We start from the raw sequence: 115343 nt of genomic DNA on the forward strand, positions 1-115343 counted from the left end.
CTCCCGGCACAGAAAGTTCCTCACCCACTTCCAAGCACACCCAAACCGTTCCGGTGTCTTGGCATATGGGAACATTATCGCGCTCGGCAATAAGCGCGTTTTCTATTATGGCATGAAGCACGCTTGTTTGACGCGAGTCGGCACCAGCATCTTTTGAGGACAGCCACGACGCACGTATAGCCTCAAGCACATCGGGGCGCAACGTAGATGCACACTCGCGTATGGCTGCATACACAGCACGCGCAACCAAGCTAGAATTTAGCGCATTCGGCGAACTTGAGACACCCATCAGTAGAGCATCCCCATAGCTTCGCGCACTTCATCAAGCGTTGCTTTTGCTATATCGTTAGCTTGTTTGTTGCCCTGCGCTAACACATCTTTAATGTATGGAATGTCTTGCTCGAGTTCGCGCCTGCGCTGGCGAATTGGTGCTAAGTACGAATTCACACTTTCGGTAACGTATGCCTTTAGTGCGCCTGCGCCACTGTCGCCTATTTCGGCAGCAATATCTTCTTCGGTGCGCCCTGTAGTAAGCGCAGCTGTAGTTAGCAGCGCACTAACACCCGGGCGCGCCTCTGGGTCAAATGTTATATTGCGTTCGCTGTCGGTCTTGGCTTTCTTAATAAGTTTTGCCGTTTCTTCCTCGGTCGCGCAAAGTGAAATGGCATTTCCGTAGCTTTTAGACATCTTTCTGCCATCCAAACCCGGCAAAAGCACACTTTCCGTAAGCAGACCCACCGGCTCTGGAAACACGTTGGCATAGCGTTCGTTAAAGCGTCTGGCAATTTGGCGCGTCTGTTCTATATGAGGAAGCTGATCGCGGCCAACGGGTACTATGTTGCCTTTGCAGAACAGAATGTCGCAGGCTTGATGTACCGGATATGTAAGCAAAAGCCCCGTAAGAGCATGACCCGATGCCTCTTGCTCAGCCTTCACTGTGGGATTGCGCAAAAGTTCAGCTTCGCTGACAAGCGACAAAAACGGAAGCATTAGCTGATTTAGTGACGGTACTGAAGAATGTGTGAAAATCATTGTGCGCGCAGGGTCTATTCCGCATGCCAGATAATCAATAACCATATTTATTACATTGTCGGCAATGTGCTCGGTAGTATCGCGGTCGGTTATAACTTGGTAATCGGCTATAACGACGTTCGTTTTAATGCCGGCATTTTGCAGCCGCACGCGTTCTACTATGGTTCCGAAATAATGCCCTAAGTGCAGGCGCCCTGTTGGTCTATCCCCTGTTAGCATGGTGAATTTGGATGGGTTTTCAGACAGCTCTACCTTGACCTTATCACTCATAGCCTTTTGTGCTAAAAATGTTTGCGAATCGCTTGCCATTGATTAACTCCGTTTCGTCTTTGTTTTGCCCGCATGCATTTAAGCGAAACAACTGGCGACTATGTTAGCCACAACCATTCCGCATGTTCGCTTGCGAACAATCTCTTGAAGCCTGCGCTTTGTAACAGTATAATAAATCGTCGATTCGGTCGCTTGGCTCAGCGGGAGAGCATCGCCTTCACACGGCGGGGGTCACTGGTTCAAATCCAGTAGCGACCACCAGAAATTAGCAGGTCAGAGCGTTATGCGCTCTGACTTTTTTCTTGCCACTTGCAGCTGGTAAGATTTGGGTTAATGAGAGTTAATGCTCACTGTGCGGAAACTTGCAAAAGTAAAGCACCGATGGGCAGAAAAGTGTATCTGTTTTAGTCGATTGCATATGGATAGGGCGCGCTGTTGTGGAACTCTGACCAAACCAGACCTTCGTCACTTTTTAGGCGAAAAATGGTCAAAACTTCCGACTTTCCACAGTCTATAATGCCAAATTACGTCAATTACGAATCAAAATAGAATTGAAGAACCCTGTTTGCCCAGTGTTCTCCACAATTCAAGTTAGCTATGTAGCGCTATGACCATGGAAAGCTGGAAGTTTTGACCATTTTTCTAACTTTTTTGAACTAGTATGCGGATGAGTTGAATCGTAATCTAGCGTCAAGGTGTTGAGAGTTTACCCAAAAGCCATCCAACAAACACTTTAGGCTATCTTGCGGTGGTGTCGTTTCTCCTAACGCTAGAGCCTCCGCACAAGGTGCATCTCCACCTCTGCCTTCCGGCTTGTAAATCCTTTTTCTTCATCTTGCCGCCACAGATTGCACATTTTCTAGTAGACACTGCTCACCCCTGTCCATAGCTGACTTTTTCTTAGAAAAAGCTTGCCTGAACAGGGATGTCAAGTGAGAATTAGGCGCACTTTTTGCCTATATGAAAGTCGAGTGGCATCGACTTCAGAGGCATCTATTTGGTATCTGAATAGGGAAAACAGCATGAATTTTTACACACTTTTGCCTATAGGTATACTTTAACAAACGAAGTACTAGAAGAGTTGGTTTGATGATCAACAGACCTTGCTACTTGACCGCGACTATTTCGCTGATACATTAAAGTCAACGACAGATTGTACAAAAGATCGAGCCTCGTTCAATTTTGGCTCCGTAGCTAGGTTATAGTTTTCCAATACGTAATAGACCCATTCCTTTTTCTCCTTGTTTACAGTCTTATCAAAACACTCCATTTCGCCACAGGGAACTATATATAGACCAGCATTTTTACAAATTGCTTCAACTTTTTCATAAGCAGCAGGCTCATCTCCATTAAAACCCGCTTTGCCCGTTTTCTTAATTTCTTTCCATACATCATTATCGCAACTTCGTTTTGCATTTATGCTGTTATAAATAATCTGCATGCCACTCGCATAAACCGTTTCCCATTCCGCTCCAAATGCTTTGATTAAATGCTTGAAAACTTGGCTCGAATTCAATAAATCAAAGTCGCAAATTGCAACAACAGGAACATTTACAGCCCTTAGTGCGCGCACCACATCTTTGGCACGCGACTTACCACCACAATGAGTAAATAATATATCTGGAGCAATTTCGCCTTTGTTCTCATAAATTGCATTCATAATCGCCTGATAAAACAGACAGTCATAATCGCTTTCGCAAACAATGACCTTCTCGTGAAACAAGCCGCTAAGAATATTAGAATAACGAAGTAGTGGATTAGTCCATAACTCTTTTATCTCACTATTTGTAAGAATGCTCATATTGTTAACATCGTCTGAACGATTTATTCTAACGATGGTAACATTTTCATTATCCGAATCGAGTAGTCCCTGAAGAAAATCCTCGCTGTGAGTCGAAATGACCAATTGTCGATTATCCGGATTATTCTTTGCAAGCATCTTCCCCAGTATTCTTGCTTGCGGTGGATGCAAAAATGCTTCTGGCTCATCAATTAATGTAATAGAGTATTCGGAAGTAAATGTATCAAGAAGAATGCTTGCGAAACTACGCATGCCGTCCCCCTGATCTTGCAGCTTGGGCATAGTTGCAAGAATTCCATAGTAATCATCTTGCATCTTGATTGTATATTCATCTTTATTAGGAGCCATCCCTACGTGCAATGAAACAGTCGTTAGCTCGTTTCGATTAACAACAAGATCTTCACCAAAAGCTTGATGAAAATAATTTGATATCACTTCAGCGAGGTGTTCACTGTTCATCATTTTGAAAATTGGATGGGCTGCCGCAGCACGATCGCTTCTTTGCAGGTTGTTTGATACTGTTAGGCGCATTTCTGTACTAATCCGTTTGACAAACAAACGACACACATAAGGTAAACACCGATTGTTCCAATCATAGATTAATGAGTTTTTATCAAAGGAACCACCCGAACCATAAAGCTCTAGATATCCATGCTGGTTAATAAAAAAATGCTCTTTCAAAAAGGACTCATTAATCTTACCGTATTGTTCGTACTTAAGATTTGAAATGACAACCGATAGCTTCTTTGTATGCGTATCAAAACAGTTCTCCACATCTCGAAGTATTTGACTTTTGCCGCTGTTGTTTGCCCCGGTAAACACAACTATACTGTTGCGTTTAAGTTCTAAAGTTGTTCCATCATTAAAGGTAATACTATGCATAAACACTTTTGGATATTCATCATCAACTACAATCTTTGTATCGTCTTGAATTATCACTAACTCCACTACTCCTATTTAGCAATAACCAAATTGTTATACTGCATTCACGGGTTTCATGATGCACCGCTTTTCTTCATCTTTTATTTTTGGAAATGTCCACGTACCCTTTTTGATGTAATAGTCAATAGCTTTTTCTGAGCAGAAGCCAACCACATCAAGAACAAGATCGTTGTACCAACTCTTCACGTCAGGGAAAGAAGAGACAACTTTGTTGTAATTTGTCCTCCCAAAGATGATACGGTCGGCGAACGAAACAGCCTCAAGAATCGGCAATAACTCCTGCTCGACTATGTTGGGAGTTGGGTAGGGCTCCATGCTTACCCATGTTTTACAACCAGCATCATGAAGCTTCTTGAGTGCCGCAATGCGCTCAACATAAGGAGCAGCCCCAGGTTCGCACTCTTCCCTATATGTCTCATCCAATGAGACTAGCGTTATGCCGTAAACGTTCTCTTTGGAGCAAGATGCAAGTTCAAAAGGCAAAACCCCTTTACTCAGAACAACACAAGGGACGTCATCAACATTCAAACGCTTAATTGCACGCAAGCTCATATCGCAAACATCGTCATAACCATACATGAATGAATCAGTAGTAAAGCAAAGCTGAACGTGGTCTATCTTATCTTTCAGTCTTGGGATTTCTTTATCTAAAAGTTCAATCGTATTTGAGACTAAAACAGGTTCGCACCACTCTTCATAAGAATGAACTTTTCCGAATCTTTTTGCCATCATCATGGCATAGCAAGGGTATTTGCAACCATGCGAACAACCCAAAACATGGTTCATCGTATAGTCCCCATACTCCACTTTCGTTTTATAGAGCATAGACTTGCGTAGTATCTTTGCTTTACACCTAGTCATTACCTGTTCCTTTAATAAATCTATATGAATCGTCTTTGTAATTACGTTTGCCTCTTCGGTTGTTTTTTAGTAAAACTCCTTGCTTAATAAGTGGTTTAACTACAAAACGAAGAATATCGTTTGGACCAAGCATCGATCGCCTTAAGACAAATAGTTCAATTTCATCATAGGAATAATCCTTAGCAGTAAACTCATCAAGTATTAAATCGCGAATCGTAGCTCCGTATGACTCCTTTTGGAAGTCTCGTCCTTCATCTAGTTCAAACATAGAAGTCTGATGGCAAGCCGTTCGTTCATTTCGATGATATTCTCTTCCTGAAAACGTACTCCATAGTGCTTCTTTAACCTTTTCTAGTCCTTTTTTACTTGGAGTGACAAAAATAATTTGATACAGTTCCGTATTGTTTTTATTTCTAAAAGGAAAACTGAAATACATTTTCTTTGACCCCGACAGATATTTGGCAATGTAATCCGCTGCATCATAACCCGCAGGAATTTCTATTCCGCTAAAACAGGATTTTATTGCGTTGTCATTAGGATTACGAACATGATCACTTGAAAACCAATTAAAGAAAAGTTCGCAATAATGATTATTAAGATAATCACGTAACGGAGGAATGTCTACTGTTCTCGCATCATAAGGGTCAATAAAAAATAGGGTCAGACTTCCATATTTATTCAATAATCCGTCATGATTTGATAAATCAGCAATGAAGTCATTGATATCATCATTGCTACAATATAATTTGAGGTTAGGAATTTCTCTTCCACCACATTGATTTACATACAACTCATGGCAAATTACTTTAAAAATCTTAAATCGAATTGGATCTATTTCGTTGAATACCAAATTGAAGTGCATATTAGGATACGATTTAGCAGCCTCCAGAAATAGGGAGTACGCAAGGGTTGTTGTTCCCAAGTCTCCATCTCGATAGATACCAGCGTTAGACATTCCATCAACAAAACTAAGCGTATTAAGTTTGGAGCTCATACAACCAACGCGTATCCATTCTTTAACATAGTGAGTCACATATTCAATTTTCTTTGATGTCTGCTCTTTCTTGTTGTCTAATTTATTCGCAGAACACCCAATTTGTGACAGTATTTTTTCTAAATCTATATTCATGCCTTACTCCAATTAGAACATTTGTTCTATTATAACATCATTTTACTTTCCAGGCAAATGGAAAACATTCTGACTGAGGCAGCTCATCTATAGGTGGTAAGTTGCCCACGATCTCATTAGTCTCAAGCGAAACGCGCACCACGCGCTTTGTCAGATCGACTATATAGTGTGGATTGTCGCTGTATTCGTTCGGGTCGTTCGCAATGCCCGATGCCTTGTCAACAGTGACGCGATACCTGTCCATAAGCCAGCCGATGGCGCTCTTGCCGTTCACTACGTAGCCGTAGGCTTCTTCGGGAATACCTTTGAGCGTCAGGTTTTCTGCAACTTGGAGCACCGTGCGGTCCTCGCCTTTAGGATGCTCTTCGTCTCTCTTGCACTTGCCGAAGCGCATCTTCTCGGTACGTCCCGGGTTTTCGGAATCACCCTCTTCTTCAAGCGGATAGGGCTGAATTGTCTCGTAGTTCAGATGTAAGTCGGCAAGTGCTCGCCCCGCACGGCTGAATGTTTTGAAGTCCCTCGCAAAGGGAATGCGCGGTAGCTCCTTCTTCAGATTGGACGCAAAGCGCTTTCGGTATTCAGATGAGTGCAGGATGCCGTAAATGTAGAAGAAGATGTCTTCCTTGGTAAGATCCTCGCCGCCGTCCTTCTTCTTGCGCCCCGCGAAAGCCCGCGGATAGACAGAACGGAACACACCGAGAGCCTCATCAGTAATGGCGTCATGACGCACGTAGCCGCCATCCGATTCGACAAAGAGTCCGCCAGCTGCTTTTTGCTTTTCGTACCAGTAGAGTGGGAAACACTGACCATGGTGCATCAATTCTAGATCGGGCAAAATGTTTGAAATGATTACGCCACGTTCAGAAGTATCTATTACTAGATTCGGCAATAGAGGAGAGTATTGTTGGTAGGTCATTTCGACCTTTTTCCCTTCGCTTCCCGCGAACGGGAAAAGGCGCGGTTGCTGGGAGGTCCTTTCGTTCATCTTCGTGTCGTAGTAGACGTACTGCTTGCAGAAAGGCCTGTACATTCCGAGAACCACGTGCTCGGGAGTATAGCCTACCAACTCGCCCTTCTTCGCAAAATCAAGCAGTCTCCAAGTCCAGCTGTACTTCTTGGTATCGTATTCGACCTTCTTTTCGTCGCCACCACATTGCTCTATTTGAGCATTCATACCCTCAATAAGGCGCCTCATATCCGCCTTGACGGAAGATTCCGAATATCCCCACGCCCACGGATCGCGTTGTGTTTTCAATCCGCACGACCAAGTTGTGAAAATCCCCTGGGGTTCCTTATATTTCTCCAGTCCTATCGGTGCAAACTCATACCAACTGTCATCGCGCTGATTGAGCCAATCATTATGGCGGTCGGGAGTAATCTGTTGCCAATCCGCAATGCCATCACATGCCGCACGGCGCACGATAGCCAGCTTTTCTTCGCGGGTGAGATAATCACCAATGTCGTGATAGAAGATGCCGTGCTCCTTGGCATTTGGGTTCTTCACCAACATGGTGATGGCGATAGGCGCGCGTGACCCCGAGCCGAACACCTTGCCGCCCTCGCGTTTCGATTCATCACCCTGTGTCCTTTGGTTGCCCCTCAGATGGAACACATGAATGGAATCAAACTCATCTGCCAAGCATTTCCTGAATCCGTCCATAGCTTGACCATCAACCCAACCGGCGTTGCTCACAAAACACACAACACCCTCCTTATCAATACGGTCAGAAGCCCATCTGAACGCACGGATATAGGAATCGTAGAGAGAAGCTTTTAGAGTAGCTTTTGTATTTGCGGCATACGTTCTCGCGATGTTGCTATCAAGGGTGGGGTAGCTCTCGTTGGCGTTGTTGTCGTTCGCATTCTTTTGCCCAACGGAATACGGAGGGTTTCCGACTATCACTTTGATGGGAAGCTCGTTTTGCTGTAGCACACGCTCGCTGTTCTGGGTAAACACCTCAGTATCCAGCGTGTCGCCCTCTTCGGTCATCTGGAAGGTGTCGGTCAATACCGCACCCTCGAAGGGAACATAGTCTTCATCCTTGCCCGCATCAGCCATACGCTGGTGATAGGCGTACTCAATGTTCACCGCCATAATGTAGTAGGCAAGCAGCAGAATCTCGTTCGAGTGCAGCTCGTGTCGGTATTTGTAGCCAAGCTTGTCATCGGGTATGAGGTCGCTCTCTATAAGATGAGCTATGAACGAGCCCGTGCCTGCAAAGGGGTCAAGGATGTGAACCCCCTCATCGGCAAGGCTGCACCCGAATTCGCTGCGCAAGACACGATCTGTCTCTCGCAGTATGTAGTCGATTATTTCAGTCGGCGTGTAGACGACGCCCATCTTCTCCGAAGTGGCCTTAAAAGCCACCTTGAAGAACTTTTCATAGAGGTCGCGAATAAGCTGTTGGCGGGCAGTGTCGGATCTCACCATTGCAGCACGACGTTGTACGCTCTTATACACGTCATTCAACACTTCAGCATCGGATGCTTCATCGAGCTGATGACCTTGAAGCGATGTCAAGAAGGAGTCGATGGCAATAGAGACAGGATTCGACTTCGCAAACTCGTAATCCCCAAAGAGCGCCTCGAACACCGGAACCGTGATGATGTGTTGCGCAATCATCTGCACGGCTTCGTCTTCGGTAATGCCGGGATTGAGCGAGTCCCGCAGCCCCTTCAAAAACACCTCGAACTGCTCCTTGATGCCTTCATCGTCTTTGATAAGAGCGCCAATCCGCTCTATGTGGCGCTCGGCGATCCTTGCAACATCTTCCGCCCATTCATCCCAGTAGATGCGGGTACCGCATTTCTTGACAAGTTGCGTCTTGACAGCCTTCTCCCAGCGCTCGGCCGGATAAAGCGACAGGCGCAACTGAACGCCTTCGGCGATTTCTGCGGCTTTTCGCTGCTCGGCTTCCTTTCGGCTCTCCAGACCCTCGTCCCAGCCTTTATGGTCGGCAGCTCCCTGGTATTTGTTCTGAGATGCTGCCTGGTGTAGCGCGAGTGCGTTTACCTTGGCTTCGATGCGCTCGTCATGGGAGCGAAGCGCCTGCAATATGCTCCACACGTTCGCGAAAACCTTGGAATCGTCAAGCGCTTCCTCAGGCGTCATTCCTGCCGGCACGAAGATCGGAAGGATTATGTACCCGTAGTCTTTGCCCTCTGCACGCCGCATGACGCGCCCGACAGCCTGCACCACATCCACCGTGGAGTTCTTGGCGTTGAAGAATATGACGGCATCAAGGTTCGGTACGTCAATGCCTTCGGCCAGGCACCGGGCGTTCGTCAGAATACGGCATTCGTCGTCCGCCACATCCTCGCCCAGCCAGGCGATGTTGCGGGCACGGCGGTCTGCCGGCATGTTGCCGTCCACATGCCTTAAGTCGCATTTAAGGGGCAAGTCATCGGGCGCATCGCCTGCATAATCGTCGATTATCTGCGAGAACGCTTCGCATATGGTCTTCGACGCGTCTATGGTAGAGCAGAAGCCCACTGCACGATGAAGTGGCAAGGCATCGCTATCGATTTGCCCCATGTCGTCCACTACAAGCATGTCGCCCAAGCCGGTTGCATCCTCCGGCGCTCCCTCGCCATGGTCGATAAGCCCTTTCCAACACCCGATTATCTTTCCTATGTCCGAGGGCTCAAGCGTACGTGCGTTGACGCCCTGGTCGCTTTCGAGCGAAGGCAAGCGATCCGCCAGTGCATCCTCCTGGACGGTCAGCACAACCACCTTGTAGTCAGTGAGCAGCTTCTTTTCCACAGCCTCACCGAACTTGATCTGATAGGCAGTCGTTCCGTAGATGCCCTCATCGTCCATTGAGGCGATGGTGTAGTCCTCTTCGGCACCCTTGCGCTTGGCCGTCTCGCCGTAGATGCGTGGTGTGGCTGTCATATACAGACGCTTCTTGGCACGCACGTTTTCGTCATAGTGCACCTTCATGAAAGCCGAAGCCTCGGTCGTAGACACACCCGGCAGTGCGTTCCCCGTTGTTCGATGCGCCTCATCGCAGATGATGAGGTCGAATTCGGGTAGCCCTAAACCTTGGGCTTGATGTATGACATCAATAGATTGGTAGGTTGAAAATACGACTATTGCGCCATCTCGGTTCGACCTGCGATGAGCTTCATAGGAGCGCATGAGACTTTCCGGATTGGTCGTCGCCGGATACTCGAAATCAGCAAGCGTCATAGGCATGCTATCCTCACCACCACGACGCGATGCCTTAGCGTCAGAGCAAACAACAAGCGGGCTTATAGGAATGCGCGCCTGTGCCATCCACTCACGCATGGACTGCCCCACAAGTGAAATTGATGGTGCGCAGAAGAGAACCACACCAGGATTGCCGTTAAGCCACTCTTCCGTAAGTCGCAGCGACATGAGCGTTTTTCCCGTGCCGCAAGCCATAATCGCCTTGCAACGATCCTGCTCACCAAAAGCGGTAAGAATGGAATCGATAGCCTCTCTTTGATGTGGGCGAGGATCGTAAGTCACTCGCTTTTCGGGCGGCAGCCCGTCGATAAAATGCGACCAATCAAGACCGGAGGCCGCCATCTTAGCCGTGTCGATGAAGCAGCTCAAATCACCCGACATCTGAGCTTCAAGGTTCCTACCTGGGCCTCCTGCGCTTGTCATAATCAGCCAGCCGGAAAAATCATCGTTGTTCATGAGCGCGGCGAAGAACGAGTCGCACACTCCTTTGGGCAGCGGCTTTTCAGGGTCGTAGCACTTGCACTGAATAGCATGCCATTCACCACCAACCGCTGTCTGCGCGAGAAGGTCTATGCCGATGTCTTGGTTTTGCCCATAGACGGGGCTGTCTGGCCAAGCTGCAGCCTGCTCCAATGTGCCTACGCGACTATAGAAGTTCGACCAAAACGGGTCGGCTTTCAAGAAGTACGCACAAAGCGCCTCGTATTTAGTGCCTTGTTCCTTGGCAGTTTGGCTTTCGTCCAGAATAGACGCAAGTGCCTCATAGACGGTTTTGGAAGAGGCATTCGAAAGGTTCGACCGTGCGATTTCTTTATTTCCTGAAGCCATAGCCTAAATTCCTTTCTTCAGTTCATTGATCATACACATGCGCAGAAACGCACTGAAGCCCATATCGCGCATAGCAGATGCCTCCTTAGCTGCGTCACGCAGATTCTTAGGAATACGTATCGTTATTGCCGTCATGTCGCCTTTCGCCAGATACTCCTGTATATCAGTGGCACAGGCATTACTTTTTAATAGCTCTGCGTAACCCATGATGCTCCTCGCTATATTGAACCATGCAATACATTTGAAAATATTATACTGCGCTGAACCATTGCAAAATGTAGACCACAATGGCAAGCCCTACACCATATGTAAATCTGCAGCAGATTGATGGATGGTCTAAACAGACGGATAACAAAAGTAAGCGTCAATGCGCGTCTTGCAAACCCTTACACATCTAGTCGTCCAAAGACGATATGAGTAGAACATTGTGAGTCCCTACTTCATATCGTCTTTTCTGTAGAGAGTTACACACTCACCATCGTCGCAGTACGCCGCTAACTTATCAAACTGTGGGGTGGTGATGTAAAAGCCTTCTAACAAGCCATCTATTTCGCTTAGCACGCCGATTATGCTATCTATGTATCCCTCGTAAACCCAACCTTGGGAAAGGATCAGATAGACTCTTTTGCTTGGATTGTAAGATTGCAACTCTTTCATCTTCGCCAACATACAATCCCAACCAATATTTTCACTAATGCAGTCTATCTTAATGAGTTTATCTCTGAAATGTAACCAACAATAATCTAATTCAATATTGGGATATTTATCGTAATCAACAAATGCATAATAGAAGCCATTTATAACTTCTTTATATTTCGTTTTGGGGCATTCGCGAAACGATTCTCTGTCGATCGACTTTTCATTTATAGTATTTTCAATTTCATCACGAATGCACTTCTGCATAATATGCCTCCCTCAATAGTTTACGCCTTGTTCCTGAAGTTGCAGTAGTTGGAAGTTACCACCAGAACAAACATCCTATAAAACCAAGACGAGGTAGCCAAATGGACTCACAGCTTAAGGTTGAGGCTCAAAATATGGTAACGCGATGATGTTTATAGGTATAGACCTTATCTCGATAGTAGATGACATATTCACCCATCATGGCACGAGATGCCATCGATTATACGAGATCTGTCCAAAACGGTACCGGACGAATACTTTCAAAGTCGATGGCACCCTGGTCTTTTCCATTGAATTCAACCTCGAAATAATCTTGGATATCCGCTCCGTAATATATGATATCCCCACCACACACAGACATGATCGGCGGATTCTCATCGGAAACCATCGGCATATACCTATGAAAATAAACTGGTATTAACTTCGGCGCCGTTTTCAGTCTTTCTATCACTTCCCTTTTGAAAACTTCTTCGTCTGCCGGCTCTTCGCCCCAGTCCTCGCACCAGTAAATTTCTTCCGGCGTATCATGAATATCCCTCATTGGTCGGCTTATCGCATCTTTTATATGTTCGATATTCTTCTGCTCTCTGTTCCTCCAATCATAGAACCCGTTCGATACCGGCAAAACAACCATTAAAAAATCCCGCAGACTCTTTGGGAATACGATTTCATAGATCTTTTCTATCTGTACGATTTCATCAGCTGTCAGCCCGTTTTCTAATTCTATTCCTCGCCTTTTTAATAAATCCACGCTCTGTTCATACATTCCCCGTCACCCCGCTCTTATTCAATTCGAGCAAATATTCGATAATGATCATCGGTATATGTATCCGTCACTCCCGTTTCGGTGTGCTCAACAGATACTCGCTCATATGCTTCATGCCCGTGGAGCCAGCGGAACCAAATCCCTCCGACAATAATGGTACCCTTTGACCTTCGCCGAGTTCATGCTAAAGGAGTTACAATGTCTGCTCAACTGTAGGATGATCGGAAGAAGCGGCATCAAGTTTCCGCACACTCTTCGAAATGGCAATCGAAACTGCCAGCAGAAGAATGAAGACACCATCAATTTGGAAGAAAAGTGGCGTACCCGTAACTTCGGCGATAAGACCTCCGAGCGCCGTGCCTGCGGGAATGGCTAGCCCGTTCATGGCCGTGAAGAGCCCCATCACGCGACCGAGCTTTTCGTCAGGTATGTTCTTCTGCAGAAGCGTCATGAGGGGTGCATTGAACCACGCGCAAGCAATGGCCAACACACCGATACACACCACGAACGCCCAATAGCCACCCTTGGGAATAAGGCCCGCTATCAAAGCGCCCGTCCCGACCACGAACGCAGATACAACGATTATACGTGCGAGCTTCCTGCGCGGGTTTACAGCCATGAGGATTACCGAGCCGACGAGCAAGCCTGCACCCATGACTGCGGCGACGAGCGATGCCGCAAACCCGTCTCCTCCAAAATGGTCGTATACCATGAGGGGCATCAGCGAATCGATTGGCCCATACGCCAGCATGCCGAGCGAAACACCGATGGTCAGCACGAGTAAACCGCGCTGACTCGCCAAGGTGGATGCACCCTCTTTGAGGCTTGCCCACGCCCCCGCTTGCTCATGCGCACCGTGGTCGCGCGGAATCACCGCAAGCAGCATCGTGACGCCGGCGGCCGCAGCGCCGAAGCCGCCGAGGATGAGCACGTATTGAAGACCGAAGCTCGTGTACAGCAGGATGCCGAGCGCCGGACCCGCAATCATTGAAATGCTGCCGAGCAGCGTATCCATGCTGTTGATGCGCACGAGGTGACATTCGGGTACAAGCAGAGGCATGGTTGCGTTATAAGCCGGCGTGCGGAATCCCGATACGAAACCGAACGCGGCACAGTACAGCGCGACCGCAGCGAAGCTCGGACCGGCGATGAAGGTCCAGGCAGCTAACGCTAGGCTGGTCAGCGCCATAAGCGCATCGCAGACCACGATGATGACCTTGCGATTTAGTTTGTCAGCCACAACACCCCCGAACGGCGAGAGCAGCCCCATGGGCAGAAACGCCAACACGTAGAGTAACGCGAGACTCAAAGGAGAGCCCGTCGTCTCGGTCGCGTACCAGATGCCAGCATAGCTAGCAGCGTTGCCCGCAAACATTGAGACGGCGTACCCGCTCCAGATGAGAACGATGCGTCCGAGCCAATCAGCGGGCAGCGCGTGCCCACCTGCCGTGAGGTTTGCTGTTTGTGCAGTTTGTTTTGTGGACTGAAACATTCCTCTCCTTTCTCTCGCGATGTCGCCAGTCTCACCCCTACCGCAACGGGAGAGTCAACAACTCATTGGGGACGAGGCCATTGCAGGACGAGGCCATTGCCTTCTCGGCACAGCCCAATAGACACGTCCCTAACGGGTTCACAATAAGTACGTCCCCAATGGGTTCGTTCGGTTTCTCTTCGTTCATGTTGTCGCTTCGTTCGTATTGCCAATCCAATCCACAATCTGATACAGTTGACAGAACAAAAAGTGACCGCACGTTCACTATACACGAAAATAACCATATGTTCGCCAAGATTTTACGAGGAAAGCACCATGGCCAAAGACACAAAGCAACGGATACTCGACGAAGCACTCGTCATGTTCGCGCAACGCGGCTACGAGGGCACGAACATGCGCGAGCTCGCGCAGGCGCTCGGGCTTGGCAAATCGGCCCTCTACAAGCATTACGCCAGTAAGGAGGACATCTGGACCTCCATGCTCGAAGCGCTCGAAGCCCACTATTCCCAAAGCTTTGGCTCCGAAGACAACCTGCCTCCTATTCCAAGCTCGTGCGACGAGCTCGTCGAGATGTCGATACAGATGGTCGGCTTCACCATCCACGACGAGAAAATCGTGCTCACGCGCAGGCTCTTACTTGCCGAGCAGCACCGTGACGAACGTGCAAAGGCACTTGCCTCCGAGCACTTCCTAAAAAGACTTGAGCGCATCTTCACACACGTTTTCGCAGGCATGATGGACAAGGATCTGCTGAAGCGCTGCGACCCACGGCTTCTCGCCCTCGCGTACACCGCACCCGTATCGGCGCTCATCATGGAATGCGATCGCTATCCAGAAAAGGAGCGCGAGATTACAGAACGCATCCATGCGTTCATAACCCATTTTACCGAGGCGGCTAAGGAACAAGGGAAATGAGCGAAGCTGGGCTTTAGCAAGGTGTGCGATCTGGAGTCGGAGTTCTCGCCGAGCAAAAAGAAAGGAAATCGTACTATGAATGTCAGTTATGAAGCGAAACCATCAATGACCTTTATCGGATACCATACGGAGATTCGTCCAGAGGAAGGCTATCAGAAGTGTCCAGAGTTCTGGGATAAGGAGTACGCTGTAAAGTACGCAAGGCTTTGGCAGACCATGAAGCCCGAGACGGAAGTTGAAAAAGCGATTCTGGAGAACGGGATCGGCATGTTTGCTATCTGCGCAGAATCCAAGAACGGATTCGAGTACTGGATTGCTGGAATGTATCAGGACGGCGATGTGCCGCAAGGATTGGAATTGTACTCCTTCCCCGCAAGTGACTGGGCTGTGTTCACGGCAAAAGGACCGATGCCCGGCTCGCTGCAGACCCTAAATACCGCAGTGTGGAAGGACTGGTTCCCGAACGACGGTCAGAGGTATCGGGCGAATGGTACCGCAACGCTCGAAGTTTACTCTGCCGGCAACCCTCAGTCCCCGGATTACGAATGCGGCATTTGGGTTCCTGTACAGGGGATGGACGAGAATACCAATGAGTACGAAGCGGCAGAAATTGTTTCTACCATGATGGCTACTGGAATTCTATGAAGCGTAGAACTAACCGTGAACTTATCGCACTAGGCAGTTGATAGATACAAAAACTTGGTTTCTCACCGGCGAAACCCTAGGAAGAAGCATGGTATTAACTTGAGCATACGCGATTACGGTCGCTGTTGCGGTCGTGGTTACTGTTGTGGTCGTGGTTGCAGCACGCAAATGCACGAGCGCTTGCAACCAGCTGCATAACACCCAACACCAAGTAGAACACGGACAGACCATTGGGAATGAACACCATTTCGAAAACAGTCCACACGATCAGAAGCGCGCCCGCAATGCAGCCCCAAGCATAAGATGCCTCGCGATTGCCGCGAAAACGCAGCACAAGCGCAATGATATTCGGTACGCCGTTCACAAGCATAAGGGCAAGCCCCGGCCATAGGAAGTCGCTCTTCATAAAGTCCGGCAGCGGAAGCGGGTCGAGCAGCGATATCGGCATCCAATCGTTCCACGAAAGCGGAAGGGTAAACAATGCGCTTGCCATCATCCAAAGACCACACAAAAACGCGCACACCCCATCGAACCAGTTCATAAAAAGCGCAAACCCGCGCGCAACCTTGTTCACTTACTCCCCCTCTGCTCGTGTGCATATATTCGTGTGCATATATATTAATTAACATTTGTTAGCGCATCAAGGAGAACAGACTATCAGCGAGAACGGGTATCTAGAGAATCCTTTCGCGCATTCCTTGAGCGAATTATCTCGTGGCTTGTCCGGGCAATTTGCGGGAGGAGCGCGAGCTCGCGGTCGATGCGGAGTTGGTCGATGTCATTATGCATAACAAAACCCTTTCTATTGATACTCTATTAAGTGGTTAAGCACGACCTTGTTTCTGCAGAACGAACGTAGCACCGCAGAAACGAAGACGTAGAAGTGGTCAATGAGATACTCACAGCGGCACTAGGCTCCTGTCGCCGTATCTTGCCTACTTGTCTTGTTGGAAGAGGATAGAAATGAAAGCGACAGATTGCCGTAGACGATACAGTGTAGCCACCCTATCCTTGACGCAGCAAATGCGAACATAAGACATATGGCTATATCCAGCGCCATGAAGGTGACATAGCATGCAAGGGCGTCGGCGCCACTCGCCACTATGCCGCGCAACCACCATTTTGTATCGTCCCCGCAAGCAAGAGTTATCGCATGGGCTATGAACACAGCCATGGAGTTGCGCCCTACCCAAGAGAGAGGTACATACAAGGCAGACAGATGTCGATAAAAGACCTTGACGGTGGACATGACGGCGATGGCGCAGCAAGCGCTCCCAAACATATCGACGATGCCGTTATGGTAGTCGGAGTTGCAATACATCGGCTCTTCCAAAAGAGCAAAGCATAAGGCACCGGCATATGCGACACCGCAAACTATGACTACAACGCGCAAAACAAAATACAGCGGGTTCTGTTCTTGCGAACCCTTCGCCAAAAGCCCTGACTCCGATACCAGCATCCCGCATGTGACGAACCAGCATGCGCACATTCCCTGCTGAATACCGAAGGGAAGGAGCAGATACGCAGAAGTCGAAGCGCCCACGAAGAACAACAGACAAGCAACAAATGCCCTTATTATGGGATGAAACGCCGACAACACGCTCGCGAAGACCTTGCCGATAAAGAAGGCAGGGAGGAACCACAGAAGCCCTATCGCATCCACGTTCGCAGGATCTGCCCACAGTATCGAGTCGCGAAAAGCGCCTGCGCCGTAGAAGAAACCGAAGAGCCTGCCGTATAGGTCGAATCCGCTGCAGAACACACAGCACATGGTGATGCAAACGATGCCCGCCACAATGTACGGGACGAAGCAGGAAAGAGCAAGACGCGTGCACTTTCGAGCGCCCATCCAGCCTGTTCTCATGGTGAGGCCGGTTAGAATAAAGAACAAGGGAACGTGGAAAGAGTCCGTGAGATCAAATAGGAGACGGGCAGCGCCGACACTGTCGTAAAAGAACGCCGAGAAGTGACCGACGATAATGGCAAGCATGGCAACACCACGAGCAGCGTCTATCCAACCTACGCGCGGATGAAGAAAGTGCACGTCTGCTCTATGCTCCGTCCCCTCGCCGCTTTGTTCGCTGCCGGGAGCAAGAATCTCTATGTGATATTCTCCCGGCATTGCCTTAAACTGGCTCTTTGCTTGCATGCAAAGAGCCTTACTCTTCTTGCACTCCTTATCTTGCTACAGCTCACTGACAATTTTGCATAAAGGATAGCACTAAGAAATAACTGTTTTCTCGTAATCAATAATAGAACACTTGAAAACTACCGCCCAAGTGTAGAGCAACTCTCCCTACACATGGGATGCTGAGACACGGCGGATGGGAATCTGCACTTCGGTCAACCACTCGGACGGGTCGTTCTTGTTCCAGATGCCATCGATGTAGCTCGTGCGGGGATTGCCAGCAACTTCGTAGCCATTCTGCTCGACCCACTCAAGCGCGTGGGCAAACGCAGGTCCCATGTTCTCGTAAGGCCCTTGGTGCATCACCGACGCCACGTCGAGCGCGGGCGCCACCATAAAGCGGATCCCGTCGAAGTCGTCCTTCAGCTCGGTCACGGCTTCGCAGTAGAGGATGTGGTTGTCCGTCTCGCGCCATTCGCGGTCAAGGTTCACCGTGTAGCAGTACTTGGGCGTAGCACACTTGAGCTCGGGATACTTCGCGCGCAGCTTCTCGCCTAGCGCCGGCATCTCCTTGAAGTAGTCCGCAAACGTGCGCATCGTATATTCCTTGCAGTAGATGATCTGCTCAGGGATGTGCTTTACCGTTGTTGTGTATGGCATGGTGCCCTCCTTGCTCTCTTTCAGAATGAATTGAACGCGAGAGAGCATGGTCTGCCGCTCGGTTATTTCCTGCTCAAGCTCCGCGGAATGCTGTTGCAGTATCTCTTCCGCATCGCCTCCGGATACGATGCGGGCGATCTGATCGATGGAAAGTCCTGCCTGACGAAGCGATTGGATGCGATGCAGATCCACAAGTTGCGCCGCATCGTAGAGCCGGTAGCCCGTGAACCGGTCTACCGCGCGCGGCTTCAAAAGCCCCACCTCGTCGTAGTAGCGCAGCGTCTTCACCGTGGTCATGGCCATTTTCGAAAACTCGCCGATGCGAAACATACCTTGCCTTTCTCTCGCGTTGGCACCATCTTCGTCCCTCCCGCAACGGGAGAGTCAAGGAGATTTTTATTGCCCCGCCCAATAGAGGCTGACGGAATCGTCTTGGCTTTCTCTACAAAATCGCAGGCACCTTACGCCTCTTCTCTTCGAGGGTTTTGTGCATGTGATCGGAATCAAAGAAGGCGTAAGTCCTAATCAAGAAGAGGCGAGTCGAGAGCCACCGCAGTAATAGAGCGTGCGTGTACATCTAGTCCAATTGAAGTAATCGTCTTCTCACTTCCTGTTCCACTTTTGGTCTTTCTTTGGACTACTCAAAAAAGCATCCGTCCTTAATCCTATCGATAGATTTCTGCGCATCCACGATTTGCTGTAAATCAGGAATAGGAGTCTCAGTCTCGAAATCCTCAACAACGGTCACTTTATCGAACCCCTCTTCGACGGTAGGAATCTCAAAGTCCGCACGCATGAACTTGTTTCCGCGAGAATTGATGACACAAACGCACTCGAACACACAGTCCTCGTATCCATCAAACACCGTCTTCACATCCTGAATGAGGTCGGCGCGGCGGCGAGCCTTGACGTAAGTACCCTCTATAACGACCAGTCCTCCCGGAAGAGATGAGATAGCCCCGCCTTGCTGCGCACGCTGACGACGCTTCTCCGTTTCCAGCAGAATGTGCTTCTGAACAGCGGCAACAACCGCATCCTCCAGAAAAGCATACGACAGCCTAACCATCAGAACACCATGAATACCAGAGGGGTAAGACTTCATCTCCTGAAACTGATACAAATCAATAACGTCTACCGCATCCCTGTACAGGTTTTCGGCAATGTAGGTGGATTTTCCCGAACCAGAAGGTCCACAAACAAGAACCACTCTCATCAACATAGCAACCCCCTAATCCGACTCTTCCAAGAACCATCCGTTGCTCAAATCAAGCAATTCCTCAATCAGGGCAGCAGCCTTACGGTCATTCTACCGGATGCAGTATTCAGCTGGCAAAATGATATCGACAGACCCCTCTAAAGAGGTCTGTGCTAATTGCGGCTCTAGCTCCCTTTCATTTTGGCTAGTGGTGGAGTCAGAGCTGCCGCTATAGCTACCCAAAACAGGATTATGAGCGACTTCTTGAGATACATTGCGCATACCTTCTGATAGACGATTCCTTACCGTTCGAGGGCTCGCAGAAGTAAAACACCGATCCAAGAGAAAAAATAATCTCCATATCGGTTCTTGTAACATTACAAGGACAATTAGCGGAAGAATCACCGCAAATATGACCATGTTCATGTTCCTAATGCTCGACTTCAACTTATTTTTGAATAAAGTGGCAAAGGTGTTTAGACTCTAGTGAATTATCACTGACCTTTTACAAAGGTGCTGCATGGGCATTCTGCATCATCATGGTGAAAGTGCAATAATACACAAAGTAATAAGGCAAATTGAGTGCCTTAACATAACAAGAAGGGACCATACAATGGAAAAGACCAGTTTGAGAATCAGAGGAATCGCTAATGCGGCGATGGCTGTCATCTTTGCCATGCTGCTGGCATTCTCTACTGCGGGAACTGCATGGGCGGTATCTCCTGATGAAATGAAGAATAGTGCAGGGAACACATTCGTTAGTACTGATGGCTATGCTTCCCTACCAGAGAACAAGATTGATCGTGATTTCTACTGGGCGGGCAAAGACCTTGACCTTACCTCCACCGAGACTGGCGGAGATATCGTTATTGCCGGCATGAACCTAAGTGTTTCCGACTCGAAAACGGGCGGCAGCGTTCGTGCAGCTGGCATGAACTTGAAATTCACCAACGTGTCTACCCACAACAACTTCACGGTTGCCGGACAAAACATAGATTTTGTTAACTGTGCGGCAGAAGGCGGAGTGTACTGCGCAGGGTCTGCGATCTCTTTTGCGGGCAACGCCGCAGCAGGCTTCTTTTCAGGCAGTAAGGTCGTTCTAAACGGAACGATTAATGGTGACGCTTCGATATATGCCGATGTTATAGAGATAGGTCCGAATGCCGTCATAACAGGCACGCTCCATGCGGAATCGGGCATAGAGCCTATCGTTTCTGAATCAGCTCAAATAGGCACTCTTGAATACGAGAAGAAAACCGACACCGCCGCATCTGTCGATGCAAGCGAAGTGCTTGGAATCGCTACATTCATAGACCTGCTATTCAAAATCGTAGGATTAGTAGGAACCATTCTGTTTGCTATTGTGCTGGCATGGCTTTTCCGTCGTCCTGTCGAAGGTGCAACTGCCATGACGCGCAACCATGCAGGACGCGTATTCGCCACCGGCGCGATTGCGCTTCTTGTATCACCACTGTTGTTCGTGCTCTTGCTTTGCTTCGTTGTTACCAGCCCCATTGCTTTGGCATTGCTTCTTGTGCTTGTGGTTCTGGCAATTGTGGCAGTTCCATTCGCAGCTGCTTCGCTATCGCGTCTGGTGTTCCCCAAGATGAATCGCATCGGAGCTGCAGCCATTGGCGGCATCGTGCTTGGAATTGTTTCGATTCTTCCTTTCCTTGGCGCACTTGTTTCACTTGCCTCATTCATATATATCCTCGGCTATATCATTCAGGCTATGTGGAATGCTCGTCGTTTTTCTCCTGACAATATAGAGTCGAAGGAATCCTCAGATTCGGATGACCCCATTCAGGAAACTACGACTCCAAAGTCGCCTGTTTCTTCGTATCCTATTCCAGAGTCTCCGTCTACAACCTCTGAGGCTCCTACTCCAGCTTCTACGACAAACCAGAAGTAGAGGCACCATATAGAGGCACCATAAATTAAAGTCGGCACGAACGAATTGTCTAGGACTTTGGTTTTGGCATCGAGAACGACTCAAGTCGCCATTGCCCACCTGACAGCTCGTCGTGCCGACAGAAATCACAAACGTGATTGGCAACACAATTACAAGGAAACAGAATCTAAAGTCATTGGAGATCTGCTACTTTACTAGGAAGCTTTTTATTTAGAAGTGAGCGCGTAGCTTGTCTTCACCATTGATGCTATCTTGTCATCGTCTATGGTGCCATCTAAAGCAACTGATATCCAGTTTTCTTTGTTCATGTGGTAGGCAGGATAGAAACCTGAATGCTTTACCATTTCAATTATAAGCCCCGGGTCTTCTTTTACATCAAGTATGTCTACCTTGCCCGTTCCTGCTAATCCTAGCTTCGATTTTTCAACATCCATAACAAGCGCGAACCATTTTCCATTGTGCCCGTGACGAAATACCGCATAGTTTGGATACTTTCTCCAAAGATACTCAGGTTCAACGTTATATGTTTTTTGGATCCATGCAATTAACCGATCTTTATTCATTACGATGTAACCTTATAACCCTAGATACCAATGCTCTATTCATATAAAAACTTAAGCGCGCGATTTAAGTGAAATACTTGTCACTCGAACGCTTTGTTGATTTGTATACTAACACGAAGTCTTAATACCGAAATTTCAAAGCAATCGGCAATGTCGATACGACGTGTTTTGACGCGAATATAGGGTTATGATTCAAAAAGTATGGATTTTGTTCACTTAGAATATTTGAATGCTAACCAAATCTTCTCAAAAGCTTTTGTTTAGGTTAGGACTTCTTGAAGCTCAATATGTCCGTTATGCGTTAAGTACTGATTCTTGAGTTATGTAAGACATAAGTCTATAATGGTCTTACAAAAGATAAGGAGTTCTATTATGAGCGCACCATCTGTCACAGTACGTGTGGACGAAGCAACAAAGCTTGCTGCGGCTTCCATTGTTGAGGATTTCGGATTCGATCTCTCATCTGTTACGAGAGCTTTTTACCGTCAGATAGTTCGAGAACAGCGCATTCCCCTAAATCTGGAGTATCCCAAACCGAACAACGAGTCGCGTGAAGCCATAGAAGAAGCTAAGGCAATCATAGCATCGGGTGATCCTGGTTATGATTCAGTAGATGCAATGTTTGAGGCGATGGGTGTATAGCCTATGTTGCATCCTAACTTCACTCCTCGATTTAATAGAGACGTCAAACGACTCTCGAAGAAACACATTGACTTTGCTCCGCTAGATGAGGTAATGAAACTTATTGTAGATAACACGGAAGCTACCAACAGAGTTTTACGTCAACGCCATAATAAGCATTTACTTAAAGGTGAATGGGAAGGCAGTTACGAGTGTCATGTAGCTAATGCTCGAGATTGGCTACTTATATGGATGGAAACAGATGAACTTGCTGTTTTTGAACGCACTGGAACTCATGACGATCTGTTTGATTAAAACAATATCAGGTGCCTCGTGCTAACTGTTAGGCTCCCTTGGACTTATGTCCAAAGCGACCCCGATATCAAACTTATTATTTCACGGTAGAGATAGATAGCATACCTAATGGAAGTATGCGACCGGTAGTTCTTGGCGTAGCGGGAGTGCTCGTTACAGTCCTCCCAACGACTGAGCGCTTTGGCGATAGCGAACGCCAACCCATCCATCGACATGTCGTCCACGCCCTTCGCTTTCTTTTCAAATACCTGGAAATCGCTGTCCTCCTGTACCAATAGTAGGACACTTGCAACTTGAGCAAGTGTTATACTTGTTCCTGCATCAAGGTGCTGGAGCTTCCCGCCTTCAAACGTTTCGCGAAACACATCTCACCGTTGTTCCCAAACCGCAAAACAATCCCGCTACATTCCATGCACCTGCGCGCCCATGGGCGAACGCAGCTCAGCATGGAGGATAGGAGTCCTTATGTCCTGCATATTTAAATTTGAACCCGTCCACAAGCGCACTCTCGGCTTTTTCGGCTACACACTGTTGGAAGCGCAAAGCCTTCTCGAAAATGAGCGGACTGCGCTGCGCGACCGCATACAAGATGCGCTTTCTGGTGTAGACAACAAAAAGGCTCCTGAAGGTCTTTTCGACGAAAGCGACCTCATTCCCGTTGACGTTTGGGAGGCTTTGGACGATCTTACCGAGATGATCTGCTGGTCTGCTGGGCAAACGGTCCTCGTAGATAATGGAGAAGGGTGGTCGGCATCCCTCCCCGATCACAGGACATCTTCCGTGCGCCCGTTATGCCTGGATGCCCCGATGCCCGATTGCAACTTGCTCGAAGGGATTGAGCTGGATAACATAGGCTACACCGAGGGTATTCTCAAAGACGGTACGCCTTTCGCGGCAGAGCTCTATTCCAGAGGACCGCATACGATCGCTATGAACATCATCCTCCCAGAGATTCCTCAGTACATCTCAAGCAAAAACATCGGAACAGCCTCGGACTTCCCCGACTCTTTTGTAGAGGCCGAAGACAACGGAATCCTCGCAATGGGCATGATCTATCGCGAACGTCAAAGCTCCCTTGAAGAGCTTGTGTACTACACGTGCTATTTGGAGGACATGGGCATTTTGTCGTTCGTCTCCGAGATGCGAGAAGGCGATCTTGAGATCCTGACAGACCGAAGGGGTAATCCCGTCGTATGCGACCGCGTAACGCTCGTTGACAACGGGAAGACTATCGCCAAACCCCATCTGAAGTTTAAGCCGTTTCCAGAAGGTCCAAATCGCTACTTCGAGGACGAGTGGGCCTCATACCTCTTCGAGGACCTCCAAACGGAAGATCTGTTCAACGCTGACGCGCAAAACGAGCAGCCCATACCTCCATATTGCGTGTTCGAGGATGGCGAATGGCGACCGTGCCCCTACGATGACTAAACCAATAATGCTTTCAGACCAAAGAGAGAGAACGAACCATGAAGCGTGAAGTAATAACGCTGTGCGGAAGCACGCGCTTCCAAGATGCATTCGAACGGGTTCAGCGCGAGTTGACGCTTGAAGGCAAGGTGGTATTGAGCTGTGGCGTGTTTGGCAATGGACACGACGCGAATATCTTCAATAATGCCGATGCCATCGAGGCAGCCGCGATCAAACGCATCCTCGATGACGTACATATTGACAAGATCACCATGTCTGATGCGATCTATGTCATAAATCCAAACAATTACATTGGGAACAGCACCTGGCGCGAAATCGTCTATGCCGCAATGGTCGGCAAAGGAATCTATTCCATCACGAACATCTCGCAAGATCGCATATTTTCACGCATGGACGAAGAAACGCAACTGACCGAGCGCTTCGCATCTTGGCAACTCGACTCAATTGCCCACAACCCTTATAGCCTCGCAGGCGCAACGGTGTCTTTCACTCACAAAGGAATCGAGGTCTACGACCCATGGATTCGCGAAACCCAGCAGGGCGATCCGTGGGCATGGCGGATGCACCGCGAGGCTGACTATCAGATAGATCCGCGCAAGCATTACGGCAAACGTAAGTTCGCGCGCTATGTATTCGAAGCAATGCAGGCGTTAGACGAATACCGCACCCTTCATGGAAGCGACCTGTTTCTGCCATACTGCGACCCCATAGAAAAGCCACAGGTATAATCCCATTGGAAAGGAGCACTCATGACAAAAGAAGCGTCATTCGGCTCATACGAGGAATTGGTTCAGACCGTCAAGGATGATTACCAGCACCGTTCAATGGAAAAAGACAGCAACGGCAAACTTCCCCCCAAATGGCACAATCTTGATTTAACAAGCGGAAACCGCGAAGAGATCAATCTATGGACTTACTGGCAAGGCGTAGGCGTCACGCACCCCAAACTTATGGTTGTCGGTCAAGATTGGGGCTGCATGAAAGGTCAAAACCAGACCATTAAATGCATTGAGGCCATTGCATGCGACAATTCAACAGACACGCAATACTTGGACAATAGGCATCTCAACGACAACCGGGATTTTACTACCGACAACAACCTTATAAAGATCTTCAAAGACCTTGGTCGTGACATAGAACACAAGCGCTACAGCGATTTATTCTTCACCAACCTCTGCCTTGGATATCGCCAAGATGCCACCTCGGGCTATTTCAAGCAAAAATGGATGACCGAAGATGCCGAAAAGTACTTTCCGGCTTTAGTCAAGCTGATGCAACCTGAAGCAATCGTTTGCCTAGGAGAAGCCACCGCCAAGACGGCATATCGCGTATTGGAAGGGAAACCATTGCTAATGCCCGAAAAATTCAAGGGATTTCTGGACAATCAAACAGCCGAAGGTATTCCACTTTCTTCGGGCATTAAGTTCTTTGCGATGGCGCATCCTGGCGGCATGGGCAGGGCAAACCGCAGCCGTTGGGGTGGCGATATCTTCAAAGATTGGACGATTCTGAGGAACCAAATACGCTGATATTGGCAGACAAAGTAAAAGACAAAATTAGCTAATACCAGAAACTTTAGCAAAATGCCGGAAACATCCTCCACATAGAGGACAGAGCGAAAAAGGTATAATACCTTTCATCAGAGATAAAAACACAGTCCCCGTTGGGTAGTCGTGGGCGTGCGAAACCGCATCAGTAACCTGCCTCCTTGGTTGTCCCTTCTCTGCATGGTTTATCTACATAAAGGGGGAATTAAACATGCAGATCAGCGTGTCATCTACTCTGACCCTGTTTCATGACGGTCAGTTTTGGGTCGGCGTTGTGGAACATGTGGAAGATGGCGAGCTATCCGCCGCGCGTATCGTCTTCGGCGCAGAACCATCGGATGAGGAAGTTTTGCAGTTTGTTGTTAAGAAATGGGAGTCCCTTCGCTTCCATGGAAACGCAGAAACCAAAGCTCCTAAGATAGCGAAGAACCCGAAACGCCGCATGCGCGAAGCATCAAAAGAATTGTCAAGACATCCTGTTAGTACCAAATCTCAGCAGGCTTTCTCAGAAGCTAGGGAAGAGAGGAAAGTGGCAGCGAAAGCCTACCGTGCCCAAGCAAGGCGAGAAGCGCAGGCAGCGCGCTTCTCTCAAAAGCAGGAAAAGAAAAAACGGAAGCGTAAAGGTCGCTAGTTTGTAGTATGGTTTTTTGCTATGCCCCTATTGCCAGCAGTAAGTCCTCTGTGCTTGTAGGCTTGCCGCTGGCAGGCGTAGTTGCCGTCGGCTGTCCTATGCGTGGTGTCTTTGATATTTTCCTATTATCGTACCGCTAGCTAGAACATGATCCTCAATTGCTTCCATCAACTCTTCTTTTTTACTGTTAACACTTATATCAATCTTTGTATCCAAGGCATATACAGTAAATCTGTACCTATGGTTCCAATTAAATGGCGGTTTAGGTCCTCTATAGCCATGCTTTCCATAGCCTATTCCCTGTTCAATATGTATCGGATTTTCTATTGTTGCACCTTTGGGTATTGAGCCCGGTATTCTATTGTTTGGTGCCAAATTCCATGCAATCCAATGATTGAACCCCTTCACTATCGGATGGTCCAAATCATCCATTGCGATAGCTAAAGTTACAGCTCCTTCAGGAATATTATCGATAATAAGCTCCGGAGAATTATCCTCAGCATAACCTGCCACACTATCTGGCATCCATCCCTCATTTTCAAATTGTGATGATGTCACCTTTAATTCATGCACAACAAACGCTCCCTCGTTTTTATGGCAAATGGGCACGGGAGTTCATGTCGCAAGATTAGAAACTTGCTAACAGATTCATAAAGATAGTACCACCCGGCAACACAACGTTCAAAGCAACAGCTACAACTATTAACAAAGCGCAAGCAAGAATACATACAACATCTACCAAAGTAAATGGATACTCCTTAAATCCGCTATCGCGCGTGCGCAGATTGAACCCTCGCACTTCCGCAGCAATAGCGGCTGAATTAGTCTTCCGCACGCTACTAATTAACAGGGGAACGCACAGCGGTGCCATTAGCCTAATCTTCTTCACAAAGCCGCAATCGAATTCTACCCCGCGCGCAGTCTGCGCCTGCATTATCTGCGACATGTCGTTCATAAAAACGGGTATAAAATGCACAGCGCTTGTGAATGTAAAAGCGTATTTATACGGCACATGCAGTATTTTGCAAAACGAATTTGCCAAATCGTTTAGCTGAGTAACATACATAACAAGAAACAGGGGCACCGCGCAGGCAACTAGGCGAATTACAACCGTTATTGCTGCCAAAATACTTCCTGTGCCAATGTAGCCCCAAGGAAGCGCCACAAGCTGAGCGCCAGTAGAGGTAGTTAATAGTGCAATAAGTGCCAATATGATAGAAAAAATTGCAACTGCCTTCGCAAGTCCTAGTGCTTGTTTTGTCATATGGCAACTAGCGGCTAAAGCGAAATCAATCGCAAGCACCGCGCAAAGAAATACTAAATTCGACGTGCAAAAACAAGCAATAGAGATAAGTAGTGCACATAGCACTTTAGCCACCGGATTCATCCGGTGCATCAAACTGTCTCCCGGTACATATTCCAAAAACTTCGCCATTAGCGCACCTCTTTCTCTACCCGGCTTGCAATAGCGTCTTCCATTTGTTGAAGCGTATCCGCGCACGCAATAGAACTCTGGTGCAATTCTGGAACATCTTCTGTAAGCTTCATTGAAATATCAGTTATCTGAGGTGGCAACAAATGCGCGTGTTGCAACACTTCGCTGTTACGCAGCACATCGAATGTCGGTCCATCTGCCACGATATGACCAGCTGTCATAGCAATAACGCGCTTGGCATAATCGCCAACCACTTCCATATCGTGACAAACCATAATTACAGTTGTACCCGCCATATGAAGCTCGGAAATTAAATCCATTACCTTTGTGCATTCGCGATAATCCAACCCAGTAGTAGGTTCATCTAGCACTATAGTAGGCGGACGCATAACAACAATCGATGCCAAAGCCAGCAGCTGCCGCGTTCCTCTATTCAAAAGAAACGGCTCTGCATCTCCATCAAATCCGAAGCGCTCTATCATTTCATTAACACGGGGAATAGCCTGTGCGCTGTCTACCCCCTGAGCAGTAAAGCCAAACAGCAATTCATCGCGCACAGTATTGCAGCATATTTGCCTATCGGGGTTCTGAAACAGAAAGCCGACGCGCTGCGCCAATTGGCTAGTGCGCAAACTAGTAGTGGGAGTGCCATCTATAAGCACTTGCCCGCAAGTGGGCTTCAAAAGACCGTTCACAAGACGCATCGTGGTAGACTTCCCTGCCCCGTTCGTGCCAACAAACGCAACAAAATCACCATCGGAAATTTGAAACGAAAGCTCATCGACTACTGGCGTTTCGTCATCATAAGAAGCACTAACATTCTTAAACTCTATCATGCCAGCACCTCCTTACATACACGCACAGCATCTGCAACATCGCACACCGCAGCCCCGCGATAAAGCCCGCGCTTGCGCAGCCGGTTAATAAGACTCGTAGACCTTGGCACATTTACGCCTATATCAAGCAATTCATCGGAATGCGAAAGAACCTCTTTTGGCGTTCCGTCAAAACGAATGCGCCCGTCGTCCACTATAACTAGCTTGTCAGCGAAATCAGCTAAAAGAGCAATCTTTTGTTCAACCACCACAACAGTCATACCATGCTCGGTAGCATAATTCTTCAACAAACTGAATACATTAAATGACGATGCCGGATCTAATTCCGCTGTAGGCTCATCCAGAAGTAAAATGCGCGGCTTCAAGGCAATTATCGCCGCTAAAGCAACTTTTTGCTTCTGCCCGCCAGACAAAGAATCTATACTGCGACTTCGAAGATCGCTTATTCCCATCGCTTCTAGCGCCTCGCTTACACGCGATGGTATTTCATCTTTTGCGACACCAAAATTTTCCAACCCGTAGAGAATTTCATCTTCCACAACCGATGAAACCATTTGCGAATCTATATCTTGACACACGCTTCCCACCAAGCGCGATATATCGGTTAAGCTGGCTTCAACGGTATCAAGACTACCCACAACAACGCTGCCATAAAAGTCTCCGGGATAACAATGCGGAATTATTCCATTCATGGCATAAGTTAGGGTAGATTTACCCGATCCGGCAGCACCGGTTATACCAACAAAGCACCCATCGGGAATTATCAAGCTAATGTCGCGCAGCGCGAAATTGTCGTGCTCAGCATACTTAAACGAAAAATCTTTCAGATAGATCATTTGCAGCCCTTGTTCTTAACTAGATAATCAACCTTGCAAATTCTAGCGCTTCAATACGCGAGATAAAGGCAGAGCAAGTATTTCAACGATAACGCAATTAATACAAGCAGTACCGAACACCATTACTGCATAAGTTATAAGAATGGCTCCTATATTAAGACCGTTCATAAGACCCACAATTATTGCGAAGGTGTAGCCCGAAACTACGGTTGAAAGAAATGTAGTAACTAAAGGATTCAGGTCCAACTTGCCTGCTTTTATAGGAATAAGAATTAGCAAACCGCATATAGTTGCGCCTAGTGTTTCTGATGCAATATTTACCCACGGAGTAGCGTTGAGCATAGGAATTTGACTGATAAGCCCAGTAAGCAAACCTATAATTGCAGCTTGACCCACATTCGGTCTTACAAGAATTATCGCCAGACAATACATCGCTATCATGAAGTTTGGCTTCATTCCTCCAAAGCTAAGGAAAGACGACACTGTAAGTTTTAGCACCGCGCCCGCAGCCAAAAGAACTGCGATTAGAATTAAATCTCGTACAGAAAGCCCTTTATCACGAGTCTCTTTCACTTCGCGCTTTTGCGCAGTTACCGTTTGCGTGCGACTCTGACCCTTCGGTGTCTCGTCTGTTTTATCTGTAACTGTTGCGTTTTCCATCTTCTTATCCTTTCTTAATAGACTTGATTTAGCGCATAAAAAAGACCCTCGGCGGATTACCGAGGGTCCTAATTTGTGCGCGTAGACAACTAAGCTTCGATAATCCGTTCTATCTTGACTTGTGCCACCACCATGCGCAGGCAAACGCCTTATGGGCGCTATGTAATGCCTTATGTCCGCAGAATGTAGTCAACACAATCTCCATTCGATTAACGAGCTGGACAGATTCTATCACTGTATTAGCGTCTTGCAAGCATTAATTCGAAATATGTTGCAGAAGTTCTTGTGCGTGGGCAATAGATGTGTCGGTAACACTACCAGACAGCATGCGTGCAATTTCGCGTTCGCGGTCGGGTCCACACACAAGCTGAATATCGGTTTCAGCAACGCCTTCGCGCTCATATTTGCGAACCACATAATGTTTGTCAGCACGCGCGGCAACCTGTGCTAAATGCGTAACGACCAACACTTGATGAGTGCAAGACAGCTGCACTAACACATCAGCCAACGCATTAGCCGTAGCTCCACCCACACCGGCATCTATTTCGTCAAACACAAGCGTAGATACCTCGTCTTTGTCTTCCATAACAACATGCAAAGCCAATAATACGCGCGACAGCTCACCACCCGAAGCTATACGTGACAAAGGACGTGCTTGCATGTTATGTGCCGGTCGAAAAGCCAACTCTACCTTATCGGCACCAGACATAGTCCACTGATTGCGCGGCAACAATGTTACTTGACATTCAACACCTGCGCTGCCCATTTCGAGGTTTGCCATAACGTCAACTATCTTAGAAGCGAAATCGATGGCAACTTGCTGCCTAGACTTACTTAAAGCCAAAGCAGCCTGCTCAAGTGCCGCGTTTGCCTGTTCAAGTGATGCAACCGCTTCAAGTTCTAGACTTTCGGAATTATCAAACATCAAAATTTTCTCGCGCGCTTCATCGGCTTTCGCTACCACATCGGCTACGGTGGGTCCGTAGGCGCGCATAAGCCCCTGATATGCTGCAATACGCTGCTGCATCCTATCAAGGGCATCCTGCTCGAATTCTATTCCATCTACATAAGCAGCAACATCTCGCGCAACATCTTCAATAATGTATACAGACTCACGCAAAGTATCGGCAAATTTCGCCAATGTTTCGTCGTGGCGCGCGCCATCATCTAGCGACGATACGGCTTGCCCAAGATACGTAAGCGCACCATCGTCGCCAGAAAGCGCTTCTCTGGCTACACTAGCAGCGCGAGCTAGTGCTTCGGCATTTTCAGCCTTAGATAAAGCGGCTATCAATTCTTCATATTCCCCTACATCTGGAGAAACGGCATCTATTTGACGCAATACAAATGTTGCCTGTTCCAGTTGCTCGGCAGACGCTTTTCCGCCAGCACGTATTTCTTCCAAATGCGCAAAACATTCTGAGTAGTGCTGATAAGCCTGCGCATATGCGCTTACAAGCCCCTCATTGCCAGCCCAAGCATCTAAAAGCCTTAAATGCGTTGAAGCTTTCAACAACTCTTGGCTATCGTGTTGACTGCATAGGTCTATGCTCGCAGCTAGCGCATCTGCCAGCTCTCCCACACTTACCATTTGTCCATTTAATTGCACGCGCGACTTACCGTCCGCAGACACGCGGCGAACAACCACATATTCGGCATCGCCGTCTATAAAGAACCTACCCTGCACACACGCTTCGTCCGTTCCTTCACGCACACAGGAACGCTCGCCACGCGCACCCATCAAAAGTTTGCACGATGTAAGAAGCGCTGTCTTGCCGGCTCCTGTCTCGCCAGTAAGCACGGTAAGACCAGATGAAGGTTCAATGCTAGCATCGGCTATCAAAGCTAAATTTTGAACATGTATCTCGTCTATCATTAGCTCATCCTATTCAAAACATGCCGTGTGCGTGTATATCAGCTTCTACGACTAGAACCATAAGCCGCATTTTTTCTATTCCCATACGCGCTACCTTTGCGTGCATTCTTTTTCAGATCCGCCAAAACGTCTTTTTCGCTCATATTGTCAACGGTGGTTCGCAATTTAACAACCTGATCACGCAAACGAGCCGCCTCTTCAAAATCCATACCAGCAGAAGCTGCCTGCATTTCTTCTTCCATAGACATAATAATGCGCATAACTTCATCCCGCGAAAGTTCTGCCAATTCGCGATTGATATCTTCTGCACTAATCCCCTTCGATTCCTCCACTATGGAATCCATAATGTCATTTATTTTTTTGCGAATGGTTTTAGGCTCTATGCCGTGCTCTTCGTTATAAGCCATTTGGATATCGCGGCGACGGCGCGTTTCGTCTATAGCCCGCTTCATTGAGTCGGTAATCTTATCGGCATACATTATTACCTGACCCGAAACATTCCTAGCCGCGCGTCCTATAGTTTGCACAAGAGAGCGGTGGTTACGCAAAAACCCTTCTTTATCAGCATCCAAAATTGCCACAAGACTTACCTCTGGCAAATCTAAACCTTCTCGTAAAAGATTTATGCCTACAAGCACATCAAATTCGCCTTTGCGAAGGTCGCGCAGTATCTCAACGCGCTCAAGCGTGCCTATATCTGAATGCATATAGCGCGCTTTCACGCCTCGGTCTAACAAATGGTCGGTTAAATCTTCAGCCATCCTCTTTGTAAGCGTTGTAATCAAAACGCGCTCATTACGCTCGGCGCGCTGTTTTGCTTCATCTATTATGTCGTCAATCTGGCTTTTTGTAGGGCGCAGAATTATCTCCGGGTCAAGCAATCCAGTAGGTCTAATTATCTGTTCGGTCTGCTTCTGGCTAACTTTTTCCTCATAATCGCCCGGCGTGGCGCTTACGTATATAAATTGCGGAACCCTATCTTCAAATTCATCGAAGCGCAAAGGTCTGTTGTCTAAAGCCGAAGGCAATCTAAAACCATGCTCCGCCAACGTTACTTTGCGCGAACGATCACCTTCATGCATTCCTCTAATCTGCGGCACGGTAACATGACTCTCGTCAATAATGCACAGAAAATCATCTGGAAAATAATCTATTAATGTGTACGGCGGCTCTCCTGCAGCGCGACCATCTAAATGCCGTGAGTAGTTTTCTATGCCCGAACAAAAGCCCATTGTTTCTAGCATCTCTAAATCATAATTGGTACGCATTTCTAAACGCTGAGCCTCAAGCAGTTTGCCTTCCTTGTTAAACTGCTCTAAACGCTGACGTAATTCTTCGCGAATCGTGCCAAGCGCCTTATCCATTTTTGGACGCGCTGTAACGTAATGCGAGGCAGGCCATATAGGCACAGCATGAAAACTGCTTAAAACCTCTCCGGTAACAGAATCGACTTCATCTATGCTTTCTATTTCGTCACCCCAAAATTCAACGCGAATCGGATTGTCTGCATAGGGCGGAAAAATATCTAGCGAATCGCCGCGAACACGAAATGTACCGCGCTTTAATTCGTAATCGTTGCGGTCATACTGGATATCAATCAAACCATATATAACCTCATCACGATCCGATGGCGTATCTTTATCCAAGAATACAGCCATACCGGCATAATCTTGCGGACTACCTATACCGTATATACAGCTAACCGACGCAACTACAATTACGTCTCGGCGCGACAAAAGCGCACTTGTGGCAGCATGGCGCAATTTCTCAACTTCCTCATTTATAGAAGCATCTTTTTCTATAAACGTATCGGAAGATGGCACATAAGCTTCAGGCTGATAATAATCGTAATACGATACGAAATACACCACTGCATTGTCTGGAAAAAACTCGCGCAACTCAGCTGCAAGCTGCGCCGCAAGCGTCTTGTTGGGAGCCATAATAAGTGTCGGCTTTTGTACAGCCTCTATAACTTTAGCCATGGTGAAGGTTTTGCCAGAACCCGTAACGCCCAAAAGCGTCTGATAGCGCAAGTTTTCATTTACGCCATCTGCCAAAGATACTATGGCTTGCACCTGATCTCCGGCAGGCTCGTAAGGAGACACCACTCGAAGCGGCGCACCTCCAAGCATATCCGGGTTAAGTTTGCCCTGCATAGCTGTACCTTCAATGTTTTTCAGATGACTAGACATGGCGCTCCTGATAAAGAAAAGCCCGGTGGAAATACACTTCCACCGGGTTAATTAATAAATCTATAGAACCGCTATGATTGCTTACGTCTAATCCACCAAGCAGTAACCTCGTTATATAGCTCTTCCTTTGTGGAATCGTTATTGAAAACAACATCAGCAGCTTCAATACGCTCAGCATCGGTAATTTGTTGACTAATACGACGCCTAACATCACCTTCTTCGAAGCCAGAAGCCACAGCACGCTGAATCCGCATATCTATTGGAGCCAACACCGCCATAACTATATCTGCCGACCAAGCAAGCGAAGTAGAACGGTTCTTGAATACGGAATATTCAATAACCACCGCTTCTGAGCCATTAGCTTCTAATTCATCTATCATATCGGCATAGGATTCTTCAATGCGAGGCATCGTTATGCGGTTGAGTTTACGAGTCTCTGCGGGGCTTAGGAAAGCTTTAGCAGCTAAGCGCGAACGCACTATCTCGCCATCGTCGCCTAAAATATCTTCACCAAATGCTTCGGTAAGTTCTTCTTTCACAATCTCCCATTTAAGGACATCATGACCGACCTGATCAAGATCAATAAAATCTAACCCCTGATCGGTGAGCGCTTTACGAGCAGTAGATTTACCCGCTCCCATGCCCCCGATTACGAAGATCTTTTCCACAGACGATACCTGCACTTCCCTAACTATTCAGCAGCTTCAGCGGAACCTTCAGCAGCAGGCTCTTCCTGCTCTGCAACAACCTCTGTAGCAACTGAAGCCTCAGAATTAGCTTCCTCGCTCTGTTCTACTTCTACATTAGCTGTTTCTGTAGACTCTTCATCTTCGCTCTTACGGCGAGACTTCGCTTCATCAACCGCTACGGTTTCATCTATCTCAATCTCATAACCAAGCTCTTCAGCAGCAGCCTTCATAGACAAAGAAATGCGGCGACGGTCAGGATTAATCTCCATAACTTTCACTTTCACTTCCTGCCCTTGCTTAACTACCTGAGCTGGAGTTTCAACATGGCGAGAAGCCATTTCGGAAATGTGTACAAGACCCTCAATAGAACTGCCGAGTTCAACGAAAGCGCCAAATGGAACGATCTTTGTTACAACGCCATCAACGATAGTACCCACCGGATAGCTATCCACAAGTTCGATCCACGGATCGTCGGTGGTCTGCTTTAAGCCAAGCGATATGCGCTCACGCTGCAGATCAACGTCTAGAACCTCAACCTCTACTTCATCGCCAACTTTTACAACTTCGCTAGGATGATTTACATGGTTCCAAGACAGCTCGGAAATATGTACCAAACCATCTATTCCGCCAAGGTCAACAAATGCACCAAAGTCTACGATGCTAGAAACGTTACCTTTCAGGCGCATGCCCTTAGACAGCTTAGAAAGAATTTCTGTACGCTCAGCTCTGCGACCCTCTTCGAGCAGCACACGACGCGACAGAACAACATTGTTGCGATTGCGATCCATTTCAATGACGCGCGCTTCAATCTCGGTGTTCAGATACATATCAAGATCTTTTACGCGACGAAGATCAACCAGAGAAGCAGGTAAGAAGCCACGCAGACCAATGTCAAGAATTAGACCGCCCTTAACAACTTCAATAACTTCACCAGTAACAATTTCGCCAGCCTTGAATTTCTCTTCCACACGATTCCATGCACGCTCGTACTCTGCACGCTTTTTGGATAGAATCAGACGACCGTCTTTATCTTCTTTTTGCAGAACGAGAGCTTCGATATGATCGCCCAAGTTTACTATCTCGGAAGGATCAATATCTTTGCGAATGGAAAGCTCGCGCAGCGGAATAACGCCTTCACTTTTGAAGCCAATGTCTACAAGCACTTCGTCGTGCTCTAGCTTCACTACAGTTCCCTCTACCAGATCTCCCTCGTCGAAATCTGTGAGGGTGCCATCAATCATGGCATTTAGCTGATCATCAGATACATCGTCGAATTGGATAACAGACGTGTTCTTTATCTCGGTCAAAACGGACCCCTTTCAGATTTTTAGGGACCCCGTTTCAATAAGCAGTCGTCTTGAATACAGTCGAAACTTACATTCCTCGGGGGCCAATATTTCATTTGCTTATATGTTTTTACAAGCCTTCCGAGTATATCACGTAGGTCTGTTGCGCGATGTAAAATTTCGGCGTATACACGCCGTTCACCGATTCAACATTTAATGAATTTAAAAGGTGGTGGGCCCTGCAGGATTCGAACCTGCAACCAAAGGATTATGAGTCCTCTGCTCCACCATTGAGCTAAGGGCCCAAAGCAGAACTTAATAAAGGTGGTGCGCCATGAAGGACTCGAACCTTCGACCTTGGGATTAAGAGTCCCCTGCTCTACCAACTAAGCTAATGGCGCATCAGTCGAACACAAAGCGATTTGACATTGTAGGCGAATACCGCACTTCATGCAAGCAGACTTCCTCATATTTTTTATGTACTCAAAGAGAAAAACGAACCCTGCCGAACTTCGCAGTTCAAACAGGGCTCGTAAAATAGGTTTATGGGGTGGCTGATGGGACTTGAACCCACGACCTCCAGAGCCACAATCTGGCATTCTAGCCGACTGAACTACAGCCACCGTGTTGCGTTTTCGCGCAAGGTAGGATTATACGTTTGCGCTGCTATCTATGCAAGCATTTTCTACATCTTCTCGGGAGCGCTTACTCCAAGCAGGCTAAGCGTAAGAGCCAACATTATGCGAGTTGCATCACATAGCGCCAAACGCGCCTTTGTTAGTTCTACATTATCGGTTAGCACTTTACACTCGGTATAGAAGCTATGGAACAGCGATGCTAAATCTTGCGCATAGTGTGTTAGTCGGAACGGTTCACGATCGCGCGCTGCCAAAGCTATCAAATTCCCAAAGTCAGCCATTTTGCGCATTAATGCAAGCTCTGTACTGTGCGTTAGCATTGACAAATCGCAGCCATCTGGTGCAACAATTTCAGCTAATTGCGCAATAGACTTGCCATCTGCGCTGCCCTGCCCCGCCGCTTCGTAAGCCTTACGAATTATGGAACAAATGCGCGCATGTGCATACTGAACATAGTAAACAGGATTAGATGAATCTTTTTTCTTGGCTTGCTCAATATCGAAGTCGATAGGCTGATCGCTCGAACGAGAAAGCATGAGATAACGCGTAGCATCTACACCCACTTCATCTATTAGCTCTTCGAGCGTAACCATCTCGCCTGTACGCTTGCTCATGCGCACAGCTTCGCCATCTCGATATAAATTCACCAGCTGACCTAAGACTATCTCTAAATTGCCCGGCCAGCCCCAAGCCTCTAACATGCATTCACAACGCTTCACATAACCATGATGATCGGCGCCCCAAATGTTTATAAGATGATCAAAACCGCGCATTTTCTTATCGTAGTGATAAGCAACATCGCTCATAAAATAAGTCATCTCGCCATTTGCTTTTATCATAACGCGATCTTTTTCATCCCCCAGCGCTGAGGAACGAAACCAAATAGCACCCTGTTCTTCTTTTACATAGCCCTTGTCTTCCATAGCTTTAAGACTACGAGACACTGCACTTTCGCCATTTTCATCTTCAACATATAAGCTGCGCTCACTAAACCAGCAATCAAAAGTAGTACCCAAACGACCAAGCACTTTATGCTGTAAGTCAAGCATTTCTTGATAGGCTATTTCGCGAAATGCCTCCATGCGCTCTTGCTCAGACATATCCTCATACTTATTGCCATCGCGGTCTATTATCTCTTGTGCAATGTCGGCAACATAACTGCCGCCATAACACTGTTCTGGCATTTCTACGTCGTGACCTAGAAGCTGCATATATCGCACAGATACAGAATTCCCGAATACGTCCATTTGGGTTCCGTGGTCGTTGATGTAGAACTCTTCGTAAACATCGTAACCAGCGTGACGCATAACTCGCGCCATAGCATCGCCTAATGCACCCCAGCGACCATGCCCTACATGCAAAGGACCAGTAGGGTTCGCCGAAACGTACTCTAGATTTATCTTGCGCTGACCTTCTGCAATGGTGCCACGCCCGTAGTCTTCGCCAAGCTGTCGCACCGTATGCACAACATTTTGTAATACCGCATCAGCCAAACGTATATTAATGAACCCGGGACCTGCTATTTCCACCGATTCAATAACATTGTTTTCGGGCAAATGGTCAACTATAGTCTGCGCTATGTCGCGCGGACTTTTATGCGCCAACTTTGCCGTGCGCATAGCCACTGTAGATGCCCAGTCACCATTAGCTTCGTCGCGCGGACGTTCAAGCGCAGGTTCAGGAGTAGCCGCCGAATCTTCCAACGAAATAGAACCATCAGCCATAGCAGCTTCAATGGCTGTTTCAAATATCTTTTCAAGCTGTTCACGAATCTCCATTAGTCAAACTCCGATTCAAGTTGAGCTTACATAGATTTAGAACATACGCACTTAACAAAATTAAACGTAACGCCAGAAAATACGCATCACTTACATTTTGTAAAATCAGCGCTGCTCCGTCGGGTCATTATAGCAGGTAGCACGACGATTTGAAGCGCAACCAACACTAAAGATAAGGCGATTATAAGCCAGTTTCATCAAACCGTAATAATACGTTGACACCCCGTTTTCTTGTGAAAACAAAATCGCACTAGAATGGTCTTATTTAAAACCTTAAAACACCATTTCAAAGCGCACTCGGTGAATAAAAAGGAGGCAAAAATGGCAAGTAAGATTGTTAATGCAGATTATGTATTAGAAAACCTAGATAAGATACATATAGTAGATGTGCGGCCAATTGAAATGTATGAAAACGGACATATTCCAAATGCCAAATCTGTGCCACTAATGGCAGCAAAAGAAGAAGGTGGCGATGTTGCTGCCATAATTGAAAAAAGCGTAGAAGCTCTAGGCATTAAAAAAGACAACCCAATTATTATCTATTGCCACGATGGAGGACTTGCCCACGAGGCATGCGATTTGCTGGAATCTAAAGGGTTTACAGAGGTGTATTGCTATGAAGGAAGCTGGATTAATTGGATAATGGATAGCTCTCGCCCTGTTGAACGCTAAGGCTTTGGCAGTTTTGACCATATAAAACTCCACAGAGCCTAGTGTGTGTCCGCAAATAATGCTCCTATAACATCTTCAAACATCTGAGCGGGAATCCAAGGCTGCGCCGATGCAGGCGTGCCAATGCCTATCTCGTAGCACGCCTCATCGGATAGATGAATTCGCGCAAGCCTACCGGTTAAATCCGCTGTAGCATCTAGCATGTTTGTAGGACAAAACACTCCGCCAAGCCCGGCTTCACACATTGCCAGAAGAGTCATCATATTCTCCGACTCTACAAGTCCTTTTGGCTTTATACCAGCCTTCTGTAATTCGACCCGCGCAATACTTCCCGAAATGTCATCGATGGTTTCGAGAAGAAACGGGCAATTATCAAGAAGACTTAAACCATTTTCTTCAACAGCTGTAATTGCTTTTTCAGCTTCCATGCCAACAATAGATTCCAAAAGTTGTGGGTCCAGTATCAAAACTATCTCTTCTTTATATAGAGGACGCACCGCCACCCCGGGATGCACATTCCCAAAACTAGCCACTACTATGTCAGCTTCGCTTCGCTCGACTAAATGCACAAGTTCTTCATTGGTGCCCTCTATCAATTTGATACGTACACCGGGCATGCTTCGATGAAACTGCTTTACAATGTGCGGCATCAAAACCCTTCCGCGCATATTCGATATGCCAATCTTCAATTCGCCAAAACCACCAATAGTTACTTCGCTTACTTGGCGCAACATCCGCAAACGCGAAGCCTCTTGTTCACGCGCATAAGATATAAAAGCCTCGCCTGCTCTAGTAAGAGTAAGCGGAGTAGTTCTATCTATAAGTTTGCCCCCAAGCTCGTTTTCCAACGAAGCCAAACGCGCTGAAAGCGTCTGCTGCGGAATTTGCAATTCTTCTGCCGCCCGAGTAAATGTGCCTTTCTCGACCAGCCGCAAAAACCAATCCCACGACTCTAGTGACATTAGCCCTCCTGCTTGTTGTTCGCTACATGTGCAACCATGTTTTTTCGTAATCCTACCGAAAAATATTGTTACATCTTTGTTATGTCGACAAAATAACAAACTTTTACGGCTAAAATACAGCGTGAATAGAACATGGTTTCTAGTTCTAGTTTAGAAACACACGTTTCAGACCACTTGTGCTTAACGAGGGAAAAGGAGAAACAAGTATGAAGAAAAAACTTCGTGCGCTTTCAGTGGCCGTGGTTGCTGGCGCGCTAGCTCTAGGTCTTGCTGGTTGTTCTGGCGGTTCTGCCGGTTCTAGCAGCGCAGCAAGTTCAGATGCGCCTGCCAGCGAATCATCTAATCTGCGTTTTGTTACCGGCGGTGAGTCGGGAACTTATTACGCATACGGCAATGTACTTGCACAGTATGCAACCAATGGCGATTATGGCGTTGCTGTTACAGCACTATCGGGCAACGGCAGCCAAGCTAATGTACAAGCTCTTGAAGACGGAGATGCCGATATTGCATTCTGCCAGTCAGACGTTTTAGCATATGCTTATGAGGGCACTAATCTTTTCGAAAATGCCGCTTATAAAGATTTCTCAATAGTGGCTGACCTTTATCAAGAACAGGTCCAGATTGTAACCTGCGACCCGAACATTAAGACAGTTGCCGACCTTGCTGGCAAAACTGTTTCTGTAGGCGCAGCAGGTTCTGGTGTGTATTTCAATGCAGTAGACGTGCTTTCAGCTTACGATTTAACACTTGACGACATATCTCCTGTGTATCAGAGCTTCGCCGATTCCACCGATTCTCTGAAAGACAACAAGATTGACGCAGCATTTATCGTTGCAGGCGCACCTACAACCGCTATTACCGACCTATCTACCACAAAGACCGCATATCTGGTTTCTATGGATGATGAGCATGTAGCAAAACTGCTCGAAGCTTCCCCCTATTATGCAAAGGCAGTCATTCCGGCTGACACTTATGGTCTAGAGGGCGACGTAACAACTGTTTCAGTTGGAGCTGTTGTTATTGCTAACAACTCTATTTCTGAAGATGCAGTTTATGGTTTCGTGAAGTCAATCTTTGACGGTGCTGAAAACAATGCAGATGCACATGCTAAGTATAAAGAACTTGTTTTAGAAGATGCTGCTTCAATAAGCACCGTACCTTATCATCCGGGTGCTGCAAAATACTTCTCAGAGCAGGGTGTTACAGTAGCAAGCTAAGCCATATAATTGCTTGAATACTCATAATTACCTCTCTTTTAGAGAACAAGAGGGGTCGCGATTTAAGTCGCGACCCCTCAACTTAGTTCTATAAGCAGTATCAACATAAAACTAATAGGATTCCATTTTGCTGATACTTCTAATAGAACTGGCAAATTTAGCGTACGAGTTTACGCGAGGCTTAAAGATTTAACGAAAAGGAGGCGTGCGGATGGCTCTTTTCAAGAAGAAAAAGGATTCTGATACTAACGACATAATCGCCGAACTTGATCCAGCTGTTGTAAAAGACGGCACGATTGACACTGACGAGGTTATGCGCAAATACGATAAAGAATCGAATACGCGCATTTGGGAAGGTGTACCAAAGATTGTGGTTACAGCTTTCCTAGTGCTATTTTCGGTATATTGCATATGCATGACGCTGTTATCTACAGAACAAGCCGAGGCGCGTCTAGCTCGTTTTTTGGCGTTCATTATCGTTATAGGATTTATGATTTATCCTGCACGTAAAACCAATCACCGCGTAAACCACATTCCTTGGTATGACATAGTGTTAATGCTTGCAGGCTTCGGGGCATTTATGTATTTCGCTATGAACTGTACCGAGATACTACTTATGGGAGCACGCATTGAACCTATTCATGTAGCGCTGGGCATAATTGGGATTCTTGTACTGGCAGAATTGTGCCGGCGCTGCGTGGGGCTTCCGATCATAATAGTTGTAGCGTGTCTTGTTATATACGCATTCTACTGGCAGATGACATCGTCTAGTAACGCCGATTTCTACAATTCGCTGCGCAAAGTTGTTCAAAAACTGTTCTATACAACATCGGGTGTTATCGGCACGCCGATTAATGTTTGCTATACCTATATAGTATTGTTTGTTATATTTGGCGCATTCCTAGAGCGTACAGGAATTGCGAATTTCTTTATCTCGCTAGCAAATCGCATTGCAGGCTGGTCAAGCGGTGGTGCCGCTAAGGTATCTGTTATAGCATCGGCTTTATGCGGAATGGTTTCCGGTTCATCGGTGGGAAACACCGTAACCACAGGATCTGTAACTATTCCTATGATGAAAAAAACTGGCTATAAGCCGGAATTTGCCGGCGCAGTTGAAGCAGCTTCGTCGTCTGGCGGACAAATCATGCCCCCCATCATGGGCGCAGCTGCATTCTTAATGGCAGAATATATAGGCATCCCCTACATTGAAGTTGCAACAAAAGCTATTATCCCTGCCTTGCTATATTTTGCCGGCATATTTATTGCAGTACATCTTGAAGCGAAAAAACTAGGTCTAAAAGGAACCCCTAAAAGTGAACTTCCCACTATTCCCTACCTGCTTAAGAACTGCTATCTAATTTTGCCTCTTGTCCTTCTGGTATGGCTTGTAGCTTCTGGTACTCGCACCATGGCGGCAAGCGCAGCTATCTCAATTGCCGGCGCATTCATAATAGGTTTTATAAACTTCTTGCTTAACAGCTGGCGCGAGCGTGCAGAAGGCGAAAGTTTCGGCGCTGTATTCATGGAAACTGTAAAAATTGCTGCATTAATGGTTGTTGACGCTTTCTCTGCCGGAGCAAAAAACACAATTGCTGTTGCAGTTGCCTGCGCTATGGCTGGCATGATTGCCGGATGCATCACAGTAACCGGTCTAGCTTCAACCATAATTAACGTTATAGTTTTGATGGCGGGCGACTTCATTATTATTGGCTTAATATTCACTATGATTTGCTGTTTGATTCTAGGAATGGGTGTGCCAACCACAGCAAATTACTGCATTATGGCATCTACTTGCGCACCGATCTTAATTCAACTCGGAATAGACCCAATATGCGCACATTTCTTCGTATTCTACTTTGGAATTGCAGCAGACATTACGCCACCAGTAGCGCTGGCAGCATATGCCGCAAGTGCCATTGCGAAGTCGCGCCCGATGGCAACAGCGGTTAACGCTACAAAACTAGGTATAGCAAAATTTGTGGTGCCTTACATCTTTGCATTCAGCCCAATATTGCTACTTGTGGGCGACAATGTAACCTTGCCTGCAGTTCTTCTTAACACAGGCACGGCACTTGTCGGCGTATTTGGATTGCAATGCGCACTTACCAATACCCTATTCCACCATCATTTAAACCCAGTTTTCCGCATCATATTAGCTATTGGCGGACTGGGTATGATGATTCCGGGCACAGTATCAGATATTGCCGGTTTGGTAATCATAATTGGTATGTGCACGGTTCAATATATACTGTCTAAAAAGCATCACAGCACTTCTGCATTATCCGATGAAACTAGCAATACAGATGCACTACCTAAGTTAAACGACTTGGAATTGGATGAAACCGTTACTGACAACTCTTAATAAGCCGAGCACACAAGGCACGGAGGAAACTTATGAGTGAGCTTATAAACGATACCAACATAATTTGGGTAACTGGAAACAAAGGTTTTATTGGTAATGCGATATGCACATGCCTAGAAAATGAAGGATTCACAGTTGTGGGAACTGATGCAGAACTTTCAGTATGCGAAAGCGAACGTTTAGAAGCGTTTGCAGAGGAAATTCAACCCCGTGCCGTAATAAATTGCGCGGGAATTAGACGCGATGCCACCAGTTTATCTAACCGGGTAAAAGCCTATGAAGTAAATGCCATAGGTGCGCGCAATGTTGCACTAGCCGCCAATACTGTAGGGGCAACCATCATACAAGTTTCCTCCGACGATGTTTATTCCTCCAAACTAGATGAGCCCGTAAACGAATTCGATAATCCGCATCCAAACACACCATATGGTAAATCTAAACGCGCCGGCGAAATGATGGTAAGAAACATAACATCAGACCATATAATTATTCGCTCGTCTTGGCTATACCATACAAGTGGTGGTCGCCTAAGAGAAATTTTAGATGCCGCAGCAGCAGGCGCGAATTGCCCGGCGCGCACCGATCAATTCGCTGCCCCAACAAGCGTTGATACCTATGTCAAATTTATGATTAAGGTCCTAGAACGCGATGGAACGGGCACATTCCATATTGCATCGCGCGGTCAGGCTAGCCGGTACGATTTTGCAGCAAAAGTGCTAGAGTTAGCCGGCTATAACCCAGAAAGCATACTAGTACCCGAAGCCGACCCAAAAACTGCCGAGAATGTAGTATTAGAGAGCTTGATGCTAGAGATGTTTGGGGCAGAATTGCCAACATGGGAAGACGATCTAGAATCGTATATGAAGGCAGCAGGACTAGCCACCAGCTAAAAAAGAAAAGCTGCTTTTTATTTTATTGGTATAGTTACAGTGAAGGTGGATCCTTGACCTAGCTTGCTTTCCACCTGCACTTGCCCGTTATGGCTAAGTGCAGCATGTTTTACAATAGCAAGCCCAAGTCCTGTTCCCCCTGTTTCTTTCGAGCGGCTTTTATCTATACGATAAAACCTCTCGAATATCTTGGTTAGTTCGTCTTCTGGCATGCCAATACCTGCATCTCTTACAACTACGACAGCCTCTTTTGCAGGTTGAACACGCTCGCCCACTATCACATCAACATATCCATTATCAACGTTATAGCGAATTGCATTTGTAATTAGATTTGACATCATCTCGTCAAGCAGCGATTCGTCGCCTTCAATAAATACCGATTCACCACTAACGCGAATATCGACATCTTTTTTGTTGGCTATTGGAGCAAGCCTATCAGCCACCTGTTTTGCCAAAATAAACAGATCAACATCCTTCAAATTTGACGCAGAAATTGAACCGCTATCCAAGCGCGACAAAGTAAGCACATCATCAATAAGGCTACGCATATTCTCTGCTTCTTCGTGAATAATGCGCGAAAATTTCGGAATATCTTCTTGGCTTACAAGACCGCCTTCCATCAACTCTGTATAACCCACAATTACTTGTAGAGGAGTTTTTAGTTCATGCGACACATTCGCGGAAAAATCGCGACGCATGCTGTCAGCGCGCGCAAGATCTTCATTTTGACGCTCCAACATCAATCGCTGATCATCTATTCTTGCAAGAAGCGGACTCATTTCGCTATACCCCTCGCCTTTCAAAGGTTCAGTTACATCCATATTATCTAAAGGTCGCATAATTCTTTTTGTAAGTAATTTTGAGAAAACAACAACCAACACAGCTACAACAAGAATAACTATCACTATTGGCACAACAAACCTTGCAGCAAAAGCAATAAGAGACTCGCGTGGCTCCGCCAAACGGACAATTGCACCGTCATCTAAACGAACCGCAGCGTAAAGCATATCTTTTTTAAGTGTGTCCGAATAGCGAATTACATAAGCTGTACCCTCACGTACAGCACCCTGAAATTCTGGACGATTTGAATGATTGTCTAGTTCTTTAAGGATATACTCACCATTGTCAAGCTGACTCTGTACGCTATCAAAAACAACCTCGCCGTTTTCGTCAATAAGTGTATAGCGAAGATCAGCTGACACCTGTGCATCCATCAAAGCCAAGCGTTCACTTTCATCTATGACATTCATCTCGCTAGCAATGTTTTGCGCAAGTTTTTCAAGACGTGACTCTTCAAAGCCCTCAAATATAAAATAATAAAGAGCTGTAAAAACTAGAGTTAAAGCCAGCACAACCGAAAGCGTAAATGCCAGCAAAAGCGAATTTACTGTTGATGAAAGACGACGCTGACTCACGATGAATCGCCTTCACGCCTCATGCGGTACCCCACGCCGCGCACAGTTTCTATGCTATTTTCCGCGTCGCTGCAAACTGCTCCTAATTTCTGACGCAGCGTCTGAATATGTACGTCCACAGTGCGCGAACTGCCCATAAAAGAAGTACCCCAAACACGTTCAAGAAGCTGCACCCTGCTTAGCACATTACCAACATTCGCCATAAGCGCATGCAGCAGTTCAAATTCCTTAAGAGTAAGTTGCACAGGGGTTTCGCAGACTTTGACAGTATGAGCAGACAGGTCAAGCTCTATGCCAGCGTTCGACATAATGTTTATATTAGCTACACTAGAAGAACTTGCACGCCTTAAAAGCGCACGCACACGCGACACTAATTCCATCATTCCAAACGGCTTAGCTAGATAATCATCAGCGCCAGCATCTAAACCGGATACAGTATCTATCTCTGTACCCTTCGCAGTCAGCATCATGACAGGAATGGAATGAGTGCGCGTATCTTCGCGCAAACGGCGCAGTATTTCAAGACCGTCTATATCTGGCAACATAATATCTAACAACACTGCATCAGGCAAAGCCACTGAACATTCTTTAAAGAAATCATTAGCGTGAGCAAACCCGATTGTTTCAAAGCCCGCCTGACGCAGTGCGTAGATGGCAAGATCGCGGATATGCTCGTCATCTTCAACGTAGTAGAGCATGCTAAAGAAAACTCCTAACGCGTCGCATATCGATCCACATCTTTATTGTAAAACCACAGCAGCGCAATAGTGCGTACTGCCATTGTAAGGTTTATGCAAAACAACACTACTCAAAACATACGAAATGCAATAAAAGACACCTCCAAGCATGCCAAAAGGCATCTTGCTCTATCCGAAGCGCCCCGAAACGTAATCAGCAGTACGCGGGTCAACGGGGTTTGTAAACAGCTCGTCGGTATTCCCGAATTCCACCATATCTCCCAATAGGAAAAATGCCGTTTTATCGGACACGCGAAGTGCTTGCATCATATTGTGAGTAACCATAATTACCGTATAGTCATTCTTTAATTCGCTTACCAATTCCTCAATTTTTGCAGTCGAAATAGGGTCAAGCGCACTAGTCGATTCGTCTAGCAACAGCACCTCAGGCTGTACTGCCAAAGCACGCGCAATACATAGACGCTGCTGCTGACCGCCGGAAAGCCCAAGCGCACTCTTTTTAAGACGATCCTTCAATTCGTCCCAAATAGCAGCACGTCTTAAACTCTGTTCTACTATCTCATCTAAATCGGCATGCTTTTTTATGCCATGAGTTCGTGGTCCAAACGCAATATTGTCGTACACGCTCATTGGAAATGGGTTCGGCTGTTGAAATACCATACCGACGCGCCGACGCAGATCGTTAACAGAAATATCGCGATAGGCGTCCTCTCCGTCAAGTGTAATTTTCCCATCTACACGGCAACCCACCACAAGATCATTCATACGGTTAAGCGTCTTTAATAAGGTAGATTTACCGCAACCAGACGGTCCAATAAGCGCCGTTACTTCGTTTTTAGGGAATGAAAGCGAAACATCTTTAAGCGCATGAAATTCACCATAGTACAGATTAAGGTTGTTCACTTCCATTTTAGAGAACGCACTGTCAAGTTCTTGCTCAATTTCCAAACTAACTAGGCTGTCTAGTTCAGTGCGGCTCGGTTCTGTTTTAGACGGAAGCACAGCAGCACCATTGTCGTTCATATTATCTAGTCCTTTCTCAATTTCTTTATAGCAACATTTGCGGCTAAGTTGAGAACTGTTACTACCACAAGAAGTACAACAGCCGTAGCGTAAGTTTCGTTCATATGAAGACCCTCGCTTGCAAGTACATACATATGCACCGCAAGTGTTCTGCAAGAATCTAGGAACGCAAACGCACCCTGTCCAACAAAATTAGGTATTTGCGCTATGGTTCCAGCTGTAAATAACAGTGCCGCCACTTCCCCAACACATCGACCAAGCGCCAAAATAATTCCACTTGTAATTCCGGGAGCCGCCGAGGGCATAACGCAGCGCATCACCGTGCGCAAACGCCCCGCGCCCAAACCGAAACCGCCTTCACGATATGAATCAGGTACCGCTAAAAGCGCCTCTTCAGTAGTGCGCATAATTGTAGGTAGAATCATAATTGCCAATGTGCATGCACCCGAAAGCAGCGATAATCCCCAATGTAGTGCAGTCACAAAGAAAAGCATTCCAAACAGACCATATATGATCGAAGGAATTCCCTGAAGTGTTTCCGTTGTTATACGTACAATGCGAACAAAACGCGACCCACGCGGAGCATATTCCACAAGGTAAACTGCGCTTCCAACACCAATAGGTACTGCAATAATTAGAGAACATGCAGCCATAAGCACCGTATCAATAAGCGCGGGCATAAGCGATACATTTTCAGAAGTGTATTCCCATTCAAATAAGCTAGGTGTTATGTAGGGCACTCCGTTTATTAGAATGTAGCCAACTATAAGCAGGAGTACCGCCGTAGCAACAATAGCTCCTAAATAAACAACACCACGCATAACTAACGACGCAATTCGCACAGACATATTATGGCGCGGCGACACATTGTCGTATTTTGAAATTGGTGGCATATTTCCCACCGCATTTGCACCAGCTGCGCCAGTTGCGCCTACCGCCGACAATTCAAGCGGTGTATTATTTTTTCCCATCATCGAGATACCTCATTCTTCTTAATCGCATTGAAGAGTGCGGTAATAAGCATTATGAAAACAAATAGGACAACGCCGGTTGCAATAAGTGCGCCGCGATGCAAATCGGCAGCATAGCCCATTTCCAGCACAATATTTGAAGTCATAGTACGAACACCTTCAAATATGGATGTGGGTATAATAGGCTGATTGCCCGCGACCATAACCACAGCCATAGTTTCACCAATTGCACGCCCTACACCAAGCACGATAGCAGCCATAATTCCAGATACAGCCGCAGGAACAAGAACCCGGAACACCGAGCGCTCGTGTGTTGCGCCTAAGGCAAGTGCACCCTCGTAGTATTTCGATGGCACAGCATCTAGCGCGCTTTTTGACACGGTAATAATTGTTGGAAGAATCATGATTCCCAAAATGAATGCCGCCGCCAAAAGCGAAAGACCGCGAGAGGGCATTGTGTTTCGAATGAAAGGAACGACCAGCATTAGACCGAAGAAACCGTAAACAACACTTGGAATACCTGCTAGCAGTTCTATGCCGGGCACCAAAACTGAAGCCACCTTACCACTTGCAAAACGAGAAAGGAATATAGCACAGGCAACACCAGCTGGCACACCTATAATAATTGCTCCCGCCGTAACATAAATAGAGCCAACTATCATAGGGAAAATGCCGTACATTCCTGAGTTAGGCTTCCATGTTGTACCCAGCAGAAATTCAGGCAATCCAATTTCGGCTATAGCGGGCACACCGTTAGCAAACAAAAACACACAAATTAAAGCCACAGCAAGAATTGAGATGGTGGCAGCCGCAGCAAACATAATTTTTGCTGCGGCCTCCTTAACAGACGCGGGACGCATTTAGGCGACCTCGCTCCAAGAGAGAATTTCTCCAGTGTAGATGCGCATCACTTGATCCGCCGTGAGATTAGTCACAGAAGACTCAGGTGCAACGATAACTGCGATTCCATCTAGCGCTATAGCTGTTGAGCTTACGCCAGCGGCAGTTTCGGAATCTTTGAGTTCACGCGATGCCATTCCGATATCGCACGTACCCTCGACTGCCATGTTTACACCAGTCGTAGAATCTGATTGCTGCACTTCAACAACCATATCTGGGTTAAGCGCTTTGTAAGCCTCTGCCAGCTTCTCCATAACTGGAGTTACGGAAGATGAGCCCGCCACAACAACCTTGCCGCTAAGACCACTTGGGGAATAAGCAGCTGCAGCGTCGTCTACAGAGATGAAATCGTTTTCGGAAACGACTTTCTGACCATCGGCGCTCATAATGAATTTAACAAAATCCTGCGCTGCTTCGCTAAGAGAAGAGCCAGTTACAATATTGAATGGACGCGATATAGCATAGCTTCCATTTTTGACATTTTCAGTTGTAGCTTCAACGCCGTCTATGTTCAAAGCCTTAACCGTGTCGTTTAGTGAACCTAGCGATATGTAACCTATACCAGCTGGATCACCTGCTACCGAAGTCATCATAACTGAGGTGGAATTCGTAATAGCTGCAGTGTCTGTAGTCATGTCAACTTTTTTGCCGCTATCGTCTTTCTGCTCAATTCCGAACAGTTCGATGAAAGCACCACGCGTGCCCGATCCATCTTCGCGAGAATACACCGAAATTAGCTCGTCTGTATTCGAGGATGCAGATTCGCCGTTACTGCTGCCCTCCGAAGCCTGCTGCGGACCGCATCCACTTAGCGCTATTGCACCAAAAGCTAGCGCAAAAGTTGTACAAACAACAGCTAGCACTCCCGCTTTTTTATTCACCACTGTTTCTCCTTTCGATTGAACAGCTTGTTTAACCGCTCAATACAGTCAAATAAAAACGATGTTCATATTCGCAGGAGAAAATCAGGCATAAGTAAGGCAATTGCAAAGAATTTGTAAAATCAGTGTGTAGAAAAGGCTTAGTAATTTGACTGCAGCCACAAACAAATAATGCGAAGCTACACGATGTCAATCTGAGCACCAACGGCAATTTCACCACCGTGAATAACTTTGCAAAACACCCCTTCACGAGGCATAATGCAGTCCCCCATCTTGTGATAAATAGCACAGTGAGCATGGCATTGTTTGCCAATTTGCGTAAGTTCGAGAACAACATCTCCCGAACGAAAGCGCGTTCCAATAGGTAGATTCTTTAAGTCAAAGCCCTCAACAATAATGTTTTCTCCGAATGAGCCATTCGCTACATCGGCACCCCGAGCTTTGAATTCTTCAATTTTCTCAAAACTTAAAAGGCTTACCTGCCTATGCCACAAGCCCGCATGCGCGTCGCCCTCAACGCCCCAATTATCGCGTAATTCTATTGTAGGAACTTCAGATTTTTGGATACCTTTTACATTGCTTGTGCAAACGGCTTTAACTACGCCCATGTTGCACACTCCTTCGCTAAGAGGCGATATATCGTGCGCTACTTCGATATACCCGGTGCAACATTATTTTGACTTGCCGCCGCTGCACTACGGCAAACAAGCATTATTAGCGCAAGCAAATTATAGCGAAAAGCAAGCAAGTCTGTCTTGCAATCTGCAGGATATATTGGGTCCGATCTGTGAAGGCGACGCACACCTACTTATGAAACGCCCAACGTATTGAAAGAATTAATGTTCCCAGCGCAGGGATAAGCATATAAAGCCATAGATTGCTGTAAGCAAGAGCCATGTTGCCCGTTTGTCCATAAATGCCTTCAACAATAAAGCCACCTATAACCGGACCTATAAGAGATCCTAGATCAAGACCAGTGAACATGGTATTGCTTGCAGCTCCGCGATGCGATGCCGATACCGAAGCTAAAGCAAACGATTGCAAAAGTGGAGCACAACAGCCAAAACCAAATGCACCGAGAACTGCAGCTATGACAAACCCCGAAACACCCGTAGCTACTGATAACGCTATATAAGATGCTAAAAAGAACAAGACACCGACTGCAACAAACCTTGGGGTTCCATATTTATCAGCCAGATTGCCATAAATTGGTCGCGTAATAACTAAACCAAGAGAATAAACAATAAAGTAAAAACCAAGGTTCTCAATTCCTCGCTCAAGACCGTAAAGAACTATATAGGAGCCCATACATGCAAATGAAGTTGAAATGCACATTAATGCAATAGCCTTGCTAATTACCTGAGGCGCAAACATACGATCAAAGCGCAATTTATATGGCAGTTTTTGATAAGAGGGTTCTTTAAGAAAAATAACCCCAATAATAGCAATTAAAACTGAAAGAGCTGCCAATATATACGACCACGTAAAGCCTATTAAATCTATAAGCGTTAAACCAGCTGCAGGACCAATAACCTGAGCAAAAGATTGAGCCAAGGTATAAATACTTACCCCACTTGCAAATTTATCTTTAGGTAAGTATTCGGTAAGCATTGACATAGCTAATGGACCCGAACATCCAACACCTATGCCATGGAACAACCTGACAACAACGAGTACTTCTAACGATTGGACAAAACCATACAAAAACATGCAAATAGTAATAATTACCTGAGAAAGTATAAGCATTCGTCGCCTTGAAAAACTATCAAATGCCGGACCTGCAATAGGTCTGATCAACAACGATGATAGAGCAAAAGAACTGGATACCACGCCTACCATAGCAGCCGAAGCCCCAAGCACCGTTGCATAAAGTGGCAAGGTTGCCATAGTCATAAAAGCAGCTGTAGATTGAAAAAAGTTTGCCAGCAGTAAAATTACATAAGGCACAGACCATATGCTGGTTTTTGTTGTTTTATTCATGGCGTGCGAATACCGAGCCCACAAAGACATGCCTTATATAAAAGCGATGCGCCAACCGTTAACCGTATCAGGCTTAGGACCTTGTTCTTGATTTTCTGTATTAGCGTTCTTATGATTCACCCATTCACATCCAAACTTATTCTTTGCGGATATACCAATTACTAGATTTTATCTAACAATATGGTAGCAGCGCGTTTATTCCTTCTTTTCTTTAACACTATCATTCATGCTGCAGCAAAGCCAAAGAAATCGGTTTTGATATTGAGGATTTCCCCAAGCGTCGCCAAAAATTGACGACGCTAGCATTGATCTTGTGGAGCGGGCGACGGGAATCGAACCCGCGTAGCGAGCTTGGGAAGCTCGAGTTCTACCATTGAACCACGCCCGCAGTGTGAAGTTATTATACTCCAACCCCCTTAAAAGCCTCTATTTTTTTCAGCAAAACATCGCAAGCGACGCCTATGTGCCTTGATTGCGATTCGATTACTCCTATTGTATTGTGGTTAAAACGCAACATTGCACGTTGTCTGAGAGTTATAATGACAGTCGAAGATTCAATATATCTCCAGTTGCCAGCGGCTTTCCGAACCCGTCATACTCCATTTTATTTCGGATACGGCATCCAGCAGGGCGGCATCATGCGAAACAAGCAGAACTGCACCCGGAAACCGAACGAGCAAGTTTTGGAGGGCTTCAATGGACCCAATGTCCAGATGATTGGTTGGCTCATCGAGCACGAGAAAATTGGGATCATCAATAAGCTGCTCAGCTAACAATAGTTTGCGCAGTTCGCCAGGACTGACCTCGCTGCCATCGAGCAATCGCTCAGGGTCAGAATTGAGATGCGCCACAACAGACAAAATACGACCACGTTTATCTGGAGTGCAGTTTCTAAGCATTTTGAGAGCACGTTCGCGTTCTTCTTTACCTATTCCTTGTGGGATATAGGCAACTTTGATGTTGGGAGAGGTTGATTCCACAATGTAGTGCACAACGAGACTCTTTCCCGTTCCGTTTCGACCGGAGAGCGTTACATGATCAGTCGAATCTATCCAAAGCTCAGGGACATAGACAGAAAAATCGCCAGCTTGCAGCGTAGTTGACACAACATGCGACACGATACTAGATCGAGCAACGGTCCCCCAGTCCCCAAGACGATGCTCATAGCGCTTACCAACATGAATGTCAGCTAGCGATTCGTTTGCTCTTGCAAGCCTTCGATCCATATTGGATGATAGTTTTCCTGCCACGCCATCTTTTCCCGATATGATGGCACGCCCGATACGTTCTCGCGCGTCATTGTCCTTATTGCCCAGACCACGACCGCTGCGCTTGGCTTTTTGTAGCGAAGCCTCTTGCCGGCGGCGCTGTGCCTCAACCTCGATTCTCTTCACCTCGCGTTTAGCCTTTTCACGTCTCCTAAGCGCCGACATACGGTCGTTTGCCGCTTGGTCAGTTGCTTTGGTATAGCCGCCAGGACGCATAATTACTTGTCTGCCATCAAAGATGAGGCTCTGCGAGACAAGACTATCGAGCAAGTCGCGGTCATGAGATATGAGAAGACCAATTCCCTTAAAAGAAGCGAGAGCTTCCTTAATGATAGTTCTAGTCTCACTGTCAAGATCGTTGGTGGGTTCATCCATCACCAGAACATCCGGTGCAGAGAACAATGCGCACGCAATCTGTATGCGTCGTTGTTGACCACCAGAAAGCGTCTCGTAGCGCCAGAACCATTCCTCGTCAATGCCCAAAAGCTCCCGAAGGTGTCGCCCTTCGTGACTCCAGTTGTCTGCAAGCTCATACAGATTCGATGGAGTCACGCTAGCATCTTGAGAGCAGTAGGACGCATAGAGCGACGGTGTGATAGACCCCGAGATGGGTGCAATCTGTCGTGCCGCAATGAGAGCAAGTGTGGTCTTGCCACAGCCATTATCGCCGATTATGCCAGTCCAGCCTTGAGGGAAAACGGCATTGATGCTGTCGAGCGCCGGAAAACTGGCACCTGGATATGTATAACTTATATGGGAGAGATTCAGTTGCATAGCAGCACTCCTTTGATAGGAGGCCGCGCAAGGGTCAGGCATACGATTGGCGGTTGTATAGATTAAGAACGCACAGCGATGCGGCACCTTCAAAGCGCGACCATGAAACAGAAAGGTCGTAAATTGGGCGCCCAAAAAGGGCATCGCTAGTTCTTCATTCACCTAACCTTACTCGAAGCGTTGCTTGCCAAAGGCTCCGCTGGAATATTGGAAAAATTATATCACGGAATCAGAGGTGCTCACAAAAGCCCACCGACCTTCTGACCGACGGGCTTAGTTGAGAACGTGTCCTTGATTGCGATTCGAACTTCAACACTGAGGTCAGGAAAGGAAATGTGGACTTACCCCATCATCCATTCGAGGACATTCATCTGCATGATGCCTTCGTGGTTTACCGGGTCTACATCATCTAGGGTAAGCAGAAGCTTCGGGTGGTTATCCTCGATCTTCCTGAAAGGAGCAAGCTCGCGTTCCAACACCTTCTCGCTTGAGATGCTCTCAGCTACTTGGAAATATGCGCGCCCGCTATCGCCCTCAACCACAAAATCGACTTCCAAATCCCCGATGCGCCCCACCTGCACCGACTTGAATCTTCGCTTCAGCTCTAGGAACACGATGTTCTCAAGGATACGCCCTGTATCACGAACTTGATTGGATAGGATCATCCGCCGCATCCCCATATCAATCGCATAGAACTTCTGTTGCTGTTTCAGCAGTCGCTTTCCACGAAGGTCGAAGCATTTCGCTGAGTAGATTATGAAGCTATTGACCAGCGCTGACAGATATTCGTCGATGGTGTTGCGAGACACCTTGGTTCCATTCGATGCAAGCGTATCGGCTATGCCCTTCACTGATGTGAGGTTGCCGACGTTGTCGAACATGAAATCGACAAGGTAACCGAGCCCAAGCGTGTTGGCAATATTCAAGCGCTGCGCCACGTCCTTGAACAGCACCGTATTGAGGATGCCTTCCAGATAGTCATGAAGAGCCAGTGAGTCCTGCGCGAAATCGACCGTGGCGGGGAATGAACTCTGCGAGATGTATCGGCTGTACAAGCGCCTCAAGGATTCGTCTGATGTATTGGTGGAAACATACTCCGAGAAGGACAGCGGTAACATGCTGATCTCTACATAGCGACCGGAGAGCAGAGTGGCAAGCGTGCCTTCGAGCATCATCGCGTTGGAACCAGTGATGTACAGGTCTATGTTTTCTCTGGTATAGAGGCTATCGACTGCTTTCTGGAAATCGGGTACGTTTTGAACCTCGTCTATGAAGACGTAATGCATCTGACCGTCATTCACTCGGCTAAGCACCTCATCGTGTAGTGCGTGGTAGTCAAGCAAGCTCTCGTTTTCCAGTTGCTCAAGATTCAATGTGATGACGTGGTCCCGCTTCACGCCTTCGGCTCTGAGCTCGTCAGCGAAGAGCTTTAGCAGCGTTGACTTCCCGCATCTGCGCACGCCGGTCACAACCTTGATGACATCTCTATCCTTCCAGCGTTGCAGTTTCTCTATATATATTGGGCGGCCTATCATCCGAATCACCATAATTCTCAATGTGTTGACATAATTTATTGAATTCAACTATTATATCATTTCGTTGACATAATTTAGGAATAAGAGACTCCCTGATTTTCGCCGGAATCAACGCATTCTGACTCGATGAGTCCGCAAACCAGATCGGCCATTGAGGAATAGGACCGCCATCCACGACGATCTTGAAGTCGCGTCTGTGGCGATCGGTGCAGTCTTCGTGCTGGAAGCGGCACCCCATTGCCTCCCCATTTACCACTTGTGGACTTGAACTTACCCCGATTTAGTTGACACTACTATTCTTTCTTTTGTGAAAGACCGGCAATGATTAATCGGAACAATCGTCAACGTTTCAAAAACTCAGTCATTAAGTTGTATCAGGGATCTAGCTATAATTGGATAATAAAGTATCTTTCCATAAAGCAATGCTAGCTTAAAGCCGTTTTAGCGGCGTGGCAGTTGGAGTCTCGCCGCCGTTTAGAACGCATATGATGCGCTCTTCCAGTCTTTTTTCAGTAACTATCTCATCGAAAAGCGGAATCTTCATGCCTTTGTAGATAAGCACAATGTAAGGAACGGCAGCTACGGCAAAGGCGATGCGCAGGGCACGTTGCTCGTCGCTGTTCACAATGCAGAATTTCACGGTGTTGTCGAACTTATCTGACAGGTTTTCCACACGCGGAACCATATCGCCGCAAAAGGTACACCAGCCTGCAGTAAACAGAATTACGCAGGGAACATTGCTATCAGCCACCTCTTGATTGAAGGTACTGTCGGTTATCTCGTAAATCATAGAGCTTCCTCTGTTATCGTTTTGGCGCTAAAGAACTTTTGAAGCGGCGTTCCATATATTCGTCCGTAAGGAACTACCGGCATATCTTCAGTACCTCTTTGAACTTAATTGTAACAAAGCGCTTACAATTGCAAAATTGATACTGGATATCCCTATACCCAGCGATAATAAAAGGAAAACAACGAGAAGACCTAAAGACTGCATCCTAGCATATTTGATGGGATTTGCAGTACCAATTTGCTGCGCTACCCTACTTTCTATATGTCTGGGCATTTTTGGCATATAGGCAGAAAAGTGTGTCTGTTTTAGTCGATTGCATATGGATAGGGCACGCTGTGATGGAACTCTGACCAAACCAGACTGTGTGTTGCCTTCGTCACTTTTTAGGCGAAAAATGGTCAAAACTTCCGACTTTCCACAGTCTATAATGCCAAATTACGCCAATTACGAATCAAAATAGAATTGGAGAACCCTGTTTGCCCAGTGTTCTCCACAATTCAAGTTAGCTATGTGACGCTATGACCATGGAAAGCTGGAAGTTTTGACCATTTTTGTCAATTTATTTCTCTCGTCGCGCCAGCGCTGCAGCGTTTTTAAGCTCACCACCCCAAGCTCACGAGATGCCTTTAGGCAAGAGCCTCCGTGCTTGTCTATGATTCTCAGTGCTTTCTTCTTGAACTCCGGACTGTACATACCTTCTTCCTTTCCACGCAATCACGTGCCCAGGAAATCGTCCGGGACCTCAACCCATCTATGTTTATACCAACAGCATTGAGGATACCAACAATGACGCTCTCGTCCTCCTGTGCAAGCATTGTTTCAAGAATGAGTTCCTCGAAACGAAAGTCGAAGTCAATGAACCTCGTTGAGGCGATCCACTCCGCATCGAAGGAGAGCGTATAGCGAAATTCCTCAAACAAGCCAGTGGCTGTTTTTGAATACGGGTGTTTCAATTCGCGTTGGAACACCACGTCTGTTCTGGCAATAGCTTCGACCGAGGTCATTTCGGCGGTAGTATAGCCAAAATGCAACAACATCCAGACTTCAACACATGGATTCGACCAAAGAGGATGGAACGTCGTTGTTTCATCCGAGTTCTGGACGCACTTGTCAACCACGGAGTCGAATTCGCAAAAGTCGAAATCGTCTCGATCGTAAGCAAGCCAAACATGGTCAAAGCCGCCCGACAATCTACATTCTCGTAGTGCGTACTCAAACAAATCAGTCGTATGAAGACCGGTTCCTTTCACGACGATGTGGATACGATTTCTGAACTCTGGTCTTAAGGCATCGCGCATGCCTTGGAAGTACAATGGTTCGGTCTTTTTACCCTCACAGACGATAAGGTGCCGTTCAGGTGCCAAGACCCGATAGCCTTGGCACCTTCCCGGTTTGCGCCATTCATTCTTAGATCGACCTCGCGCCACGCCTAATCCTCCTCCCAATAAAGAAGACGATCGAGTATGGGATCCGCTCCGTATCTGCCCGAGAGATACTGCCTATCGAAAGCGGCATTCTTGCTCACAAGATTTCCATTCGGCTCATGAATGTCGGAAAGCGACCAAAGAGTGCTCACCTCATCTTCATTTCGAGCAGCAAACCAGATTTCGTCTCGGCGAAACACATCATTTCGCATGATGCTGACATCTTGAGATGTGAACACTAGCTGTGCCCCATTCTTATTGATGCTAGGATCTTGAAAGAGCATGATAATGAATCTGAGCAGCTTCGGATGTAGCTTGGAATCTAATTCGTCTATGACGAGCAGATTCCCTTTCTTCAGCGCGTCGTCGAGTGCGATCGCCATGCTCATCATCTTGCGCGTTCCGGCGGACTCTTTGTTAAGCCGAAGCTCATATAGCTTTCTGTTCACGATATGGCGAACCCAGACGCGCCTGTTCTCGAAGTCATCTTCGTCGCCCTCGACTCGAAACCCATCTATGTTTATACCAGCAGCATTGAGAATGCCAACGATGACGCTCTCGTCCTCCTGTGCAAGCATTGTTTCAAGAATGAGTTCCTCGAAACGAAAGTCGAAGTCAATGAACCTCGTTGAGGCGATCCACTCCGCAGCCATGTCAACAAATTCAATATCGTAATTTAACGCAAGGAAGGACAGATAAGGAATGTCCACATTAAACGATGTGTTTACTCTGGCGCGCTTAAGTGCGGATCCCAATTCCACCTTGCCTTCTGTTCGCTCAAACAACATGGCTGTTCTCGTCCCGCCAACATTTTTTCTCATTAGGCTCTCGGAGGTTATTCCCTCCGCATCGAAGGAGAGCGTATAGCGAAATTCCTGACCCTTCGTTCTAAAGTAGACCTCGAAATCGGAGGACTCATTAGAATGAAACTCATCAAAGCGAAACGCGTCAGTTCCTTTCACTTTGGGTCGTGGAACATCCTTCGTTGTCTCGTCTTTTCGAGAAAGAAGATAGATTGGGTACGAGACAGCATCGAACATCCTGTGCATAGCAAGAAACAGGTTAGACTTGCCTCCAGCGTTCGGACCAAATATAACAGATACTGGAAGAAATGCTTGCCCATCCTTTTCGTCAACGATTAGGGACTCTTTGAACTCTTTCATGGCAGAGGCCTGCATATCAAATATCGTTTCGTCACGGTACGAGCGGAAATTATCAAAGGTGAACTGACAGAGCATTATAGTCTCCTTTTTTTGCGGCGCTGTGCATTATTTATGACATAAATCAGAAATTATTTCTGATTTTATAGGATTATATAACTCAATTCTGCACTATTCAAGACCCAAGACTCTTGCGTTCCAATTTTATCTTGATTCTTGTCATGCTCGCAAACCTTGTGGGAGCAATTAGAATCACCCGTTGCAATCTGACAGAAACGCTAAAAAACGATGTTGTGATATAAGTTTCGATAGTTTTCACCACTGGTGAAATCTCTGATCCCGTTGTCTTATCCTATCATAGTTTGATTTCGAGAAAACAGGCACCCGACGGCTTAGGAATACTCGTCGATAAGATCGAATGCCTCATCCTTGCCATCGCCCTTGACAGCCTCAACAAGCTCTTCGACAGATAGGGTGCCGGGGTTTCTGGAGAGCGATCCCAACTAGAAAACCCTATGCAATACCGCAAAGATCTAGAACTAGCGGCACAGGAAAACGATCCAAGTACTCCACTGCAGTCTCAGAAGACTCATATTAGAATAGCCCATCTTAAATTACTATCACTAGAAATTGATTTTCTTCTCATAATGATAACTAATCAACTTACATGACATTTCTGGTCTGGGAGATCTGTATGGAAAATGTATCTTCGGCTATTTCACTTCGATACGAACTGAACCAAACGATAGCACTAAATAGATAGCAGAGAATTTTATGTGTTACCCATGTTCACGCTGTAATCGCTGTGGGAAATTAGAAAAACTTCGCGCTATAGAACTCCAATGTCCTATGTGCAAGGAGCCTTGGACAGATGATGATTACATCTGCGAAAAATGCGGATACAAGCGCCCAAAGCCACCAGCTCCTCCGGGAGTATCGCGGACCAAAAAAGCTTCTCGTAACCAAAGAGATGATAATTAGATTCAACCGTATATTTTCCTTAAGTTTTGCTTTAAAGAAAAAGGAAGGGATCTATATTTCGACCCCTTCCTTCGTTTAAGAGAAACTATATTGTTTGCTGTTTTGAAAATTTAAAGCAGTTTTTCAGATACTCCTTTAAGTTTCAAAACACTTTTAGTGAACCACAAAAAGAGCCATGCTTTCTGAATCCATTTTTTTAGCTAATTCCTCAATTTCGCCAAATTCAATACAAGCAGTTTGGCAATGTTTAACACAGCTAGGAAGCTTGCCTTTTTCTACACGGTCTTTGCAATGGTCGCACAAAGAAGTAGGAACTGGCAAAAACTCATATTGATATTTATCTTCTGCAAGCTCATAAGGTCCAATCTCGTAAGGCAAAATACCACGCTTACCCTGTTCGCCTACTTTTTTTGGTGCAAAATGATGAACCTGTTGGCAAGCGATTTCACAGGAATGACACCCAGTGCACCATTTATAGTCAAATAATAAACCGTAAGTCATCTTAAAACCCTCCTGTTAAGCCTTGCTCACACGACATAATTGTGATTTATAGGAATTTCCAAGACCTGTTTTGCCAGGTTTCATAGGCAAGAGTTTGTTGATGTTTACATCCATCATGCCAAACAATTCTTCATCTTTACGCTCAGGGAACCACCAACCATGATCAGCAGACACAACACCTTTACGTAACCGAGTAGAAAGTTCTGCTTTTTGAATACAAGAACCATAACGATTCTCGATCTTAACCATGTCGCCATCTTTAATGCCATATTCTGCGGCTGTTTCTGGGTGAATCATAACCAATGGTTCTTTATGAATTTGACGCATAGATGGAGACTGGCGATGCTCCGAATGGAACAGACCCCAACGACGAGCGCCCGTGGTAAGTATGAGCGGATATTCTTTTGCAAGCTCAGGAGTGGAAACGGGGCTTTCCTCTGGCTCTTCATAAGTTGAAAATGCTTCAAAACCAAGATTCGCCATAGGAATGCAATAGAAATTATAGCGACCATATTGTGAGCTGAAACCCGGTTCCTTATCAGGACGCAGTTTACCAGTCTCGTGCTTATGATACTCAAACTGCGGGTAAGCCCAAGTTCTCTCTTTAAGCTCATCATAGGTGTATGGAGTATGGCGTAATACGTAATCAAAGAACTCTTCGGGGTCTTTCCACCAGCTGCCCTCTTCACCCATAAAGCGGCGACCAAGTTCATAGATTATTTGCATGTCGGACTTAGACTCACCTAATGGCTCAATAGCCTTTTTGATAGCGCCTATTTGATAGGGTTGATGTCCACTAATGCCTGCACGTTCTACATAGGTACATGCTGGTAAGAATATATCAGCAACAGCCATAGCAGTTGGGGTCATAAAGAGATCAACATAAACGTTAAAATCGGTACTCTTAAGTGCAGGGATTAAACGCTGGGGCTCAGCACCCATATTTGTAACTGCATTATTAGTCTGGCTCCACCAAGCCTTGATAGGATAAGGCTCACCAGTCTCCAATGCCTTCAAAGCCATGTCGGAACTCTTCATTCCGCCAACTTGAAGTACCGGGTAATCTTGATTCATGCGCTTTTCAGGTCCAACGGTCCATTCAGGTTGTGGAATCTTTTCAAACAACCCATCGCCGGGCATCCATGTTTCACCAACACCAAAGCACGGACGTGCACTAACCATTGAGCCTGGTTTTTCGAAGTTACCTGTTAACGCCATGAGATCGAAGCACGCCATACCAGTAATGTAACCGGAAGTTGCATGATCAACCGCAACGCCCCATTGCATGCAGGCACTCGGAGCCTTGGCTATTGCACGGGCTGCATCTTTAATCTTTTCGGCATCTACACCACAAACTTCAGCAGCCCATTCAGGAGTATATTGTTTAACGTGCTCGCAAAATTCCTCGAAACCATAAGTCCAGCGCTCGCAGAATTCAGCATCATAGAGCTCTTCCTCAACAATAACGTTACACATGCCAAGAAGAAGCGCAAGGTCAGTACCAGGACGTAGCTGGAACCAGTATTCAGATTTACCAGCAAGCCATGTAAGTTTAGGATCTACCGTAATAAGTTTTGATCCACGCTTCATGCACTCTACAACCCAATATCCAAGCATACCATCTGAGTTTGCAACGAGTGGATTGTTGCCCCAAATCAGAATGTATCCAGGTGGCTGCCAGCGAGGATCGTCAAAGCGATCAGGGAAGAATTGGCTATAGTCGCATACAAAGAAATCGCCAATTTTCATGGAAGTACTTGCAAAGCGTGGTGCATAACAAGCTTCACCTGAAAGGAATCCCATACCTTGGTTAGGGGTACCAAGATAATAAGCCGCCAATGGTAAATAACCATTAATATCGCGACCAGTCCCTTGAGTGACCAAAATAGATTGGGCGCCATATTTATCAATAACTTTGTTCATTTCTTCGTAGATGATGTCCCAAGCCTCATCCCAAGAAATGCGCTCCCATTTATCTTCACCACGGTCAGCGCGCGCACGTTTCATTGGGTGAGTAATACGATCAGGATGGTAGATCATCTCGGGTAAAGCAAGACAACGCAAGCAAAGACGACCTTGATTATGCGGATTTTCTGGATCACCTTCAATATGATCCACTTTTCCATCTTTTACATATACCAAAACGCCGCAGTTATTATGGCAACCAGGTGCAGTACGTGCATTTGCGCGAATTACGGTAAAACCATCCTCTTCCCACGAACTTAAGCGTCCGGTAGCATCATCTTGAGGAACTTCATTTGAGTGATCTTCAACAACACCAAAGTACGTCGTATGTTCAGCATTGATGTTTTCCTCGGACTCCATATTCTCTCCTCTCCAAAAAATATGAAATTCTCCGATAGCACAATTAGTATATGGCGGCACATTTATGATTAATTAGTCTTAAATGGAATACCTTATAGTAAAAAATCCCTTCCGATTAAATCGGAAGGGATGATAAGAGCTGAATCCAAAAGAGTTTTTAAAAGAAAAAAGAGCGAGTTCTTCCTATATGGTTTACAAATTACACATCAATGTTGTGATCGTTCTTAACAAAGACGATACTTGCAAGACCAACTAAGCCACCGATAATGCCATAAACCATACCAGCAGTTCCCCAAGAAGTTGCAACCATAACCGTAGCAAAGAAAGTGGCGATAAGAGATCCCAATTGGGTCACAAACGCCATACCAGTCAAAGCCCAGTCGGTTTGTTTTGGACGCTGTGCCAAAACAGGGATAATTGCACGAGTCATCGTCGGCACTATACCTGCGCAAATGAAACCAAGGAGAACCGCACAAGTCCAAGCAAGTGCTACGGATCCGGCATCTTGCCAAATAAAGAATGCGAAAAGAAGACCAGTGCAAATATAACCAATGATTAATATAAGTTTGCGCTGACGGATCTTATCTGCGAGCCATCCAATAAAGATACCAGACGGAATGGTTACTAATGCAGTTACCAAAGTAGTCATTGAAGAAGACATGAGATCCATGCCTAATGTCTGCTGAAGATAAGTTGGGAAGAAGCTATTGTAGCAACCGTATACTGTAGCCCATGCTACAAAACCAAAGCCAACGATTACTGCATCGCGAACATAAATTTTTGTAGCCGATGCTGGTTTATCTTCTTTTTCAAGATTATCTTCACGTAAAAGATTCTCAGGAACTAATGGAAGTTGCACAAAGATAATCAAAAGAATAGTAGTGATTACAGTAAGGACAGTAGAAAGATAGAATATAGATTGCCAACCAAATGCTTGGAATAGGATAGGAGTACTCAATGCACCCATAGCAATACCCGGGGTTACCCATTGAGACCAAATGCCCATTACTAAACCCTGTTCTTCAAGCGGGAACAAACGAGGCATAATGTTTGGACCCAAAACAGCTATAAGACCAAAGCCACAACCTTGAATTGCGCGTCCTACTAAAAAGACGGTTGAATCAGCCGCAAATAAGCAAATCAAGTTTCCTAAAATTGCCAAAACGGCAGTAACTAATAGAGAAAATTTAATACCAAAGTGCTGCATCAACCATGTGCATGGATAAGCAAGGATTAAACCAGCAATGGTGTAAACAGACATTAAAAACCCCATATTGGCAGGATCTATACCGAAAATCTCTGCAATTGGAGCAATAACGGGAGCCATCATTTGCCATTGATAGACACAAGTTGCACCAAAAGCAAATAATACCCAGAAGCAAAGCCACTTACGAAGCTTTGTCATCTGGTCATTTGCGATTCCCCATTGTGCAAGTTTATTATTTCCATAGGCGCTTTTATCGACCGTATTAGAGCTTGCCATAAAAACCTCCTCGTAAGTCTAAAAGCGATATAAGTATTAGAAAATCGCAATGCTATCGGAGTCTGAATGAATAAAACTATTCTTTGCGATTTCCCTTTTGATAGACTAACTACAAAATATTTTTTTGATTCCATTGCTTTATCTATAGCCCATTCAAAAAAACAATGGCACACTACTAGATGAATTTGTAACAATTAATTACTTAGGGAGTATTGATTACAATCGCTCATAATGAGTAGGGGGATCATTATGAAAATAAGCGATCTTCGGGAATTCATAAGATTGAGTGAAACACTACACTACACGACTACTGCTAGAGAGTTTTATATAACTCAGCCAGTTCTTTCAAAACATATTGTCAATATGGAAAACGAACTTGACACGAAACTCTTTATTCGAGCTTCAAGCGGTGTAGAGTTAACAAAAATTGGCAACATTTTTTTAAAACACGCAAGCCGAATTGTACGCGAATATGATATTGCACGTGACCACATCGAATTAGCTAAAGCCGGACTAGAAAAGTTTTTTGTTTTAGGTTATTTATATGGTGCAGCGCGTTCTCTTTTAATTCCTGCGCTAAATCGATTTTCGAAACGATACCCAGATATTTTTGTATCTCTCAAGGCTTTAGAATTTGATGAAGTAATTCCAGAGATAACAAATAGCACCATCGATGTTGCCTTAACTACACTTTTTAATATCGATGAATCTTTTCTTAAAGAATCCTATTGCATAATCCCTCTTTACGAAGATTCCCTTTCTATTTTTTTGCCCGAAGATCATCCATTAGCAAAAAGAGATCAGATCTCAATTTATGATTTAAAGGGTGAAAAGATAACTATTACAGCAGCTCCGTTTATGACAAACGACTCAAACGTGATGAAGTCGTATCTAAGCCCCATATGGGATCAACTAGAAATTAGATATGGACTACTTGATGTTTTAAGCATGAGAATGCTTATGAAAAATCACAACTCACTTTACTTTACATTCAATCATCTTAAAAATATTCTTGATGATGATATTGTGGCTATACCTTTAAAGGAAACGTCTCATATAAAATTTCCCGTGAGTATTCTGTATCCAAAATCTGAAGATTGCGAATCATTAAGAGCCTTCGCTCAGTGTTTCAAAGATGAAGCGCAATTACAGATAAAGAAGAAAACTATTTACGCTAACTCTTCTTTTAGCAAAACTTGATCATCCATACGTTCTTGATCTTGTTCTGCCAGTGCTTTTTTATCACCTACTGATACCAAAGCAATCACTGCACCTAAAATTGCGAAGGGAACAAGCACCAACAGCGATGCCATATAAAACCCTAAGGCTTCTACAATACCCCCAAAGAACCCAATTAGAACATTGGCAAGCTGCAAAGAAAATGCAAGAACAGCCATTCCGTAATCAGCTTTTTTAGGATCTTCAGCTAAGATTGGCACTAACGCATAGGTAGCCATAGGAATACCACCCGCGCAAATACCTATTCCGATTGCAAAAATCCAAGGCTCAACACTATTACTGTTTTCCGCAAATCCTATAGTTGCATACAAAACAGCAGCCACAAGATAAGGAATGACTAAAAACCATTTTCGTGTACGAGTTTTACCTGCAATAATTCCAAAAATGATTCCGAACGGAGCAGTTACCAATGCAAGAATCAACGGAACAATGCTCGACATTGCTAGTGGCATATCTTTTACAACCTGAAGATAGGTGGGATAAAACGTGTTTACAGCTCCATAGACAATACCCCAACAAAACATCGAGAGAGCAATAGCTAAAGTGGATACCCAATGCACATGCTTGTAAGTAACTTTCTTTGATGTTTGCTCCATCTCAATTGCATTTTTCGGAATAGCTGGCAACTTCACACAACAAACTAACCATACAGTACATATAACTTCTAGGGCCAACGAAACAATCCAAAGTGATAAATACCCAAAAGATGTAAACAGAATTGGTGTTGTCACAAATCCAAGTACTAGTCCCGGTGTCACCCATAAAGACCATATACCACTAACTAATCCCATCTTATCCGGAGTGAAAATACGAGGGATTACATTTGGCACAACTACAGAAGCAATTCCAAATGCACAGCCTTCTAAGGCTCTTGAAAAAAGAAAGAGTGTTGGGTCGGAGACTAATAAGCCCATTACGGTACCAACAATTGAAACAATAGCGGCTACTAATAACGTACTTTTGATGCCAAAAGTTCTCATAATCCACGCACTTGGAAAAGCAAAGATTAAGCCAGCAACTGCAAATGCTGAAACAATAAATGCAGAACTCGATAATGTGAAACCAAAAATCGTTCCTAAATCTGTTAAAACCGGAGTAACCCTTATAGAGTTATACATAGTCATTGTGCAAAAGCAAAATAAGCACCAAAATGTCATCCAGCTTTCACCGGTAGATAATTCCCTATTCACTACACCATAAGATGCAAGTTTGCCTTGAAAAGTTTTTGACTGATCCATGAACTAACCTTAACTGCCCAATAATATAATTTCTGAATTTTAATCTGCATTTATTTTCAATCTAAATAGGCAAAGAAAGGTATTCAATAGTTTTATTAGCTATAGTTAATAGGAATATTAATACTTATACGTATGGTTAAAAGGAAGCTCAAAATACTATTCAGCAAGCTTCTATGCCATCTATTTGGTAGCAATCCTCTTAATGGGTTTGGCAGGAATGCCGCCAACTACGGCCATAGAGGGCACGTCCTTAGTAACAACAGCACCAGCGGCAACCACCGATCCGCGCCCGATGCGCACGCCGGGCAACACGATGGCGCCCGAACCGATCCAGACATCATCTTCAATATGTATAGGTGCAGGTTCAAGACTAGAGCGTTTTTCAGGATTAAGCGGATGGTTCAACGTTGCCAGAACCACATTGTGTCCTATAAGCGCTCGGTTTCCGATATAAATGCCGCCCTGATCTTGGAACTTGCAGCCGCTGTTGATAAACACATTTTCTCCAAGATGGATATTCTTTCCACAATCCGCATTAAACGGCGGAAATAGAGCAAAGCCTTCTGGAACAGGATGACCCGTCAGATCCCCAAACAGCGCCGCAAGTTCTTCTGGTGTATGGTAGGTGGAATTTATATCAGCACAGATACGAATGGCTTCTTGGCTGACCAGATGCATGAATTCATGCATCTTTGAGCCACCATCTACCGTCTTGCCGCTGTTCAAATGGTCAAGGTATTCTTCAAGCTCCATAACATTTCTTTCTTTCGCTTTGCCTTTATGCAAGTATAAGATTAGAAGATAGCATATCGCCAGCTACACTTCAGATTTGCAACGCGCCTCTAGTTACTGTTTGCACGCCATGCGCTAACAAGTTCACATGCGGCTTTATAAGGGTTATCAGCCGAGCACACAGCGGAAACCACAAAAAAGCCATCCGCACCAGTACGCGCCAGCGCAGGAATATCAGCCAACTTCACACCGCCACCCACCACAATGGGCACAGGGCTTATTGTCGCAAGTTTCGATATATCAGCAAGGCTTTTAGTCAAAATGTTACCAGCGCTATCCATCCCACAATCGCGCTTTGTATCGGTCGGATGAAGCGGCCCCACCCCCAAATAATCTACCGCAGACAATTCAGAAGATTTCACATATTCGATCATTTCTTCAGCGGGTGCCGACAAACCAACTATCGAGTTCGCACCCAAAAGCTTCCGACATATATCAACCGGAATATCACTTTGCCCAACGTGTATGCCGTCAACATTAATTCCACGCGCACGTGCCGCCAGTACAACATCTAGCCTATCATCAACAAGAAGTGCCACGTCATTAGCTTTTCTAGCGTCTGCTATAACTTCAGCGGTCTTTTGCGCACACTCTATCAACTCTCTAGCTGAACATTCTTTTGAACGTATTTGTATACATGTGAAACCACCGTCAAGCGCCTGTGCCACAATGTCTGGCACAGGACGAGCGCGCGTATTCTCGGGACCTAATACCAAATATGCTGAAACATCTACGTGCTTAGCCACACTATTCACCACCTAGTATGTTGTCAACCTTAGCAACTTTCTCAACTATAGTGTTTGTGAAGCCGGGGCGTAAATCGGCTTTCAAAATAACTTCAGTACGAATGCCCTTTTCCGCTAACACGAATGTAGCATCCTTCACAACTTGCATAACCTCATCCCATTCACCCTCTATTTCAGTGAACATTGAACCTAGTCTATACGGCAGCCCACTTTGCCGAATAATACGCACAGCTTGCGCCACTTCCTCAGACAGTTCGTCTCCAACGCCGAAGGGCGCTATCGCTACAGCCACTAATACATTCATGCGTCACACCTCTCTATTCTAAATTGACTGCCGGCAACATCTTCTGCTTCCGCAGAAAATAGCTCGTCAATAAAAGCAGCCTTGAAACTGGCGGGCGTGCTTGCCTTTTGAGCAGCGCGCAACCCCGCCAAGTTATATAACGCAACCGATGCTAGCGCAGCTATAAAAGGGCTAGCAGATGCCGCATACACTGCCATAACACCACCAAGTGAACACCCAAAACCGGTCACTTTTTCCATCAGCGATGAACCGCCATAGCTACGCGCAATCAACTGACCATCGCTAACAAGATCCTCTTCGCCCGATACTGCAACCGCACCCCTTGTCCAACGGGCAAGAGCAACCGCCGCTTCAGCAGCAGACGACACAGAATCGGTAGCATCCACTCCACGCACATTTCCACGCGCCGAAGAATCGTCCAGCAAACCCCACAAATCCGCAAGAGCCATTATCTCGGAAGCGTTTCCGCGAATAATAGAAGGCTTGCAACCTGCCATGTCGGAAAGCAGCTTTGTACGAAGGCTACCAATACCTATTCCTACAGGGTCAAGCACCCATGGCTTGTTCAATTCGGCAGCCTTCTTGGTAGCAGCAGGAATAGTTTGTTCGTATATTGGCATTAATGTGCCCATATTTATGTAGAAAGCCCCACTAGCCTCTATTAAAAACTCCGCTTCATCCGGAAGGTAAACCATAGCAGCAGATCCACCCACGGCTAGCTGCGCATTCGCAACAAAATCCATAGTTACCCCATTGGTAACAGAACCTGCAAGCTGATTTGATTCACGCACGCTGCGAACAGCGGCTGCAATAAGCTGAACGATTTCGGAATCTACCATTATTTTCCTCCTGTTGTTCTTTTTGACAAAACAGGCGGCTTTAATGGGCGGATTGGAACAATTTGGAACTTACATTAATTGAGATAGAAAAAGATGGTCGGGACGACAGGATTCGAACCTGCGACATCCTGCTCCCAAAGCAGGCGCGCTACCAGACTGCGCCACGTCCCGATCCAGACAAGCATTCTACCACAAAAATGTGGTGCGCCCAGCAGGACTCGAACCTGCAACCGCCGGATTAGAAGTCCGATGCTCTATCCATTGAGCCATGGGCGCTCTTCCACTTCTCAGCAGTGAAAATCGCCGTGCAGTAAAACCGCTATGCGCGATTATAAACCAACTCTAGCTTATCTTTAAGCTCACATAGCGCACGACCTCTGTGAGATATGCTACTTTTTCGCTCTTGTGGCACTTCGGCAAACGACAACTGTCCACCCAACTCTATGGGGTAAAAAAGCGGATCGTATCCAAAACCGTCTTCGCCGCGCGCTTCTTGCCCTATATAACCTTCCACTTTACCGTGCGCAACCACTTCCGCACCGTCAGCATCTAAAAAAACAAGCGTGCATACAAATCTGGCTGTCCGTAAATAATTCGGAATACCTTCTAAATTTTTCATTAAAAGTGCATTATTGGCAGCATCGTTGCCATCTAAGCCAGAATAGCGCGACGAATAAACGCCGGGCTGCCCCGAAAGTGCATCAACCTCAAGTCCGGAGTCGTCAGCTAACACGCACATTCCCCCAGATGCAACGTGTGCAGCCTGTGCCTTTATGCGCGCGTTACCCACAAATGAATCAGCATCCTCTACAGGGTCAGACTCCACACCAGCTTCGCGCAAGGTGACAAATTCCCAACCCTTAAAGTTTAGCGCATTGCGTATTTCGTCTGCCTTATGCGCGTTATTGGTTGCTAATAAAACCTTCAAAGCGCCCTTACCTTTCTTCTTAATGGGTACACTCTAATGGGTACACTCGGGCAAATCCAAATGGCAAGCACCCATCATAGGTCTGCCTAAAACCAAGCTGCCGAACCGCTCGAAATCGCGCACATCGTTTCCAGTTGTGTAAAAATTACGCTTTGGAATGCGACCGTTGTTGGCAATTTCTCCCCGTCTGCGCAAAATTTCCTGCGCATCGCACGCAGCCTCTTCAGCAGAAGAAACCAAAGTGGTCTTATTACCCATAACATCTGCAATCAAATCGCGAATTATCGGAAAATGTGTGCACCCCAAAACAAGCGTATCTATAGACGCATTGCAAAGCGGCGCTAATACATCCGCAACAACACGCCTATAAGTCTCATCTTCAAACAATTGCGGCACTTCGCCGTCAAATCGCTCACAAATATCCTTGTCGCGAAAGCGCTGTTCCACCATTTCCACAAAAGAAGGCGTGGCAAGCGAAGTGATATTTATTCCTGCATCTATATTATGAATGGCTCGCTCATATGCACCAGAATTTACCGTCCCCTGAGTGGCTATTACACCCACCTTTCGCGTTCGTGTAGCATGAGCCGCCGCCCGCGCTCCGGGCTCAACAACACCAATTATGGGAATTGGAAATTGCATCTGCGCCGCCTGCAAACCAGCAGCCGTAGCAGTATTGCAAGCTATTATGATCAGTTTGCATCCCCGACGAAATAACCACTCGCATATCTGAAGCACAAACCCTCGAACTTCGTCCAAATTACGAGGACCATATGGACATCGTGCAGAATCGCCCACAAACAAAATATCTTCATTGGGCATCTTCCGTATAAGCTCGGATAAAACAGTTAGTCCACCAAACCCGGAATCGAAAACTCCTATTGGCGCATCGGCATAATTGAATTCCGCTGTACTCAACCGTGTACCACCACAACATCGCCAGTTTTTATAATGCCATAAAGCGATTCAGCTGCATTATATGGAAGGTTGATGCAACCGCGCGAACCATTCGTCAGATAGCGCCCACCGCCGTATGCCGATTGCCACGACGCATCATGGAATCCTACCGAGTTACCTATAAATGGCATCCAGTATTTCACAGGCGATTCATATTCTGGTTTTCCATCGCTTTGGATGCGCCCGCGCAATACCGTTGGGCTGGCTTTTTGATTTGCCGAATATACCCCGGTAGGTGTAGATTTACCCTTATTTGGGTTTCCTGAAACTATAACGCTCTCCCAAATTAGCGACCCATTGTCGTAGAAACGAGCATATTGCTCTGACAAATCTACATCGATATAGCGCGATCCCCAATCTTGACCACCCAAACCATTAAACCCAGTACCACTTTGCAAAACCGGAACAGTCAGCGGCTGAGTGCTGCCTGCTTTTACCGCTTCAGTCACCTGTGTTACCAATGCATCTCGGTCAATCTTCCAACCATAGGTGCCACCCGAAACCGTTATCTGTTTACCATCGGGGCGTGTATATGTGCGCTTACTTCCAACCGTATTGCAAGCAGATGCAACGTCTGCCGCCCATGCGGAAAGGGCAGCTTCATCAAACCCAACCTCTAGCTCAGGGCTAACCGAAACCCATTGCGATGTTAGCTTCGGATCAACATGGACTACAGGAGTGTCTGACATCACAACATCAAATTCCGCTTTCACGTATTCGTTTGCTTGATCGGCAGCAGCCTGCACGCGAGGATCGTCCACTAAGATAGTAGGCTGAACTAGCACAGCATCGGTTAATGTTATTTTGTCTTCTAAATGTAGTAGCCCTTCAAGAATCGTATTTTTTAGAGCATCAGCGTCTATAGCTGTACCTTTTGTCTCTTCAACACAAACAAATTTGTTTTCGCCTTCATCGAATGCAATAGTGGCATTTGTAGGCTGCACAGCATCGGCATTTACAACTTCCAGTTGCGAAGACACTACTGCATCAAGCCCATCTGCATGCATTGACTCCGTGAAAGAATCGGTGCAGTCGTGCTGGTTGAAAATTTCAACCGGCCACATCCAAGGGTTTTCTTTGCTTATTATGTCTTGCGCAACGGCAGCATTATCGGAAGTCAGCCCAACATCCTCGGAAGAAACCTTGAAGTTCAAGCCCTTCCCTACAACGCTGAATGTATGATTTGCCAATGTATTATCAAGTGTAGCTTGCATGTCTTGCGGTGTTTTTAAAGAAAAATCTATTCCTGCCACATTGGTGTTTGGCATGAAATGCGTTGAGAACAACGCCACCCCACCAAGATATAGCCCGCCGAGAACAACTACAACACATGCGCTAGCTATAAGAGCTGTACGCAAATTGTGACGTTTTCCTTGCGCAGCTTCAGAAGAAGGTGACACACCACGGTCTGGCTGTACAGGCGAAGACACTGAGATGTTTGCAGGTGTGCCAGCAGGCGCGGCAGCAGGTGTGCCAGCGGGTGTGCCGGCAGACGCATCAACAGCTGGCGCATCAGCAGGCGCGTCAGCAGGTGTGCTAGCGGACGAAGCCGCAGATTCAACAACCTGCCCAGACTTAACCGCTTGCTCAGGCGCATCAACAGCAGGCGCGTCAGCGTTTTCCACTTTTTCGGAGTTTTTGGGTTCCTCAGATTGGCTAGCAAGACCCGATTCTTTTGCCGCCTCAACATCTTTCGAATCAGCAATCTCTGCAGAAACCGAAGCCTGCTCAGCAGCATTTCCGCCCTTCACAGACGACGCAACATGTTTTCCTTTTGAATGCTTAGCCATGATGCACTTTCGAACACGGTCCAACAATTATTTCATTGTACAGAAATACAAACCTAGGTGTGTGATTCTTTCGTGTGTGGCTTATTACTTTTCAAAAACAGTTTTATACAGCATGTTTACAGCATGCCATCATATCCATCATATAACACCTATAAGGATGCATTATGCAGCGCAAATGATAAGATGAATCTCAGTATTTTTCTCGAAAGGAATGGCGTTAGTAGCAAGATGGCAACATACATAGCTCACTATAGATCGCTCAACTCTGCCGCCGAACATATAAGCGGTCTTTTTGAGTTTGAAAGCAGCGCGCGATTAGGAACAAAAGCAAACGCACACGATGCCCGCATGCACATGTTGGAAGATTTTGGAAACACAGCACTTTCGTGGAACATTTATAAGATAGACCGCAAACGAGGCGACTCGCAACAAATAAACGGGCAACAAGAACTGGATTTTCGAAAGCCCACACGACGGCGCAAAACCGACACAAAACGCGGATGCGTATAGGAGACTAAATGAAGAAAAAGCAAATAAAATTCTTGAAAAAACTGGTTGAAACGCCTTCCCCGACAGGATCGGAAGAACATGTTGCCGAAATTGTTCGCGAGCGCATGGCGTACACAGCTGACTGGATAAACACCGATACCATGGGCTCTGTCCACTTAACACTAGATGGGCGCGACAACGGTCCTTCTCTAATGCTTTCAGCGCATATGGATGAAGTAGGTCTGATGGTAACTTACATATCCGATGAAGGCTTTCTTTCTGTGGCGTCTATCGGAGGAGTAGATGCAGCAATATTGCCCGGAATGCGCGTTGATGTGCACACATCCTCTGGCAAAGTGCGCGGAGTTGTAGGAAGAAAACCAATACATCTAATAGAAGCCGACGACAGGAAACAAGTTACCCCACTCGACAAACTGGTAATAGATGTAGGGCTTTCCGCCAAAGAAGTTAAACAGCGCATTCGCATAGGCGATGCCATAACTTATGGCGTTGGGTTCGAGCGCTACGGCAATGGTCTTGCCGTTTCGCGAGGCTTCGATGATAAAGTTGGAGTATTCATTGCATGCAGAGTAATGGAAAACTTGCTACAACTTGGTCGCAGTTCCGGAGACTTCACCGCAGCAATAACTGTGCAAGAAGAAATCGGAACACGGGGCGCAATAACCAGCGCACATTCAATTAACCCTGACATTGCACTAGCTTTCGATGTTACCCACGCCACTGACTATCCCGGAATAGACAAATCGAAATACGGCGATATACGACTCGGAAAAGGCCCTGTCATAGCGCGCGGTCCCAATATTAATCCCTGCGTGTTCGAGCGCTTAGTGGCAGCCGCAAAGGAGAAGAACATCCCATATCAAATTGAGGCAGAACCGTCTGTTACCGGCACCGATGCGCGTGCTATACAAATATCGCAAGACGGCATTCCTACAGGGCTTATATCAATACCTTTGCGATATATGCATACACCCACCGAAGTTATATCTCTAAAAGATGTGCAAAATGCAATAAAACTTATAACAACTTTCACTATGAACCTTGACAGAGATTCAAGCTTCATTCCCGGTATAGACAATATTGGCTTAGATATCGTAGACGACATGTTTTGCGACATGCGTAAAAATAGCGAAACGGATGGCGAAGCTGGCGAAAACAGCTATGCGCTAGATGAACCCGACCAAAGCAGCAGTAGCTTCCACGATGTGGCGCGTAGTGCAGCAGAATTTACCGAAGAAATGAAAGAGCTTATCGCCATGGCAGAGGAAACCAAAAAGCTTACCCGTGAAATTACGGGTACAAATGTTATGCCGGGTCCCACCATGGATGCGGCGCGAGTCGCAGAACTGTCTGATGAATCTGGCGACAGCACATTAAATATAGCGCGTAACCTTGATAATGTAGCGTTCGAATACGCAAGCGATGCCGAAGTGATGAACGAAACCAGCGCTTGTGCACCGGCGGGCTTCCCCGGCGCAGACCCAAGTCTTGAAGCGTGCGAACCTAAAGACGAATCGCTGCGTCCCGAATTATAGATGGAGAAAAATGGCTAAACAGGATTCTAAAACTATCGCCAAAAATCGCCGTGCATTTCATGAATACGAAATACTGGAAACTTTCGAAGCCGGCATAGAGCTTACAGGCACCGAAGTTCGATCGTTGCGAGATAATAACGCCCAGCTAACAGATGCCTTTGCGCTTATTCGGCGCGGAGAAACTTGGCTCTCAAATTTCCATATATCGCCTTATGCAAACGGCAATATAGCCAATGTCGACCCAGATAGGCGGCGTAAGTTGCTGCTACATAAAAAGCAGATACGCTATTTGGCTAGTAAGACCCAAGAAAAAGGTTTTGCACTTGTTCCGCTAAAAATATATTTCAACAAAAACGGTCTTGTTAAAGTTGAATTGGCACTGGCGCGCGGCAAAAAACTTCACGACAAGCGGCAAAGCATGCGCGAACGCGATATGAAAAGAGATATAGACAGAGCACTGAAAGATCATTCACGTAACTAGAAACCATCCACGAATTAGGGGTAAACAATGGAAAAAGATAACGACGTAAATTCCTCTGAAGAAACTGTTGAAGAAGTCTTCGAAATGGAAATTGCAGAAGATGACATATACGCCTATTTGGTCGATGGCGAAGACAACGAAATAGGCTTCATAATTATTGACGAAGCCGGAAATGAACAGGAATACTATTATGTTGATATGAGTGAATACGAAATTATAGACAGCGAAGATGTATCCACCGATAAACCTAAATCAAAATCTGATTCGAAATTGTCGAGCGAAAATGGCGAAGATGATTTCGACCTTGGCATAACTCGCGAAGGTGTAGCTGAAGCAACTGCGGACATGAATGACATTTACAAAGAAGGTGCCCAAGTGGCGGTGGAACTTAAAGAGACATTGAGCGACATACAGGAAGAACTTAGTTTCCTAAAGAAGCGTTAAAGTCACTAAAGTTGCCCAAATATGCCGGTTCGAATTGCGTTTAACATTACCGCAATTAACAACGCAAGTAGAACCGGCATGAATACACTAAATAAAACTAAGCCCGCTTTGCACCATACTTTTCATAATATGCATCAATAGAGGCTTTCATTTCGCCATCTATTACAACACGATTACCCATCTGCCGATCAAGTAAATAATCAACCACTTCCGACATAGTAACTATAGCCGCAGTGGGCATACTATATGTTTCGCTAACCTCTTCTAAAGCACTAATAGTTCCGCCCTTGCCAATCTCTTCGCGATTAAGCGAAACCATAAGCCCAACAACCTGAACATCTGCTGCAGCCTTCAAAATGGGATATGTTTCATCTATAGATTTACCCGACGTAGTTACATCTTCAACTATAAGAACACGATCGCCATCTTTTAGGTTGCTTCCCAAAAGCACACCGGTATCGCCATGGTCTTTTATCTCTTTACGATTGCTGCAATAACGCACTTGCTTTCCGTAAAGCTCGTTTATTGCCATTGCGGTAATAACAGACAGCGGAATACCCTTATAAGCTGGTCCAAATACCACATCAAAATCTAAGCCGAAGCGATCGTTGATGGCTTGCGCATAATACAATCCCAAGCGATGTAGCTGATCTCCAGTAACGTAAGCCCCCGCATTCATAAAGAAAGGAGATTTACGCCCGCTTTTAAGAGTGAAATCACCAAATTTCAGAACATCGCATTCAACCATAAATTCTATGAATTCACGTTTATATGTTTCCATTAAAATCTCCTGTCTTTGCGCCGTGTAGCTTACAATTTTTTGCTCATCCAACGATGCTCTACATGCTCGTCGAATTCAACGGGTCCGTATGCTGCATATCCGCTGCGCTCATAAAACGACATTGCGCTGCATTGAGCATGTAAATGTATCTCGGTAGCACCAGCATTTTCAGCAGCTCGTTCAGATTCTGCAAGTATTTCAGACCCTCTCCCGCCTTTACGATACTCGGGAAGCACAGCAAGCCTCCCAAATACCCACTTCCCTTTAATAGTATCTGTATTCGGTTCCATTTCGGACGGGAAAATGCGAGAACATCCTACAAGAGAGTCATTTTCGTATGCGCATATATGAATGCATCGCCTATCGGAATCTATTTCATCAAATTCGTTCTTGAAGCCTTGTTCCTGCATGAATACGCGCTCACGTACTTCTTTAGCACCAGCAAAATCATTCAATTTAAATTCCATATGCCTCACTCACTCAAAAGAAACGCGAACACTATCTGTGCGTAGGTATCTTATAAGAAAGCCCAAAGCAGATACAACCTGTATCACAGCTTCGGCTACGAGGTCGTGTACAGACCGCATTCGGATGCCCTGCATACGGCAAAGAAGGGCAATGTGGATACCGATATAGTCTTTCAGATGATGCTAGATTTATACGAAACTGAAAATTTGGACAAAATATTTCTTGTGTCGGGGGATGGCGATTATTGGCGGACGGTGCGGCATATCCGCGAGAAGGGTAAACTCGGGAGGGTTCTCCTGCCATCGCAAAAGAGGGCATCGTCGCTGTACAAGAGACTGCCGGAAAGCGATAAAGCCTATTTGGATAACCCTGATGTAAAAAGGAAGATTTCGAAATGAAAAATGGGGCTTTCGCTTAGGTATCTCTCCGTTCGCGTCCACCCCGTCGTAACGATGTCATTTTATCATGGGTCAAAGTGTGCTTTCAAGGGTACGAATGGTTATGTCGTATGACCACAGCGGTGATATATGCGATATATGCACGCTTCTCTTCCGATTCGCAACGCGACATTTCTAGACATATAGACAAAAACCGAAAGACGCTTGAGGAAATTCAAGAGATAAAGAAACGCGAACACCCCTGTTCAGAAGGTGTTCGCGTCTGTCTCTTATGGTGGAGCCGCGGAGAATCGAACTCCGGTCCATACTAGATCCCCAATGAGGCTCTACAAGCTTAGTCTGCGTTCAATATTCGGGAATCTTCGGTTCGCAGACGAGCGTCAGATTCCCTAGTCGGTTCAATCTTTTCTGCACCCATACCGACTACGTGATACAGAGCATTCCCCTAATCTGACGTCTTACCTGAATCGGGGAAGTTTCAGGCTCGACGGATGGCTGAATCTAAGCAGCCATGGCAGCTGGCATATAGTAGCCAGCCTTAGAAGTGTTAGTTTTGCCAATTAACTTTGACATTGCCCCTATTTAACGTGGCGAGACGACCACGACTTGCTCCTCATCTCAGACCTACCATGTCGAAACCAGTCGGCCCCTGATGTGTGGATTGCATTCTACGCCGAGCACAGGTGAAGTCAAGATAAATATAAAAATGTTTTCGAAATGTAACAGCTTCATGCCCACTAAAAACACAAATTATTTCTTATTATCAAAGTGCAAAATCAAGCAAATAACTACTACCTTATATTTTCTTTAATCCTGTTTCGTCAATTTGCATTTCGGTTATATTCCTCCAAAAACGCATAGGCATAAAATGCCTGCGCAATTCGGGATTGTATCTAGAATCTATGGAAACCGACCTATAAAAAGTACGCCACGCTTCTTGCATATCTATTTCTGTCGCCGAACGCATTGGCATAACAGACAATATATCGGCACTATCTATTTGAACAAGGCGCTTCTTGATACCGTCCCATACACCTGCCACACCATGAACCTCGTCAAATATAATAAATGGCTGCACATTGAAACGTTCTACAAAGTGACCTAGCACTAACGGCACAACAGAATCTTTTGGATTAACTTTCGCAAACCATACCTGTACACCATCATCTTTCAAATGTTCAAAGCGAGCAAATTGCCTTATGTGTTCGCATTCGTTATCTACGCTTCGAGTTATTTCAAACAAATGCGATACCGCCGGATGCGATATGTTAGATATAGCTTGGCTTCGCCCCTTATGCTCGTCCATCGCATAGCGAATAAATCTATATATCGATGCACCAGCATCTGCCCTAGATGATACCGACGCTTTGGCAATTTGAAAAAACGTCCGCCTACCACATTTGCGAATTATGCCACGTCGAACTCTTTCAGCATATTCCCAATTTGTAGAAACCGAGAATATACGCTGAGCTAATCTTAGCTGAATGAGCCCAGCTGGCACTACATCTGCTGGGTCTTCCTTATTAATATAAGCCTCAAACACAGAAGACAGCAAACCCTCTAACGTGCCGTCATATACATAGGCAACATCATCAAAAACTTCCACAGTAGATGAATATACCTCACTCATGCAGAAGCCCCCATAAGTGCTTGCGTATTATTCTCGGGAAGCGCTGTAACTTCTGCTAAAGACTCAAATAAACTCATCTGTCCTTTAATTGCACGGTCAGCGCGTCTGCCGTGGCGACCGCCTTCTATAGGTTTTTGCAGCGCAGCCAAAAGTGAATCTCTACTATATTCATACCCTTGCCCGCAATAAGTACCATTGCAAGTTATAAAGTAGCGTGCCCTATTAAACGCAATGCCCAGCTTTCGCAATTCGTATTCCCCAAGAGTACTTTGACGTCTAGCCCGCATTATCAGTTTTGCACCTCTAACACCTATGCCCGGCACACGCAAAAGCATCTCTCGGTCGCACGTATTCACCTCTATGGGAAAATGATCTAGATGATTCAATGCCCAATTTGCTTTAGGATCTACCCCCTCTTCCAAAAACGGATTCTGCTCATCTATTATTTCGTCTACATGAAAACCATAAAAACGTAAAAGCCAATCTGCCTGATACAGTCTATGTTCACGATTAAGCTGCACTGCATCGTTTGAAGGCAAGCGAACATCTTGCACCACTGGCAAATACGCACTAAAGAAAACTCGTTTCAACTGCATTTTCTTGTACAGCGAAGCCGCAAGGTTAAGTATTTGATAATCGCTCTCGGGGGTAGCGCCAATTATCATTTGAGTAGATTGCCCAGCAGGAGCAAATGCACGTGTAGCTTGTTTGGGTCTTGAGGTAGACATATAAACGGTTTTACTTTTCCGAACCATAGCGCGCGATTCGCTATCTTCTGCAATGGATTCCGATATTTGTCGCATAGGCAAAAGAATGTCAGTCTTGTTTTTCTGCGGGCACAAAAGACGCAAACTTTGCTCAGACGGAAGCTCCATATTAACCGAAAGCCTATCAGCCAGAAGACCCAAACGATTTAGAAGTTCTGGTGAAGTTCCTGGGACAGCCTTCGCATGTATATAACCGCGAAACTTGTATTCTTCGCGCAAAATGCGCAACGTGCGCAACATTAATTCAGTTGTATCGTCTGGGCTTTTTATAACCCCGCTACTTACAAAAAGCCCTTCTATATAGTTGCGCCTATAGAAGCCTATAGTTAAGTCAGCCAATTCACGCGGGGTAAAACATACACGCTGTATTTCAGCATTGCTTGAACGATTCACGCAGTAAGCACAGTCGTATATACATACATTTGTCATAAGCACTTTTAGTAATGTTACGCAGCGCCCATCTGGAGTAAAACTATGACAGCACCCCGCATTGCTAGTAGAACCAAGCTGCCCCATTTTTCCCGAACGATTTACGCCAGAAGATGTGCACGCAACATCATACTTAGCGGCATCCGCCAATACCTGAAGCTTCTGCACAACATCCATACGACCACCACAAACATTTGTTCTAACGAATATATGTTTGTATATTAGCCTAGCGCTTCGACACAGTCAAGAAAAAACCCGAAAGTAGGGATATAGGGGTTGATGCCGGACTCGTCATGCACATGCTCGCGCCATGCGCAGCCACTACCCTATCCACAAGCGGCAATATCCTACCTTGCTTGCAATGCATATCACCCACGACGAAGCTTTTGGTCACGGTTGCTACGAACTCTGATGGATATGTATTCTTTGAAGCGAGAACGATGAAGCAATGGAACAAGATGCAGAGACTCATCTCAAACCCAAGAAGCAGACAAAAATACTCTCGAAGAGTCTCAAATACTTGACGCGCTGCAATGATTTCCTTGTTCGGGCGACTTCCGAATCAAAGCACTATAAAAATTAGCTTGATATGCCTCTAGCTTTTCTTACCAAGAACATAAGCACGAGCACGCTTGGCAATTTTCGGAAAATCCTTCGGCTTTATGCCAAAGACACCCCAAACGGCGAGTTCCATGCAGAAAAACACTGTGAAATAATAAACAAATGTCAGCACCCATTCCCAACCTACTCCTGGAGCTGCATAGATGATGATGAAAATAGAAGGAGGCAACAAGAATAACAATGCGGTAAGCATTCCAGGAGAGTAGAAATGCTTCAAATGGTGGATCTTGATTCCAGCAATATGTATGAATGATTCGAATATCCCGAGGATTGCTGGGACCAACGCAAGCCAATGGACTCCGTTGAAGAAAAACGGTATGTATGCGAAAAACACAATGGCGATAACCACACACCCATGGGAACGCTCTATCTTTGCTTGATCTGAATTGTTGACACCAGTCATTCCTGTCATCAGCTTGTAGAAGCCTCCAGGAAACCTCGTCTCTTCCCATTCATGCAAAGTGATTCCGAATATGAAAAATGAAAGGGCAATCTGCAAGGGCGTGAGCGCAGCCCAATTGATGATCATGTAGATAAGAACAGCTATACCACCAAAAGTGAGGATATAGATATTGCTACGATCCCACCAAGTCATGATTGCACTCCCAACCTATGCTTCGCCACGGATCAGCGCAAGCATACGACCACGCATGATCTTGGGAAACTGGCGAAACGGGATATCATATGGACGATGCCTTCCATGATGGAAAGACATACGGGAAGCATAACGAGCCACCACGCGGTGTCGAAAAAGAACGGAATGATAGTAAATCCCAAGATGAGGCACATGGTAGGGATTCGGGATAGTCCTGCCAACTCATCAGTCACCTTAATCTTCAAAAGATTGTCTCCTATGAGGTTCAGGAATCCTCCGGGGAATTTCCCTTCCTCCCACTCATGCATAGTGAAAAGCCACAAGAATCCGATGATGAACTTCTGTATGATGCTCAACGTTGGCATGAATACAGCAACGCAAACGATAAAGGTGACTGCAATAAAGGTAAGCACTTCAAGATTGTATTTTGCGATCCACATTCGCATGGCGGACTCCTTATAAGATGTTCTATAATCCAACATCGTGTTGGTTGATTATATGATGCGCCGGTTCTTCTGATTCATCAACCAGCAAAAACCAATAGAATGTCGGTTTTTGGAGAGCAGATGGCAAAACCTAATCCCGAAAAAAGAGCCCGAACAAAACAAAGGTTAATGGATGCCTACATCACCCTTTTGAAAACAGATTCAGAGAATCCGATCACGGCACGCGCTGTCATAGAACAAGCTGCCGTCAACCGATCTACTTTCTATGAATATTTCGACAATGTTGGTGATTTAAGACGCGCTGTTGAGGACAACCTTATTGAGACTATGGTATCCACCGCACAAAATGCACTTGACTCAGGCAAAGATGCTGATCTCGCAGATCTTGTCATGAATGCCTATGTGAAGCATGAGGATCTCATCGGTCTTTTCCTTAGCCAGCAAAACACCTTGTACTTCACATCTCGTGTTAAAAGCGTACTCATGCCGCTCCTTGCAAACACCTTGGAAGAAAAGGTGAATCCTCAAAAGCTTCCTTATGTATCTAAGTTCGTTACAAGCGGACTTCTTGGCTTCTATAGTCATTGGTATGAAGACAAGCAGACCTTGCCCATTGAAGAATTGGTGCCGTTGGCACGTACTTTAGCTTTTTCCTGTTTAAATGCCGTGTCAGATACGGGAAAAAATAACCTTCTCCAACCTTCTGAATAGCTTAAGATTCCTGATTGGCGAGGGGTCGCAATTTGCGCGATTTAGGCGTCAGTGCCGGACGCGTCACGCACATGCTCGATTCGAGGCTATTAGATGGCTTTAGAAACGGTCGTCGCACTTACATCACTACAAAGTCGATTAACGAGCGTCTTTCCACCTCTAGAAGCGCAGGACGACCCAAGAAAACGGCTATGGCTTAGAAGAAATCTCCCTATCTTCAATCCTAAGATAATACATAAGAGGCGATCAGGGCATCAAGCTTCCGTATATCATTGGCTTCTATTTCCACAGCCTCTAAAGGTGTAGGTTCGGGAATATCCTCGCCATCTTCTTCCAATCCGTATATCACACATCCTAGAAGCTCGCGTGCCGAAAGCAGAGCATCTTCGTTTGGGCATATAGGCAGAAAAGTGTGTAGGATTCTGACATGACATCCCTGTTCAGGCAAGCTTTTTCTAAGAAAAAGTCAGTTATGGACAGGGGTGAGCAGTGTTTACTAGAAAATGTGCAATCTGCGGCGGCAAGACGAAGAAAAAGGATTCACAAAAGCAGGAAGGCAGAGGTGGAGATGTACCTTATGCAGAGGCTCTAGTGTTAGGAAAAACGATACCTCCGCAAGATAGCTTAAAGTGTTTGTTGGATGGCGTTTGGGTAAACTCTCTCAAAGTTGACGCTAGATTACGATCCAACTCATCCGCATACTAGTTCAAAAAAGTTAGAAAAATGGTCAAAACTTCCAGCTTTCCATGGTCATAGCGCCACATAGTTAACTTGAATTGTGGAGAACACTGGGCAAACAAGGTTCTTCAATTCCATTTTGATTCGTAATTGGCGTAATTTAGCATTATAGACTGTGGAAAGTCGGAAGTTTTGACCATTTTTCGCCTAAAAAGTGACGAAGGCAACACACGGTCTGGTTTGGTCAGAGTTCCACAACAGCGCGCCCTATCCATATGCAATCGACTGAGCCTTACACACTTTTCTGCCTATATCACACATCCTAGAAGCTCACGTGCCGAAAGCAGAGCATCTTCGTTTGTCTATCCGCTGGTAGCTACGTCTAGATCGGGAAATGTGACTGCAATTTCTTCGCCGGATTCATAGGTGAATATCGCAGCAATCTGCAGATTTGAACATATGAAGCAAATATCAGAAGCAAAGCAGGTCAAGCAAGAAATCTCACTTGACCTGCGATAAATTCTGGAGCCAGCGACAGGAATCGAACCCGCAACCCACTGATTACAAATCAGTTGCTCTACCGTTGAGCCACGCTGGCAAACAAGGTTGTATTATAGCCTACATAATTGAAACTGGTAATAACACTTCACATTCGTCGGTAGAAATTTTCGAAATCTCTAAAATCTCTAAAATGCGCCTGCGCCTATAGCCTGCGCCTATATTATTCGCTTAGCAAACGATGGCTTATAGGTATCAAAAGTGGAATAACATACACCTTCCCCTCTGCCGGCAGCATGTATATAAGTGTTGTCGCCCACATAAATACCTACATGATGCGCACCGCCGCGCGAACCCCAAAACAAAATGTCTCCACGCTGCAGTTGATCCATTGGCACATCTATTCCATATTGTGCCTGAGAATAACTGGTGCGCGGAAGCTCAATCCCTAACGCTTCGCCAGCGCAATATTGCACAAGACCAGAACAATCGAAACCAGAAGGCGTGCGCCCGCCGCGCACATATCTTGCACCAATATTGTTTTCAGCCACAGACACCAAAGCCTCTACCTTAGCAGTCTCGGCAACACCATTAATCTGACTTCCAACCATATTTCCTAGCGTATTTTCGCCGCTGGCTTTATCGTCCGCTGCAGCAACAGGATCGGCAAACGCCAACTGCACAAGAGGAGATTCCGCCCACTGAGACACATATAACATAGTAGTAAGAAGAAGCGCTAGAAGAATGCAAAACGTTATGAATTGGGACCTAACCCTTTTCATTAAATACAAATAGATATCCTAACCTCGCCTACAATTGCGCAAATAAGGCTACCTTGCAATTGCCTTTCATTGCCTTCAGAACCAACATTCCTACAATTCAACTACAGGTTTGCAACATTTTCTTCACAAAATACCAGCGTATGTGTATTTTTTAAGTCAATTGAGTGCAGGTTTTCTGTATTAAGCACACATTTGGCTTTTGTCAAATCAGCGCAGAATAGCTCTAATCGCAACAAAAATCGGGAATAAAACTTTCGCTAGCAGCAGCACCTTGTTGCCAAAAATAATCTTCAATTCCTATTGTATCAGCGAAATCTAGTACCGCCTCATATTCACTATCGCTCACGCATCTAGCAAGTTCTGGAAAACGCCGCAAACACGCAGCAGCCCTACTGCTTCCTTGCTGCGCCAAGCGGGGCAATACGGGAGTGTACTGATTCATTATCGACAGTCGCACGCTATCTCCAAATTCCTCATGAACACGCCGGACAACCTCAATAGACTCATCTACATGACCGGGCAACACCAAGTGACGCACCACAACTCCAGACACCATCCGCTGAACGCCCCCAAATTCGTCATATGTAGGAGCCCCCACCTGATCTATCATTGCCCCAATTGCCGCCGCCGCAACATCTGCGTAATCGGCTACCCCAGAAAGTGAAGCTGCAAGATTAGAATCTGCATACTTATAATCTGTTAAATACACATCTACATAACCGCTGTTAGCACGTATAGCATCCACTGTTTCGTATCCGCTGGTGTTCCATACCACAGGCAGTCGCAGCCCCCGATCTTTTGCGACACCTATAGCCAGCCGCACACTGGGAGCAAAATGCGTCGGCGTAACCATATTCACATTCATAGCACCCATTTTCTGCAGCGACAAACACGACTGCACAAGCATGTCCACACTGAATTGTTGTCCACACCCACCATGCGATATCGCAGAGTTTTGGCAATACGAACAAGCCAGCGAACATCCCGTAAAAAATATGGTGCCACTACCAACATTCCCACTTATAGGTGGCTCTTCCCAAGCATGCAAACCTACACGCGCAACAGTCATAACAGCACTAGATGCACAAGCGCCACGCTGCCCATCCCGCCGATTAACCCCACAAGCACGTGGGCACAGCATACAGTGTGAATAATTGTGCGGAATAGTCTGCTCAGACATACTTTTAATATACGTGAAAACTGCTGCTAGTTTACCGAATAGCCAAAGCCTATCGAACCGCTATCGTCGCTATCGTCGTAGTCGTCAAAGGCATCATCGTAATCATCTTCTGAATATATGCCATCTTCCTGCGCGTATAGCGTCTCGGCTCTCGACCAGTCAAGCCCATTAGCAGCACACGCCGCCTCTTCGCCATATACTAGCGCTAATGCCACAGGGGCTTTATCAGCGCCGCCTATAACAGCCAGCAACTCCAATAAATGCATAGCCGATTCTGCCTGAGGCATTATTAGCTCGTAATCGTCAGCCGCCATTATCGCAGCCGACAGTTCACCCATAAGCATTTCGCAAGTAAAAGAGCTATCGAAGCGCTCATCGCGAATAGCTTGTATTATCGCTTGGGCCCCAAAGTCGGAAAACTCAATCTGAATTTCGCCCATCTCAATGCTAGATATCGACCTTTTCGATGCCATAAATAACGCATGCGCTTCTATTGCCGAAATAACACCAGCCACTGTCTGTAAGGTATTTGCCGCACGCATCAACTGCGCCGCGCCACCACCGCCCACAATTTTTACTTCGCAAAATATTGCATCCAGCAAATCTTTTGCTTCCACAACGCAACCGTCTTCACCGGAGGCAAAGCAAAAAATATTGTCGCGCGCAAAAGCGTCCGCCAATGTCATATCCTTAACAACAAGCGGGGCTTCAACAAACTTCAAGTCGGACAAAGTAGCTATGGCATTCATTTCGCGCGCAAAATTTGGAGTAACCGAACTAAGATCAACTATCATCGACCCCGGCTTCATAACCTGCATAAGCCCATTATCGCCAAAGCATAAATCTTCCAAATCGTTCATTGTGGGGAAATACGTTATTACCATATCGGCTAATTCGGGTTCGCCTTCGCGGTGCCATCCAGCCTCTTCCAGTCTGGGAGAAATAGCCTCTATAAGATTATCGCAACCTCTATATGCATAAACACCCACGCTATTCCGCCTTCCTTATGCGATTAGCTATACGGTCAGCTACAGACATATTCTCGCGCTGATCGCTTCCCCAAAAAGCTATTGCTAACATTCCCGGTCCAACATGCGAACCAATTACAGGTCCTATTGAAGATTTAATAATTAGAGGATTTTCGCCCCCCTTGTTAAGCGAATCGCAAAGCCGTGCCATATCTTTTTCGCAATCCGTGTTACCAACCATTACATAATTGCCTCGCCCATTAAAGTCAACGTGCTTGGCGTAATATTCAGCTAGCTGCTTTATGCCTTTTTTGCGCCCACGCGCCACTCCTACCAACTTCAGCGTACCATCGGTGTCTATGGTAAGCATCGGCTTAACATCTAATGCCGCACCAGCCACAGCCACACTAGAAGGTATGCGTCCACCACGCTGAAGCGTATCTAAGTCATCAACCATAAATTCGCAATCGACAAAATAGCGCGCCTCACTTGCCCACTGTGCTAACTCTTCGGCAGTCAGCCCCTTTTCCATCTGATTTATCGCTTCAAAAACGACTACGCCTTCAGCAATAGATGCCAAGCGCGTGTCAACCAAATACAATTCGAAACCTTCGTGGCGTGAAAGCACCTGATCGCGCACCATTTCAGCCACACTAAAACTGCCCGAAAGCCCACTTGTGAACGACAAATACACCGTAGGCGTTCCGTCTTCAGCTGCCGCTTCAAAAGCGGTCGTAAGCACAGGCACCGAAAGCTGCGATGTAGATGGCTGCGCGCCTTTGCGCATGGCATCGTAAAAATCGGACGCACCAAGCGTTTGAAACATATCGTCTTCAAATGTGCGCTCACCCACTATATAGGGGAATTTCAACAACGTAACGCCTTCGCGGTTTAGCAGTTCTACCGGCAGGTCACAACATGAATCTACTATTAAATTGCATCTACGCATAATTTTCTCCTAGCGCTAGTCTAAACTGCCACTGAAAGATCAGGATTATCACTTGTAAGTTTCCCTTTAATAAATTCTACACACTCATAAGCAATACCTATAGCAGGTCCAACATGAACGCCCACTACGGGGCTTACGGGATGCACTTCCACATCGGTACCAGATATTTCTCGTACTGTCTCAAGCAACTGCTCTAACGCTTTGGTTTTCTTGCCTATATAGTGAACTACAACTCTTTTCAAGCCGTACTCGTCAACGTCGCTCTTAAATGCTTGAACCATAGCAGCTACCGCCCGCTTGTGCGTGCGAACTTTTGCCAATGTATCGGGCATGCCATCAACCACCGTTAAAATTGGCGAAATCTGGATGACGGTTCCCAAAAGCGCCGAAGCTGCACCTATACGCCCACCAGCACGCAAAAATGCCAACGATTCCGGTATAAACAAGAACCTAGAACGCATAACCGCTAATTCAGCCGCAACAATCACTTCTTCAAACGATGCACCCATATCGCGCTTATCGGCAGCATCTAGCACAACAAAAGCCTCGTCAGATCCGGCAGATGTCGAATCTATCATCGCGCATTGGAAATTTATATTGCGCGATTTCACCATGCGCGCAGCACGTATCGCGCCTTCTAAAGTACCAGACAGCTTAGACGATATGAAAATTCCCACAACGCTATCGCCCGCTATAGCTGCATCTTCCAAAATGCTTTCCAGAACATGCTGCGACGGCTGACTAGATGTAGGAATATTATTTATGCGCTGTTCGATGGTTTCATAAAAGCCATCTATGTCCATTTCGGTTTCTACATGTTCAACTCCGTCATAGTTAACGAACAGCGAAACCACCTCTATGTTACGCTTTCGGGCAGTATCTTCAGTAATAGATGCAACCGAGTCTGTAATTATGCGTATCATTTTATTTCGCTTTCAAAACAGTTGGCTTTTATCTGTCTATAGAACGAAGTTGCGCTACAAGGTTTTGCCTGCGCTCGTGCAATCCGCGCTCAAGACCAACAGGATAAGTATGCGGATTCAACATGCGCAACTGCGTTTCATCCAAAGTTTCAAGTTGCTCACTGGCGCGGTTTCGTGCCACTTTTGCATCGGTGAACGACTTATCACAAACTATAGCGCCATTGCGAATAAAAGGCTGCAACAACACAACATTGCGTTTGCCCTTCAATTGCTTTTGACGCAGAGGATCCATCGGATCGACTATCACCTCAGATGCATCAATTTTACTATTTACATCGTAGACCATATCGCCTGCAACATGTCCATCTTCGTTAAAATAACGACGCACATTTAGCACGCCGGGCATTGTTAACTTCGCAGCCGATTCAGATATCTTCAACCGGTCTTTCCATGTGTTAGACCCCGCAGGCTTAATTGCCGAAAGCTTATAAACGCCACCAAGAGTGGGCTGATCGTAACCTGTAGCAAGCCGCGTACCTATACCCCAAGCATTTACAGGTGTACCTTCATCCATTATTGATTCTACGGTACGCTCGTCCAAATCGTTTGAAAGCACAATGCCAACATCAATCAGCCCAGCATCGTCTAACATTTTGCGCGCTTTCCTAGCAAGCCACGCTAAATCGCCAGAATCTATGCGTATTCCTGACAATTTTTCGCCGCGCTGGCGCATCTCTAGCCCAACTTTTATTGCATTGCGCACGCCTTCCTCAACATCGTAGGTGTCAACCAAAAGCGTGCAGTTCGACGGAAAAGAGCGGGCATATTCCCTAAACGCTTCCAACTCGCTTTCAAACGACATTACCCACGAATGCGAATGCGTACCCGACACTGGTATTCCATAAAGCTTTCCAGCAAGCACGTTGGAAGTTGAAGCGCAACCGCCCACAAACGCAGCACGGCTTGCCCACAAACCACCAGTGCCCTGTGCGCGGCGCAACCCAAATTCTGCCACCGGCATTCCATGTGTTGCGCGGCATATGCGCGCAGCTTTTGTGGCTATAAGCGTCTGGAAATTTACACAGTTAAGCAACATTGTTTCTAGCAATTGACACTGCATAATAGGTCCGCTGACACGCATTATCGGCTCATATGGAAAAACAATTGTGCCCTCAGCTACCGCCTCAATATCTACATTTAGACGCATATCCATTAAAAACTTCAGGAAATCCGCATCGAACATGCGCGTTCCATCTGGCGATTTCACGCTAGCAAGATAGTCGATATCTTCCTGAGAAAAACTATAATCAGCCAACATCTGAGTTAGCTGTTCCATTCCGCAAGCTACAGCATACCCACCGTTAAATGGGTAGTCGCGAAAGAACATTGTAAAAGTAGCTCGGTCGTCTATTTTGTTAGAAGCCCAATATGCCTGCGCCATCGTAATTTGATACAGATCGGTATATAAAGCCCAATCGAGACGCATTATTTATCGCCGCCCTTTTTGTTGCCACCAGACGCATTGCCACTTGCATCGTTTGCGTTCTTGCGCCGCCTAGGTCGCCTTTGTTTATGCGAGAAAGCCTGCTTCTTATCGTCGGCATCAGCACGCGAAAGCGAGGATGACTTATGCCCCGGACGCAAAACTTGTCGTTTCTGCCCATTTTGTTTCTGCGAATTTGATGATGCTTTCTGCTTCTTTTTGGGTTGCACTTTTGGCGAATCTGCCTGAGAGTTTTCGTTTTGAACGCGCTGAATTTCGCCGCCTGATATTTTCGTGGAACGCCTACGGCGCGGAATTCTTTTCGGATCGGTCTTCGTAGGTGCTTGCTGTGGCTGCGGCGATTGATCTGCCGCAGACGCACGTCCACTACGCTTGCGAGGCTTTCTGTGCGTATCAACCGAAGAACCCAGTATGCCCGCGCTGGGCTCAACTTGCGAATGTGACCTGTGCAATTCGCCTGCTATAGCCAATTTATCATTACCTGTAAATTTTGATATCTCAAAACTTGCTGTAGTACTAAACAACTCTGTACTTTTTCCCTTAGCGTCCTCCCACGCCTCGGCACCTACAGCACTTGGACGTTTGCCATCCCGAGCAGGTTCAAATGCTGCAAGCGGAACCTTTATAGGTTTTTCTTCATCAATCTGCAGAACTATAACTTCGCGAGGAACATCAAATTCTATTACCCTAGCTTCCCCGTCGGGCGTCTGAATAGGAGCCCGAAGTTTAGGAGCACGCTGCTTAAAGTCGCAGTAAGCCTCGTTTTCGTAACGCAGACAGCACATCAATCTGCCGCACAAACCGGATATTTTCTGCGGGTTCAAAGACAAATCTTGATCTTTTGCCATACGAATAGACACCGGATTAAATTCGCCGCCCAATCGCTTACAGCAAACCACTTGCCCACAGTGTGCCAATCCTCCCACAATGCGCGCTTCGTCGCGAACGCCGATCTGTCGCATATCGATACGCACATGAAAACGCGCAGCAAGTTTGCGCACCAATTCACGAAAATCTATGCGGGCTTCGCTTTCGAAGTAAAACACCGCTTTGTCGCCATCTAGCAGATACTCCACCGAAACCGGATGCATATCTTCGCTAGTTTCACGCGCGAGTTCCCGAAATACCACCATAGCTTCTTTCGAGAGCCGCTCCATTTCCTCAGCTTTTTGCAAATCTTCATCCGTAGCTATGCGTTTAACAGGCTTAAGCGGACTTTTCAGATTTTCTATATCCTCGGCAGAAACCTCGATAATTTCACTTGCGCACACGCCTAACTCTAAGCCGCGTGCGGTTTCTACAACAACCTTGTCACCTGCCTTTAGGTCTAAACCTTCAGGGCTAAACCAAAGTGTATGCACGTTATATGCAAGGTTAACTGGCGCTACCAGTGCCATTCAAACCATCCTTTATTTCTAAAAGTAGAACATCTATGCATGTTTCTGGAGATACATTATAGGACAGCATGCCCGAAAGCTGACTTACAGAAGCCAACGCACGCGATACAGAAGCCACATCAGCGGCAGCGGCAACTGCCTGTATGTCGGACATAACGTCAGTATTAATAACAAGTTCAGGCGTACCTGCACACACCACAAGCACATCTCGCAGCCAAGATATTGCAATATCAATTGTTTGATTCAGGTATTCGCGCGTCTTCGCCGACATTTGACGCTTATTGCGAGCTTCTATCTGGCGCATAGCCGACTTCTCCAGAAAATCGGCATTCGCAGAAATTTCTTGCTCAAGCTGCACGCGAACAGCATCTAGCGGCGCTTTTGATAGCTGCACTAGATCGCGTGCGTGGCGAATGATATGCCAATCGTCTGCCGTATCTATATCAGCCAAGATTTTTAGCACCTTGGCGCGAAAACCAACACGTTCATTTCCCGACGCACGCAGAAAAGCCACAGCAGCCGAAATTGATCCACCACAAGCCTCTATCGCCTGCCGTGCAAGTTGCGGTTGCGCACCTGTATTCTGGCTAACAATGCCCGCAGCCTCGGTCGGCGGAATGTGGCGAAACGGAATAACCTGACAGCGCGATACAATTGTAGGCAGAACCGAATTACGTGTGCGCCCCATCAAAATAAACACAACATTATCGGGTGGTTCTTCCAGTGTTTTCAGGAACGCATTCGCGGGCGCAACTCCCATAAGATCTACCCTATCAAGTATGTAAACTTTAATGTTAGCCTGTATTGGTGCCAGAGCAACATCTGATGCTATTTCGCGTATTTGCTCTATTAGCCACCCGTTCATGCCAGCCGGTTCTATAAAGTGAACATCGGGATGCGTGCGGCGAACAATACGAGAACAATTATCGCAATAACCACACAAACCGCCGCCCGGACCTTTTGCCCCTTTAGGACACAAAAGCGCACGCGCTAGTGCATACGCCGTAGCCGTTTTGTTCGAACCCGCAGGACCAGTAAAAAGATACGCATGAGTTATGCGCTCTGAACGAACGCTAGTGCGAAGCAAATCGCGTACTTGCGGCTGCCCAAGTATGCTCTCAAACGCATCAGCCACGCGCGCCTCTTTCACACCCATCCTCAATGTTTGACGCAGCGCTTGCATCATGTGTAGCCTCTATACCCATGCGTGCACACACAAGCTCTATAACGCGCTTCGCCGTTTCCTCTTCATCATCTTCTGTAACAACCCTAACAATTCGCTGCATATGTGCATTGGGCATATTCGCAAAGGCATTGCTTACACGGTTATGAAAATCTGCCCCAGCTAACTCTAGCCTATCGCTAGCACCACGCTTTTCAATGCGTCTTACCTTCTCTGAAGTGTCTGGCAATTCCATCAGTATTGTTAAATCTGGCTGCAAGCCACCAGTAGCAAAATTGTTAGCAGCTTCAACAAATTCAGCGGAAAGACCGCGCCCTGCAGCTTGATAAGCCAATGTAGAATCGGTAAAGCGATCGCATATGACCACCTTATCAGCCTGCAAAGCAGGAATTAGAACCTCGCGCACCATCTGCGAGCGCGCCGCCTCATATATAAGCAACTCGCACTCTGGAACCATCTCGGAATTGCCGCTGTCAAGCAACACGTCGCGCAGCTTTTCACCTATAGATGTGTTGCCGGGCTCACGCAGACACAGCACATCGAAACCCATACTAGATAAGGTTTCAGCAAGCAGATGCACATGTGTAGATTTCCCTACACCATCGTCGCCTTCGAAAGTTATAAAAAAACCACCCAATATAGAATTCCTTAAGCATTCTCTGCGCATTTACGCACAGCAGCGGCAACAGCTTCAGCCACACGCGGATCAAACGGATCAGGCATAACAAAATCTGCCGATAGCTCATCTTCGCTTACAAGGTTAGCTAGGGCTTTTGCAGCAGCCAGTTTCATAGGCTCGGTTATCCGCTCCGCGCGCGCCTGCAACGCTCCCTTAAATATGCCGGGGAAAGCTATAACGTTATTTACTTGATTCGGAAAATCGCTACGACCAGTACCAACAACAGCAGCACCCGCAGCCAGCGCATCTTCCGGGTATATTTCAGGTACGGGGTTCGCCATAGCAAACACTATTGGCTTATCTGCCATATGTTCCACCATTTCGCGAGTTACCACACCGGGCGCACTTACCCCAACAAATACATCGGCACCCACCATTGCATCTGCCAACGTACCTGACATATCTTGCAAATTTGTTACCTCTAGCATTGCACGCTGCGCCGAATTTATACCTTCCAACTTCGAAGATATTATTCCGCGGCTACCACACATTATTATGTTCTTAAAACCATACGACAGAAGAAGACGCGCTATTGCAATACCGGCTGCACCCGCGCCGCTCATAACCACACGCACATCTTCTACGCGCTTGCCCACAAGCTTCAGCGAATTTATTAATGCCGAAAGTACAACAATAGCGGTACCATGCTGATCGTCGTGGAAAACGGGTATATCCAGCGCATCGTTTAGGCGCTCTTCTATTTCGAAACAGCGCGGCGCAGATATATCCTCAAGGTTTATTCCGCCAAACACAGGCGCTAGTTTTATGCACGCATCAACAATTTCATCAGTATCTTGCGTATCTAGGCATATCGGAAACGCATTAACGTCGCCGAAAGTTTTGAACAGCGCGCACTTGCCTTCCATAACAGGCAGCGCTGCCCTAGGACCAATATTGCCCAACCCAAGTACCGCACTGCCATCGGTTACTACAGCTACCGTATTAGCCTTTATCGTGTAGTCATACACCGCCTGCGGATTTTCAGCTATAACTTCACAAGGCTTAGCAACACCCGGCGTATAAGCCACCGCAAGATCGTGCCGCGTGGCAATATTCATTTTCGGAGTTGTATCTATTTTTCCATGCCATTGCTCATGTTTTTCAAGTGACTCTTCTGCTATACCCATGGTCTTCTTCCTGCGTTTTTGCAAATGTTATCTAGCGTCTGCGATTATACCGCACACCACCATATGACATTCTGCGAACCGCAAGGATGCGCCACTAAAGTTAGTCTTCTTCCCCATTGCGCCGCCTGTTAGACGCAAGCATTGCTATACCACAAGCCGCAAAAGCAACTGTCAAAAGACCGAAAGCAAGCGGTGCGCTTAAATCGCCCGTGCGGGCAAGGCTTTGCAAGTGCTTTAAAGCGCGTGTACCAGAATTGTTGTCACCCGCATAAGGAATGCTTACAAAGTCTATATAAACTTGCGTATCAGCTTGCACATTTTGAACAGTTACCTGCTTAGCATTGCCGTAATATATGCGCTTGTCGTTTCCAATCTGCACATAGGCATACGGCGTGCTTAAACTAGGCACCAGTGTAAATGTTAGGTTATCGGCATGGCGCACACTAAAATCTGCCGATTTTACATTGTTGCCATTTGCGTCCTGCACAAAGCCTGCGCCTTCCCTAACGTCAACTTTCACAGAATGCAGAACATTATTTGTATCGTCTTTCGCAAACGCAACACGTACAATTGCGCTTTCACCTTCCATCTGAGTCATAAGGGAAGACGGCACCACATACTTATAAGATGTAGCGCTAGCTGCCGCATATGCTTTTTCGGCACCTGTAACTACGCCCACCATATCAGATAGAAGCTTATTGCTCGCACTTGTTGATACAGAAGATGTAGCTACCTTTTCTAAGCTGTTTGATATGTCGGTTTCTTTGGTACTACCATCGCCTTCAGTTGTTATTAGTTTGGCTGAAGACACACCATATCCATCCTCTGGCGTTATATAAACTTCTAAGTCTTTGCGTATTTTCCAACGCATCTGTTTCAAGCCGTCTACCTTGCCTTCGGCAAATACCGAACCGCCTTCGCTATCAACATAAAGATCTACTTCCTTAAAGCGCGCAAAATCGGCACTTAAATCATGGTTTGCCTGAACTTCGCTAAATACAACTTCGGCGCTACCGGTTTGCTCGTTGTATTGCACGCTGAAATAGTCGCGATGCCCATCGCGCTCTATGCAGTATTTTTGCTGGCTGGCATCAAAGGTAATGCCTGCACTTGCTGCCTGCTTTAGCGCATCTGGGTCATCTTTTAGCTGGGCACCATCATAGAACACGCACACTCCATCTACTACCAGCTTATCAAGTTCGTGGCGCTCTGCCGGAATTGCAGTAAGTTTGTTTGTTGTGTCTTTATATACGCTTGCAATAGAACCGGGTTCTATAGTTCCTTGGCTAGAATCGCAATTGCTAATAATGTCAACCGTATCACGATAGCCGCCATCGGGCGGCTGTTGGTCGCTTGATATGTCGGTCTTATGAGCAAAACTCGCCTGAACTTTATAGTCGGCAATAACTTTCTTTATGATAAGAACTGGCGCACCGTAGTGCTCAGTATCGTTTTCGTTAGTGCCGTTGTAGAACACTATATTAGCGCTGCTACTGCCACCCGCCTCTACCGCTTTTATGGCGAAACCATCCACAGTAACGCTTGCAACATAGTCGTCCTTGGGGAAAATTTCCACTAAGGCATCTGAGTTATCGCTTACATCAAATGACTGCGTTATGCTGCCGAAATTCTCGTGCCCCGCATATACGCTGGTATTAATCTTGTGAAATACTTCCTGAATAGGCATCTTTGTAGGCGTTATGTTCACAGTAATGCCTGCATCTTTATCCCAGTTTCCCGGAGCAGTAGACACAGTAGGACTACCTAGGTCAACAACCACTACATACGACCCATCGCTTTGCTTAACAGCAGCAGCTGGCATGCTTATATCTTGTCCGCCTAGCTTGCCCGTAAGCACCACGCCTGTCGCGGGAAGTTCATAGCCCGCGTCTAAACGCACGGTAACTTTCGCCGGATTATTCGGATCGGTTGATATATTGTAAGTGCCACTTTTATCTATGCTACTTGCGCCCATTACATCAGATGCAGCGGGCACTATAAGTTTGCGAGTTTCGTATTCAAACTGTGCGCTTACACGCAAATTTTTCGCTACGTTATAGATTACAAGTGAACCAGTTTGCTCCCCTATGCCACCTACACGCACGTTATTGCTAGACACAGCGCTGCCATCGCTTGCACTAACGCTTATGCTTTTAATTGTAGACCATGCAGGTGCCGTAACATTAAACGACGCTGTACCGCCAATTTCTACAGTTTGTACACCATTGGAATCTATGTTGTCGAAATATGCGCGCGCAGCAGAATCTATAGTTACGTTTACGTACTTAGGCTCTAAAGTGCTTGGTTCTAGCACTATTTCAATGCTAGCCGCCGATTGCAAGTAGCTAATAAGCGCTGCATTGTTGTTGAAATTTATCGTCTCGGTGGAATTGTCTGCCCAAGTTACTATCGCGTGCGATGCGCTAAAACCTTCAGGCGGCGCTACTTCTATACCGACAGCATCAGCTGGAAACGCGCCAGCACTACCCGGCGCTGCAAGCACAACTTCGCGCCCATCGGAACCAATGAATGTAACCTGCGCTGTGTTAGCTCCACTAATTTTGGAAAGCGTTATATCGTGTTCAGTATCAGCTGAAGGCGGTGTTGTTATCTCTTTAAATTCTACCGTTATACGCAGATCGGCTTTATAAACGGAAAGAGTGGGAACTACATCTCCGCTTGCACCTGCCACACCAAGCATAACGAAATTCGCACCAGATGTGTAATCTGTTCCCGCTGTTAAAGTTGTCCAAGCGCCGCCATTTGCAGCATCGGCATATTCAACTTTATATTCGCCATAATATTTTGCATCTGGCTCAAAAGTGTAAGTAGGCGACTGGTTTTCATATACTACATGCTGTCCGGCAGACACACTAGTTGTACCGTTTACATTTCCACTTGCGTCTTTGTTCACCACTAAAGTTACATAGTGTGAATCTACACCAGAGGGCTGCGTTGTGCCCACCAACACAACCATACCCAAATTGCCCGATGCCTGCGCGGCTGCATCATCGGTAAAGTAGTCTAAGTAAGCGCGAAAAGCTGCACCTTCTTGTTCTATGCGATACTTCGTTTGTATATCTTCCAATTTGTTTTCTTTATAACTGCACAGCTTTAAGCTGTCTTCCAGTTTTGCCTTTGCTTGATCGGCAGAAATTTCGCCGTTTGCAAGCGCGTCCAGAATATCTTTTGCAGGTTCTGTAGCATCTGTTGTCATGCGGATGCTGTTAATGAACGCACCGTCTGCATCCTCTCCCGGAACAATATTCAGATCCCATGCGCCAAACACCTGTTCATTTTCATTCGCCTGCACAGCCGATGTAATGTCTGTATAAACTGGGCTAGTAGCTAGGCTTTCGCTTTGAAGTTCAGCGCTCTTCGGGAAAAGACCGGTTGCACCTATTGTGCTATCTACCGCACCCCACGCACTCCAAGTCCAGTCTCCCGGATTTGCGGGATTTATTGCGTCGTACTTGTCGTATAAAGGTCCTGTCCACCATTGCGCTACCATGCGCGTTATATCGCTTGGCTCAGCTGTATTTTTTGCTTGAATCCATGTGCCGTTTACATTCTGCGACACTTCAGCCCAATAAACATATTTATATTGAGTAGGGTCTATAGACTTATCCCACGACTTATTGAATACAAATTTATCGGTATGTGTAGTTACCGCATGATTTTCTACAAGAGTCTCTACGCTGCCGGCTATATAACTATTTTCATCCGTTGCGTTAGGGTCTAGCTTATAGGGTTGCCTATACCAACTAACAAGATAAGAATTGCAGCCTTCATCGCCATAGGCGGTATGAACCCACATATCTTCGCCTTCAAGCCAAACACCACTACCCGATACCTGATCTATCTGATAAGACGTATCGATAGCTTTTAGGTACACGGTGGTGTCAGCCACAGCTGCATCTGTACTTACTATGCTTGCTTTTTCGCCTATGCCTTCATCGTTTATGTCAGCGCTGTTTGCCATGGCAGACACAGGAACAAACGAGCAGACGAGCACCAAAGCCACCATACACGATACAATCTTTTTAGCGAGTGTTTTCATAGTTGTTTCCCTAAATCGCTTTCCCTTATACCTTCTTTTGCAAGAATGCCCTGTATATGGCACACAAACAGATGCCTTGTGCTATATGCACAGCATTCTTTGTTTCTTTGTTTCGCTAGTTTTTAACTACTATTGTTGTTTTGGCTGATGCTTTGCCTACTTCTATTTCTTGTTCGTCATATGCGGTAAAAGTTGCACTACACTGATACGTGCCAGCATCTAGGTCTTTTGAAAGCGCATCCGAATAGATCATGTACCCCGGCTCTATCATGTCTGTTGAATAGATAACTTCCCCGGTATCGTCTCGCGAGATGTCTACTTTCATTAAGTAGTGGTTAGTCGCTGGGTTTTCTATTTTCAGATCACCTTTGCTTGTGCCGTCTTCAAACTGAGCCATAGAGGCAATAGATATGTCGAACATTCCTGCTTGTACAACTTTATCTAGTTCGTCTCTTATTTCGTCTTCGCTCATGCCAGCAACAGAGCCCAGTTCACCTGACCGTTTAGGCTTTTCAGTGCACATGTTGAATGTCACTATTGCAGCTAGCGCAATGCATACAATTGAAAGTATTATTGCCACCCAAAAGCCTGCTTTGTGTTTTTTGGGCTTGGGTGCAGCGTCGCTTGGCGCAACAGGATATAGCCTGTTATCTGGTCCCAGAATATACTGCGTGCCATCTGGTCCTTGGAACCATTGCGGCTGCGGCTGCTGGGGTTGCTGCGGCTGAGTTTGAGGCTGAGGCGCTTGCTGCGATTGCACCGTATATGGCTGCTGCTGATAGTAACCAGAGGATGTGGCACCTGAATTAAATCCAGATGCCCTCATCCCATAGGTGTTCGCGCGATCGCTTACTACCCGATGCGTGTCTCTGTTATCTTGTTGTCCCATATCGCGCGACATATCAAGCTACTTTTCGACTAAACCGCTAGTGAAGGATACTCGAATTTAGTCTGAACCATATTCTTTGCTCCAACATGAGCGCTGGATGCTTGAACCGTATAAGTAATCTTCATTAATTGCACCAGCGTGTCAGAGGTGAGCTGACCAGCAGTAGAGCCTATATTCAGTTGAGATGCATAACCTTCAAGACGCAGACCAATTTGTGAATCAAGATTAGTTTTATCTACATTATTGGCTTCCATCTCCCAATTTACTGCGTGGCTAGATTTATAGCCAGAATTCGCATCAGAGGTATTAGATCCACCGGCTAAAACTAAAGACTCAACACCGTCATAGGGAACAACGTTATTGTCTGCATTCAGCATGTTTTTCTTAATATAGGTATTACCATCACCATAAGCTTTTTCTGTTTTAGTAACTTCGTCATATGCTTTATCTGACAGCTGACCTGCAGTTAAATTTACAAAAACGGTACCATATTTAGCACTGGCAGCCGCATTAGAGCCACTAATAGTGATGAAATTTGAAGTACTATTGTATGCCGTAGTCGGAAGAGTACTTAGAGCCTCATCCAGAGTAGATTCTTTAGCAGCTGTCCAGTTTACATCCGATGTATTAGAAGGTGCTTCTGGAAGCAGAGTAGACTCAACTTTCGATACATACAATTTTGCGTTTTCGCTATTGTTGGTGATGGTATAAGCGCTTTCGCGAGGCGTAGTAAGTTCACCACCTGCACTAGGAGCATATACAGCAATCGCTAAAGGAATGGTGGCGCTAATCTGTGTCTGGGTTGCAGCCATGTAAACGGTAGTTTCTCCTGTTGTTTGACCGGCGCTGTCAGTTGACGAAACATCTGTGCCAGCAGTCACAATGCCGTTTTCGTCTGACTCGACAGCGAAAGCTGGTAGTGCTGTGCCTACGATCAAGGCGGCGCTTAGACCCAATGCACCTATTAACTTACTTGTTTTCTTCATGGCTTTTCCTCCTTTATTCTTCAAAGCCATCTGTCCTTGCTTATGCACCCTGACAACCGAATAGAAGATTCCCCAATACCGGGGTCAACATGCGATATAATTCAGCTATTAAAAGCGTCCGAAGGGGGTGCAGTGCCCTTAGCTCCGACGCTTTTTTCATGCTCAAACTTAATCCTCTATTCGATTGTCAAGGTTCTATGTAGAAGCGGATTCCCTATCCACTTGTTACCTTGTTGTTCTTAAAAATGTTTCACGTGAAACATTTTTGGAAGCGTTTCGGGGAGGGTTGGAGAGAGCGGGGATGTGCTCACAAAGCGAGTTCCGCAGCGAACAGAAATGTTCTGTGAACATTTCTGCCGAGCGAGGACTGCAGAGCGACTGAGCATATTCCCGCTCTCTCCATCGTCTGCTCGCCCCAGCGCATATCCCCGCTCTCTCCCTTCATTCAGTCCCTATCCTTCTACGTTCAGAGTTATCTTTGCGGCAGCCTGACCTACCTCTTCATAAGTTGTCTTATCAAGTGCGGTAAATGTGGCTGTAGCGTTATAACTTCCTGCATCTAAATCGCGTGCAAGAGTGATGTTTTCTATGTATTGATTAGGTTGAAGAATGCCCGATTCGTATAGCACTTCTCCGGTTTCGTCATCCGTAATCTTTACCTGCATCATGTACTGATTTCCCGGTACGTTTTCGATGTAGGCGGTGCCAGAAGATGTGCCATCTGCAAAGTTAATAACGCTTGCAATGGAGATGTTAAACATTCCCTCTTCAACCGTGCGGTCAAGTTCAGCCTGCATCTCTTCTTGGGTTTTATACGGAGCTTGTCCCGACCTTGCGTTTTTATCTAGCAGGCTATTCCCATTGCATGCAAACAGCCATATCAAAAGCCACACAAGAAGAGCCACCAGCACACACGCTATTACTATTATTACTGTGCGCTTTTTAGGAGGCTTGCTTGACGTGCGTACCCGCTGCTTGGGCGCTGTCGTTTGCGGCGCTCTATCTGCGCCCGGCACCTTCATGCCCCGCCCCGATACATTAGGTTTTTGTGTATTGTTGTTTATATCGCCTGTCATCTTCTTCCCGTCTATCATTTACCTATAAGTTGTATTTGCCCTAGTTCCCAGCGCCCGGAATTGATGGAGCATCTTCCATGCCGCCCGATTCACTTACCAGCTTTACCTCTGTATCTATTGGATCGCCTTGAATAGATATCGTGTAGACAAGCTTTGCGATCTCTACAGAGTCAGCCGAGTAGCTCAAAGTGTTGCTGTTAAAGCCGCTTATTGCATAAAGAACATCTAAGGTGCCCTCGTCTAGCTTCCAAGAGCCATCTGCCTCTTTAGCGGCTACACCGTCTTTTTCGTAGAATGTGGCAGCAGGAATAACTAGCTTAGAAGCGCCCTCGTAAGCGCCTGTATTAGATAGCGCATCGCTTAGCGGAAGCGAATAAACTGCCCTGTTCGTGTCGTTCGTTATATCTAGTGTTGCAAGACCAGTTGATTCGTCTATTCTTACCGCTAGCTCGTAAGTGTCACCGCTTTGCGCAGCCGCAACATGAAGCTTCACATTGCTTATATCGCTGCTGCCAAGCATATCCTTTGCATTTTGCGTGCGCGTTGAAGCTTGCGCGTCGTTCTTAATAGACACATTGTCAATCTGCACAGGAAGCGGGCTTCTGCTTTCAAACTTGGTGTCTTTATCGGTTGTTACAGTGAATGTATCTGCGCTGTCTTGCTTGATGTTTAGATGTACGTCTATCGGGACTTCTACATCAGTTATTGCAATCCACTGTGCATATAGAGGCATATCTTCTGTAACTAACGTATCCGGGTCTGCCTTTGCGATGGGCGAACATTCTTTGTCTGTATACCAACCACCAAAGAGATACCCCGGTCGCTGCGGTGTGCCTGCTGCGTGCAGCACATCGCCTAGTTTTGTTCCGCTATCAACTTCGCTAGTAGAGCTGCTCGGGTCCCAAGTAGTGTTCCCGGACGCATCGCTTCCTTGCCAGCCCGCACTTGAGTCCGTACCAACATTTGGATCGAGAGTTACATCTAAAGTATCTGGAACACTAAGGCGAATACCGAGCGTAGTTTGAGGCGATGCTGTATTTTCGCCCTCAAATGTAGCATCTCCAACCGGATCTACCCAAACGCCAACATTAGTTGATACATCAAGTGTCGGCGATGTAGTTGGGTCATATACACCAGATGAACTGTTGCCATTATCAGGTGTAACCCAAATGCCTACTTCGGATTGAACAGTTAACTCATCCGAAGTTGTGCCCGTAACTCCACTTGCAGAGTTGCCCGCATCAGGATCATCTTCCGTTTCAACCCACACACCAACATTAGTGGATGTTTCTAGTTCTGTCGTTGTAGCAGTATTGCCAGCAGCAGAGTTGTCGCTTTCACTTTCACTTTCCGGAATATCAACCCAAATGCCTACTTCGGATTGAACAGTCAGCTCGTCTGAAGTTGTGCCCGTTACACCACTTGCAGAGTTGCCCGCATTAGGATCGTCTTCCGTTTCAACCCACACACCGACATTTGTTGATGTTTCTAGTTCTGTTATTACAACACCATTGCTGCTTTCGTTTTCAGGGATATCAACCCAGATGCCAACTTCAGATTGAACAATTAGTTCATCCGAAGTCGTACCCGTAACTCCACTTGCAGAATTAGGCGCGTCAGGGTCTTCTTCTGCTTCAACCCATACACCAACATTAGTGGATGTCTCTAGTTCTGTTGTTGTAGCAGTGTTGCCAGCAGCAGTGTTGCCACTTTCTTCTTCTGAAATATCAACCCATATACCTACTTCGGATTGAACAGTCAGCTCATCTGAAGTTGTGCCCGTAACTCCACTTGCAGAATTGCCCGCATCAGGATCGTCTTCCGTTTCTACCCATACACCAACATTGGTGGATGTTTCTAGTTCTGTTGTTGTAGCAGTATTGCCAGCAGCGGTATTGCCACTTTCACGTTCGTAAACATCTACCCATATGCCTACTTCTGAAGACAAAGCTAACTCGGATGAAGCAGAAGCGTTTCCAGCAGATGTGCTTGTGTTTGCATCTTCTTCTGACTGGGTCCAAACTCTAACTTCAGACTCTATATCTATGCTTGCACAGGGTGTTGCCATGCTCGTTTCAGAGTTAAACGCACTAGCATCTCGGCTGGGGTCAACCCACACACCCATTGTAGAAATCGACTGCATTTCATTTGCATATGCAGCCTGAGCGCATCCACCCCCAAAGAACACAGATGTGCATGCCAAGGCGACCGCACCTGCGAAAGCATAGCGATACCCTAAACGCTTTTTATGTATACCTCTAGTATCTTTCATTGCAAAATCGCCTTGTTTCTAGTTGTTTGATTGCATGCCAAGATTTGCCTACCGAGCATTAGCTCAGCAGGCTTGTTTATTTAGAAATTAGAGACAGAAACAGGGACAGATGCCTAGGGCATTACCCGGATAATTTTCACCAAATCTACCTTCAGGCAGGACATCTAACATCTGATTATAGGCACCTGGTCTTATAGAACGCGTAAACCAATGTGCCGCTTGTTCTACAGATCCGGATAAAGCATCTGTAATAGTTCCCACTTCATTGTCTACCATCCATTGATAAAGCTTGGTTAATCTGTTGGGGGATGTAGCACTATCTGTTGCATTGATACCTTTATAATATTCATATTGCAGTCCATCATTACCGCTAAGCTTGGCAACATTATCACCGCTACCACGACCTGAGTAATTTCCACTAAGTTCTGTGTAACTAGCTATAAACATCTTATCGGACGTAAAACGCAGTTCGCCATCTTGAGGCGTATTAACGGACGCTTCAGCGTCACCGGTAACACCACCGGCAGTAAACTTGCCAGTCTGTTTTGATACGGGAACCATCTTGTCAGTTAATGCAGTTGGAGCTAAGTCGTAAATTGTTTTTTCTTTGTTAGCTAAACTGGCATTACGCTCAGGTGTCCGAGCATCATAGTTTGTGGAATACTTTTCGCGATAAGTCTTAGCAAGACCATTCTGAGCAACACTGTAAGTTTGGTTCATACGTTCACGAAGTTCAGATTCAGCCCAACATGAATAATTTGTATCATATGTACCATCGTTGGTACTCCATTCCTCTGTTCTATTAGAATATGCTTGACTATCGGAATAATTGATACGATAACCCCATGACCTATACCTAGCATCCGAACCACCAGTAATGTAATTCCAAGGAGTTATATCACTCTCATCCATCACGTATACAAATTGGAAAGTAAGACCAGCTTTAGAATTATCTTTGATGTCTGCATCATTAGCACTCTGCGCACCTACCGCTGCTTTTGCCTTATCGTCATGCAGGATACCTATAATACGAACATCATATGTAGCATTATCGCGATCTGTAGGCTGATATTGCGTTTTAGCCATATTCTTGCTATGCGATCCCCAATAAGTACGACATTCGTATGCCTCAATTGGATTGTGCTGATTTACGAGAGTATCATTACTATGTTGCTCGATATCCTTATCCAATAAATCCTTATACCAATAGTAATAAGGTGACGAACTTACTACGGTGCTTACAGTCTCGCCAGTGGGCTCATCAGGGGTTTCTTCAGTAGTTCCTCCGGGGGTTTCCTCAGTAGTTCCTCCGGGGGTTTCCTCAGTAGTTCCTCCGACAGATTCGACGACAGTGTACTGATACTTGCTAATACTTGCAGAAGCGCGACTTACTTGGTCAAGCGAGAAAACTTGATCTTTTGTAATAGTGGCATCGCTTCTTGTGTCTTTAAGATAAAAATCTTGCGTCTTTAACTGTTCGGTATTTAAGCCAGTAAGATCGCCCACAGTAGAGCATTCACTAAATGTGAACTTCACACTTCCGAGCGAGGTATAAGAGTTCGATACCGCAGCATTAGTATTTAACTTAGCATTAGAGCTTGCTAGATCCATATAAAGAGTGCAAGTCTGTTCGTTGGATGGCTGCACATCTATCATAGTGTCTATAGTATTTGGTACGCCGCTTCCCCATTTGATAGATTTATCGCCTACTGTGGCAAAGTCAAATTTCATGGTTTTGGTAGCATCACCGGGGTTGGCACCATTTCCCTCCCACATGGTAAATAGCGTAGGGTCAGCCTCTTTAGTAAGACCAAGTGGCTGCCCTTCATCTTTTGCCTTTAAGATAAAGTTATTAGCTTCTGCCCATTTATTAGGAGCCAAATAGTTCAGCTCGCTTACAGCCATGCCAATCTCGCCCTTGTTTTGAAGTTTGAAAGTAGTTGTAGCATTGCTTGCATCTGCCGATATGCGACTGTCGCTACTTCCAAACTCAATTGACATAGGAGCAGTTATGTTCATTTGCTTACCCGGAGTGGCAGCAGCATAAGCTTGCTCAACTTCTGCACCCGGCATTGCCCCAGCTAGAGGCACCATCGTGGCAGCCAGAGCAAGTGCACTAAAAGCACTTACACTCCGCTTTGCCAAAGATATGCGTTTCATAATTGTGTCCATTCTTCCTCTTGCTTGTTTTTCATAAGCTTTGTGTCTGTTAGCCCTATTAGGTGTATGCAGGTGCGCGAGCACTTCGACATACACTGATGCCCTTTCTGTAAGCCATAACGCGTACCCTTCTATTAGTTTGTGTTGGTGTCGGCTTTCTTAAATGTGAAAGTAAGTAAGACTAGAGGGTGAGTTTTTGTTTTATCGATTGTTCCAAGTGAACTTTCTAGTTCGCTTCTGGTCTTAATTGATGCACCACCGCTGCTTAGGTTTAGACGATATGAGAATTTTTGTTCTGTAGGTAAGGCTGCAGAAGATGCAGCTAGCGTGAATGTATCTTGAATGCTGGTAAGGGCTGTACTATCTAACGTGTTGTTAGTGCTTCCATAGCCAAAATCGACAAACGATGCATCACCATTTCCAAGAATGCTAAACAGATCTGATTGTGCATCAAGCGTGCCAGCATTTGTCTTTAAGACTTTCTGCGCGCTACCCGCTTCTGCCTCCACACATGTAAGGCTCTCAAGTGTACACGCAGCACCGTTACTCCTGATAAAAGTCTCTGTAGTTATAGGCTGCGCAAGATTGCTTTCCTTTGATACATCAATACCCTCATCCCCACCAAATGTTACATAGATGGGAACTGTAATAGACAGCATATCTTCCGCTGCAACTTTAGGAGTTGATACACTACCCCTAAGAGTTTCATTTAGCGCACGAACGCTTCTATGTATGGTAGATGTTTGGGCTGGTGCGCTGAAAGCCTGCCCGCCGTATGATGCAGGAGTTAGTTTTACATTCTTATATTCTGTTCCTGTAGGCAAAACCTCCGGCACTGTAATAGACAAGTCTACATTTACAGTAAACGCACCATCTCGCTTTGCACTTAAAGTATTGTTTTTAGTGTCAATGCTAATGCACTTTGCGTCATAGCTTATGTTTGCTTTTACTTTGCCTGTGGCATACAGATATCCGCCCGCTCCAAACAGTTCTACCTCGTCCCCTGTTTGCAGACTGTCTATTCCGTCTGCAAACTTAATGCCATAAGGAATTACATGGTTGTTCTGAATTGGAAGAGATGTGTTCCACATATAGGTTTCAGTTTGGCTGTTATAAGGCGCGTACACATCTACGTTCGACGCGCCCTCAAGGGCATCTTCTGCAATGTTTTCAATTGCGCCTAACTGAACTATTGTTGTGTTGTTTATTCCCGCAAAAGCTTTGCTTTCTATCAATTCGATAGACGCTGGCAACACCACACTTGCAAGAGAGGTGTTAGCAAATACGCCCGCTGGAAGCGTATTAATTGAAGCATTTAGCTCTACGTAAGACAGGTTTTCGCAGTTCGCGAAAGCGCGCTTGCCTATTGAATCAATTGTCTTTGGCAATTGTACGGCTTGTAAATTTGAAGCACCTTCGAACGCTTCGTCTTCTATTGCAGAGATGTTATAAGGCACACCTTTAATAATTCCATAATCTGGTATTACAAGCGTGCTAGGCACATGCGCTTTATCTCCTGCCCAATAGCACGATAACGTGTAGTTAGGAAGCACCGTAAACGCAAGACCGTCCGCATCGGGTGTAACTGAATCTCCTACACTTACTGGTTCTTCAAAGTTTACAAAGCCAGCTTTTTCCCAAACGCTGCGGTCTGAGTTAGCAGAAAGTACCACTGTTGCGCCAGATACAACCTGCGCATCAAATGCACCAAGATGCGTTTCGTCTTCTGTGGCTATGTTCGCAACATTGCCTTTTACAATTATTGTGGACAAGTCTTTGTTTCCAACAAAGGCTCCTTGCGCAATGGCTGTGCATTCTTCGTCTATAACTACGCTAGCGCCAATTCCAGCAGGAGCAGCCACAAGAGTAGTTTTATCAGCTGTATATAAGATACCGCCCGAAGATACATAGGCACTAGATGTTGCCGTGCCCCCATTTTGAACAGTTATGACCGAAAGCTTGGTGCAACGGGAAAAGACGCAAGCAGGGACGTTGGTCAATTCTGCGGGGAGCACGGCTGTGCCCTCTATACCCTCCGGGACGAGGGTGAGGCTAGATAAATCGGCACTAAAAACAATGCCGTTATAGCTTTGATAATTGGGATTGTCTGCCGCCACTTCAATATTTGCGGCATTAGGAAATAACTGAAAGAATGCCACATCTATTGATTGAACTGTGGCAGGAATGGTTATGGAACTTACATCTGCCGCTTTTTCGGCATCTGCGTAATATTCGGTTGTATAAGGGTTTGAATTTTTATCGGAATTGGAAGATTTTTGAGCTTCGGCAGGGTCGCTAGATTCTAGCGCAGAATCACAGAACCCCCCCCCCCATTTGCGCAAGCGTACTAATGTTCGTTACCGTATATTCAACATTGCCATACACTACAGTTTCGGGAATTTCTAGCGTGTTTTGTGGCTTTGCACCAAAACCGAGCAAAGTTACAGTATTTTCCGCATCTTCATTTATTTGGAAGATAAGATTGTTGTAGCTAAACATAGCTTTAGGCGCACTTTTATCAATAGACACACTTGCGTGTATAACATCTTCGCTGGGCTCTATTTCAGTTGTGCTTATCTTCGATTCTGCCTGCAGCTGCACAGTGTCTATTGCGTTATCTTCCGACGCAAAAGCAACATAGGGGCAAAGCGTGCAAACTAAAGTTGTAGATAGAACTACACACGCAGCCCGTTTGAGCATAAAATCTTTCCGCATAACAATCTGTCCCTTTTCTTACCATCTTTTGCATCCCACTGCAAAATAAAGCGATGGTTAAGTTGTATTACCCGATGCCTTTTAAGGCTGAACAGTTTATACGCCTCGCGCAAAGCAAAATGCAAGCATAAATTTGAGAATGGGCAGAGCCCTTCACGATTTCAACAGATTAGGCTTAATTGCCGCTACGATTCAAGACACAATGTGCGGGTGGCAATGCGATCTGCTAGCGACCTAGAATGCGTAGTAAAAACCAGACCCAATTCTCGGCGCTCGCATTCTTCCAAGATTACATTCCAGATATACACCTGCGTAACCGCATCAAGCATGGTAGATATTTCATCAGCAATAAGATAACTAGGATTAGCCATTAAGGCGCGCGCAATACAAAACCGCTGCAATTCGCCACCAGATAATTCGTGCGGAAAACGGCTTAGCCATTCGCTACGTATTCCCAAACGTGCAAGCAGCGCCTTATCATAGCTGCCTGCCTCCGCCAAACTGTTACGCATACGCATGCGCGCATCCAGCGTGCGTTCGGGATGCTGCCCTATCAGTTGAACTGGGCAAACGCCGCGCTGCGGAAGTGGGTCGCCATCTATGTATATTCCGCCTGCTTCAGGCTGTTCATAGCCCGCAAGAAGCCTGCACAGCGTCGTCTTACCAAACCCCGACCGAGCATCCAAATATAGCCGCTCCGACCGCTTCACTTGCACAGAAAAGTTATCGTAAATTGGCTTATCGTGCCCGTAACGAAACACCACATTGCGCGCCTCAAGCATTTTCTCCACCTTCAATTTTGCCCGAGGGCACCTTAAAACCATGCTCTGGAAGCGCACGCCAAAGCTCGCGCGTAAATTCATGCTGCAAAAGTTCTTCAGAGCGGAAATTCGCCGATGGCGTTTCCTCTACAATTGTGCCATCTTTGAACACAGCAATGCGGTCAGCCACACGTAAAGCCAGCTCTATATCGTGCGTAATAAGCAAAACTCCCCCGCCCGCGTCGGCAAATTCGCGAAAATCGTCCATGGCGCGCACAGCAAGATCTAAATCTAGCCCGGGCGTTGGCTCATCTGCCACAATTAACGACGGCTCTTCCATTAGCGCACAGCACAAAAGTACGCGGCGCGCCATACCGCCCGATAGCTGATAAGGATACATTTGCTCCACTTCCGAAGACAATTTATATCGCTGAAATAGGCGCTTTTGAAGTTGTGTGCGTTGCGCCTTGTTCGCGCGACTTGCCGAGCCATGAGCAACGCCACGCACCTGCTTGCCAATACGCATTAGCGGATCAAGACTATCCACACTTTGCGGCACAAGAGAAATACCGTTGCCGCGCAAAGCAGCCAAACTGTTAGCGGTTTGCAGCTTCCCATCAAACCAAATGGTTCCGCATATTTCCGCATTTGGTTCAAAAATGCCCATTATCGAATCAGCCATTAAAGTTTTACCTGACCCGGATGCGCCAACCACCGCAACCACTTCGCCAACGTGAACAGACAAATTTAAGTTGTGAACTACCTGAACAGTATGCTTTTTGGCGTTTAGATACCCACGCAGCCCGCTATCTGTTTCTTTATACATTTTGAAAGAAACTGTAAGTCCCTCTATTTGCAGCAGATGATGCCCACCGCAATGCAGCGACCCCGCCCCATGCGAATGATGATGGTGAAATTCCGCAGAAATATGATTTTGCGAGTGCTGCGTCGTATCCACATTTACTCCTGAGCGCTAGACGGATCGACCATGCGACGTATGCCAGACCCAACTATATCGAACAGCATAACAATACCTATAAGCGCAAGCCCCGGAAACACTGCAAGCCACCACATACCAGCCGACAGATACGACATAGACTCAGAAAGAATTATGCCAATGGCGGGCTGTTCGGGCGACAATCCGAAGCCCAAAAATGTGATGGCAGCCTCGTGCAATATAGCATGCGGAAACATCAAAATTAGCCCCACAATAAATTGGGGCAGCACATAAGGAAGCATGTGATGAACAGCTATTTTTACGCGCGACACTCCTAGCCGGCGCGCCACAGCAACAAAGCCAGATTCGCGGCATTGTAGAATTTCGGCACGTATAACACGAGAAAGCGAAGCCCAATGCGTTAGCGCAACTCCAATTGTTACGCCCCAAAAACCTTTACCAAGTGCAAACGAGATAAGAATTAGAAGCACGATGTGCGGCACGCCCATAAGTAAATCGATAAGCCATGTGATTATGCGATCGGCAAGACGACCACCAAGAGCAGCAATAGTGCCCAAAATTAGCGCAATAAGCGACGAGACGCATGCCGCAATAAGCCCTACTAAAATGCTTGTGCTTAAACCCGCGATGGTGCGCACTAGCATATCGCGACCCATCCAGTCGGTGCCAAAAATGTGCGCGGGCGAAGGCGCTAGGTTTTTTTGCGTGAAATCGGTTTTTATAGCTTCGGGCATTAGCATTGCGCCGCATATGGCTATAGCTATCAGCACAGCCGCCGCCAGCACAACACTTACCAGCATAAAGCGCCTATTTGAAATGCGATTGCGCTTAGGCAAGTGGAGTATGTTCGCCACAGCCTCAGCCATGCGCTTGCCCTTTTCTTATTCGCGGATCAATCACTCCATAAAGAATATTTGCCAAAGCATTACCACCGAATACGAGAGCAGCAGAAACCAGAGCAATACCAGCAAGCAGCGCAACATCTCCGCCAATTCCGGCGACCACTGCAGCCTGTCCAAGCCCGGGATAACTGAATACCTGTTCCACAAGAACCGAACCGCCAAATATTTCGGCAATCTGAGCGAACTGTATAGTAATCGCTGGCAACGCCAAGTTCCGCAGTCCATGACGAAGTACTATTTGCCTTTCGGTCAGCCCGCGCGTGCGAGCAAAACGCACATATGGCGAATTCATAACATCGATTGTTTTTTCGCGGGTATGCAGCGCCACATTCGCTACGCCAACAAGAGAAAGGGTAATTGCTGGCAATGCCAAGTGATAAAGCGCATCGCCAAGCGTAACGCTAGCTGCAGATTTTCCTATAGGCTGCGAAAAACCTATGGGAAACCAGCCCAGCCACACGCTAAATACTATTAGCAAAAGAAGCGCAACCCAAAACGTAGGACTTGCCGCCAAAACGAAACAGTATGATTTAACTGCGCGATCTAAGAATGTGTCGCGATGCGTGCCCGCCAAAACGCCCAGAGCAAAGCCAAGCACGCCGCTTACTAACCACGCAACACTCATTAGCAAAAGTGAATTTAACGCACGATTTGCTATTACATCTGCAACGGGCGCATTGAATCGCAGTGATGTGCCCATATCGCCCTGCAGAAGAGCACTACCCCACGATAGGTAACGCTCGGGCAGCGGCACATTGCGACCCCAGTAGGCATCAAGCGCCGCACGCTTCTCGTCAGACATTCCCACAAGAGCTGCCTGTCCAACATTAGCTGCCACAGGATCGACCGGCGAAACCGATACCAGCGTAAACACAACAACAGATACTGCCACCATCAGCAGCAAAAACCGTCCAATATTCCAAAAAATAATCCGACTCAAATCGCAACCTTCAAGCAAGTAACAACGCCATAGCCGGTATTACCAAGGCGGGGGAAGATGTATTCACAAAGCGAGTTCCGCAGGCGCGAAGCGCCGAGGACTGTTTGAGCGACTGAATATTTCTTCCCCCGCCTCAACATTCTTACTCCCAATACCACTTATCCACGTTGTTCACGAGCGACCACCCATGTCCATGCGGATGCGGTTTCTGAGCAGCTACTACCAAGTTTTCGCGCTTGAAATATAGGTGATCCACATTGCATAACCATACCCATGTAGCAGCACCCTGCGGAGCAACACCTTCCACACCATCCCATTGCGCCGCTTGCCATTCAGGATACGATGCATCCACACTGGTAGCAGCTAAGGCAGCATCTAAATGCTTGTCTACTTGTGCGTTTTTGTAGCATGCGTAATTGCCAGACGAATCGCCATAGTAAAGCATATATACCTCTACCGGGCTATTCGAGCCCCATCCCCAAAGCACAGGATCGCTATATTGGTGCGCATATATACCGGATGCATCATAAGTCCACCCCGACCCAACAGGATTAACCTCAATGCCTATATCACGCATCTGATTCGCAAATTCATTCGTCAGCGCCTGACGCACCGAATCGCTAGCGCTGTAATAACAATCAAAAGCTGCACGCAGCCCATCTTTTGCATAAATGCCGTCGCTAGCTAAAATCCACCCGGCATCTTCCATGCATTTCTTCGCAGCTTCTGCATCGAAAGACACTTCCATATCGGGGTTGTACCACGGCATACCGTCAGACACGCTATAAGCAGCACTACCGTAGCCATTCAAAACGCTATCTATCATCTTCTGACGGTCTACTCCAAAATTAATGGCGCGACGAACGGCAATATCGCTTGTAACATTGTTTCCAGCGCTTATCACCATGTCGTCTTCTATTACTCGGCTATCACCCGCCAAAATAGCAGGTAGCGATATTCCGCGCGAATCTACCGATTCGCAATTCAATACTTCATATCCTGCAGGATGCGCAGAATCGACCATTGTGGCAGCAGTATAAGCCACATCAATTTGACCGGAGTTAGCGGCGGCAAGTGAAGCATCTTCTCCCATAAACACAACAATAAGGCGCTCCATCAAAGGCGCATCGCCATAATAATCAGGGTTAGCCTTCAAAATAACCTGCTGACCCCTGTCCCACTGTTCCAACATGTAGCGCCCACTGCCAATGGGGTTTGTGCCATATGTGGCTGCATCATATGCGTGCTCTGGCACAATTCCAACAACAGCCAACGTGTACAACATAGCGTTATAGGGCTTATTCAGATGCAGCTGCACACAAGTATCGCTAGTAGCCACAGCTGTATCAATCATGGATAAATCAGCTTGCGCAGCTTCATTAGAGTTTATGCCATTTATGGTGAAGGCTACATCATGTGCTGTAAGGGGTTCTCCATCGGTGAATTTTACATCGTCGCGAATGTTGAAAGTCCACGTAAGTCCATCTTCTGAACATTCATAAGATGTTGCCAAATCATTTACAAAATTAAGATCGGTATCTGTTGTTATAAGGGTAGATTGAATTAGCGGCTCGTGCACATGCTCTCCGCAGCCCCAGCTAAACAGAGGATCAAACCCCGCCTCGGGCTCAGAGGTTGTAGTCATGGAAACTGTTACCTCGTTTGTCTTTTTAGCCGTTTGCTCAGCACTACTTGCATTACTAGAACTACTGCAACCCAGAAGCGACGATGCGGTCAGCGCCGCAATTCCAGCGCCTGCTGCACCCACAAAACTCCTACGTGTAATTCCACGAGCCATACTATCCACTTCCCTCCATTAAGAATGTTACGTTTTCGTTTTTCGTAACACCGCTGATTCTAGCATGTTACCTT

Annotated in this window: 100 protein-coding genes, 8 tRNA genes and 1 other RNA gene (1 of these 109 only partly in view); 21 read left to right on the forward strand and 88 right to left on the reverse strand. The window is 46.3% G+C overall.

Translation table 11 applies throughout. From position 1 onward, the window contains the following. Positions 1 to 289: the beginning of a fumarate hydratase gene (locus tag G7Y37_RS01435; RefSeq protein WP_165060676.1), read on the reverse strand. 602 nt of this gene lie to the left of the window's left edge; only the first 289 of its 891 coding nucleotides appear in the window; the start codon lies at positions 287 to 289; its stop codon lies off the left edge, out of view. Next, positions 289 to 1341 carry a tryptophan--tRNA ligase gene (gene trpS / locus G7Y37_RS01440; protein ID WP_165060679.1) on the reverse strand — a complete coding sequence of 351 codons (1053 nt, stop codon included), beginning with the start codon at positions 1339 to 1341 and terminating at the stop codon, positions 289 to 291. The genes G7Y37_RS01435 and trpS overlap by 1 nt, the downstream gene beginning before the upstream one ends. A 147-nt stretch (positions 1342 to 1488) precedes the next feature. Between trpS and G7Y37_RS01445 the strand changes: the two genes are divergently transcribed. Beyond that, positions 1489 to 1563, forward strand: a tRNA-Val gene (locus tag G7Y37_RS01445). Between the two features lie 859 nt (positions 1564 to 2422). Here the strand turns inward: G7Y37_RS01445 and G7Y37_RS01450 are convergent. The 8 genes from G7Y37_RS01450 to G7Y37_RS01485 form a co-directional block, all read right to left on the reverse strand. Then, positions 2423 to 4051 (reverse strand): ATP-dependent endonuclease, encoded by a 1629-nt coding sequence (locus tag G7Y37_RS01450; protein WP_206214057.1) that lies wholly within the window; start codon positions 4049 to 4051, stop codon positions 2423 to 2425. A gap of 27 nt (positions 4052 to 4078) precedes the next feature. Further along, positions 4079 to 4906: a radical SAM protein gene (locus G7Y37_RS01455; protein ID WP_165060683.1), complete on the reverse strand. Its 828-nt coding sequence runs from the start codon at positions 4904 to 4906 to the stop codon at positions 4079 to 4081. Then, positions 4899 to 6035 (reverse strand): three-Cys-motif partner protein TcmP, encoded by a 1137-nt coding sequence (tcmP, locus tag G7Y37_RS01460; protein WP_165060686.1) that lies wholly within the window; start codon positions 6033 to 6035, stop codon positions 4899 to 4901. Before tcmP ends, G7Y37_RS01455 begins: the two co-directional genes overlap by 8 nt. Positions 6036 to 6072: 37 nt before the next feature. After that, a complete protein-coding gene (locus G7Y37_RS01465) occupies positions 6073 to 11076 on the reverse strand; it encodes a type ISP restriction/modification enzyme (protein ID WP_165060689.1) in 5004 nt (1667 codons plus the stop codon). 3 nt (positions 11077 to 11079) lie between these two features. Next, a complete protein-coding gene (locus G7Y37_RS01470; RefSeq protein WP_165060692.1) occupies positions 11080 to 11283 on the reverse strand; it encodes a hypothetical protein in 204 nt (67 codons plus the stop codon). Positions 11284 to 11511: 228 nt separating this feature from the next. After that, positions 11512 to 11979: a DUF6756 family protein gene (locus G7Y37_RS01475; RefSeq protein WP_165060695.1), complete on the reverse strand. Its 468-nt coding sequence runs from the start codon at positions 11977 to 11979 to the stop codon at positions 11512 to 11514. A 220-nt stretch (positions 11980 to 12199) separates the two neighbouring features. Next, positions 12200 to 12745: an SMI1/KNR4 family protein gene (locus tag G7Y37_RS01480; protein WP_165060698.1), complete on the reverse strand. Its 546-nt coding sequence runs from the start codon at positions 12743 to 12745 to the stop codon at positions 12200 to 12202. Positions 12746 to 12938: 193 nt separating this feature from the next. Beyond that, complete coding sequence (locus G7Y37_RS01485) at positions 12939 to 14237, reverse strand: MFS transporter (protein WP_165060701.1); 1299 nt, start codon at positions 14235 to 14237, stop codon at positions 12939 to 12941. Positions 14238 to 14552: 315 nt separating this feature from the next. On the opposite strand from G7Y37_RS01485, the gene G7Y37_RS01490 reads away from it, so the two are divergent. Together G7Y37_RS01490 and G7Y37_RS01495 are read left to right on the forward strand one after the other, a co-directional pair. Continuing rightward, positions 14553 to 15152, forward strand: coding sequence for a TetR/AcrR family transcriptional regulator (locus tag G7Y37_RS01490; protein WP_165060704.1), 600 nt, complete (start codon positions 14553 to 14555; stop codon positions 15150 to 15152). 75 nt (positions 15153 to 15227) lie between these two features. Next, positions 15228 to 15797 (forward strand): GyrI-like domain-containing protein, encoded by a 570-nt coding sequence (locus G7Y37_RS01495; protein WP_165060707.1) that lies wholly within the window; start codon positions 15228 to 15230, stop codon positions 15795 to 15797. A gap of 94 nt (positions 15798 to 15891) precedes the next feature. Here the strand turns inward: G7Y37_RS01495 and G7Y37_RS01500 are convergent, their stop codons facing one another. The 4 genes from G7Y37_RS01500 to G7Y37_RS01515 form a co-directional block, all read right to left on the reverse strand. Then, positions 15892 to 16371, reverse strand: a complete 480-nt coding sequence (locus G7Y37_RS01500; RefSeq protein ID WP_206214058.1) for a hypothetical protein — start codon at positions 16369 to 16371, stop codon at positions 15892 to 15894. A 336-nt stretch (positions 16372 to 16707) separates the two neighbouring features. Beyond that, positions 16708 to 17946 carry an acyltransferase family protein gene (locus tag G7Y37_RS01505; RefSeq protein WP_165060710.1) on the reverse strand — a complete coding sequence of 413 codons (1239 nt, stop codon included), beginning with the start codon at positions 17944 to 17946 and terminating at the stop codon, positions 16708 to 16710. 147 nt (positions 17947 to 18093) lie between these two features. Further along, on the reverse strand, positions 18094 to 18915 hold the full coding sequence (locus G7Y37_RS01510) for a MerR family transcriptional regulator (RefSeq protein WP_165060714.1): 822 nt from the start codon (positions 18913 to 18915) through the stop codon (positions 18094 to 18096). 307 nt (positions 18916 to 19222) lie between these two features. After that, a complete protein-coding gene (locus G7Y37_RS01515) occupies positions 19223 to 19804 on the reverse strand; it encodes an ATP-binding protein (RefSeq protein WP_165060717.1) in 582 nt (193 codons plus the stop codon). Between the two features lie 589 nt (positions 19805 to 20393). On the opposite strand from G7Y37_RS01515, the gene G7Y37_RS01520 reads away from it, so the two are divergent. Further along, the gene (locus G7Y37_RS01520; protein ID WP_165060720.1) at positions 20394 to 21692 is read left to right on the forward strand and encodes a hypothetical protein; all 1299 of its coding nucleotides are present in this window, start codon (positions 20394 to 20396) and stop codon (positions 21690 to 21692) included. Positions 21693 to 21898: 206 nt separating this feature from the next. On the opposite strand, the gene G7Y37_RS01525 is transcribed toward G7Y37_RS01520, so the two are convergent. After that, complete coding sequence (locus G7Y37_RS01525; protein ID WP_165060723.1) at positions 21899 to 22255, reverse strand: MmcQ/YjbR family DNA-binding protein; 357 nt, start codon at positions 22253 to 22255, stop codon at positions 21899 to 21901. 372 nt (positions 22256 to 22627) lie between these two features. Between G7Y37_RS01525 and G7Y37_RS01530 the strand changes: the two genes are divergently transcribed. The 6 genes from G7Y37_RS01530 (at position 22628) to G7Y37_RS01555 (ending at position 26797) form a co-directional block, all read left to right on the forward strand. Further along, positions 22628 to 22897 (forward strand): type II toxin-antitoxin system RelB/DinJ family antitoxin, encoded by a 270-nt coding sequence (locus G7Y37_RS01530; protein ID WP_165060726.1) that lies wholly within the window; start codon positions 22628 to 22630, stop codon positions 22895 to 22897. 3 nt (positions 22898 to 22900) lie between these two features. Beyond that, a complete protein-coding gene (locus tag G7Y37_RS01535; protein ID WP_165060728.1) occupies positions 22901 to 23191 on the forward strand; it encodes a type II toxin-antitoxin system YafQ family toxin in 291 nt (96 codons plus the stop codon). Positions 23192 to 23656: 465 nt separating this feature from the next. Next, positions 23657 to 24619, forward strand: coding sequence for a hypothetical protein (locus G7Y37_RS01540; protein WP_165060731.1), 963 nt, complete (start codon positions 23657 to 23659; stop codon positions 24617 to 24619). Between the two features lie 38 nt (positions 24620 to 24657). Continuing rightward, positions 24658 to 25347 (forward strand): hypothetical protein, encoded by a 690-nt coding sequence (locus tag G7Y37_RS09090; protein WP_206214059.1) that lies wholly within the window; start codon positions 24658 to 24660, stop codon positions 25345 to 25347. 21 nt (positions 25348 to 25368) lie between these two features. Continuing rightward, positions 25369 to 26148, forward strand: a complete 780-nt coding sequence (locus G7Y37_RS01550) for a hypothetical protein (RefSeq protein ID WP_165060734.1) — start codon at positions 25369 to 25371, stop codon at positions 26146 to 26148. A 229-nt stretch (positions 26149 to 26377) separates the two neighbouring features. Further along, positions 26378 to 26797 (forward strand): YjdF family protein, encoded by a 420-nt coding sequence (locus G7Y37_RS01555; RefSeq protein WP_165060738.1) that lies wholly within the window; start codon positions 26378 to 26380, stop codon positions 26795 to 26797. A gap of 96 nt (positions 26798 to 26893) precedes the next feature. On the opposite strand, the gene G7Y37_RS01560 is transcribed toward G7Y37_RS01555, so the two are convergent. The 13 genes from G7Y37_RS01560 to argS form a co-directional block, all read right to left on the reverse strand. After that, complete coding sequence (locus G7Y37_RS01560) at positions 26894 to 27370, reverse strand: YbhB/YbcL family Raf kinase inhibitor-like protein (protein ID WP_165060741.1); 477 nt, start codon at positions 27368 to 27370, stop codon at positions 26894 to 26896. 55 nt (positions 27371 to 27425) lie between these two features. After that, positions 27426 to 28232 (reverse strand): energy-coupling factor transporter transmembrane protein EcfT, encoded by an 807-nt coding sequence (locus tag G7Y37_RS01565; RefSeq protein WP_165060744.1) that lies wholly within the window; start codon positions 28230 to 28232, stop codon positions 27426 to 27428. Then, positions 28232 to 29068, reverse strand: a complete 837-nt coding sequence (locus G7Y37_RS01570; protein WP_165060746.1) for an energy-coupling factor ABC transporter ATP-binding protein — start codon at positions 29066 to 29068, stop codon at positions 28232 to 28234. Before G7Y37_RS01570 ends, G7Y37_RS01565 begins: the two co-directional genes overlap by 1 nt. Next, positions 29065 to 29904: an energy-coupling factor ABC transporter ATP-binding protein gene (locus G7Y37_RS01575; RefSeq protein WP_165060749.1), complete on the reverse strand. Its 840-nt coding sequence runs from the start codon at positions 29902 to 29904 to the stop codon at positions 29065 to 29067. Before G7Y37_RS01575 ends, G7Y37_RS01570 begins: the two co-directional genes overlap by 4 nt. A gap of 42 nt (positions 29905 to 29946) precedes the next feature. Next, entirely contained in the window at positions 29947 to 30564 is a 618-nt protein-coding gene (locus tag G7Y37_RS01580) for a tryptophan transporter (protein ID WP_241155956.1), read from the reverse strand. A 256-nt stretch (positions 30565 to 30820) separates the two neighbouring features. Next, the gene (gene recN, locus G7Y37_RS01585) at positions 30821 to 32440 is read right to left on the reverse strand and encodes a DNA repair protein RecN (protein ID WP_165060752.1); all 1620 of its coding nucleotides are present in this window, start codon (positions 32438 to 32440) and stop codon (positions 30821 to 30823) included. Between the two features lie 38 nt (positions 32441 to 32478). Beyond that, positions 32479 to 34632 (reverse strand): excinuclease ABC subunit UvrB, encoded by a 2154-nt coding sequence (uvrB, locus tag G7Y37_RS01590; RefSeq protein WP_165060755.1) that lies wholly within the window; start codon positions 34630 to 34632, stop codon positions 32479 to 32481. A 71-nt stretch (positions 34633 to 34703) separates the two neighbouring features. Next, positions 34704 to 35300 (reverse strand): dephospho-CoA kinase, encoded by a 597-nt coding sequence (gene coaE, locus G7Y37_RS01595; RefSeq protein ID WP_165060758.1) that lies wholly within the window; start codon positions 35298 to 35300, stop codon positions 34704 to 34706. Between the two features lie 23 nt (positions 35301 to 35323). Further along, positions 35324 to 36628: a 30S ribosomal protein S1 gene (rpsA, locus tag G7Y37_RS01600; protein WP_165060760.1), complete on the reverse strand. Its 1305-nt coding sequence runs from the start codon at positions 36626 to 36628 to the stop codon at positions 35324 to 35326. 209 nt (positions 36629 to 36837) lie between these two features. Beyond that, positions 36838 to 36912: transfer RNA gene (locus G7Y37_RS01605), tRNA-Ile, on the reverse strand. A gap of 20 nt (positions 36913 to 36932) precedes the next feature. Continuing rightward, a tRNA-Lys gene (locus G7Y37_RS01610) sits at positions 36933 to 37008 on the reverse strand. Positions 37009 to 37153: 145 nt separating this feature from the next. Then, a tRNA-His gene (locus tag G7Y37_RS01615) sits at positions 37154 to 37230 on the reverse strand. A 62-nt stretch (positions 37231 to 37292) separates the two neighbouring features. Then, positions 37293 to 39023 carry an arginine--tRNA ligase gene (argS, locus tag G7Y37_RS01620; protein WP_165060763.1) on the reverse strand — a complete coding sequence of 577 codons (1731 nt, stop codon included), beginning with the start codon at positions 39021 to 39023 and terminating at the stop codon, positions 37293 to 37295. Between the two features lie 321 nt (positions 39024 to 39344). On the opposite strand from argS, the gene G7Y37_RS01625 reads away from it, so the two are divergent. Beyond that, the gene (locus G7Y37_RS01625) at positions 39345 to 39695 is read left to right on the forward strand and encodes a sulfurtransferase (protein ID WP_165060766.1); all 351 of its coding nucleotides are present in this window, start codon (positions 39345 to 39347) and stop codon (positions 39693 to 39695) included. Positions 39696 to 39733: 38 nt separating this feature from the next. On the opposite strand, the gene G7Y37_RS01630 is transcribed toward G7Y37_RS01625, so the two are convergent. Further along, positions 39734 to 40657 carry a LysR family transcriptional regulator gene (locus G7Y37_RS01630; RefSeq protein ID WP_165060785.1) on the reverse strand — a complete coding sequence of 308 codons (924 nt, stop codon included), beginning with the start codon at positions 40655 to 40657 and terminating at the stop codon, positions 39734 to 39736. A 206-nt stretch (positions 40658 to 40863) separates the two neighbouring features. Here G7Y37_RS01630 and G7Y37_RS01635 point away from each other — a divergent pair, with 206 nt between their 5' ends. From G7Y37_RS01635 to G7Y37_RS01645, 3 genes are all read left to right on the forward strand, one after another. Then, positions 40864 to 41874 (forward strand): TAXI family TRAP transporter solute-binding subunit, encoded by a 1011-nt coding sequence (locus G7Y37_RS01635; RefSeq protein WP_165060788.1) that lies wholly within the window; start codon positions 40864 to 40866, stop codon positions 41872 to 41874. Positions 41875 to 42085: 211 nt separating this feature from the next. Further along, positions 42086 to 44236, forward strand: coding sequence for a TRAP transporter fused permease subunit (locus G7Y37_RS01640; RefSeq protein ID WP_165060791.1), 2151 nt, complete (start codon positions 42086 to 42088; stop codon positions 44234 to 44236). Between the two features lie 32 nt (positions 44237 to 44268). Further along, positions 44269 to 45126, forward strand: coding sequence for a sugar nucleotide-binding protein (locus G7Y37_RS01645; protein ID WP_165060794.1), 858 nt, complete (start codon positions 44269 to 44271; stop codon positions 45124 to 45126). A 17-nt stretch (positions 45127 to 45143) separates the two neighbouring features. Here G7Y37_RS01645 and G7Y37_RS01650 read toward each other — a convergent pair whose 3' ends face one another. The 17 genes from G7Y37_RS01650 to G7Y37_RS01730 form a co-directional block, all read right to left on the reverse strand. Beyond that, positions 45144 to 46376: an ATP-binding protein gene (locus G7Y37_RS01650; RefSeq protein ID WP_370514591.1), complete on the reverse strand. Its 1233-nt coding sequence runs from the start codon at positions 46374 to 46376 to the stop codon at positions 45144 to 45146. 161 nt (positions 46377 to 46537) lie between these two features. Beyond that, positions 46538 to 47239: a response regulator transcription factor gene (locus G7Y37_RS01655; RefSeq protein WP_165060802.1), complete on the reverse strand. Its 702-nt coding sequence runs from the start codon at positions 47237 to 47239 to the stop codon at positions 46538 to 46540. Positions 47240 to 47407: 168 nt separating this feature from the next. After that, complete coding sequence (gene pstB / locus G7Y37_RS01660) at positions 47408 to 48148, reverse strand: phosphate ABC transporter ATP-binding protein PstB (protein ID WP_241155964.1); 741 nt, start codon at positions 48146 to 48148, stop codon at positions 47408 to 47410. Positions 48149 to 48267: 119 nt separating this feature from the next. Continuing rightward, positions 48268 to 49236, reverse strand: coding sequence for a phosphate ABC transporter permease PstA (pstA, locus tag G7Y37_RS01665; protein WP_241155957.1), 969 nt, complete (start codon positions 49234 to 49236; stop codon positions 48268 to 48270). Continuing rightward, positions 49233 to 50093: a phosphate ABC transporter permease subunit PstC gene (gene pstC, locus G7Y37_RS01670; RefSeq protein WP_165060808.1), complete on the reverse strand. Its 861-nt coding sequence runs from the start codon at positions 50091 to 50093 to the stop codon at positions 49233 to 49235. The genes pstA and pstC overlap by 4 nt, the downstream gene beginning before the upstream one ends. Next, positions 50094 to 51017, reverse strand: coding sequence for a substrate-binding domain-containing protein (locus G7Y37_RS01675; RefSeq protein ID WP_241155958.1), 924 nt, complete (start codon positions 51015 to 51017; stop codon positions 50094 to 50096). A gap of 176 nt (positions 51018 to 51193) precedes the next feature. Continuing rightward, positions 51194 to 51622: an MOSC domain-containing protein gene (locus G7Y37_RS01680; RefSeq protein WP_165060811.1), complete on the reverse strand. Its 429-nt coding sequence runs from the start codon at positions 51620 to 51622 to the stop codon at positions 51194 to 51196. Between the two features lie 196 nt (positions 51623 to 51818). After that, positions 51819 to 52994 (reverse strand): MFS transporter, encoded by a 1176-nt coding sequence (locus G7Y37_RS01685; RefSeq protein ID WP_165060814.1) that lies wholly within the window; start codon positions 52992 to 52994, stop codon positions 51819 to 51821. Positions 52995 to 53308: 314 nt separating this feature from the next. Further along, a tRNA-Gly gene (locus G7Y37_RS01690) sits at positions 53309 to 53382 on the reverse strand. A 166-nt stretch (positions 53383 to 53548) separates the two neighbouring features. After that, complete coding sequence (locus G7Y37_RS01695; protein ID WP_165060817.1) at positions 53549 to 55036, reverse strand: ATP-binding cassette domain-containing protein; 1488 nt, start codon at positions 55034 to 55036, stop codon at positions 53549 to 53551. Between the two features lie 341 nt (positions 55037 to 55377). Further along, positions 55378 to 56571: an ATP-binding protein gene (locus tag G7Y37_RS01700; protein WP_165060820.1), complete on the reverse strand. Its 1194-nt coding sequence runs from the start codon at positions 56569 to 56571 to the stop codon at positions 55378 to 55380. Positions 56572 to 57001: 430 nt separating this feature from the next. Further along, positions 57002 to 57361 carry a co-chaperone YbbN gene (locus tag G7Y37_RS01705; protein ID WP_165060823.1) on the reverse strand — a complete coding sequence of 120 codons (360 nt, stop codon included), beginning with the start codon at positions 57359 to 57361 and terminating at the stop codon, positions 57002 to 57004. Between the two features lie 659 nt (positions 57362 to 58020). Beyond that, entirely contained in the window at positions 58021 to 58725 is a 705-nt protein-coding gene (locus G7Y37_RS01710) for an RloB family protein (RefSeq protein WP_165060827.1), read from the reverse strand. 65 nt (positions 58726 to 58790) lie between these two features. Beyond that, complete coding sequence (locus G7Y37_RS01715) at positions 58791 to 60023, reverse strand: ATP/GTP-binding protein (RefSeq protein ID WP_165060830.1); 1233 nt, start codon at positions 60021 to 60023, stop codon at positions 58791 to 58793. Between the two features lie 1056 nt (positions 60024 to 61079). Further along, a complete protein-coding gene (locus G7Y37_RS01720) occupies positions 61080 to 61427 on the reverse strand; it encodes a 4Fe-4S dicluster domain-containing protein (RefSeq protein ID WP_165060833.1) in 348 nt (115 codons plus the stop codon). A 15-nt stretch (positions 61428 to 61442) separates the two neighbouring features. Next, positions 61443 to 63752 carry a molybdopterin-dependent oxidoreductase gene (locus tag G7Y37_RS01725; RefSeq protein WP_165060836.1) on the reverse strand — a complete coding sequence of 770 codons (2310 nt, stop codon included), beginning with the start codon at positions 63750 to 63752 and terminating at the stop codon, positions 61443 to 61445. A gap of 199 nt (positions 63753 to 63951) precedes the next feature. Beyond that, entirely contained in the window at positions 63952 to 65235 is a 1284-nt protein-coding gene (locus G7Y37_RS01730) for an MFS transporter (protein ID WP_165060839.1), read from the reverse strand. Positions 65236 to 65484: 249 nt separating this feature from the next. On the opposite strand from G7Y37_RS01730, the gene G7Y37_RS01735 reads away from it, so the two are divergent. Continuing rightward, positions 65485 to 66435 carry a LysR family transcriptional regulator gene (locus G7Y37_RS01735; RefSeq protein ID WP_165060842.1) on the forward strand — a complete coding sequence of 317 codons (951 nt, stop codon included), beginning with the start codon at positions 65485 to 65487 and terminating at the stop codon, positions 66433 to 66435. On the opposite strand, the gene G7Y37_RS01740 is transcribed toward G7Y37_RS01735, so the two are convergent. The 10 genes from G7Y37_RS01740 to G7Y37_RS01785 form a co-directional block, all read right to left on the reverse strand. Then, complete coding sequence (locus G7Y37_RS01740; RefSeq protein ID WP_165060845.1) at positions 66405 to 67712, reverse strand: MFS transporter; 1308 nt, start codon at positions 67710 to 67712, stop codon at positions 66405 to 66407. The two genes, G7Y37_RS01735 and G7Y37_RS01740, sit on opposite strands and share 31 nt — an antisense overlap. Positions 67713 to 67892: 180 nt before the next feature. Next, complete coding sequence (locus G7Y37_RS01745; RefSeq protein WP_165060848.1) at positions 67893 to 68465, reverse strand: sugar O-acetyltransferase; 573 nt, start codon at positions 68463 to 68465, stop codon at positions 67893 to 67895. A gap of 89 nt (positions 68466 to 68554) precedes the next feature. After that, positions 68555 to 69250 (reverse strand): thiamine phosphate synthase, encoded by a 696-nt coding sequence (locus G7Y37_RS01750; protein ID WP_165060851.1) that lies wholly within the window; start codon positions 69248 to 69250, stop codon positions 68555 to 68557. A 1-nt stretch (position 69251) separates the two neighbouring features. Beyond that, positions 69252 to 69554, reverse strand: a complete 303-nt coding sequence (locus G7Y37_RS01755) for an MTH1187 family thiamine-binding protein (protein WP_165060854.1) — start codon at positions 69552 to 69554, stop codon at positions 69252 to 69254. Continuing rightward, on the reverse strand, positions 69551 to 70393 hold the full coding sequence (gene thiM, locus G7Y37_RS01760) for a hydroxyethylthiazole kinase (RefSeq protein WP_165060856.1): 843 nt from the start codon (positions 70391 to 70393) through the stop codon (positions 69551 to 69553). Before thiM ends, G7Y37_RS01755 begins: the two co-directional genes overlap by 4 nt. A 94-nt stretch (positions 70394 to 70487) precedes the next feature. Next, positions 70488 to 70564: transfer RNA gene (locus G7Y37_RS01765), tRNA-Pro, on the reverse strand. A gap of 29 nt (positions 70565 to 70593) precedes the next feature. Continuing rightward, positions 70594 to 70669 (reverse strand) — tRNA-Arg (locus G7Y37_RS01770). A gap of 43 nt (positions 70670 to 70712) precedes the next feature. Then, positions 70713 to 71321, reverse strand: coding sequence for an RdgB/HAM1 family non-canonical purine NTP pyrophosphatase (gene rdgB / locus G7Y37_RS01775; RefSeq protein ID WP_165060859.1), 609 nt, complete (start codon positions 71319 to 71321; stop codon positions 70713 to 70715). Between the two features lie 33 nt (positions 71322 to 71354). After that, positions 71355 to 72239 carry a glutamate racemase gene (gene murI / locus G7Y37_RS01780; RefSeq protein ID WP_165060862.1) on the reverse strand — a complete coding sequence of 295 codons (885 nt, stop codon included), beginning with the start codon at positions 72237 to 72239 and terminating at the stop codon, positions 71355 to 71357. Next, the gene (locus tag G7Y37_RS01785; protein ID WP_165060865.1) at positions 72236 to 74068 is read right to left on the reverse strand and encodes a L,D-transpeptidase family protein; all 1833 of its coding nucleotides are present in this window, start codon (positions 74066 to 74068) and stop codon (positions 72236 to 72238) included. The genes murI and G7Y37_RS01785 overlap by 4 nt, the downstream gene beginning before the upstream one ends. Before the next feature lie 228 nt (positions 74069 to 74296). Here G7Y37_RS01785 and G7Y37_RS01790 point away from each other — a divergent pair, with 228 nt between their 5' ends. Genes G7Y37_RS01790 through G7Y37_RS01805 form a run of 4 tightly spaced genes read left to right on the forward strand, consistent with a single transcriptional unit; the run spans position 74297 to position 77038 of the window. Then, positions 74297 to 74578 (forward strand): hypothetical protein, encoded by a 282-nt coding sequence (locus G7Y37_RS01790; protein WP_165060868.1) that lies wholly within the window; start codon positions 74297 to 74299, stop codon positions 74576 to 74578. Between the two features lie 8 nt (positions 74579 to 74586). Further along, on the forward strand, positions 74587 to 76113 hold the full coding sequence (locus tag G7Y37_RS01795) for a M42 family metallopeptidase (protein ID WP_165060870.1): 1527 nt from the start codon (positions 74587 to 74589) through the stop codon (positions 76111 to 76113). Between the two features lie 10 nt (positions 76114 to 76123). Next, positions 76124 to 76594, forward strand: coding sequence for an SsrA-binding protein SmpB (gene smpB / locus G7Y37_RS01800; RefSeq protein WP_165060873.1), 471 nt, complete (start codon positions 76124 to 76126; stop codon positions 76592 to 76594). 27 nt (positions 76595 to 76621) lie between these two features. Further along, positions 76622 to 77038, forward strand: a complete 417-nt coding sequence (locus tag G7Y37_RS01805; protein ID WP_165060876.1) for a hypothetical protein — start codon at positions 76622 to 76624, stop codon at positions 77036 to 77038. A 97-nt stretch (positions 77039 to 77135) separates the two neighbouring features. Here the strand turns inward: G7Y37_RS01805 and pyrE are convergent, their stop codons facing one another. Both pyrE and G7Y37_RS01815 read right to left on the reverse strand, forming a co-directional pair. Continuing rightward, the gene (gene pyrE / locus G7Y37_RS01810) at positions 77136 to 77819 is read right to left on the reverse strand and encodes an orotate phosphoribosyltransferase (RefSeq protein ID WP_165060878.1); all 684 of its coding nucleotides are present in this window, start codon (positions 77817 to 77819) and stop codon (positions 77136 to 77138) included. Positions 77820 to 77848: 29 nt separating this feature from the next. Further along, a complete protein-coding gene (locus tag G7Y37_RS01815; RefSeq protein ID WP_165060880.1) occupies positions 77849 to 78286 on the reverse strand; it encodes a GNAT family N-acetyltransferase in 438 nt (145 codons plus the stop codon). A 78-nt stretch (positions 78287 to 78364) separates the two neighbouring features. Between G7Y37_RS01815 and G7Y37_RS01820 the strand changes: the two genes are divergently transcribed. Further along, positions 78365 to 78685 carry an NYN domain-containing protein gene (locus G7Y37_RS01820; protein WP_255463896.1) on the forward strand — a complete coding sequence of 107 codons (321 nt, stop codon included), beginning with the start codon at positions 78365 to 78367 and terminating at the stop codon, positions 78683 to 78685. Between the two features lie 272 nt (positions 78686 to 78957). On the opposite strand, the gene ssrA is transcribed toward G7Y37_RS01820, so the two are convergent. The 5 genes from ssrA to G7Y37_RS01845 all read right to left on the reverse strand — a co-directional run bounded on the left by ssrA (position 78958) and on the right by G7Y37_RS01845 (position 83173). Further along, positions 78958 to 79335, reverse strand: a transfer-messenger RNA (tmRNA) gene (ssrA, locus tag G7Y37_RS01825). Between the two features lie 146 nt (positions 79336 to 79481). Continuing rightward, entirely contained in the window at positions 79482 to 80315 is an 834-nt protein-coding gene (locus tag G7Y37_RS01830; RefSeq protein WP_165060884.1) for a TIGR03915 family putative DNA repair protein, read from the reverse strand. Continuing rightward, on the reverse strand, positions 80312 to 81688 hold the full coding sequence (locus G7Y37_RS01835; RefSeq protein WP_165060887.1) for a putative DNA modification/repair radical SAM protein: 1377 nt from the start codon (positions 81686 to 81688) through the stop codon (positions 80312 to 80314). The genes G7Y37_RS01830 and G7Y37_RS01835 overlap by 4 nt, the downstream gene beginning before the upstream one ends. Before the next feature lie 418 nt (positions 81689 to 82106). Next, entirely contained in the window at positions 82107 to 82727 is a 621-nt protein-coding gene (locus tag G7Y37_RS01840; RefSeq protein ID WP_165060889.1) for an HXXEE domain-containing protein, read from the reverse strand. 32 nt (positions 82728 to 82759) lie between these two features. Beyond that, positions 82760 to 83173, reverse strand: coding sequence for a hypothetical protein (locus G7Y37_RS01845; RefSeq protein ID WP_165060891.1), 414 nt, complete (start codon positions 83171 to 83173; stop codon positions 82760 to 82762). Positions 83174 to 83293: 120 nt separating this feature from the next. Here G7Y37_RS01845 and G7Y37_RS01850 point away from each other — a divergent pair, with 120 nt between their 5' ends. After that, the gene (locus G7Y37_RS01850; protein WP_165060894.1) at positions 83294 to 83884 is read left to right on the forward strand and encodes a TetR/AcrR family transcriptional regulator; all 591 of its coding nucleotides are present in this window, start codon (positions 83294 to 83296) and stop codon (positions 83882 to 83884) included. Between the two features lie 223 nt (positions 83885 to 84107). Here the strand turns inward: G7Y37_RS01850 and G7Y37_RS09180 are convergent, their stop codons facing one another. The 25 genes from G7Y37_RS09180 to G7Y37_RS01975 form a co-directional block, all read right to left on the reverse strand. Next, the gene (locus G7Y37_RS09180; protein ID WP_241155959.1) at positions 84108 to 84332 is read right to left on the reverse strand and encodes a type II toxin-antitoxin system HicB family antitoxin; all 225 of its coding nucleotides are present in this window, start codon (positions 84330 to 84332) and stop codon (positions 84108 to 84110) included. 753 nt (positions 84333 to 85085) lie between these two features. Continuing rightward, positions 85086 to 85160: transfer RNA gene (locus G7Y37_RS01860), tRNA-Thr, on the reverse strand. Between the two features lie 118 nt (positions 85161 to 85278). After that, positions 85279 to 85842 carry a C40 family peptidase gene (locus tag G7Y37_RS01865; RefSeq protein WP_241155965.1) on the reverse strand — a complete coding sequence of 188 codons (564 nt, stop codon included), beginning with the start codon at positions 85840 to 85842 and terminating at the stop codon, positions 85279 to 85281. 223 nt (positions 85843 to 86065) lie between these two features. After that, positions 86066 to 87022, reverse strand: a complete 957-nt coding sequence (locus tag G7Y37_RS01870; RefSeq protein WP_165060900.1) for a radical SAM protein — start codon at positions 87020 to 87022, stop codon at positions 86066 to 86068. A gap of 26 nt (positions 87023 to 87048) precedes the next feature. Next, on the reverse strand, positions 87049 to 88011 hold the full coding sequence (locus G7Y37_RS01875; protein WP_165060903.1) for an NAD(P)-binding domain-containing protein: 963 nt from the start codon (positions 88009 to 88011) through the stop codon (positions 87049 to 87051). Between the two features lies 1 nt (position 88012). Then, positions 88013 to 88939, reverse strand: coding sequence for a DegV family protein (locus G7Y37_RS01880; RefSeq protein ID WP_346773609.1), 927 nt, complete (start codon positions 88937 to 88939; stop codon positions 88013 to 88015). Between the two features lie 20 nt (positions 88940 to 88959). Continuing rightward, entirely contained in the window at positions 88960 to 89862 is a 903-nt protein-coding gene (locus G7Y37_RS01885; RefSeq protein ID WP_165060906.1) for a DegV family protein, read from the reverse strand. A 28-nt stretch (positions 89863 to 89890) separates the two neighbouring features. Continuing rightward, positions 89891 to 91348 (reverse strand): nicotinate phosphoribosyltransferase, encoded by a 1458-nt coding sequence (locus G7Y37_RS01890; protein WP_165060908.1) that lies wholly within the window; start codon positions 91346 to 91348, stop codon positions 89891 to 89893. Further along, on the reverse strand, positions 91348 to 92763 hold the full coding sequence (locus G7Y37_RS01895) for a regulatory iron-sulfur-containing complex subunit RicT (protein ID WP_165060910.1): 1416 nt from the start codon (positions 92761 to 92763) through the stop codon (positions 91348 to 91350). Before G7Y37_RS01895 ends, G7Y37_RS01890 begins: the two co-directional genes overlap by 1 nt. Then, positions 92741 to 93949: a DNA polymerase III subunit delta' gene (locus tag G7Y37_RS01900; RefSeq protein WP_241155960.1), complete on the reverse strand. Its 1209-nt coding sequence runs from the start codon at positions 93947 to 93949 to the stop codon at positions 92741 to 92743. The genes G7Y37_RS01895 and G7Y37_RS01900 overlap by 23 nt, the downstream gene beginning before the upstream one ends. Beyond that, positions 93891 to 94583: a dTMP kinase gene (tmk, locus tag G7Y37_RS01905; protein ID WP_165060913.1), complete on the reverse strand. Its 693-nt coding sequence runs from the start codon at positions 94581 to 94583 to the stop codon at positions 93891 to 93893. Before tmk ends, G7Y37_RS01900 begins: the two co-directional genes overlap by 59 nt. 11 nt (positions 94584 to 94594) lie before the next feature. Next, positions 94595 to 95752: an NADP-dependent malic enzyme gene (locus tag G7Y37_RS01910; protein WP_165060916.1), complete on the reverse strand. Its 1158-nt coding sequence runs from the start codon at positions 95750 to 95752 to the stop codon at positions 94595 to 94597. A 100-nt stretch (positions 95753 to 95852) separates the two neighbouring features. After that, the gene (locus tag G7Y37_RS01915; protein WP_165060919.1) at positions 95853 to 99812 is read right to left on the reverse strand and encodes a DUF2089 domain-containing protein; all 3960 of its coding nucleotides are present in this window, start codon (positions 99810 to 99812) and stop codon (positions 95853 to 95855) included. A 115-nt stretch (positions 99813 to 99927) separates the two neighbouring features. After that, positions 99928 to 100713 carry a hypothetical protein gene (locus G7Y37_RS01920; protein WP_165060922.1) on the reverse strand — a complete coding sequence of 262 codons (786 nt, stop codon included), beginning with the start codon at positions 100711 to 100713 and terminating at the stop codon, positions 99928 to 99930. Between the two features lie 17 nt (positions 100714 to 100730). Then, positions 100731 to 101687, reverse strand: coding sequence for a hypothetical protein (locus tag G7Y37_RS01925; protein ID WP_165060925.1), 957 nt, complete (start codon positions 101685 to 101687; stop codon positions 100731 to 100733). A 452-nt stretch (positions 101688 to 102139) separates the two neighbouring features. Beyond that, positions 102140 to 102763, reverse strand: a complete 624-nt coding sequence (locus G7Y37_RS01930; RefSeq protein ID WP_165251579.1) for a hypothetical protein — start codon at positions 102761 to 102763, stop codon at positions 102140 to 102142. Between the two features lie 40 nt (positions 102764 to 102803). Next, on the reverse strand, positions 102804 to 105035 hold the full coding sequence (locus G7Y37_RS01935) for an InlB B-repeat-containing protein (RefSeq protein WP_165060931.1): 2232 nt from the start codon (positions 105033 to 105035) through the stop codon (positions 102804 to 102806). A gap of 87 nt (positions 105036 to 105122) precedes the next feature. Further along, positions 105123 to 107207: a hypothetical protein gene (locus tag G7Y37_RS01940; RefSeq protein ID WP_206214060.1), complete on the reverse strand. Its 2085-nt coding sequence runs from the start codon at positions 107205 to 107207 to the stop codon at positions 105123 to 105125. A 122-nt stretch (positions 107208 to 107329) separates the two neighbouring features. Continuing rightward, complete coding sequence (locus tag G7Y37_RS01945) at positions 107330 to 109537, reverse strand: leucine-rich repeat domain-containing protein (RefSeq protein WP_165060937.1); 2208 nt, start codon at positions 109535 to 109537, stop codon at positions 107330 to 107332. Further along, the gene (locus tag G7Y37_RS01950) at positions 109509 to 109910 is read right to left on the reverse strand and encodes a hypothetical protein (RefSeq protein WP_165060940.1); all 402 of its coding nucleotides are present in this window, start codon (positions 109908 to 109910) and stop codon (positions 109509 to 109511) included. Before G7Y37_RS01950 ends, G7Y37_RS01945 begins: the two co-directional genes overlap by 29 nt. Before the next feature lie 185 nt (positions 109911 to 110095). Continuing rightward, positions 110096 to 110692 carry an ABC transporter ATP-binding protein gene (locus G7Y37_RS01955; protein ID WP_165060943.1) on the reverse strand — a complete coding sequence of 199 codons (597 nt, stop codon included), beginning with the start codon at positions 110690 to 110692 and terminating at the stop codon, positions 110096 to 110098. Beyond that, on the reverse strand, positions 110685 to 111629 hold the full coding sequence (locus tag G7Y37_RS01960; protein WP_165060946.1) for an ATP-binding cassette domain-containing protein: 945 nt from the start codon (positions 111627 to 111629) through the stop codon (positions 110685 to 110687). The genes G7Y37_RS01955 and G7Y37_RS01960 overlap by 8 nt, the downstream gene beginning before the upstream one ends. 2 nt (positions 111630 to 111631) lie before the next feature. Continuing rightward, on the reverse strand, positions 111632 to 112495 hold the full coding sequence (locus G7Y37_RS01965) for an ABC transporter permease (protein ID WP_165060949.1): 864 nt from the start codon (positions 112493 to 112495) through the stop codon (positions 111632 to 111634). Continuing rightward, positions 112488 to 113471, reverse strand: a complete 984-nt coding sequence (locus tag G7Y37_RS01970; RefSeq protein ID WP_241155961.1) for an ABC transporter permease — start codon at positions 113469 to 113471, stop codon at positions 112488 to 112490. Before G7Y37_RS01970 ends, G7Y37_RS01965 begins: the two co-directional genes overlap by 8 nt. A 142-nt stretch (positions 113472 to 113613) precedes the next feature. Continuing rightward, positions 113614 to 115269, reverse strand: a complete 1656-nt coding sequence (locus G7Y37_RS01975; RefSeq protein WP_165061024.1) for an ABC transporter substrate-binding protein — start codon at positions 115267 to 115269, stop codon at positions 113614 to 113616. Positions 115270 to 115343: the final 74 nt, after the last annotated feature.

This window comes from Adlercreutzia sp. ZJ154 (genome assembly GCF_011039055.1).
Classification (GTDB): Bacteria; Actinomycetota; Coriobacteriia; order Coriobacteriales; family Eggerthellaceae; genus Adlercreutzia_A.

Bases quoted from the DNA above. Each gene is read 5' to 3' on its own strand.
- trpS (WP_165060679.1), bottom strand. From the start codon at position 1,341: ATGGCAAGCGATTCGCAAACATTTTTAGCACAAAAGGCTATGAGTGAT.
- G7Y37_RS01455 (WP_165060683.1), bottom strand. From the start codon at position 4,906: ATGACTAGGTGTAAAGCAAAGATACTACGCAAGTCTATGCTCTATAAA.
- tcmP (WP_165060686.1), bottom strand. From the start codon at position 6,035: ATGAATATAGATTTAGAAAAAATACTGTCACAAATTGGGTGTTCTGCG.
- G7Y37_RS01465 (WP_165060689.1), bottom strand. From the start codon at position 11,076: ATGGCTTCAGGAAATAAAGAAATCGCACGGTCGAACCTTTCGAATGCC.
- G7Y37_RS01470 (WP_165060692.1), bottom strand. From the start codon at position 11,283: ATGGGTTACGCAGAGCTATTAAAAAGTAATGCCTGTGCCACTGATATA.
- G7Y37_RS01475 (WP_165060695.1), bottom strand. From the start codon at position 11,979: ATGCAGAAGTGCATTCGTGATGAAATTGAAAATACTATAAATGAAAAG.
- G7Y37_RS01480 (WP_165060698.1), bottom strand. From the start codon at position 12,745: ATGTATGAACAGAGCGTGGATTTATTAAAAAGGCGAGGAATAGAATTA.
- G7Y37_RS01485 (WP_165060701.1), bottom strand. From the start codon at position 14,237: ATGTTTCAGTCCACAAAACAAACTGCACAAACAGCAAACCTCACGGCA.
- G7Y37_RS01490 (WP_165060704.1), top strand. From the start codon at position 14,553: ATGGCCAAAGACACAAAGCAACGGATACTCGACGAAGCACTCGTCATG.
- G7Y37_RS01495 (WP_165060707.1), top strand. From the start codon at position 15,228: ATGAATGTCAGTTATGAAGCGAAACCATCAATGACCTTTATCGGATAC.
- G7Y37_RS01505 (WP_165060710.1), bottom strand. From the start codon at position 17,946: ATGCAAGCAAAGAGCCAGTTTAAGGCAATGCCGGGAGAATATCACATA.
- G7Y37_RS01510 (WP_165060714.1), bottom strand. From the start codon at position 18,915: ATGTTTCGCATCGGCGAGTTTTCGAAAATGGCCATGACCACGGTGAAG.
- G7Y37_RS01515 (WP_165060717.1), bottom strand. From the start codon at position 19,804: ATGTTGATGAGAGTGGTTCTTGTTTGTGGACCTTCTGGTTCGGGAAAA.
- G7Y37_RS01520 (WP_165060720.1), top strand. From the start codon at position 20,394: ATGGAAAAGACCAGTTTGAGAATCAGAGGAATCGCTAATGCGGCGATG.
- G7Y37_RS01525 (WP_165060723.1), bottom strand. From the start codon at position 22,255: ATGAATAAAGATCGGTTAATTGCATGGATCCAAAAAACATATAACGTT.
- G7Y37_RS01530 (WP_165060726.1), top strand. From the start codon at position 22,628: ATGAGCGCACCATCTGTCACAGTACGTGTGGACGAAGCAACAAAGCTT.
- G7Y37_RS01535 (WP_165060728.1), top strand. From the start codon at position 22,901: ATGTTGCATCCTAACTTCACTCCTCGATTTAATAGAGACGTCAAACGA.
- G7Y37_RS01540 (WP_165060731.1), top strand. From the start codon at position 23,657: ATGTCCTGCATATTTAAATTTGAACCCGTCCACAAGCGCACTCTCGGC.
- G7Y37_RS09090 (WP_206214059.1), top strand. From the start codon at position 24,658: ATGAAGCGTGAAGTAATAACGCTGTGCGGAAGCACGCGCTTCCAAGAT.
- G7Y37_RS01550 (WP_165060734.1), top strand. From the start codon at position 25,369: ATGACAAAAGAAGCGTCATTCGGCTCATACGAGGAATTGGTTCAGACC.
- G7Y37_RS01555 (WP_165060738.1), top strand. From the start codon at position 26,378: ATGCAGATCAGCGTGTCATCTACTCTGACCCTGTTTCATGACGGTCAG.
- G7Y37_RS01565 (WP_165060744.1), bottom strand. From the start codon at position 28,232: ATGGCGAAGTTTTTGGAATATGTACCGGGAGACAGTTTGATGCACCGG.
- G7Y37_RS01570 (WP_165060746.1), bottom strand. From the start codon at position 29,068: ATGATAGAGTTTAAGAATGTTAGTGCTTCTTATGATGACGAAACGCCA.
- G7Y37_RS01575 (WP_165060749.1), bottom strand. From the start codon at position 29,904: ATGATCTATCTGAAAGATTTTTCGTTTAAGTATGCTGAGCACGACAAT.
- G7Y37_RS01580 (WP_241155956.1), bottom strand. From the start codon at position 30,564: ATGGAAAACGCAACAGTTACAGATAAAACAGACGAGACACCGAAGGGT.
- recN (WP_165060752.1), bottom strand. From the start codon at position 32,440: ATGATAGACGAGATACATGTTCAAAATTTAGCTTTGATAGCCGATGCT.
- uvrB (WP_165060755.1), bottom strand. From the start codon at position 34,632: ATGTCTAGTCATCTGAAAAACATTGAAGGTACAGCTATGCAGGGCAAA.
- argS (WP_165060763.1), bottom strand. From the start codon at position 39,023: ATGGAGATTCGTGAACAGCTTGAAAAGATATTTGAAACAGCCATTGAA.
- G7Y37_RS01625 (WP_165060766.1), top strand. From the start codon at position 39,345: ATGGCAAGTAAGATTGTTAATGCAGATTATGTATTAGAAAACCTAGAT.
- G7Y37_RS01630 (WP_165060785.1), bottom strand. From the start codon at position 40,657: ATGTCACTAGAGTCGTGGGATTGGTTTTTGCGGCTGGTCGAGAAAGGC.
- G7Y37_RS01635 (WP_165060788.1), top strand. From the start codon at position 40,864: ATGAAGAAAAAACTTCGTGCGCTTTCAGTGGCCGTGGTTGCTGGCGCG.
- G7Y37_RS01640 (WP_165060791.1), top strand. From the start codon at position 42,086: ATGGCTCTTTTCAAGAAGAAAAAGGATTCTGATACTAACGACATAATC.
- G7Y37_RS01645 (WP_165060794.1), top strand. From the start codon at position 44,269: ATGAGTGAGCTTATAAACGATACCAACATAATTTGGGTAACTGGAAAC.
- G7Y37_RS01650 (WP_370514591.1), bottom strand. From the start codon at position 46,376: ATGAATGTCATAGATGAAAGTGAACGCTTGGCTTTGATGGATGCACAG.
- G7Y37_RS01655 (WP_165060802.1), bottom strand. From the start codon at position 47,239: ATGCTCTACTACGTTGAAGATGACGAGCATATCCGCGATCTTGCCATC.
- pstB (WP_241155964.1), bottom strand. From the start codon at position 48,148: ATGGAAGTGAACAACCTTAATCTGTACTATGGTGAATTTCATGCGCTT.
- pstA (WP_241155957.1), bottom strand. From the start codon at position 49,236: ATGATGGGAAAAAATAATACACCGCTTGAATTGTCGGCGGTAGGCGCA.
- pstC (WP_165060808.1), bottom strand. From the start codon at position 50,093: ATGCGTCCCGCGTCTGTTAAGGAGGCCGCAGCAAAAATTATGTTTGCT.
- G7Y37_RS01680 (WP_165060811.1), bottom strand. From the start codon at position 51,622: ATGGGCGTAGTTAAAGCCGTTTGCACAAGCAATGTAAAAGGTATCCAA.
- G7Y37_RS01685 (WP_165060814.1), bottom strand. From the start codon at position 52,994: ATGAATAAAACAACAAAAACCAGCATATGGTCTGTGCCTTATGTAATT.
- G7Y37_RS01695 (WP_165060817.1), bottom strand. From the start codon at position 55,036: ATGCAACTGAATCTCTCCCATATAAGTTATACATATCCAGGTGCCAGT.
- G7Y37_RS01700 (WP_165060820.1), bottom strand. From the start codon at position 56,571: ATGATAGGCCGCCCAATATATATAGAGAAACTGCAACGCTGGAAGGAT.
- G7Y37_RS01705 (WP_165060823.1), bottom strand. From the start codon at position 57,361: ATGATTTACGAGATAACCGACAGTACCTTCAATCAAGAGGTGGCTGAT.
- G7Y37_RS01715 (WP_165060830.1), bottom strand. From the start codon at position 60,023: ATGCTCTGTCAGTTCACCTTTGATAATTTCCGCTCGTACCGTGACGAA.
- G7Y37_RS01720 (WP_165060833.1), bottom strand. From the start codon at position 61,427: ATGACTTACGGTTTATTATTTGACTATAAATGGTGCACTGGGTGTCAT.
- G7Y37_RS01725 (WP_165060836.1), bottom strand. From the start codon at position 63,752: ATGGAGTCCGAGGAAAACATCAATGCTGAACATACGACGTACTTTGGT.
- G7Y37_RS01730 (WP_165060839.1), bottom strand. From the start codon at position 65,235: ATGGCAAGCTCTAATACGGTCGATAAAAGCGCCTATGGAAATAATAAA.
- G7Y37_RS01735 (WP_165060842.1), top strand. From the start codon at position 65,485: ATGAAAATAAGCGATCTTCGGGAATTCATAAGATTGAGTGAAACACTA.
- G7Y37_RS01740 (WP_165060845.1), bottom strand. From the start codon at position 67,712: ATGGATCAGTCAAAAACTTTTCAAGGCAAACTTGCATCTTATGGTGTA.
- G7Y37_RS01745 (WP_165060848.1), bottom strand. From the start codon at position 68,465: ATGGAGCTTGAAGAATACCTTGACCATTTGAACAGCGGCAAGACGGTA.
- G7Y37_RS01755 (WP_165060854.1), bottom strand. From the start codon at position 69,554: ATGAATGTATTAGTGGCTGTAGCGATAGCGCCCTTCGGCGTTGGAGAC.
- thiM (WP_165060856.1), bottom strand. From the start codon at position 70,393: ATGGTAGATTCCGAAATCGTTCAGCTTATTGCAGCCGCTGTTCGCAGC.
- G7Y37_RS01785 (WP_165060865.1), bottom strand. From the start codon at position 74,068: ATGGCTAAGCATTCAAAAGGAAAACATGTTGCGTCGTCTGTGAAGGGC.
- G7Y37_RS01790 (WP_165060868.1), top strand. From the start codon at position 74,297: ATGGCAACATACATAGCTCACTATAGATCGCTCAACTCTGCCGCCGAA.
- G7Y37_RS01795 (WP_165060870.1), top strand. From the start codon at position 74,587: ATGAAGAAAAAGCAAATAAAATTCTTGAAAAAACTGGTTGAAACGCCT.
- smpB (WP_165060873.1), top strand. From the start codon at position 76,124: ATGGCTAAACAGGATTCTAAAACTATCGCCAAAAATCGCCGTGCATTT.
- G7Y37_RS01805 (WP_165060876.1), top strand. From the start codon at position 76,622: ATGGAAAAAGATAACGACGTAAATTCCTCTGAAGAAACTGTTGAAGAA.
- pyrE (WP_165060878.1), bottom strand. From the start codon at position 77,819: ATGGAAACATATAAACGTGAATTCATAGAATTTATGGTTGAATGCGAT.
- G7Y37_RS01815 (WP_165060880.1), bottom strand. From the start codon at position 78,286: ATGGAATTTAAATTGAATGATTTTGCTGGTGCTAAAGAAGTACGTGAG.
- G7Y37_RS01830 (WP_165060884.1), bottom strand. From the start codon at position 80,315: ATGAGTGAGGTATATTCATCTACTGTGGAAGTTTTTGATGATGTTGCC.
- G7Y37_RS01835 (WP_165060887.1), bottom strand. From the start codon at position 81,688: ATGGATGTTGTGCAGAAGCTTCAGGTATTGGCGGATGCCGCTAAGTAT.
- G7Y37_RS01840 (WP_165060889.1), bottom strand. From the start codon at position 82,727: ATGACTTGGTGGGATCGTAGCAATATCTATATCCTCACTTTTGGTGGT.
- G7Y37_RS01845 (WP_165060891.1), bottom strand. From the start codon at position 83,173: ATGCGAATGTGGATCGCAAAATACAATCTTGAAGTGCTTACCTTTATT.
- G7Y37_RS01850 (WP_165060894.1), top strand. From the start codon at position 83,294: ATGGCAAAACCTAATCCCGAAAAAAGAGCCCGAACAAAACAAAGGTTA.
- G7Y37_RS01865 (WP_241155965.1), bottom strand. From the start codon at position 85,842: ATGAAAAGGGTTAGGTCCCAATTCATAACGTTTTGCATTCTTCTAGCG.
- G7Y37_RS01870 (WP_165060900.1), bottom strand. From the start codon at position 87,022: ATGTCTGAGCAGACTATTCCGCACAATTATTCACACTGTATGCTGTGC.
- G7Y37_RS01880 (WP_346773609.1), bottom strand. From the start codon at position 88,939: ATGCGTAGATGCAATTTAATAGTAGATTCATGTTGTGACCTGCCGGTA.
- G7Y37_RS01885 (WP_165060906.1), bottom strand. From the start codon at position 89,862: ATGATACGCATAATTACAGACTCGGTTGCATCTATTACTGAAGATACT.
- G7Y37_RS01890 (WP_165060908.1), bottom strand. From the start codon at position 91,348: ATGCGTCTCGATTGGGCTTTATATACCGATCTGTATCAAATTACGATG.
- G7Y37_RS01895 (WP_165060910.1), bottom strand. From the start codon at position 92,763: ATGGCACTGGTAGCGCCAGTTAACCTTGCATATAACGTGCATACACTT.
- G7Y37_RS01900 (WP_241155960.1), bottom strand. From the start codon at position 93,949: ATGATGCAAGCGCTGCGTCAAACATTGAGGATGGGTGTGAAAGAGGCG.
- G7Y37_RS01910 (WP_165060916.1), bottom strand. From the start codon at position 95,752: ATGGGTATAGCAGAAGAGTCACTTGAAAAACATGAGCAATGGCATGGA.
- G7Y37_RS01915 (WP_165060919.1), bottom strand. From the start codon at position 99,812: ATGAAAACACTCGCTAAAAAGATTGTATCGTGTATGGTGGCTTTGGTG.
- G7Y37_RS01920 (WP_165060922.1), bottom strand. From the start codon at position 100,713: ATGTCGCGCGATATGGGACAACAAGATAACAGAGACACGCATCGGGTA.
- G7Y37_RS01925 (WP_165060925.1), bottom strand. From the start codon at position 101,687: ATGAAGAAAACAAGTAAGTTAATAGGTGCATTGGGTCTAAGCGCCGCC.
- G7Y37_RS01930 (WP_165251579.1), bottom strand. From the start codon at position 102,763: ATGACAGGCGATATAAACAACAATACACAAAAACCTAATGTATCGGGG.
- G7Y37_RS01935 (WP_165060931.1), bottom strand. From the start codon at position 105,035: ATGAAAGATACTAGAGGTATACATAAAAAGCGTTTAGGGTATCGCTAT.
- G7Y37_RS01940 (WP_206214060.1), bottom strand. From the start codon at position 107,207: ATGGACACAATTATGAAACGCATATCTTTGGCAAAGCGGAGTGTAAGT.
- G7Y37_RS01950 (WP_165060940.1), bottom strand. From the start codon at position 109,910: ATGCGGAAAGATTTTATGCTCAAACGGGCTGCGTGTGTAGTTCTATCT.
- G7Y37_RS01955 (WP_165060943.1), bottom strand. From the start codon at position 110,692: ATGCTTGAGGCGCGCAATGTGGTGTTTCGTTACGGGCACGATAAGCCA.
- G7Y37_RS01965 (WP_165060949.1), bottom strand. From the start codon at position 112,495: ATGGCTGAGGCTGTGGCGAACATACTCCACTTGCCTAAGCGCAATCGC.
- G7Y37_RS01975 (WP_165061024.1), bottom strand. From the start codon at position 115,269: ATGGCTCGTGGAATTACACGTAGGAGTTTTGTGGGTGCAGCAGGCGCT.